Source organism: Streptomyces sp. NPDC050548 (assembly GCF_044457385.1).
Lineage (GTDB): Bacteria > Actinomycetota > Actinomycetes > Streptomycetales > Streptomycetaceae > Streptomyces.
In genome coordinates, this window is record NZ_JBITGV010000017.1 from 1 (window position 1) to 114,212 (window position 114,212).

A 114,212-nucleotide genomic window follows, 5' to 3' on the forward strand; every position below is an offset into this window, starting at 1 on the left:
ACGGGCTGGACCTTGGCGATGTTCTCGGGGTCGCCGCCGACCATCAGCGCGTAGCCGTTCGTCAGGCCCCACACCCCGCCGGAGACGCCCGCGTCCACGAAGCCGATGCCCTTGGCACCCAGCTCCTCCGCGTGCTTCTCGTCGTCCGTCCAACGGGAGTTGCCGCCGTCCACGACGACGTCACCGGGCTCCAGGAGCTCTCCCAGCTCGTCGACGGTCGACTGGGTGGCGGCACCGGCCGGGACCATCACCCACACGACGCGGGGGCCCTTGAGCCTGTCCACAAGCTCTCCCAGGCTGTGGACATCGGCGAGGTCCGGGTTGCGGTCGTATCCGATGACGGTGTGGCCTGCGCGGCGGATGCGCTCGCGCATGTTGCCGCCCATCTTGCCGAGGCCGACGAGACCGAGCTCCATCAGTTGTTCCTTAGGGTGCGACGTGGCATGAGGGCACTCGCGTACCTGTGTCCGAGCCTAAACCCGGACGGTCATGCACACCTGTGGGCATACGCGCTCATAAGTACTGGGCGGTATGCCCCGACCTGCGGTGTTCTCGTCGGTACTGGTCAGCCGCTGAGGCGGACCGGCATGATCAGGTACTTGTAGGCCTCGTCCGCCTCGGCGTCCAGGGCGGGCCTGCCGCTGAGCAGCGCGGGCTTGGTGGAGGTCGTGAAGGACAGCTGGGCCACCGGGGAGTCGATGGCGCTCAGGCCGTCCAGCAGGAACGTCGGGTTGAAGGCGATCGACACGTCGTCGCCCTCCAGTTGGGCGTCGACGCGCTCCACAGCCTGTGCGTCGTCGCTGGAACCGGCCTCCAGGATCAGCACGCCCTGCTCGAAGCTCAGCCGCACCGGCGTGTTGCGCTCGGCGACCAGGGCCACGCGCTTGACGGCCTCCACGAAGGGGGCGGTCTCGATCACGGCGATGGAGTTGAACTCCGTCGGGAACAGCGAGCGGTACTTCGGGAGGTCACCCTCCAGGAGGCGGGTCGTCGTACGACGGCCGGCGCCCTCGAAGCCGATGAGGCCCTCGCCCGCGCCCGAGCCGGACAGCGCCAGGATCACGCTGTCGCCGCTCGTGAGGGCCTTGGCGGTGTCCAGGAGCGTCTTGGCGGGCACCAGGGCGACCGCGGACGCCTCCGGGTTCTCCGGCTTCCACAGGAACTCGCGGACCGCGAAGCGGTAGCGGTCGGTGGACGCCAGCGTCACCGTGTCGCCCTCGATCTCGATGCGCACACCGGTGAGGACGGGCAGCGTGTCGTCGCGCCCGGCGGCGATGGCCACCTGGGCGGCGGCCGAGGCGAACACCTCACCGGGGACGGTGCCGGTCGCGCCCGGCATCTGCGGCAGCGCCGGGTACTCCTCCACAGGGAGTGTGTGCAGCGTGAAGCGTGAGGAGCCGCAGACCACCGTCGCCCGTACACCGTCTGTGGAAATCTCCACCGGCCGGTTGGGGAGGGCTCGGCAGATGTCGGCGAGCAGCCGACCGGAGACGAGGACGGTGCCCTCCTCCTCGACCTCGGCGTCGACCGACACGCGCGCGGAGACCTCGTAGTCGAAGCTGGACAGGCTCAGCTGCCCCTCCTCGGACTTCAGCAGGAGGCCGGCGAGGACCGGCGCCGGCGGACGGGCCGGGAGGCTGCGTGCCGCCCAGGCAACTGCCTCCGCGAGTACGTCGCGTTCCACCCGGATCTTCACTGTTGCCGCCTCCTGCTGTTGCCGGCGCTTCTCGGCCTGCCTGGCTTCGTCGTCTGTCTCGGTGTCATCGGTCCCTGTGAGGGGAAGGACAACCGGGGAACAGTCTGACGCACAGCACTGACAGTAGGTGCCTCTCGGGGTCAAGTCGTGACGAGGGGCGGTCGGGCGACGAAGCGCGAGTTGTGCACAGGCCCCGCTTCGAAACGGTTTCCCAGCTCTCTCTAGTTGCTAGTAGTAGTAGGGGCTGTGGATACCGTGGATAACCCTGTTTTCCCAGCTCAGAGCGGGAATTTTGTCCACCGGTCCTGTGGGTGACGGCGGTGGACAACCTCGGGTTTCTGTGGAGAACGGAAAGTTCTGCACACCCCATGCACAGCCGAGGGCCACTTCTCCCCAGCGCCGTCCCCAGCTTTACCCACCTTTCCCACAGCCCAACCCGGCACCTTCGTGTGACGCCTTTCACTCGACACGGTGAGGTGGCGCGTCGCGTTGCCGAACAGTGGACAGCGGTGTGGAGAAGCTGGGGATCGCTGGGGACAACCGCCCCCAGCCTGTGGGTTGTCGGTGGACAACTCCGTCCCCAGCCTGTGGATCACGGATTTGTCCACAGCCTGTGGAGATCTTTTGTCCACGAATCCACAAGCACCTGACCTGGACTGATGGTCTCTCACCCGCGAGGCCTGTGGACACGTTCTGGACAACTTCGCGGTCCCCAGGATGTGGACGGAAGAAAGTCACCAAATCTGTGGAGGGCGGCCGTAACCCGGCGGGTATTCGAACAGCGGGCGGTCCGCACACAGCTGTGGATGAGCGGCGGACACGTCCCGAGCGGCCGCGGGACTGGTCCCGGAAGGGCGTTGGACCGCTTCGAAGCGGCTCCCGACTTGCTCCTGATCGTCGGCAGACCGTCGGCAGAACGCCTCCGGAGCGCCTCGCGAACGGCTGGGAGCGGCAGGGAGCGGCGCCGCCCTGGCTGCGGGTCGCCCAGTTGAAGCGCCTGCACGTTCCCTCCGAGCGCCGTCGCGGCCGACTCCCGGCAAGCCGAAGGGCGCCCGGGGAGAGAATCCCTGGGCGCCCTTCGGCGTCGTAACTGCGCTGCTGTCAGCCGTTCTTGATGCGGTTGGTCAGCTCGGTCACCTGGTTGTAGATCGACCGCCGCTCGGCCATCAGCGCGCGGATCTTGCGGTCGGCGTGCATCACGGTCGTATGGTCGCGACCGCCGAACTGCGCGCCGATCTTCGGCAGGGAGAGATCGGTCAGCTCGCGGCACACGTACATGGCGATCTGCCGGGCCGTGACCAGCTGGCGGCCGCGCGAACTGCCGCACAGGTCCTCGACCGTGATCCCGAAGTAGTCGGCGGTGGCGCCCATGATCGCCGACGCGGTGATCTCCGGGGTCGAGTCCTCGCCGCCCGGGATGAGGTCCTTCAGGACGATCTCGGTGAGACCGAGGTCCACCGGCTGCCGGTTGAGCGACGCGAACGCCGTCACCCGGATCAGCGCCCCCTCCAGCTCGCGGATGTTGCGCGAGATGCGGGAGGCGATGAACTCCAGCACCTCCGGTGGGGCGTTGAGCTGCTCCTGCACCGCCTTCTTACGAAGGATGGCGATACGGGTCTCCAGCTCGGGCGGCTGGACGTCGGTGGTCAGGCCCCACTCGAAACGGTTCCGCAGCCGGTCCTCCAGCGTCACCAGCTGCCTGGGCGGCCGGTCGGAGGACAGCACGATCTGCTTGTTGGCGTTGTGGAGCGTGTTGAACGTGTGGAAGAACTCCTCCTGCGTCGACTCCTTGTCCGCGAGGAACTGGATGTCGTCGACAAGAAGGATGTCCATCTCGCGGTACCGCTTGCGGAAGCTGTCGCCCTTGCCGTCGCGGATCGAGTTGATGAACTCGTTGGTGAACTCCTCCGAGCTGACGTACCGCACGCGCGTGCCGGGGTAGAGGCTCCGCGCGTAGTGCCCGATCGCGTGCAGCAGGTGCGTCTTGCCGAGCCCCGACTCCCCATAGATGAAAAGGGGGTTGTACGCCTTCGCGGGCGCCTCGGCGACGGCGACCGCGGCGGCGTGCGCGAAGCGGTTCGAGGCGCCGATCACGAACGTGTCGAAGAGGTACTTCGGGTTCAGGCGCGCGGTCGGCTCACCCGGGCCGGCCGCCGGCGCGGGCTTCGAGCCCAGCGGTCCCGTCGACCCCGGACCGCCGCGGTGCACATGGCCGGAGTTCGACGACGAGCGCGAGTCGGACAGATCGCGGCGCGCGTCGCGCTGGTTGTACTCCGCGCGGGACTGCTCGTACTCCGCGCGCTGCTGCTCGTACGACGGACGTTCCATCGACTGCGGGCGGTACTCCTGCCCAGGCGGGGCGTACTGGTCCTGCTGCGGCTTGTAGGAGTCCTGGGGCGGTGCGCCGTACTGGTCCGAGGACGGCGGGCCGTACTGGTCCTGTGCGGGCGGCGCGTACTGGTCCGGGGACGGTGAGGCGTACGGATCCCGTTCCGGGAAGCCGAGCCGCTGCTGCTGCCAGCCGTAGTCGTCCTGCGACGGCCGCGGCCAGGCGCCGGGCTCGGGGCGCTGGTACTCCGACGGGTAGACGGGGCGGGCGGTGGGCAGCTGATCGCCGGGGCCGCCCGGGAGCGGCTCGGCGCGATGACGGCCGTAGCCACCCTCGTAAGGGTCCCGGTTCTGCTCGGGTTCTTCGTAGCGGCGGGGCGGGGCGGGGGGTGCCGGCGGGCCCGGGGGCTCGCCCGCGGAGTCGTCGACGGTGATCGCGATACGGATCGGCCGGCCGCACTCGCGGCTCAGGGTCTCGCTGACGATCGGCGCGAGGCGGCCTTCGAGGACGCCCTTCGCAAATTCGTTCGGTACGGCGAGCAAGGCGGTGTCTGCGACGAGTGCCAGGGGCTGGCAGCGCCGGATCCAGTGCTCGTCCTTGGTCTCGACACCCTGCCCACGCCCCTCACCGAGAAGTTGCTCCAGCACTCGTGGCCACACTGCGGCAAGATCGGCAGGTACGTCAGCCACAGGGCACGCTCTCTCACGGGTCCCACGAACGTGTGGTTCGCGGACGGGACGGGATGTACATCGGGTGGGGCGCTCGGGAAAAACGTGTTGGGGCAGGGGACAAAGGAACGAATCGGAGTCTGGCCACGGTAGTCAGGGCGACGGGTGCGGTTCAAGTTGTTGTCCCCAGCCTGTGGATAGTGTCTCGCTGTGACCGCTGGTTTGACCGGATGGCGTAGCCCCGCGTACCGTGACCAGGTCGAGTTGTCGATGGCTGCTGCCGCCTGCCTCCGATGGGCACAGATCGCATGTGGGTGATCGGTCAGCGGTGCACTCGGGCGTTACTGCGAGCTACTCGTGGGCGCACGGTGACAGCCAGGACGGCACCCGCAACCACCGATTTATTTCTGGAGCCCCCTCGTGAGCAAGCGCACCTTCCAGCCGAACAACCGTCGTCGGGCCAAGACCCACGGCTTCCGCCTGCGGATGCGTACCCGTGCCGGTCGCGCGATTCTCGCGAACCGTCGTGGCAAGGGTCGCGCCAGCCTGTCCGCCTGATCCCGATCAGGTCATGACGTCGTGCTGCCTACCGAGCATCGGCTGAGGCGGCGCGAAGACTTCGCGACCGCGGTACGACGGGGTCGCCGGGCCGGCCGCCCGCTTCTCGTCGTCCACTTTCGTAGCGGTGCCACGGACCCGCACGCGCCAGGGGAGAGCGCTCCCCCGACGCGTGCGGGTTTCGTCGTCAGCAAGGCAGTGGGCGGCGCCGTGGTGCGCAACAAAGTGAAGCGCAGACTTCGCCATCTGATGCGTGAGCGAGTCGCCCTGTTTCCCCCCGGTAGCCTGGTAGTCGTACGAGCGCTGCCCGGAGCGGGCGACGCCGACCATGCACAGCTGGCCCAAGACCTGGATGCCGCCGTTCAGCGGCTGCTGGGAGGGGGCGCGCGATGAAGTACCCACTACTGGCACTGATCAAGCTGTACCAGTGGACGATCAGTCCACTCCTGGGTCCGGTGTGCAAGTACTACCCGTCGTGCTCCCACTACGGCTATACGGCCATCGACCGGCACGGCGCGATCAAGGGCACCGCGCTCACGGCCTGGCGCATCCTGCGGTGCAATCCGTGGTCGCTCGGCGGTGTGGACCATGTCCCGCCGCGCAAGCGACCCAGGTGGCACGAGATGCTGCGAGGCACACGGCGCGCAGACAAGGGCGGGACCTCCGCCGCCGAAACGGCCACTGAAGGGCTGAGTCCTTCGAGCCCGGCCGCAGAGACACCGTCCCATGCCCAAGGAGCATGATTAGTGGACACGATTGCCAGTCTTTTCAGCTTCATCACGACACCCGTTTCCTGGGTCATCGTCCAGTTCCACTCGGTGTACGGGAAGGTCTTCGGTCCCGACACGGGCTGGGCCTGGGGCCTGTCCATCGTGTCCCTGGTGATCCTGATCCGCATCTGTCTGATCCCGCTCTTCGTGAAGCAGATCAAGGCGACCCGGGCCATGCAGACCCTGCAGCCCGAGATGAAGAAGATCCAGGAACGCTACAAGAACGACAAGCAGCGTCAGTCCGAAGAGATGATGAAGCTGTACAAGGAGTCGGGTACCAACCCGCTCTCCTCGTGCCTTCCCATCCTGGCGCAGTCCCCGTTCTTCTTCGCCCTGTACCACGTGCTCAACGGCATCGCGACGGGCAAGACGATCGGCGTCATCAACGACTCGCTGCTCGCCAGCGCGCGTCAGGCGCACATCTTCGGTGCCCCGCTGGCTGCGAAGTTCACGGACGGTAGCGCCAAGGTCGCGGACCTCGGTGCCACGCTGACCGACGTCCGGGTCGTCACCGCGGTCATGATCGTGATGATGTCGGCGTCGCAGTTCTACACGCAGCGCCAGCTGATGACGAAGAACGTCGACACCACGGTGAAGACCCCGTTCATGCAGCAGCAGAAGATGCTGATGTACGTCTTCCCGGTCATGTTCGCCATCTTCGGCATCAACTTCCCCGTCGGTGTCCTCGTCTACTGGCTGACCACCAACGTGTGGACCATGGGCCAGCAGATGTACGTCATCCGCAACAACCCGACCCCGGGTTCCAAGGCCCAGGCCGCTTACCTGGAGCGCCTGACCAAGCACGTCACGCACCACGAGAAGACCCGCAGCCGGGGCGAGAAGGCCATCGTCAAGGCGATCGTCTCCAAGGGCCGTGAGCGCAACGAGTTCGAGCGCAAGTTCATCAACAGCCTCACCAAGGTGGGCCTCGTGGCCCAGGCCGACGGGACTGTGGTGAAGGGCGAGGCCGCGGTGGAGTCCGAGGACGGCACGCCCACCACGACCGCTCCCCGGCGCCAGCAGCCCAAGCGGCAGACCAAGTCCCAGCGCCAGTCCACCGCCGCGAAGTCGGCCGACGACAGTGCCGACAACACGGCCGACGACGCCGAGCCGAAGACCTCGCTGAGCAAGTCGGACGAACCCGAGGACGCCAAGCCCGCCACCGCTGCCAAGAAGGCCGCCCCGAAGCCCGCCGGCGGCACCCGCAGCAAGGCCCAGTCCGGACAGCGCAAGGGTCCGCAGCGGCCCAAGTCCCCGTCCAAGAAGTAAGAAGGAGTCCATCCCGTGACGGAAGGCACCACCACCTCCGCCGCCGCCGAGGGTGCAGACACCCTGTCCCGCCTGGAGCAGGAGGGCGAGATCGCGGCGGACTACCTTGAGGGTCTGCTGGACATCGCCGATCTCGACGGCGACATCGACATGGATGTCGAGGCCGACCGCGCCGCTGTCTCGATCATCAGCGACAGCAGCGGCCGCGATCTCCAGAAGCTCGTCGGCCGTGACGGTGAGGTGCTGGAAGCACTCCAGGAACTCACCCGCCTCGCCGTGCACCGGGAGACCGGGGACCGCAGCCGGCTGATGCTGGACATCGCCGGCTACCGCGCCAAGAAGCGCACCGAGCTGTCCGAGCTGGGCGCCAAGACGGCGGCCGATGTGAAGAACACCGGCGAGCCGGTGAAGCTGAACCCGATGACCCCGTTCGAGCGCAAGGTCGTGCACGACGCCGTCAAGGCCGCGGGACTGCGCAGCGAGTCGGAGGGCGAGGAGCCGCAGCGCTTCGTCGTCGTGCTTCCCGCCTGATCGGTCCCCTTGTTCCACCGGCCCCGTCTGTTGAGCAGACGGGGCCGAATTTTGTCAGCCTGATAGTCCTGTAGTTCTGGTGGTCCTGATGGTCAGCGCCCCATGCGCTCTTGCGGTACGGAAGGACGGTCCCCCGTGACGGAGGCAGCGGAGCTTCCCCCTGCGCCCGAGGTGGCGCGCGAGGTGTTCGGCGATCGCTTCGAGGATGCGGTCCGATACGCCGAGCTGCTCGCCGACGCGGGCGTGCAGCGTGGTCTCATCGGACCGCGCGAGGTGCCCCGCCTGTGGGAACGGCACATCCTGAACTGTGCGGTGCTCTCGGAGGTCGTGCCGGAGAGCGTGACCGTCTGCGACGTCGGTTCGGGCGCCGGCCTGCCGGGCATTCCCTTGGCGCTGGTCCGGGAGGACCTGAAGATCACGCTGCTGGAGCCCTTGCTCCGGCGGACCAACTTCCTCGCCGAGGTCGTCGAGCTGCTGGGGCTGGACCATGTCACGGTTGTGCGCGGTCGGGCCGAGGAGGTCATGGGCAAGTTGCAGCCCGTCCACGTGGTGACGGCGCGGGCCGTGGCACCGCTGGACCGGCTGGCCACCTGGGGCATCCCTTTGCTGCGGCCCTACGGAGAGATGCTCGCCCTCAAGGGCGACACCGCGGAGGAAGAACTCAAGGCAGCGGGAACTGCTCTGAGCAAGCTCGGTGCTGTGGAGACGTCCATCCTCCATGTGGGCGAGGGCATCGTGGATCCGCTGTCCACGGTCGTGCGTGTCGAGGTGGGTGAGAGTCCCGGTGGCGTCCGCTTCGCCGCCAAACGCGCGAAGGCCGCGCGCACCGGACGGACCCGCCGTCGTCGCTGATCCGTCCTGACGACGAGACTTACTCCACACAAGCTGCCTAACCTACGCATGCCGGAGTGTCGCGGACAGTTCGGCCTCGGCTGCTGTGCATCGTGTTTCACGTGAAACGTCGCTCACTGCTCCACGGCATCATCAGCCGCAGCCGCGCGGCCGAACCCCGCGATCGGAAGCCTCTCGGATCACTCGGAGAGGGCACGGAGTTGTCCACAGAGGTGGAATTCTCCACAGAACAACAGGCCTCACTGGTTCACGACCCTGAAGACATGGGAGGCTCTGTTCATTGCGAGCCTGAAGTCGAGGAGAGTGAATCCTTGCGGTCCGACGCCAACATCGCGGGACCGATGACCGATCCGGTCCCCGGTCCCCGTACCGAGTCGATGGGGGAGGATGTTTCACGTGAAACACCGCCCCCTATGGACGACACTCCCATCGGTCGTGCTGCCCAACTGGCTGTGGAAGCCCTAGGTCGTGCGGGCGAGGGCCTGCCGCGACCAGAGCAGACCCGAATCATGGTTGTCGCCAACCAGAAGGGTGGGGTGGGCAAGACGACGACGACCGTCAATCTTGCCGCTTCGCTGGCACTGCACGGTGCCCGTGTTCTGGTGGTCGACCTCGACCCCCAGGGCAATGCCTCTACGGCGCTGGGGATTGATCATCACGCCGAAGTTCCTTCCATCTATGACGTGTTGGTCGACAGCAGGCCTCTCTCCGAGGTCGTTCAGCCGGTTCCCGATGTCGAGGGTCTCTTCTGTGCCCCTGCCACGATCGATCTCGCCGGTGCGGAGATCGAGCTGGTGTCCCTGGTGGCGAGAGAGAGCAGACTGCAGCGGGCGATCCAGGCCTACGAGCAGCCGCTGGACTACATCCTCATCGACTGTCCGCCTTCGCTCGGCCTGCTGACGGTCAATGCGCTGGTCGCCGGTGCGGAGGTTCTCATCCCGATCCAGTGCGAGTACTACGCGCTGGAGGGCCTCGGACAACTGCTCCGCAATGTCGATCTGGTGCGGGGACACCTCAACCCCAACCTGCATGTGTCGACCATCCTGCTCACCATGTACGACGGCCGGACGCGTCTCGCGTCCCAGGTCGCGGACGAGGTGCGCAGCCACTTCGGCGACGAGGTACTGCGGACGAGCATTCCCCGCTCGGTCCGTATCTCCGAGGCACCGAGTTATGGGCAGACGGTACTGACCTACGATCCCGGATCGAGCGGTGCCCTCTCCTACTTCGAAGCAGCAAGGGAAATCGCACTGAAGGGTGTGGGCGTCAGCTACGACGCACCGCACGCGCACATCGGCGCGCAGAGCGACCAGAGCATGGTGGAGGGCATCCAGTGAGCGAGCGACGGAGGGGTTTGGGCCGTGGGCTCGGCGCACTGATCCCCGCAGCCCCGACCGGGGAGAAGACGGTGGCTCCGGCCGCCATGGGAGGCGGCTCCGCATCCGCATCCCCCACGGCCGTTCCGGTCATCACCGGTGACCGAGGAGTGGCCGCGGCGAAGGTCACCACCTTGCCGCCGGTTTCCTACGACACCGAGGAGTCGTCGTACGGCGCCGTGGAGACGTTCGCGCCTCCCATCGGTGCCCACTTCGCCGAGCTGCCTCTCGACTCCATTACGCCGAACTCGCGCCAGCCGCGTGAGGTCTTCGACGAGGATGCGCTGCAGGAACTCGTCACCTCCATCAAGGAGGTCGGCCTTCTCCAGCCCGTCGTCGTACGGCAGATCGCTCCGACGCGCTATGAGCTCATCATGGGCGAGCGGCGCTGGCGGGCCTGCCGTGAGGCCGGACTTGAAGCGATCCCGGCGATCGTGCGGGCCACGGACGACGACAAGCTTCTCCTGGACGCCCTCCTGGAGAACCTGCACCGCGCCCAGCTGAACCCGCTCGAAGAGGCAGCTGCCTACGATCAGTTGCTCAAGGACTTCAACTGCACGCACGATCAGCTGGCGGACCGTATCGGGCGTTCCCGCCCGCAGGTCTCCAACACCCTGCGTCTGCTGAAGCTCTCGCCGTCGGTCCAGCGCCGTGTCGCGGCAGGCGTGCTCTCCGCCGGCCATGCCCGGGCACTGCTCTCCGTCGACGACTCGGAGGAGCAGGACCGGCTCGCGCACCGGATCGTGGCGGAAGGGCTCTCCGTGCGGGCCGTCGAGGAGATCGTGACCCTGATGGGTTCACGGCCCCAGACCGCTCAGCGCTCCAAGGGACCGCGGGCCGGCGCGCTGGTCTCTCCGGCGCTGTCCGACCTCGCCACCCGTCTCTCGGATCGCTTCGAGACCCGGGTGAAGGTCGACCTGGGGCAGAAGAAGGGCAAGATCACTGTCGAGTTCGCCTCGATGGAGGACCTTGAGCGGATCCTCGGCTCGCTGGCTCCGGGTGAGGGACCGGTCCTGCAGAGGAGCCTGCTGGACGACGACTCGGAGGACGAGGCCTGAGCCCGTCCGGCTACGGCACGGGTTTCGTTCGTCCGACCTGTGGAGCGGGCCGTGTCCGGTGTGTACCGGAACACGGCTCGCTCTTTGCTTTCTGTCGGTATCGATGCAATCGCATCATGGATACGATGCGTTCGGGTATGGCGCATCCACCTGGCAGCACCTCTTAGGGGAGGCAGGGGCCATGCGAACGGTGAGCCGCACCGGACTGGTGAGCGCGGGTCTGGGCCTGGGGGCGGTCGGCGGGTTCGTCGGCAGTCTGCTCAGGGAACGCAGCGCTTTGACAGCCGCCCGCGATGCTGCGGGCGAAGGAAGCGAGGATCAGCCTTCATGGGGCGTCGGCTCGTACCGCTCACGTTGGACAACCTCCCGGACATTCCCCACCGTTGCCGGTCGTGCGTCTTCTGGGAGCTGGACCCCGTCAGAGGCCAGGCCGCGGTAAGAGCGGGCACGACAGCCCTGGAGAAGGAAGCCTGGATCTCCGCCGTCCTACTGGACTGGGGCTCCTGCGGGCGGGTCGTCTACGTCGATGACGTGCCGGTGGGTTTCGTCCTCTACGCGCCCCCCGCCTACGTTCCTCGCTCGACGGCGTTTCCCACGAGCCCCGTCTCACCGGACGCTGTGCAGCTGATGACGGCGTTCATCATGCCGGGCTATCAGGGACAGGGGCTGGGCCGGGTCATGGTGCAGACGGTCGCCAAGGATCTACTGAGGCGGGGCTTCAAGGCGATCGAGGCCTTCGGCGACACCCACTGGAAAGAGCCTGCCTGCATACTGCCTGCCGATCATCTGCTCGCCGTGGGCTTCAAGACGGTCCGCCCGCATCCCGCCCATCCGCGAATGCGGCTGGAGCTGCGTACAACGCTCTCCTGGAAGGAAGACGTGGAGCTGGCGCTCGACCGGCTCTTGGGGGCGGTACAGAAGGAACCAGCGCTGCGACCGCTCTAGGAGCAGCCTGGGACAGCTCCAAAGCAAATGGGCCGACTCCGGGGAGTCGGCCCATCCATGTTTCACGTGAAACATCACTCGGCGATGAAGTCCTCAAGGTCGCGGACGATCGCGGCCTTCGGCTTTGCACCGACGATGGTCTTGGCGACCTCGCCACCCTGGTAGACGTTCAGGGTCGGGATGGACATCACGCCGTACTTGGCGGCCGTACCCGGGTTCTCGTCGATGTTGAGCTTGACGATCTCGATCTTGTCGCCGTACTCGGCGGCGATGGCTTCGAGGGACGGAGCGATCTGACGGCACGGACCGCACCAGGCGGCCCAGAAGTCCACGAGGACGGGCTTGTCGCTCTTGAGGACGTCCTGCTCGAAGGAATCGTCGGTCACATTCTTCAGAGTGCCGGCCACGGCGGGCTCCTTAACTTGATCGTGCGGTGGGGCGGATGGGGGTCAGACGGTGGTCTTCGCGGGCTCTGCCTTCTCCTCGTCCGCGAGGGCGGAGAGGAAACGCTCGGCGTCGAGAGCCGCGGAGCAGCCGGTGCCGGCGGCGGTGATCGCCTGGCGGTAGGTGTGGTCGACGACGTCACCGGCGCCGAAGACACCGGTCAGGTTGGTCCGGGTCGAGGGCGCCTCGACCTTCAGGTAGCCCTCCCCGTCCAGGTCCAGCTGGCCCTTGAAGAGTTCCGTGCGGGGGTCGTGGCCGATCGCGATGAACAGGCCCGTCACCGCGAGGTCGGAGAGTTCCCCGGTCTTCAGGTTGCGCAGCTTGAGGCCGGCCAGCTTCGGGTCGCCCTCGATCTCGGCGACCTCGCTGTCCCAGACGAACTTGATCTTCGGGTCGGCGAAGGCACGCTCCTGCATCGCCTTGGAGGCACGCAGGCTGTCCCGGCGGTGGACGATCGTCACGGACTTTGCGAAGCGGGAAAGGAAGGTCGCTTCCTCCATCGCCGTGTCACCGCCGCCGATGACGGCGATGTCCTGGTCCTTGAAGAAGAAGCCGTCACAGGTGGCACACCAGGAGACACCTCGGCCGGAGAGGGCGTCCTCGTTCGGCAGGCCCAGCTTGCGGTGCTGGGAGCCGGTGGTGACGATGACGGCCTTCGCCTTGTGCACGGTGCCCGAGGTGTCCGTGACGGTCTTGATCTCACCGGTCAGGTCGACGGAGATCACGTCGTCCGGGATCAGCTCGGCGCCGAAGCGCTCGGCCTGGGCACGCATGTTGTCCATGAGCTCGGGGCCCATGATGCCGTCCTGGAAGCCCGGGAAGTTCTCGACCTCGGTGGTGTTCATCAGCGCGCCACCGGCGGTGACGGCACCCTCGAACACCAGCGGCTTCAGCGACGCGCGCGCGGTGTAGAGCGCCGCCGTGTAGCCGGCGGGCCCGGAGCCGATGATGATCACGTTTCGGACGTCGCTCACGGCTTGGTTCCTCGTCTCTGGACTGCGTCAGTACGACCGGTGGGAGCCCCTGTCAGAGCCTCCACCCCACCCAACGGATCCTACGGGGCCCGCATTCCCGGTGTGTCCGGGCACACGGAGACGGCACACAGGAGGGAAGTACCACACCGGTTGGCGGTAAGACGTCCGAAGTCAGGAACGCGCGTACGACCGCGTCAGAAGAACCTTGCCAGGGGTGGATGTCTGCCCACTGACGCAGGCCGCGTCGACGACATACGCCGTGACCCGGGTGCTGTCGGAGGCATCGGGCAGTACCACGAGATACGCGGCGTTCCCGTTGTAGGTGCCCTTCTTGGCACCGAGGACATCGTCATTGCCGCGGTTGATGCCCTGCCTGATGCAGTTCGGGATGGTGCCGGAGGGCTGGATCAGGGTTTGAGGGGTCTTGACGGAGGACTTCGGACCGTCCGGCACAGTTGCGGCGTTCCACGAGTCCCCTGTATCAGGGCTCCGACTCGTGGCGGTCTTTACGGAGAGAAGATCCGCGACCTCGCTCTCCAACTTCCCCTTCGAGAACGTGTCCGTGGCACTGGTCGGGTTCCCATGACCCGCGTCGGACGTCTTGTGGTCGCCCAGCGACTGGAGGAAGAGGGAACCCGCTCCGAGAACGGCCGCGGTGAACACGGCTCCCAGGACGATCCTCCCGCGGCGACCGCCGCGACTCCGGTCCTTGCGTCCGGGTCCGGTCGCCGCATGCGCACGTCCTGACGGGCGGTCCGCCGGAAGCGATGTTTCACGTGAAACATGCGTCCCGGTGTCCTCGCCGGACACCGATCGGGACGCGCTCACCAAGGTGGGTGCGTCCAGGGTCTCGGGGGCGGTGGCACCAAGCAGGGCCTCCGCGGCGAGGGCCGCGTCGATACGGGTCGCGACCTCTGCGGGCATCCTCGGTGGGCCGGGCAGTGTGCCCAGCAGTCCCCGGATCTCCTCCAAGGAGTCATGGACATCCGCACAGAGCTCGCACTCGTCCAGATGCTGTCGTACCTCGGTCGTCCGGGACGGCGGGAGGAGGCCCTCGGTGAGGTCGGAGATCTCCGCGACGTCCGGGTGCCCGGCCGTGTCCGTCGTGGATGTCACGCTCGCCCACCTCCGCCCTTCACAGCAGCTGAATCGCTCGGCCCTGTATCCCTGGGACCCGATTCGCGTGGTCCCGCTGCCGGTGGGACGGATGTCCCCTGCGCCCGGTTCCGTCGTGCCCCCGGTTCCTCGTCGTCAGCGGCTCTTTCCGGCCGCAGATGGGTGAGGAGCGGAAGGAGTCTGGCTCTACCGCGGGCGCAGCGGCTCTTCACCGTGCCCGTCGGTACATCGAGCATCCGGGCGGCCTCCGCGACGGGGTAGCCCTGCATGTCCACGAGGACGAGGGCGGCGCGCTGGTCGGGTGGGAGGGTGCCCAGGGCTTCCAGCAGTTGGCGGTGCAGGTCGTTGCGCTCCGCAGGAGCGGCGGCCGACTCGTGCGGCTCCAGGAGCTGTTCGAGCCGCTCGGTGTCGTCAACCGGGGACGTCTTCCTGGAGGCGGCCTTGCGGGCACGGTCCAGGCAGGCGTTCACGGTGATCCGGTGCAGCCAGGTCGTGACGGCCGACTGGCCGCGGAAGGTGTGGGCGGCCCGGTAGGCGGAGACCAGGGCGTCCTGGACGGCGTCCGCGGCCTCCTCGCGGTCGCCCAGCGTACGCAGGGCCACGGCCCAGAGACGGTCCCGGTGACGCCGTACGAGCTCACCGAAGGCGTCCGGGTCGCCTTCGACATGACGGGCGAGCAGATCCTGATCGCTCATGCCGTCGTGTCCGGCGCCTTCCGCCATCGGACCCCCTCCCCCTCCGGTGAGACGTCAGCCCGTGAATTTCACGTCGGTGATGGCCTGCTTGTAGCCGGCACCGCTGTAGCCGTCGCTGGGCGCCATCGGCACATCGGTGATCCACAGCAGTACGTACTGCGTCTTCAGCGACTTCGTCGCCTTCACCGTGAGAGAGGTTCCACTGGTGGTGGCGGTTCCGATCTCGGTCATCTCGTCGACTCCCGTCGAGGGTGTCAGCGAGTCGGTGGCGTAGAGATGGATCGTCGTGTGGTTGCCGGTGTACCGGAGCCCTATCGAAGCGGCCGAGATCTTCTTGGCCGAACCGAGGTCGTAGACGATACCCACGCCGGGCTTGTACGGCGCCAGTTTCGGGCCGGAGTTGTAGCGCTTGGTCCGCCAGTAGGTGGTGCTGTCACCGTCGTACGTCTTGGCGACGTCGCCCGGTGCCTGGGCGTCCCCGCTCGCGACGTACTCCTTCGCGCCCTCGATCGTTATGGCCGCGACCGGCTTGGTGTTGCCGCCGTTCTTGTCGTTCCCGTCCGTCGGCTGCGTCTGCTTGGTGTCGTCGGACTTGTTGCCCTGATCCATCAGAGCGTCCGCGAGCTGCCAACTGCCCAGGCCCAGCGCGGCGATCAGCAGCGCCGACACGGCCCACTTGAGTGCCTTACCGGTGCGGCTCTGCAGCGGGGGCGGCGGGGTCGGCACCGCCTGGGTGGCACCGGGATGCGGCGCGGGGCGGCCGTACGTGCCCTGTTGGTAGGTCGTGCGCTGGTACTCGGGAGGCGCGGTGAACGCGGGCTCCGGCGGGCGGATGCGGGGCATCTCGCCGATCGCCTTCACCAGCTCCTCCGGAGTGGTGCACGCCGATTCGTGCCGGGAGGCCGTGGCGCCGTCGTTGGCGAGCGCGCGCATGGCGAGCTCCGAGAGACCTCGGTGGACACCCGCGCGCACCTGGTCGGGGGCGATGAGGCCGACGCCCTTGGGCAGCCCGGACAGGCCGTAGGCGTCGCTCTCGTACGGCCAGCGCTGGGTGAGCGCCGCGTACAGCAGGGCGCCGATCGCCTCCGTGTCCGTGCGCTGCGGGGTGTCCGAACTGATGCCGCGCAGCGCGGCGTTGACGGCCAGGCCCCGGATGCGCCACTGACCGGACGAGGTGCGCAGCACCGCGTTCGGGTTCAGGCGCAGATGGGCGAGGCCCTCGCGGTGGGCGGCGGCCATGGCCGAGGCGATCTGGCTGACCATCTGGTAGGCGTCGTGCGCCTCCAGTGGGGCGGGCGCCAGAAGCGCGGTCAGTTCCGTGGCGTCGGGCAGCCATTCGTGCACGACGTAGACGAGGTCGTTCTCCTCCACGGCGTCCAGGACCTGGACGAAACGGGGATCACCCAGCAGCGCCGAGGAACGGGCCGCGGCCAGCACCGAGCGGGCCCGCGCATGGTCCGCGGGCAGGATGTGCACACCGACGGCACGGCGGAGCTTCTCGTCCACCGCGCGCCAACTGCTGAAGCCGTCCAGACGGGTGACGCACTCTTCGAGGCGATAGCGTCTGGCGAGCTTGTGCCCGCTGTGCAGTTCGGGAGGTGAGGCCTTCTCGGTTTCCTCGATCCCGCCACTCCCCTGTGCCTCGTCGCTGTCCGTGTCCCGCTCCGGGTTCTGGGCCACCCCGTCGGCCGTGGACTGGTCCGCCTTGGCGGTCAGCGGCTCGTCGCCGCTGTTGTCTGCCACGTCGACGGCAGCCGTGCTCCGTTCCGCCACCGCCGCTCCTGCCTCCCCATCCGTTGCACGCTGTCCAACGCCGAAACCAATTGTGCCCACAGTCTGCCGCTATGCACGACACACAGGGGCGGACGATGGTTGTGCATGTGCCCCCGCTCAGCGCCCCAAGCGCCCGCGCACCATGCCGACGAGGGAGTTGAGCTCCTCGATACGCATGCGACGTGCGGCGACGTAGAAGACTCCGAGCAGTACGGCACCGCCCACCAGAAGCGCGGCGAACGAGCCGACGACACCCTGGCCGAGCGTATGTCCGATCCCGTAGCAGGCCGCACCACTGAGCAGTGCTGCCGGCACCGAGGCGATGCAGAGCCGAGCGTACGTCCGCAGCACCCGAGCGCCGTCCAGGTCGCCGTTGAGCCGCTTGCGCAGCCGGTTCCAGGCGACACCGACACCGGTCGCGTACGCGAGGCCGTACGAGGCCGACATGCCGACCACGGCCCAGCGGGCCGGGAGCACGAAGTAACAGACCGCCGAGGCGCCTGCGTTGACCGCGGCGACGATGACGGTGTTGTAGAAGGGCGTCCGGGTGTCCTCGTAGGCGTAGAAGGCACGCAGGACGACGTACTGCACCGAGTACGGGATCAGGCCGAGGGCGAAGGCCATCAGCATGAAGCCCATGTTCGTGGCTTCCCTGGTGCCCGAGGAGCCGAAGATCAGGGTGCACATCGGGATGCCGAGCGAGAGGAGGCCGAAGGCGATCGGCACGATCGCCACGGCGGTCGTGCGCAGCCCCTGGGAGATGTCGTCGCGGACGGCACCTCCGTCGCCCTCCGCCGCCGAACGCGAGATGCGTGGCAGCAGCGCGGCCATCAGAGAAACGGTGATGATCGCCTGTGGCAGGCCCCAGATGAGCTGTGCGTTGGCGTAGGCGGCGAAGCCGGTGCCATCGACGGGCGAGGACTTTCCCGCAGCGGTGGACAGCTGGGAGACGACGATCGCGCCGGCCTGGTTGGCGAGGACGAAGAGGACGGTCCACTTGGCGAGCGTCGCGGCCTTGCCGAGGCCATGGCCCTTCCAGTCGAACCGCAACCGCATCCGGAACCCGGTCTCCCGCAGATACGGGATCATCGCGAGCGCCTGGACGACGAGGCCGAGCAGCACACCGGCGCCGAGGAGTCGCTGGGCCTCTGGCGGGATGTTCGTGACTTTCATGCCGGAGTTCGCGGAGGTGCCGTACACCCAGATGAACATGCCGAGCGTCACGATGATGACGATGTTGTTCAGGACCGGTGTCCACATCATCGCGCCGAACTTGCCCCGCGCGTTGAGGATCTGGCCCATCACGACGTGGATGCCCATGAAGAAGATCGAGGGCAGGAAGTAGCGGACGAAGGTGACGCCTACCTCGTTGGCCGCCGGGTCACTGGCCACCGGATCGGACAGCAGGCGGATCAGGAGCGGTGCCGCGAAGACCGCGAGCGCGGTCAGCGCGCCCAGTGCCACCATGACCAGGGTCAGCAGCCGGTTGGCGAAGGCCTCGCCGCCGTCCTCGTCCTCCTTCATGGCGCGCACGAGCTGCGGCACGAAGACGGAGTTGAGTCCGCCGCCGACGGTCAGGATGTAGATCATCGTCGGCAGCTGGTAGGCGACCTGGAAGGTGTCACCGAGCAGGCCGACACCGAGGGCCGAGACGATCAGCGCGGAGCGGACGAAGCCGGTCAGGCGGGAGACCATCGTGCCCGCCGCCATCACGGCACTCGACTTCAGGAGTCCGCCGGCCTTCCCGGCCTTCTTGGGAGCGGCCGACGGCGCGGGTGCCGTCGGGGTGAGCTGCATCGTGGCGTCGGACATCGGGGCCGGGGTCGGCGCGAGGGGTGCCTGGCCCGACGGCGGTGCGGGGGACGGGCCGGGGACCCCGGGAGGGTCCATCGACGGGCGTCCGCCGCCCTGGCCCTGGTCCCGGAAGAGATGGGCGAAGGCGTCCGGCTCCTGGTGGTCCTCGCCGGCCCCGGTCACGAGGTCGTCGACGCCCACGAACCGGGTCGTGCGCGCGTCGTCGCCGTAGGGCAGGTACTGGGTAGGACCCTCGGGCTCGGGCGCCGGGGTCTGCGCCCACACACGGGGGTCGGGGGCGTACGGGGACTGGGGCGGCTGGGCGTAGAGCGGGGGCTGCGGCTGGTACGTGCCCGGAGGCGGCGGGGGATGGGCGGCGCGGTCGTAGAGCGCCTCGGCGACCGGGTCCTGGGCGGAGAGGTCCTGCGCCCGGTAGGGGTCCTGGTCGTAGGCGTCCTGGAGGTACATGTCCGCGGGGGGCTGTGGCGGCACCTGGCCGTGTTCGGGCGGCGGACCCTCGGGGTAGCCCGAGCCGCCCGCGCCCTGACCGCGGTCACCGTCGTACGGCGCGTTCATGGTTACCCCACCTCATCGTCCCCGGGCCCACCGGCCACGACATCGCTCAACGGTCCACTCTCTCACCCGTGCCGGACGGGTCGGCGCTTTCCGGTGCGGTGTCCGGTGTCGGGTCACTCGGCTGCTCCGGGTCGTCTGCCCGGGACGGAGTGCCGGACTCCTCCTTGAGACGGTCCTGGGGGCCTTCGGGACTCTCCGGCCCGTCGGGATCCTCGGCCGCCCCGTCGTCGGGCCCCTCGGGGCCCTCCTCCTCGGCCTGGCGGGCGACGGCGCGCTTGCGGTGGGTGTACATCCGGAAGCCGGCCAGGACGAGCAGCAGGACACCGCCGCCGATGACCAGCATGACGGTGGCTGTGACCTCGGTGACCTTCACGTCGAACCGGACGGACTGCCCGTACTGCTGGCCGTCCTCCGTGTACAGCTGGGCGACCACGCCCACCTTGCCGTTGGCGTTGGCCGTCGTGGTGAACTTCACGGACTGGCTGTGCCCGCCGTTGACCGTGACCTTCTGCTCCGTGTAGGCCTCGCCACCGATCTTGAGGCGCGTGGGGTTCGTCGAGGTGAGGCGGAGGATGAGGTGGTCGACGCCCTGCACGAGGTTGTTCTGCACGGTCACGGGGATCGTGGCGCTGCGGCCCGAGAGCTTGGTCTCGGACTTGTCGATCAGTTTGACCTGATCGGTGAGATCGTCGAGATAGCCCAGCACGCTCTGGCGGAAGTTCTCCGCCTCACCGGCCCCTTCGCGCCACGACGTGGACATCTCGCGGTTCATGGCCCGCCCGAAGGGGGTAACCACGCGGGACTCGTTGCTGAGGATCACCTGGAAGTTGTCCAGCTTGTCCTGCGTGGTCGCGATCTCCTCGAAGGCCGACCTCGGCAGTTCCTGCTTGCGCAGCGAGGAGGGGTACCTGGAGGACGACGGGATCTTCGTGGTGGCACCCGGGTCCGGCTTGGCCTTGGCCGCCGCGGCGAGATCCTGCGACTCGGTCCAGGTGCTGCCCTGAAGCGCCGTCAGTGCCTCGGCCATCGCCTGGGCCTGGCTGGCGGTCGGCATGCGCTGCGGGGCGACGACGATGCTGCGCTGCTTGTCCGTCTGCAGGTCGAGCGCCAGGCTCTGGGCCAGGAACTGCTGCTCGGCGAGCGTGGCCGCCCCGGCCTTCGTGAGATCGCCCTCGAACGCCGTCGAGAGGCGCGCGTCGGCGACCACCGCCGTCGTTCCGCCACCGATGGGCCGGGCCGCGGAGGGCGTGTACGGCAGGCCGCCGGTCTCCTGGAGGCTGTCGCTGCGGGCGATGACCTTGTCGGCGCCGGCCGAGGTGGCGACCTTGATGATCGACGGGTCCACGGCGCCGCTCACCGGCCACGCGAAGTCGGTGGTCGGTGTCACGTGGAGCACCGTTTCCACGGTGGTCGCGGCGACGTCCGTAGCGTCCTTGAGGTGGCTCAGCGAGCCGGTGACGCTGGTGCCGTTGTGGGCAAGGGACGCCAGGTCAGGATCGGCGAAGGGGAGGGCTACGACCTCCTTGCCGGCCACCGCGGACTGCAGCGCGGCCAGCCATGCCTTGGCGACCGCCTGGTGGGTGCCGGTCGTGGTGGTGTCGCCGGCGCCCTGGATCTTGTAGCTGCGGGTCATCGCGTCGACGGAGGCCAGCAGGTCCGGGTCGATCACCCAGGTGACGTCGAGGTCCTTGCCCAGGGAGAGCATCTGGTCGAGCCGTCCGCCCGGGGCGATCTCCTTGGCGAGGTCGTCGTTGAGGAAGACCGGCGTCTGCTGTTCGTTGGAACCCGTCTGTGCCGTCATGTGGACGGTGGAGACGAGCGGCCACAGATACGTCGTCTTCGTCTTCGTGTCCGCGTCGTCGGGCTGCCACGGCAGGAACGTCCGCTGAATGCCCAGCACCTGGTCCCACTGCTGGGCGGAGGTCTGGCCGGAGAGCGAGACACCGAGCGGGTAGACGCCGTCGTCGCCGAGGCCCAGCTTGTCGACCGGCACGGAGAGGGTGAAGGGTTCGGCGACGCCCGGAGTGAGCTTGGAGAACTTCTGTGTGTACTTGTCGTCGATCTCCGAGCCGTCGACACCCTGGACGAAGTCGGTGCGCTGGGCGGCGCTGTCGATCGCCGAGCGGGTGGTCAGTGCCTGTCCCAGGCGCAGGCCCACGTGGGCGTCGGTGACCGCCTGCTTGCCGTTGTTCGTCACCGTTCCGGAGACGGTCAGCGTGTCCCCGTCCGTGGGGACACTGGGGGTCAGTGTGTCCACGGAGACGGACACGGTCTGCGAGCCGGAGGCGGCCCGCGCGGAGGACTGCTCGGTCGCACCGGCGGGCGCGGCGACGGACATCTGGAGGAGGCCGGCCAGCAGAGGCGCCCCAGCGAGCAGTGCGCCGGTGCGCCGCAGCCACCGGCGGGCAGGTGAGGGACACGTCCCCTGGAAGTCTGCCGCCTCGGCCACGCGCTCGCCCGTCCCTCGTCATCGTCAGTGGTCGTCGCAATGTGCGTCCACGCATGGTAACGATGCGCGCTGAGGGGAAGTGCCGCGGACTGCTCCACAAGATCGCAGATCGATATCGGTGAGTCCTATATGTGGGCGTATAAAGGGGAACACTCAGATACATCGCAAGGGCTGTGCTTGTGCAGGTATCCGTTGATGTATTCGTGGACGTTTAATGGAGGCGCCCATGGTCGCCCGGGCCACGTACCCTTTTCTGTTGTGCCGAACGCCAACGAAGACAACCCCAGTGCCCTGAGCCAGGTGCAGCAGCGCGCGGTGCGCGAACTGCTGCGGGTGGCTCCCGTCGCCGACGACCTCGCCCGCCGTTTCCAGGAGGCCGGGTTCTCCCTCGCCCTGGTCGGCGGCTCGGTCCGCGACGCGCTGCTAGGCCGGCTCGGCAATGACCTGGACTTCACGACGGACGCGCGGCCCGAGGACGTACTGAAGATCGTCCGTCCATGGGCGGACGCCGTGTGGGAGGTCGGGATCGCCTTCGGCACGGTGGGGGTGCAGAAGGACGCCCGCGTCGGAGACGTCGACAGGCGGTTCCAGATCGAGGTGACCACCTATCGGTCGGAAGCGTACGACCGGACTTCGCGCAAGCCCGAGGTGTCGTACGGCGACTCCATCGAGGAGGACCTCGTCCGGCGCGACTTCACGGTGAACGCGATGGCCGTCGCACTCCCGGAGAAGGAGTTCATCGACCCGCACGGCGGTCTCGGCGACCTCGCGGCCCGGGTGCTGCGTACCCCGGGTACTCCCGAGGCGTCCTTCTCGGACGATCCCCTGCGGATGATGCGAGCGGCCCGCTTCGCCGCGCAGCTCGACTTCGAGGTCGCCCCCGAGGTCGTCACGGCGATGAAGGAGATGTCCGGGCGGATCGAGATCGTCTCGGCCGAGCGGGTGCGCGACGAACTGAACAAGCTGGTCCTCTCCGCGTACCCCCGCAAGGGCCTGACCCTGCTCGTCGACACCGGTCTCGCCGACCACGTCCTGCCCGAGCTGCCCGCCCTGCGCCTGGAGAGCGACGAGCACCACCGGCACAAGGACGTCTACGAACACACGCTGATCGTGCTGGAGCAGGCGATCGAACTGGAGGAGAGCGGCCCCGACCTGACCCTCCGGCTGGCCGCGCTGCTGCATGACATCGGCAAGCCGCGCACGCGGCGCTTCGAGAACGACGGCAGGGTCTCGTTCCACCACCACGAGGTGGTCGGCGCGAAGATGACCAAGAAGCGCATGCTGGCGCTCAAGTACTCCAACGAGCTGGTGAAGGACGTCTCACGTCTCGTCGAACTCCACCTGCGTTTCCACGGCTACGGCACCGGCGAGTGGACCGACTCGGCCGTCCGGCGCTACGTCCGTGACGCCGGCCCGCTTCTCGGCCGACTCCACAAGCTGACCCGCTCGGACTGCACCACGCGGAACAAGCGCAGGGCCGCCGCACTGTCCCGTGCGTATGACGGGCTGGAAGAACGCATCGCGCAGCTTCAGGAGCAGGAGGAGCTGGACTCGATCCGTCCTGACCTCGATGGCAACCAGATCATGGAGATCCTTGGCGTCACGCCGGGGCCGGTCATCGGCCGCGCCTACAAGTTCCTGCTGGAACTGCGGCTGGAGAACGGGCCGATGGAGCATGAGGCGGCGGTGGCCGCGCTCAAGGAGTGGTGGGCCTCGGAGAGCTGAGGCCATGGAACGGGGCATGTTTCACGTGAAACATGCCCCCGGACAGCATCGGGGCGGTGTTTCACGTGAAACATGAGACACCGCCCCGCGCTGTGCAACTGCCTTACTTCTTGTAGTCCTTCAGGCAGAGCAGGAAGTCGCTGCCGTCACCGCTCTGGGTGTACGAGTACTGGAAGTCCTTCGCGGCTGCCGAGCACTTCGCGTCGGCCTCGCTCGCAGAGTAATTGCCGCTGATCTTGGCCAGCACCGTGTACTGGGCCTTCGCGTCGCTGCACTTCACGACCTCAAGGTCCGGTTTGGTGTCGCTGGTGCTGCCCCGGTGCATGCAGTCACCGACCTTGGCTGTGTCGGGGTCGTTCTGACTCGATATGGCGCCGTAGATGGCGGCGCCGATACCTATCACGATGATGATGGCGAGCCGGATCAGCTTGGGGCTGAACCGGCGCCTCGGCTGCGGCGGAACAGGAGCGAACGGAGCCGCACCCTGGGGCGGGAATCCGGGCTGGCCGGGCTGCTGCGGGTAGTCGCCCTGGGGCGGATACGGGGCCTGGCCCTGCGGCGGGTACGGAGCCTGCTGCTGAGGCTGGCCGTAGGGCTGCTGACCCTGGGCGTATGGGTTCGGGCCCTGAGGCGGCGGAGTTGTCATTCGAGGTCCCCCCTGGAACATGGGCGCATGGCGCGGCATTGGCACGCGGCATGGTGCGAAGTAAGACGCACGTAAGTTACCGGCACCCACTGACACCGCTGTGACCCGGATCGACTCCGTGTCAGTGATGTGACACTTTCCGGCGCTCAAAGTGGGCCATAGCCACAGCAACTGCCGAGTAGATAACGGCGACCGTGACCACCAGCGTCACCGAACGGCCGTCCGGCGGCAGTACCAGGGCGGCCATCGCCGCCGCGCCGACGAACGCGACGTTGAACAGCACGTCGTAGACGGAGAAGATCCGGCCGCGGAAGCCGTCGTCCACCAAGAACTGCACGATCGTGTCCGTCGCGATCTTCGCGCCCTGTGTGGTCAGGCCCAGGACGAAGGCCGCGGCCAGCATCGGGGCGGTGGTGAACGGGAGGCCGAGGGCCGGTTCCAGGACCGCGGCGCCCGCGGCGCACACGGCGATCCAGCGGCCGGGGCCCAGTCGTCCGGCGGCCCAGGGCGTCACCACGGCCGCCACGAAGAAGCCGGCGCCGGAAACCCCCAACGCCAGCCCCAGCAGGCGCAGTCCGTCGTCCGGGGTCGACGACAGGGCGTACCGGCAGAGCATCAGCAGCAGGACCGTCAGGGCGCCGTAGCAGAAGCGCATCAGTGTCATCGCGAGGAGAGCCTGGACCGCCTCCCGGCGCTGCGGCGCGGCGAGATGGTGTAGCGCCGCGTCGAGGTCCCGGGCGGTGCCGGCGAGGGCGGTTGCCAGTCGGGGGCGGGTCAACGCGTGGTCGGGGCCGAGGAGTTCGGGGGCCATGCGCAAGGAGGTGAGGGCCGCGCACAGATACAGGGCGGCGCCCAGCAGGACCACCGCGGCGTCGGTGTCCGCGACGAGCAGCCGGACGACGAAGGCGAGGCCGCCGCCCGCGGTCGCCGCCAGTGTTCCGGCCGTGGGAGAAAGGGAGTTGGCGAGGACGAGCCGTTCGTCGTCGACCACGCGAGGGAGCGCGGCGGACAGACCGGCCAGGACGAAGCGGTTGACGGCGGTGACGCACAGCGCGGAGACGTAGAAGAGCCAGTCCGGGACATGGCTCACCATCAGGACGGCCGTCAGCGCGGCCAGCAGGGCGCGCAGCAGGTTGCCGTAGAGGAAGACCTGGCGGCGGCGCCAGCGGTCCAGGAGGACGCCGGCGAAGGGGCCGACGAGGGAGTATGGGAGGAGCAGGACCGCCATCGCGGAGGCGATCGAGCCGGCCGAGGTCTGTTTCTCCGGGGAGAAGACGACGTAGGCGGCGAGTGCGACCTGATAGACGCCGTCCGCGCCCTGGGAGAGGAGGCGTACGGCGAGCAGGCGGCGGAAGCCCTGGAAGCGCAGAAGGACGCGCAGGTCATGGACGACGGCCATGGGCACAGCCTCACATACGAGGAGGGTCCCCGGGCGGAATGCCCCGGGGACCCTCGACGAGCGGACCGGCGGGTCCTAGCGCTCGACCTCGCCCTTGATGAACTTCTCGACGTTGGCGTAGGCCTCGTCGTCGAAGTACTGGACCGGCGGGGACTTCATGAAGTAGCTCGACGCCGAGAGGATCGGGCCGCCGATGCCGCGGTCCTTGGCGATCTTCGCGGCGCGCAGGGCGTCGATGATGACACCCGCGGAGTTCGGGGAGTCCCAGACCTCCAGCTTGTACTCCAGGTTCAGCGGGACGTCACCGAAGGCACGGCCTTCGAGGCGGACGTAGGCCCACTTGCGGTCGTCGAGCCACTGGACGTAGTCCGACGGGCCGATGTGGACGTTCTTCTCGCCCAGGTCGCGGTCCGGGATCTGCGAGGTGACGGCCTGCGTCTTCGAGATCTTCTTGGACTCCAGGCGGTCGCGCTCCAGCATGTTCTTGAAGTCCATGTTGCCGCCGACGTTGAGCTGCATCGTGCGCTCAAGGCGGACACCGCGGTCCTCGAACAGCTTCGCCATCACGCGGTGCGTGATGGTGGCGCCGACCTGCGACTTGATGTCGTCGCCGACGATCGGGACACCCGCCTCGGTGAACTTGTCCGCCCACTCCTTGGTGCCCGCGATGAAGACCGGGAGGGCGTTGACGAAGGCGACCTTGGCGTCGATGGCGCACTGGGCGTAGAACTTCGCCGCGTCCTCGGAGCCGACGGGCAGGTAGCAGATGAGGACGTCGACCTGCTTGTCCTTGAGAACCTGGACCACGTCGACCGGGGTCTCGGCGGACTCCTCGATCGTCATGCGGTAGTACTTGCCCAGGCCGTCGAGAGTGTGGCCGCGCTGGACCGTGACGCCCTTGTTCGGGACGTCGCAGATCTTGATGGTGTTGTTCTCGCTGGCACCGATGGCGTCGGAGAGGTCGAGGCCGACCTTCTTCGCGTCGACGTCGAACGCGGCGACGAACTCGACGTCACCGACGTGGTAGTCGCCGAACTGGACGTGCATCAGACCCGGGACCTTGGCCGCCGGATCGGCGTCCTTGTAGTACTCGACGCCCTGTACCAGTGAGGCGGCGCAGTTGCCCACGCCGACGATGGCTACGCGAACCGAACCCATTCCGGTTGCTCCCTGTGTGTGCGAGGTGAGGCCCTGACTGGGCCTCATGTGGTGGTGTCATCGGACGGATCCGGCCCGGGGGTGGCACCCCCGAGCCGGGGCAGGCCGCCCGACTCCCCAGATGTGCTGTCCTGCTGAGCGGTGCCGTCCGGAACGGGACCCTTCAGGTCACGTCCGGCCCGCTCACTCTCGATGAGCTCGTTCAGCCAGCGCACTTCGCGCTCCACGGACTCCATTCCGTGGCGCTGGAGCTCAAGGGTGTAGTCGTCGAGGCGCTCCCGGGTCCGCGCCAGGGAGGAACGCATCTTCTCCAGACGCTCCTCCAGCCGGCTGCGGCGACCCTCCAGTACGCGCATGCGTACGTCGCGTGACGTCTGCCCGAAGAAGGCGAAACGAGCGGCGAAATGTTCGTCCTCGTACGCGTCGGGCCCCGTCTGCGAGAGCAGCTCCTCGAAGTGCTCCTTACCTTCCGCCGTCAACCGGTAGACGATCTTGGCGCGACGCCCCGCGAGTGTGGCCGTGAGGGCGTCCTCAGGAGTGTTCCCCGCCTCCTCGATCAACCAGCCGTTGGCGACCAGCGTCTTGAGGCAGGGATAGAGCGTTCCGTAGCTGAACGCACGGAACACACCCAGTGATGTGTTGAGTCGTTTCCGCAGCTCATAGCCGTGCATCGGGGATTCACGGAGCAGGCCGAGGATGGCGAACTCAAGGATGCCGGAGCGCCGGCTCATCGTCGCCTCCTCTCTGTCCGCGGTCCGACCGTGACGGCCTTTATGCCGAGCTGATGTATCGACTCGATACATCCAGACGATAGAACGGCCTTCCGGATGCGACAAGTGGGGAGATGGTGAGCGGCGTCACATCACTGATTCGTTGGAAGCAAGTTGCCTGATTTGGGGTGAACTTCGGGGCTAAGCAGGTTTTGACGGTGCGTAGTCTGTGCGGCATGCACACCACCGGGAACCAAGTGACGCGTGGGGGCGTCACCGTCCCCGGTGCGGTACGGATGAATGCAGAACCGACCACATCCGTACTTCGGGGGGACCGGAAACCAGCCGCCGTTTCCAGGCGCGCACGGGTGCGCCTGCCCGAGGAGTAATCGTTCGATGAGCGAGCACCGTCGCAAACCGCCGCAGCCGCAGGGAGGCGGACGTGCCGCGGACCGACGCGGCCAGTCCGGACCGACCTCCGGCCGCCGCGCGGCACCGCGAGGCGCCACCACCGGGTCTCCATCCGATTCCTATGGGTCGAACCCCGCCGGTGCGGGGGGTGACGACCGCCAGTACGGCAGCCGTGCCGAAGCCCGTCGGGCCACGCAGAGAGGCGGCGGCCGTCGTAGAGGGGCCGAGCCGGCAGGCCGCGGTCCAGGTGACCCGAACGGGCCCGGCCGGGGCAGAGGACGCGCTCCCGCGCCCGGCAAGAAGAGGTTCATCGACTATCCGCGCTTCGACAAGTACGGATGGCGCCGCTGGATGCCCTCCTGGCGGCTTGTCTCCGGCCTGTGCCTGCTGTTCTTCGGCAGCATCGTGGCCGCGGTCGGTGTCGGCTATGCCATGGTCAGCATCCCCAGCGAGAACACCGCGGCCAAGTCGCAGAACAACGTCTACTACTGGGCCAACGGCGACCAGATGGTCGCCACGGGCACCGGGGCGAACCGACAGAACATCACCATCGACCAGATCCCCAAGGCCATGCAGTGGTCGGTGATCTCGGCCGAGAACAAGAGCTTCTACACGGACTCGGGCGTCGACCCCATGGGTATCGCCCGGGCCCTGGTCAACATGGCCCGGGGCGGTGAGACGCAGGGTGGTTCGACGATCACCCAGCAGTTCGTCAAGAACACCTACCTGAGCCAGGAACAGACGGTCAGCCGTAAGTTCAAGGAGATGTTCATCTCCATCAAGGTGGGGACGTCGCTCAGCAAGGAGCAGGTCCTCCAGGGCTACCTGAACACCTCGTACTACGGCCGCGGCGCCTACGGCATACAGGCCGCCGCGCAGACCTACTACGGTGTGGACGCGGTCAAGCTGACGCCCAGTCAGTGCGCCTTCCTGGCCGCCCTGTTGAAGGGTCCGACGTACTACGACCCGATCGGCGCCACGAACATCGACTCCGCGGCCACTCCCGGCGCCAACCGCAAGCGCTCCGAGGCCCGCTGGAGCTGGATCCTTGAGCAGATGCACGACGACAAGCGCATCACGGACGCCGAGTACCAGACGGCCATCAAGAAGTACCCCACGCCCCAGGGCCTGAAGGCGACCAAGGGCATGACCGGCCAGATCAGCTACCTGGTAGACACGGCCAAGAAGTACGTCTTGAGCCACTCGAACATCTCGCAGACCGAGTTCGACAAGGGCGGCTTCCAGATCTACACGACCTTCCAGAAGGACAAGGTCAACGAACTGAGCGCGGCCGTGCAGAAGATCCAGAAGGAGCGCATCGACCCGAAGAAGCGCAGTCTGGACAAATACGTTCAGTTCGGCGCGGCGTCGGTGGTGCCCAAGGACGGAGCGATCGTCGCCCTCTACGGCGGTGACGGTTACGAGAACGGCCACTTCACCAACAACGCCGACACCTCGGGTGTCCCCGTCGGTTCGACCTGGAAGCCGTTCGTGCTCGCCGCGGCCATGGAGTACGGCACGTACAAGACCGACGGCGTCGGTATCTCGCCGCTCAGCAAGTACAACGGCGACGACCACCTCAAGGTCGAAAACCAGGACGGTTCGTACGTCCTGAACAAGGACGGCTCGACGTTCTACCAGAACAACGAGAGCAACTATCCCTGGGGCTACATCACGCTCCGCAAGGCGATGGAACAGTCCATCAACACGCCGTACGTGCAGCTGGGTATGGATGTCGGGATGACGAAGGTGAAGTCCGTCGCGAAGTCGGCGGGCATCCTGGACGCCAGTATGGCGAAGGACCTCAACGCGTCCTTCGCGATCGGTACGTCGACGCCCAGCGCGATCCGGATGGCCGACGCCTACGCGACGTTCGCCGCCTCGGGCAAGCAGGCGGACCCGTACTCGGTGACGGCCGTCAAGCAGGGCGGACAGCCGGTGGACGGCTTCACCAAGCCGGCGGTCAAGCAGGCGATGCCGGAGAACGTGGCGAACAACGTCACGGACACCCTGGAGAACGTCATCCAGAACGGTACGGCCAAGAACGCCAAGGCTCTGGGCCGTACGGCGGCCGGCAAGACCGGTACGACCGACAGCAACAAGTCGGCCTGGTTCGTCGGCTACACCCAGCAGCTCTCAACGTCGATCGCGATGTTCAGGGAGAACCCCAAGGACGCCGAACTGCTCTCCATGAACGGTACGGCGGGCGTGCCGTCCATCCACGGTGGTGACATTCCGACATCGGTGTGGACCGAGTACATGGAGGCCGCGCTCAAGGGCAAGTCCGACCTGGGCTTCCCGGACGCCACCAAGATCGACAAGGTCCAGAACGAGGACGGCGCACCGTCTCCCTCTCCGACGCCCGTGGTGACGCCGAGCGAGACGCCCACCGAGACGCCGAGCGAGACGCCCAGTGAGACGCCGAGTTCGACGCCGTCGGCGACGGAGTCCTGCCGGTTCAGCTGGCAGTGCAGTGACAACGGCGGCACCGACGGAGGGACGACGTCCACGCCGACGGACACGGCCACTGCGACGGAGTCCAGCGGCACCAGTAATGGCAACGGCAACGGCAATGGGGGCATCTTCGGAGGCTCAACCGGTTAGCCGCCATACCGTCTGTGTTGGGTGTTTCACGTGAAACACCCAACACGGGGTGTTTCACGTGAAACAGGGGCCGTCGCATCCACCGGGTTGCGGCGGCCCTCGGCGTACTCCTAGGTGTGTACGGCAGGATGTGCCCCATGCCCAGTGCAGAACTGACGCCCACGAGCGTGCACGAGCCGGATCCGGTGAAGCCGACCAAGGTCGACCAGGTCGCCGCCGCCGGTAGCGAACTGATCGGTGGCCCCATCGGCCGGCGCGCCCTTCTCGGGGCCTCCTGGTGGACTCCCGTACGGGTTGTCGCGCTGGTGGCGATCGGTATGTTCGCCCTCGGCCTGGTCCAGAAGGCGCCCTGCTACAACAGCGGTTGGTTCTTCGGCGCGAGTTCGCAGTACACGCACGCGTGCTACTCGGACATCCCGCACCTCTACCAGGGGCGCGGCTTCGCCGACGGGCTCGTCCCGTACTTCGACAAGCTCCCCGGCGACATGCAGTACCTCGAATACCCGGTGCTGACCGGTGTGTTCATGGAGGTGGCCGCCTGGCTCACACCCGGCAGCGGCAGCATCCAGCACCAGGAACAGTGGTACTGGATGGTCAACGCCGGGATGCTGATGGTGTGCGCGGCCGTCATCGTCGTATGCGTCAGCCGCACGCACACCCGCCGCCCCTGGGACGGACTGCTGGTCGCCCTGGCGCCCGCCTTCGCGCTGACCGCCACCATCAACTGGGACCTGCTGGCGGTCGCTCTGACGGCCTCCGCGATGCTGATGTGGTCCCGGGGCCGTTCCCTCGCTTTCGGCGTCCTGCTGGGCCTTGCCACGGCCGCCAAGCTGTATCCCGTGTTTCTCCTCGGCCCGTTGTTCCTCCTGTGCTGGCGAGCGGGCAAGTGGCGGGACTTCGGGAGGGCGTTCGGCGGAACCGTCATCGCCTGGCTGGCGGTGAACCTGCCGGTGATGATCTTCGCCTTCGACGGCTGGTCGAAGTTCTATACGTTCAGCCAGGAACGCGGCGTCGACTTCGGGTCCTTCTGGCTGATCATGGCCCAGAAGTCCACCGACCCCCTCAGCACCGACACCGTCAACACGCTCGCCACGTTGCTGATGCTGCTGTGTTGCGGAGGCATCGCGGCGCTCACGATGACCGCTCCTCGCCGGCCACGCTTCGCGCAGCTGGCCTTCCTGATCGTCGCGGCGTTCATCGTGACCAACAAGGTCTACTCGCCGCAGTACGTGCTGTGGCTGGTCCCCCTGGCCGTGCTGGCCCGGCCGAAGTGGCGGGACTTCCTGATCTGGCAGGCGTGCGAGGTGGCGTACTTCCTGGGGATCTGGATGTACCTCGCGTACACGACCAGCGGAGACGCCCACAAGGGCCTGCCGACCGAGGGCTACCAGTTGGTCATCGGCCTGCACATCCTGGGCACGCTCTACCTGTGCGCCGTGATCGTGCGCGACATCCTCATGCCGGAGCGGGACGTGGTGCGCCTGGCGGGCGACGACGACCCCTCGGGCGGGGTGCTCGACCGGGCGGAGGACGTGTTCGTGTTCGGGGCCGCGGCCCGTCCCGGACGGCACGCGGCGCCCTTCGACGGACCGCAGGTGGAATGGGGCGGCGACAGGATGACCGACCGTTCGCTCTGAGCGAACAGGGCCTGGCCAGGGCACGGGAAAGGCCGTACACGGGAGGTCCCGTGTACGGCCTTTCTGCTGTTCAGGAGAGGTTCAGCGATCGACGATGCGGTCGAACTGGGTTGTGGTGTGCCGGAGATGGGCCACCAGCTCCTCGCCGACCTTCGGCTCGGCCGCTTCCGAGGGTACGAACAGGATCGAGACCTGCATGTGCGGGGGCTCGGCGAACCAGCGCTGCTTGCCGTCCCAGACGAACGGAGAAAGGTTCCGGTTCACCGTGGCCAGGCCGGCGCGCGCGACGCCCTTGGCGCGCGGCATGACGCCGTGCAGCGCCTTGGGGGCCTCCAGGCCCACCCCGTGCGACGTACCGCCCGCAACGACCACCAGATAGCCGTCCGAGGCCGCCTTCTGCTGCCGGTAGCCGAAGCGGTCCCCCTTGGAGACCCGGGTGACGTCCAGGACCGCCCCGCGGTACTCGGTGGCCTCGTGGTCCCCCAGCCACAGCCTGGTGCCGATGCGGGCGCGGAAGCGGGTCTGCGGGAACTGCTGCTGCAGCCGGGCGAGTTCCTCGGCCTTGAGGTGGCTGACGAACATCGTGTGCAGCGGCAGCCGCGCGGCGCGCAGCCGGTCCATCCAGCCGATGACCTCCTCGACGGCGTCCGAGCCGTCGGTGCGGTCCAGCGGGAGGTGGATGGCGAAGCCCTCCAGGCGGACGTTCTCTATGGCCGAGTGCAGCTGCGGCAGTTCCTGCTCGCTGACGCCGTGCCGCTTCATCGAGGACATCACCTCGATCACCACACGGGCGCCCACGAGGCCGTACACACCGTCGATGGAGGACACCGAGCGGATCACCCGGTCCGGCAGCGGAACGGGCTCCTCGCCGCGGCGGTACGGCGTCAGTACCAGCAGGTCGCCCCCGAACCAGTCCTTGATCCGGGCGGCCTCGTACGTCGTGCCGACGGCGAGGACGTCCGCGCCCAGACGGGTCGCCTCCTCCGCGAGCCGCTCGTGCCCGAAGCCGTAGCCGTTGCCCTTGCAGACCGGGACGAGCCCCGGGAACTGCTCGGCCACGTGCTTGTGATGCGCCCGCCAGCGCGCAGTGTCGACGTAGAGCGTGAGCGCCATGGCCGGACCTGGAACCTTTCGGGTGGCTGCGGTGTATCAGGAGTATGAGAGCTGTCGACGCTATCGAAGCGAGGACCGTCGGGTCAGCGGCGCGACATGTAGATGTCGAGCGCCTTGTGGAGCAGCTTGTTCAGCGGGAAGTCCCACTCGCCGAGGTATTCGGCGGCCTGCCCGCCGGTGCCCACCTTGAACTGGATCAGACCGAAGAGGTGGTCGGTCTCGTCCAGCGAGTCGGAGATGCCGCGCAGGTCGTACACGGTGGCGCCGAGGGCGTAGGAATCACGCAGCATCCGCCACTGCATCGCGTTCGAGGGCCGGACCTCACGCCCGATGTTGTCGGAGGCGCCGTAGGAGTACCAGACGTGTCCGCCGACCACGAGCATCGTCGCCGCCGACAGGTTCACCCCGTTGTGGCGGGCGAAGTACAGCCGCATCCGGTTGGGGTCCTCGGTGTTGAGGGCCGTCCACATGCGCTGGAAGTACGACAGCGGGCGGGGCCGGAAGTGGTCGCGCACGGCAGTGATCTCGTACAGCCGCTGCCATTCCTCAAGGTCGTGGTAGCCGCCCTGGACGACCTCGACACCGGCCTTCTCGGCCTTCTTGATGTTGCGGCGCCACAGCTGGTTGAAGTTCTTGTGGACCTCTTCGAGCGAGCGGTTCGCCAGCGGCACCTGGTAGACGTAGCGCGGCTGGACGTCGCCGAAGCCGGCGCCACCGTCCTCGCCCTGCTGCCAGCCCATACGGCGCAGCTTGTCGGCCACCTCGAAGGCGCGCGGCTCGATGTAGTCGGCCTCGATGTCACGCAGCCGCTTCACGTCCGGGTTCTGGATGCCCGCCTTGATGGACGTGGCCTCCCAGCGCCGGATGATGACCGGCGGGCCCATCTTCACCGAGAAGGCGCCCTGCTGCTTGAGATGGGCCAGCATCGGCTGGATCCACTCGTCCAGATTCGGCGCGAACCAGTTGATGACCGGGCCCTCGGGCAGATAGGCCAAGTAGCGCTTGATCTTGGGGAGTTGCCGGTAGAGGACCAGGCCCACGCCGACCAGCTCGCCGGTCTTCTCGTCGAACCAGCCGAGGTTCTCGGAGCGCCACTCCGCCTTCACATCAGCCCATGCCGGGACCTGCATGTGGCTAGCCGACGGCAGGCTCTGGATGAATGCCAGATGCTGCTCTCGGCTGATGGTCCTCAGGGTCAGGCTCATTCGGGGCGCTCCTCGGGCTGGTGTGTCCCCATGGGTACAGGGGCTCCGGCTCTCGCGCCGAAGCCTACTGCGCCTTGCGAGCGCCCCGACTGGGCGTATGCAACCTTCGCCTCGGCCTGTGGGTCGCCGAGGCGTTCCGTGGTGTTTTACGCGGTGTTCGGACGGTGGTGCCGCAGTGTCAGCTGATGACGCCGCCGAACAGGCCGCCGTGTGCCATGCCGAGGAAGAACCCGACACCCGCGGCACCGAGACCCAGGATCAGACCGAAGCGTTCCCTCGTGGTCTCCGAGATCCACTGTCCGTACGCGCCGGTGAGGATCCCCACCAGTCCGGTCCATGAGCTGAGCAGATGCAGGTTGTGGAAGAAGCCCGTGACGAACGCGGTCAGCCCGAGCACCACGGTCACCGCGAGCAGCGTGTCCTGGAGCGGATGGGGCTTGCCGTCCGTCGCGAAAAGGGAACCGGCGGTGTTGGGTCGCAATGCCTGTGCCATGTGGCACCTCCTGCGGAAGGCGGCGCGTCGTCGCGCCGGACACACCCGATGTGTACAGATTGACGCTCTCCGCCACCGGATTTCAACCGGAAGCCGGTGTGCGGGTACTCTGTATCCTCTGCACTGGTGTCTGCCCACGTCGTCACGGATCGGAATCCCCGCAAGGGGCACCCGATGTCAGTGGCGGCTGTTTTACTGGCACACACTGTTGCTTACGCATCACAACCCTCCTGCCACGGATCGACCGTGGCCGCTGAGTCCAAAGGAGGTGGGTTCCACATGCGTCACTACGAGGTGATGGTCATCCTCGACCCCGATCTGGAGGAGCGCGCTGTCTCCCCCCTGATCGAGAACTTCCTCTCCGTCGTCCGTGAGGGCAACGGAAAGGTCGAGAAGGTCGACACCTGGGGCCGTCGTCGTCTCTCGTACGAGATCAAGAAGAAGCCCGAGGGCATCTACTCGGTCATCGACCTGCAGGCCGAGCCTGCGGTCGTCAAGGAGCTCGACCGCCAGATGAACCTGAACGAGTCGGTCCTCCGGACCAAGGTCCTCCGCCCCGAGACCCACTGAGCATCTAGCTCAGCTGATCTCGGGATTCGAGTAGCAGCACCAAGCAGCCAGCAGCAAACCCGCCGAGAGGTTCCCCCATGGCAGGCGAGACCGTCATCACGGTCGTCGGCAATCTTGTCGACGACCCCGAGCTGCGCTTCACCCCTTCCGGTGCGGCGGTCGCGAAGTTCCGTGTCGCGTCCACTCCCCGCACCTTCGACCGTCAGACGAACGAGTGGAAGGACGGCGAAAGCCTCTTCCTCACCTGCTCGGTCTGGCGGCAGGCGGCGGAGAACGTCGCCGAATCGCTCCAGCGAGGCATGCGCGTCATCGTGCAGGGCCGGCTGAAGCAGCGGTCCTACGAGGACCGTGAGGGCGTCAAGCGCACGGTCTACGAACTGGACGTCGAAGAAGTCGGCGCCAGCCTGCGCAGTGCCACGGCCAAGGTCACCAAGACCGCCGGTGGCGCTCGCGGTGGTCAGGGCGGCGGCTTCGGCGGCGGCGGTGGTGGCGGCCAGGGTGGTGGCGGCTGGGGTGGAAACTCCGGCGGCGGTCAGCCGGCCGGCGGCGCTCCCGCCGACGACCCGTGGGCAACCGGCGCTCCCGCCGGTGGCAGCCAGGGCGGTGGCGGCTGGGGTGGAAACTCCGGCGGCGGTGCCGGCGGTGGCGGCGGCTACTCGGACGAACCCCCCTTCTAGGCCTTCGGGCCGAGGGTGGGTCGTACCCACACTTCTTGATCACACAGGAGATACACCATGGCGAAGCCGCCTGTGCGCAAGCCGAAGAAGAAGGTCTGCGCATTCTGCAAGGACAAGGTCCAGTACGTGGACTACAAGGACACGAACATGCTGCGGAAGTTCATTTCCGACCGCGGCAAGATCCGTGCCCGCCGCGTGACCGGCAACTGCACGCAGCACCAGCGTGACGTCGCCACGGCCGTGAAGAACAGCCGTGAGATGGCGCTGCTGCCCTACACCTCCACCGCGCGATAAGGGAAGGGTGACCGACCAATGAAGATCATCCTCACCCACGAGGTCTCCGGCCTCGGTGCCGCGGGCGACGTCGTCGACGTCAAGGACGGTTACGCTCGCAACTACCTGATCCCGCGGAAGTTCGCTATCCGCTGGACCAAGGGTGGCGAGAAGGACGTCGAGCAGATCCGTCGTGCTCGCAAGATCCACGAGATCCAGACCATCGAGCAGGCCAACTCTGTGAAGGCCCAGCTCGAAGGCGTCAAGGTTCGTCTGGCCGTCCGCTCCGGCGACGCCGGTCGTCTCTTCGGTTCCGTCACTCCGGCCGACATCGCTTCGGCGATCAAGGCTTCCGGTGGTCCCGAGGTCGACAAGCGTCGTATCGAGCTGTCTGCCCCGATCAAGACGCTGGGCGCCCACGAGACGTCCGTGCGTCTGCACCCCGAGGTTGCCGCCAAGGTCAACATCGAGGTCATCGCGGCCTGACCGCTGCGTTCGGCATAGCTGAGAGAGGGGCCGCACCCATTGGGGTGCGGCCCCTCTGCTGTGTTCAAGGCGGTGCTACGGCGCGCATGTTTCACGTGAAACGTGGCAGCGCGCGGTGTTTCACGTGAAACGGTCAGCGGGTCGCGCCCGTGACGACCCAGCGGCCCGAGCGGGTGCGCAGCAGAAGCGTCAGCATGCGCACCGTCATCATCAGGGTCATCGCTCCCCAGAGAGCGGTCAGTCCGGCGCCGAAGACCGGTACGAGCAGAGCCACCGGGGCGAAGACCGCCAGGGTCACCAACATCGCTCCTGCGAGATACGGCCCGTCTCCCGCACCCATCAGCACCCCGTCCAGGACGAAGACGACACCGCAGATGGGCTGTGAGAGCGCCACCATGATCAGGGCGGGCAGAGCGGTGTCCTTGACCGTGGAGTCGCTGGTGAACAAGGGGAGGAACAGCGGCCGGGACACGATCACCAGGAGACCGAGCACCACTCCGACGGCGATGCCCCACTGCACCATGCGGCGGCAGGCGGCTCGGGCGCCTTGTGGATCGTCCGCACCGAGGTAGCGGCCGATGATGGCCTGTCCCGCGATGGCGATGGCGTCTAGTGCCATGGCCAGGAGAGACCACAGGGACAGGATGATCTGGTGGGCGGCGATGTCGGCATCCCCGAGGCGGGCGGCGACCGCCGTCGCGATCAGGAGGATCGCTCTCAGGGAGAGCGTGCGTACCAGGAGAGGTGCGCCCGCCTGCGCCGAGGCTCGGATTCCTGTTGCGTCGGGGCGGAGCGAGGCACCATGCCGGCGAGCCCCTCGGACGACCACGACGAGATAGACGGCAGCCATCCCCCATTGGGCGATGACGGTGCCCCAGGCGGAGCCGGCGATGCCGAGGTCGGCGCCGTAGACGAGCCCCAGGTTGAGGACGCCGTTGGCGACGAAGCCGGTGATGGCGACGTAGAGCGGTGTCTTTGTGTTCTGCAGTCCACGGAGGACTCCGGTGGCGGCGAGTACGACCAGCATGGCCGGGATGCCGAGGGATGAGATCCGCAGATAGGTCGTCGCGTAGGGGGCTGCCGTGTCCGAGGCGCCGAAGAGGTCGACGAGGGCGGGTGCCGAAGGGAGGACGACGGCGATGACGGTGGCGCCTATCAGAAGGGCGAGCCAGATGCCGTCCATGCCCTGGCGGATGGCCGCCTGGAGATCACCCGCGCCGACCCGTCGGGCGACGGCCGCCGTGGTGGCGTAGGCGAGGAAGACGAAGACGCTCACAGCTGTCGTCAGGAGGGCGGAGGCCACGCCGAGTCCGGCGAGTTGTGCTGTGCCGAGATGGCCCACGATCGCGCTGTCGGCCATGACGAAAAGGGGCTCGGCGACGAGTGCGCCGAAGGCCGGGACGGCCAGCACGACGATCTCGCGGTCGTGCCGGCGTCGGGTGGCCGTGGTGGTCGCGGGAGCCTGTGTCATGAGCACTAATCTAATCGTCCACAGGTAAGAGATGCAATTGCTATGTGACCCTTACCTCTCGTCTCGCCTCGTGTCCTCTCGCGCACTGTTCGAAGCGATCTTGGTCCGACTGGAGAAGTTTTTCTTCTGCACAGCCGGTGGACGGGGAAAGGGCAGGTCAGATGGGTCTTTCTCGGAGTGGAGCCGTCTTGTTCACAGGGCTGTCCACCGGGTCGTGCACAGGTTTTGGCGGGTTCTCCACAGCATCCGGGCCGTCGTCCACATGGCCTGTGGATAACCAGATTGGCTGACGGTGCCCGCGGGCCTACGGTGGACCGGCGCCCGCTCCGTCCGTCGGCCTGAAAACCATCACAAAACCGACGCGCCCGTACCGGAGTTGGGCGTCTCATTTGTCAGTGCCGTGCCGTAGAAATGAGGGGCACGGCGAGGTCCGCTCGGCGGACGGGAGGAGGTGGCTCGGTTGAGTATTTCCGAGCCCTTGGACGACCCGTGGGCCGAGAGCGGTCCAAGTGATCGTCTGCCCGCTTCCCGACGGCGCGGAGACGGAGGCCGGGGTCGCGACGAACAGCACGACCGCGGCCGGGAAGGCGGCGAGTGGGAGGGCGCGGGCTCGGCCTTCGAACGCGTACCGCCGCAGGACCTCGATGCCGAGCAGTCCGTACTCGGCGGCATGCTCCTGTCCAAGGACGCCATCGCCGACGTCGTCGAGGTCCTCAAAGGCCACGACTTCTACAAGCCCGCGCACGAGACGATCTATCAGGCGATCCTCGACGTCTACGCCAAGGGCGAGCCGGCCGACCCGATCACCATCGCCGCCGAACTCACCAAGCGCGGCGAGATCAACAAGGTCGGCGGCGCATCGTATCTGCACACACTCGTCCAGACCGTGCCGACCGCGGCGAACGCGGAGTACTACGCGGAGATCGTCCACGAACGTGCCGTCCTGCGCCGCCTGGTCGAGGCCGGTACGCGCATCACGCAGATGGGATACGCGGCCGACGACGACGTCGACGAGATCGTCAACCGGGCCCAGGCCGAGATCTACGCCGTCACCGAGCAGCGGACCAGCGAGGACTACCTCCCGCTCGGCGACATCATGGAGGGCGCGCTAGACGAGATCGAGGCGATCGGCTCACGCAGCGGCGAGATGACGGGTGTGCCCACCGGGTTCACGGACCTCGACTCGCTCACCAACGGTCTGCACCCGGGTCAGATGATCGTCATCGCCGCCCGTCCCGCCATGGGCAAGTCCACCCTCGCCCTGGACTTCGCGCGTGCGGCATCGATCAAGCACAACCTGCCGAGCGTCATCTTCTCCCTCGAAATGGGGCGCAACGAGATCGCGATGCGTCTCCTGTCCGCCGAGGCCCGCGTCGCCCTGCACCACATGCGTTCCGGCACGATGACCGACGAGGACTGGACCCGGCTGGCGCGTCGGATGCCCGAGGTGTCGTCCGCACCGCTCTACATCGACGACTCCCCGAACCTGTCGATGATGGAGATCCGCGCGAAGTGCCGCCGGCTCAAGCAGCGCAGCGACATCAAGCTCGTGATCATCGACTATCTGCAGCTGATGCAGGCCGGTGGCTCCAAGCGCCAGGAAAGCCGCCAGCAGGAGGTCTCGGACATGTCCCGAAACCTCAAGCTGCTGGCGAAGGAGCTGGAGGTGCCGGTGATTGCGCTCTCGCAGCTGAACCGTGGCCCCGAGCAGCGCACGGACAAGAAGCCGATGGTGTCCGACCTGCGTGAGTCCGGCTCCATCGAGCAGGACGCCGACATGGTGATCCTGCTGCACCGCGAGGACGCCTACGAGAAGGAGTCACCGCGCGCGGGCGAGGCGGACATCATCGTGGGCAAGCACCGTAACGGCCCGACGGCGACGATCACCGTCGCCTTCCAGGGCCACTACTCGCGCTTCGTGGACATGGCGCAGACCTGACCGGGCGGCTGTATGCGGCCGACCCGGTGCCGTGTCCCGAGAAATGTGCTCGACGTACGGCCGCCCCGCCGGATGGACTGGGGGCATGACGACATCTCAGGACGACTTGCTTCCCGCTACTCGCCGGGCGCTGCTGCACCGGATCGCCGTGGCCCAGACCGAGGGACGGGCACCCTCGTTGGCCGCCGCGGTGGTGCGGGACGGGCGGGCGGTGTGGCACGGAGCGCGGACCTCGGTGGACGGGCACGGGCCGGACGAGAACGTGCAGTACCGGATCGGTTCGATCACCAAGACGTTCACCGCCGTCCTGGTACTGCGGCTGCGGGACGAAGGCGTCCTCGATCTCGGTGACCCCCTGGAGAAGCATCTGCCGGGCACCGGCGCGGGGGAGGCCACCATCGCCCAACTGCTCGCGCACACAAGCGGGTTGGCGGCCGAGTCGCCCGCGCCCTGGTGGGAACGGACACCTGGTTCCCTGCGCCCCGAACTCCGCGATGTGCTGGGCGAGCAGCCCCTGCTGCATCCGGTCGGCCGCCGGTTCCACTATTCGAACCCCGGGTACACGGTGTTGGGCGCGCTCGTCGAGGAGCTGCGTGGTGCGCCCTGGGAGGACGTACTCCGGCGGGAAGTGCTCGAACCACTGGGCCTCCATCGCACGAGTGCTCAGCCCCAGGCACCCCACGCGGGCGCCTGGGCGGTGCATCCATGGGCCGACGCACTGCTGCCGGAACCCGCCGAGGATCTCGGCCTCATGGCGCCGGCCGGTCAACTCTGGTCAACCACAGGTGACTTGGCGCGGTTCGCCGTCTTCCTGGCCAACGGCGACGACCGGGTCCTGAGCGCGGAGTCCGTGCGGGAGATGCGGACCCCCGCGGCACCGGCGGAGGCGGCCGATGTCGTGGACGGCGCCGCCTACGGTCTCGGCCTGCAGATCCAGCGGCGCGACGGCCGACTGCTCATCGGCCACTCCGGATCGCTGCCCGGTTTCCTGGCGAACCTCACCATTAGCCTGGAGGACGACGTGTCGGCTGTGGTGCTGGCCAACTGCACCTCCGGACCGTTGCTCGCATCGGTGGGCGCAGATCTCGTCCGTATCGTCGCCGAGGCCGAACCGAGGATTCCCGAGCCATGGCGCCCGATGCCCGAAGTCGATGCCTCCGTACTGGAGTTGGCCGGGCAGTGGTACTGGGGCACGCACGGTTTCGCCCTGCGGCTGACGGCAGATGGAAGGGCCTCGCTGGAGCCATTGGCGGGCAGGGGTCGCCGCTCACGCTTCCGGGCCAACGGTGACGGCACCTGGACGGGCCTGGAGGGGTACTACGCCGGAGAGCTCCTACGGCCCGTACGGCGCCCGGACGGGTCCGTCAGCCACCTGGACCTCGGATCGTTCGTCTTCACGCGTCAGCCGTACGACGAGAGCGGTTCTGTGCCGGGTGGGGTGGACCCGGAGGGGTGGCGGGGGCTCCGCTAACCGGGATGTGAGGGGAGGCGTCGTGTTTCACGTGAAACACGACGCCTCTTCTTCTTCAGAGCGGGAGCTTGAAGCCCACATGCGAGGCCGTGAAGCCGAGCCGTTCGTAGAACCGGTGGGCGTCGGTGCGGGTGGCATCGGAGGTCAGCTGGACCAACTGGCAGTCCTGGCGGCGCGATTCGGCGATCGCCCACTCGATGAGCTGTGTCCCCAGGCCGCTGCCCCGCTCGTCCGCGTGGATGCGTACGGCCTCGATGATCGAGCGTGTGGCGCCCTTGCGGGACAGTCCGGGAATGACCGTGAGCTGGAGGGTGCCGACGACACGGCCCTCGCGCACGGCGACGACCAGGTGCTGGTTCGGGTCGGCGGTCAGGCGTTCCAGCGCGCTCAGATAGGGCGTCAGGTCGTCGGGTGACTCGCGATGTGAGCCCAGGGGGTCGTCGGCGAGCATGTCGACAATGGCGGGGACGTCTTCGGTGACCGCGGCTCGTATCTCAAGATCTCCCATGGACACACCTTAGGCAGCGGTGCCCGGCGGGGGACGGGTTACACGGGCGCGTGCATCGACTCCACGACACGGACCAGCGGCGCCAGCTCGGGGTTTCCGGCCGCTGCGTCGAGGGCCTCCCGCAGGGCGGTGTCGTTCGTGGGCCGGGCCTCTTCGAGCAGGGCGAGGCCGGCCTCGGAGACGTTCGTGTAGATGCCCCGGCGGTCGGTCGGGCACAAATACCGGGCGAGCAGACCGCGGTCCTCAAGGCGGGTGACCAACCGGGTGGTGGCGCTCTGGCTGAGGACGACCGCGTCGGCGACCTGCCGCATCTGCAGATGGCCCCCGTCCCCGTCGTGCTGTCGGCTGAGGACGTCGAGCAGGGAGTACTCCCGCATGCTCAGGTCGTGCTTGGCCTGCAGGGCGCGCTCGATGTGCGCCTCGATCCTCCCGTGCAGCAGGGAGAGGGCGCACCAGCCCTGGGCAAGGGCGGTGAGTGCGGGGTCCGTCGCTGTCATTGGCGTTTCCTCCGTCCCGGAGCGGCTGAACCCAGGATAGAGCACAGGCGAAATAGTCCGCGCTTGCATATAGCCCGCGTCTGCAACTATTGTGAACGCACGCAAAGCGCTCCTGCAATCTTCTGGGAAGGGTACATCCCCATGCCTCTCGCGCTTCTGGCCCTCGCGATCGGGGCCTTCGGAATCGGAACGACCGAGTTCGTGATCATGGGCTTGCTGCCCCAGGTCGCGGGTGACTTCGGGGTCTCCATCCCCACTGCCGGCCTGCTGGTCACCGGCTACGCGCTGGGTGTGGTGATCGGCGCCCCGCTGATGACCGTCCTCGGCACCAAGATCCCCCGCAAGCGGATGCTGATGCTGCTGATGGGCCTGTTCATCGTCGGCAACCTGCTCTCCGCCGTCGCCCCCAGCTTCTCCGTGATGCTGATCGGCCGTGTGATCGCCTCGCTCGCCCACGGCGCCTTCTTCGGCATCGGCTCGGTCGTCGCGGCCGAGCTGGTCGCCCCGGACAAGAAGGCAGGAGCCATCGCGATGATGTTCACCGGGCTGACCGTCGCCAATGTCGTCGGCGTCCCGCTGGGCACCCTCGTCGGACAGTCCGTCGGCTGGCGCGTCACCTTCGCCATCGTCGCGGGCCTCGGCGTGATCGGCCTGGCCGGCATCGCCAAGCTCGTGCCCGACCTGCCCAAGGCCGAGGGTGTGCAACTCCGGCACGAGCTGGCCGCCTTCAAGAACACCCAGGTGCTGCTCGCCATGGCGATGACCGTCCTCGGTTTCGGCGGTGTCTTCGCGGCCATCACCTACATCGCCCCGATGATGACCCATGTCGCGGGCTTCGCCGACGGCTCCGTCACCTGGCTGCTCGTCCTCTTCGGCCTCGGCATGGTCGGCGGCAACCTCATCGGCGGCAAGTTCGCCGACCGTGCCCTGATGCCCATGCTGTACGTCTCGCTCGGCGCCCTGGCCGTCGTACTCGCGCTCTTCACGGTCACCGCACACAACAAGATCGCGGCAGCCGTCACCATCGCGCTCATCGGCGCCCTGGGCTTCGCCACTGTGCCGCCACTGCAGAAGCGGGTCCTCGACCAGGCGCACGGCGCCCCGACGCTGGCCTCCGCGGTGAACATCGGCGCCTTCAACCTCGGCAACGCGCTCTCCGCCTGGCTCGGCGGCATCGTCATCGCGGCCGGCCTCGGCTACACCGCCCCCAACTGGGTCGGCGCCGTCCTCGCCGCGGCCGCCCTTGTCCTCGCGATCCTCTCGGCCGCCCTGGAGCGCCGCACCGGCGCCCGCGGCACGGTCGTGGCGGGCGGCCTGCCGAGCGACCAGCGGACCGTCGTCCACCACTGACCCCGCCGGGCAGCGGCCGGGAGTCACGGGGCCAGGGCCGTCCCTGTGACTCCCGACCGCACCGGTCCCGTCCGATCCGTCCTTCCGACACCACCAACAGCAACACCCGCAAGGAGAAACCCCGATGAGCACCACCACCGCAGTAGCCCCGCTGACCATCCAGGACGCCGAAGCGCTCGTCGACCACGCGCGCCGTGCCGCGGAGGCCGCCGGGGTCACGGTCAGCGTCACCGTGCTGGACGCGGGCGGTCATCTGCTCGCCTTCCGCCGCGACGACCGGGCCGTGCTGATCTCCGGGGAGACCAGCACCCGCAAGGCCTACACCGCGCTTCAGCTGAACGCGGCCACCGCCGACCTGGTCGACGCCGTTCAGCCCGGAGGCCTCTTCCACACCCTGCCGACCGCACTCGACCGACCGCTGCTGTTCATCGCGGGCGGTCTCCCAGTGCACCGCGACGGCCGGCTGATCGGAGCGATCGGGGTCGGTGGCGGCGCGCCGTCGCAGGACCACGGGTTCGCCCAGGCCGCGGTGGAGGCACTCGTCTGACGTCGGAAGACGGTTGGAACGCCGGTTCTCGACCATGTCGGGAGCCGGCGTTCTCCATGCCCGGAACTGTCAGCCCGCCGCGACCGTGAGGGGCGCGAACCGCCGGGTCCAGTCGCCGGGCAGCTCCGCGATCCCGTACGTCATCACGGAGTTGGAAGCGCAGTGCTCCAGGCCACGTGCCTTCGCCCAGGACAGCAGGTCCTCGTGGCGTGCGTCGATGTCGGTGCGCAGGGGGCGGTCGGTGCGGTCGGCGAGTGAGGCGAGGAGAGCCTTCGCCGTCTCCGAGTCCTGTGCGATCAGTGGGCCCACGACCTGTGTGTCCATGTTGGGCCAGGCCGCCGCGTACCCGATGATCCGGCCGTCGTCCTGCGCCACCCGCAACTGGTCGGCGAAGGCAGGCAGTCGTGTGATGAGGGGCGTGCGATCGGTGCCGAACACCTCCTCGTCGAGCCGGAGAATGCCGGTGAGGTCCTCTGCCGTGGCCGCACGGGTGGCGATCCGGGACTCGGGTCTATCGGATCCGGCGGGCGTGAAACGACCGCGCAGCATCTCGGCCCGACCGGTCACCTTGAAGCCGAGTTCTTCGTAGAGCGGGAGGCCGTTCGGGGTCGCGTGCAGGGTCAGCGGCGTGGGGCCCAACACGGACAACAGGTGGCGCATCAGTCGGCGCCCCACGCCCTGACGGGCATGGCGTTCGGCGACCAGGACCATGCCGATGGCGCCCAGATCCGGGCGGTCCTGCGGGCCGTACTCCGTGACGACACACGCCGCGCCGAGGCCGCCTTCCGGGCTGTCGATGCCGTATCCCGTTCCCGCGCTGAGGAGGAAGCCCCACTTGTGTTCCTCGCGTGGCCACCCCCGGTCCTCGGACAGGTCGGCACAGGCGATGCGATCGCGGAGCGTCAGCCGGCGGATGGGCAGAGCGGCGAGGGAATGAGTCGGCACGCAGGTCAGGCTGTCTGACTGCGTTGTTGGCGTCCACCCGTTTCCGGGGAGACGTACTTGCTTTTGGCCATGTCATGGCCGACTGCACAACACCTCGGCGGAAGCCGGATGTTTCACGTGAAACAGCGGCGAACGTCCAGCACTCGGCAGGCCCGCGGAAGGTGTCACAGTTCCGCCCACTAACCTCGTGGTCCATGGCGAGACTTCATCTCTTCGACCTCGACGGCACTTTGCTGCACGGAACCAGCGCACCCCTGGAGATCTCACGTCAACTCGGTCTGGAAGCCGAGACGGTGGCGCTTGAGCAGGAGATTTCGGCCGGGCTGATCGGGCCGCCGGAGTATGCGACCCGCGTGTACGCGCTCTGGGCGGATCTCACGGAGGCGCATGTGGCGGCTGCCTTTGCAGGGGCCCCTTGGCTGGCGCGGATCCGTGAAGTCTGGGCCGAGATCAGGAGCGCCGGTGAATACTGCGCCGTCGTATCGCTCTCGCCGTCCTTCTTCGTGGAGCGGCTCACGGGCTGGGGTGCGCACGCGGCACACGGATCGCTTTTCCCGGCCGTGCCCTTCAGCGAGCCTTCCATGGACCTGGCCGGAGTCCTCGATGCCGCCGCCAAAGTGGTGATCGCGGATCGGCTGTGTGAGGAGTTCGGGGTGACGAGAGCGGATTGTGTCGCCTATGGCGACTCGATGTCGGACAAGGATCTGTTCGGCGCCGTGCCCGTCTCTGTCGCGGTGAACGCGGATGGACATCTGTCGGGCCTTGCCACCCACTCCTATGCGGGACGGGATCTGTGGGATGCCTACGAATTGGTGCGCGGCGCCCGGTAGTTGAGGGAGTTGATGGTTCGCCCCTCCGCCTGTTCACGGGGGAGCAAGGCGGGACTTGTGCGTGTACCGAGGGCCGGTATGGTCGACTCCGGTTCTGGTCCGCAGCCGGGTGCCGCAGGAGAGCACTGCGGGCAAAGTCACACTCGCGCCTTACTTGTCCGTACGCAGCGGGAATGTGGGTTGGATATGGCTGTATTGGCAGCTTGAGCGAACGGGGAAAAGCAAGCAGTCCGCGCGGAAAGCAGGCAGCTTCCGATGGGGGAAGCACGCCGACCGACCGAAAGATGTTCGAGGCGAGGCACACCATGGACGCTCCGACCACCACGTCGGCCGACAACGGCCCGTCCGGCGGCGGAAGCGGCAGCAGCGGAGGCGGCTGGTTCACACCACGCAAGCAGCCGGAGGTGCCTCCGGGTGAAGAACGGGAGACGACAGGGGTACGGCGTCCGGCCGTCATGCGGCCCGTTCGCAGGTCAGCGGCGGGTGTCAACGAGCCTTCGCCCACGGCGAGTTCGGAACGGTCCGCGCAGAGCGCCGGCGGCGCCGCGCCGGAGCCGGACGGCCACGGTTCGCAGCAGGGCGGCCCGCCCGGCCAGGAGCGAATACCGCCGACCGCGACCGTCTCCCAGCCCTTCACCCCGGCCCAGCCTCCGTCCGCCGGACCTCCGCAGCCCTTCGTTCCCGCTCAAGCCTCGGCTCCCGCACCTCCGCCGCCCTTCACCCCTGCTCAAACCCCGCCTCCCGCACCCCCGTCACCCTCCACACCCGCTCAGGCCCCGCCTCCCGCACGGTGGTCGGCCGCACCCGTGCCGTCGGTCGCCGCGACGGATTCGGCGGCCGTCGTGCATGTGCCCGCCCGGCGGTCCGTCGGCACCGTCACCGAGAACGCGTCCCCGGACGCCGTGCTCATTCGCCGGACCATGGCCGACGTCGCCCCGGTGGCCGACAAGGTCACCTCGTACTTCTACGCGCTGCTGTTCGTACGCCACCCCGAACTGCGCTCGCTGTTCCCGGCGGCGATGGACACCCAGCGGGACCGGTTGCTCAAGGCGCTGCTCACCGCGGCCGAGCACATCGACAACACGGAGGTCCTCGTCGCGTATCTGCAGAACCTCGGCCGTGGGCACCGTAAGTACGGCACCCGGCCCGAGCACTACCCGGCCGTCGGTGAGTGCCTCATCGGCGCGCTCAACAAGTACGCCTCCGGTGTCTGGGACGCCGAGACGGAGGCGGCCTGGGTCCGGGCGTACACGACGATCTCGCAGGTCATGATCGACGCGGCTGCCGCGGACGAACTGCGCGCCCCGGCCTGGTGGAACGCGGAGGTCGTCGCCCACGATCTCAGGACCCGGGACATCGCGGTCGTCACCGTCCGCCCCGACCAGCCCTACCCCTTTCTCGCCGGGCAGTACACGAGCCTGGAGACGCCCTGGTGGCCGCGGATCTGGCGGCACTACTCCTTCGCCTCGGCGCCCCGCTCGGACGGTCTGCTGACCTTCCATGTGAAGGCCGTCCCGGCGGGCTGGGTCTCGAACGCGCTGGTGCACCGCTCCCGGCCCGGTGACGTCATCCGGCTCGGTCCGCCGGCCGGCTCGATGGCCGTGGACCACACCACCGACAGCGGGCTGCTCTGTCTGGGCGGTGGCACCGGCATAGCGCCGATCAGGGCACTGGTCGAGGACGTGGTCGAGCACGGCGAACGGCGGCCGGTGGAGGTGTTCTACGGGGCCCGTACCGACCACGACCTCTATGACATCGACACGATGCTCCGGCTCCAGCAGGCGTATCCGTGGCTCACGGTCCGGACGGTCGTCGACCAGCAGGCACATCTCCAACTCCCGGACGCCATACGGACGCACGGGCCGTGGGGCGGGTACGACGCCTATGTCTCGGGCCCGCCCGGAATGATCCGCAGCGGTGTCGACGCGCTGAAGGACGTCGGTATCCCGGCGGAGCGCATACGGCACGACGCGGTCGAGGAACTGGTGGCCGCCGGGGACTGACCCGGCGTCGGAGTGGTCAGCCGAGGTCGGGGGCGTGCATCGCGCGGACCCCTTCGATGTTGCCGTCCAGATAGTGCCGCAGGGAGAGGGGCACGAGATGGACGGACGCGATGCCCACCCGGGTGAACGGGACTCTGACGATCTCGTACTCGCCGAGGGGAGCGTCCACTTCGGGACCGTGGCGCAGCGCCGGGTCCATGGACTCCAGGTGGCAGACGAAGAAGTGCTGGACCTTCACGCCGGTCGCCGTGGCGTCCGCGCCGATGTGCTCGACGGTGTCCACGAAGCAGGGAACCACGTCAGTGATCTTGGCGCCGAGCTCCTCGTACACCTCACGGTGCAGGGCATCGACGACGGTGGTGTCCTCGGGCTCGACTCCGCCACCGGGCGTGACCCAGTACGGATCCACGCCGGGCTTGGTGCGCTTGATCAGGATCAGGTCGTCGCCGTCGAGGAGAACGGCACGTGCGGTGCGCTTGACCACGGGTCGGACGGTCATGGGAGAAATGTGGCCCGGCTGGTTCCACGTGAAACATCGCGAAACGTCACCTTGGGGGTTCAGAGCGTGACATTCGGCGTCGTTGACGAGAAGCGACGAGAAAGTGCCTGGTCAGCCCCATCCGGTGGCCGCGCGGTGCAGCCACTCGTGGGCCCGGGCGATGTGTGGCATCGCGAGAGTTCCGGTGCGGACGACCAGGAAATACGTCCGCAGGGGTGGTACCGCCGGTTCGTGGAGCGGGACGACGTCGCCGCGTTCCAGTGCGAGGGCGCACAGATAGCGGGGCAGCACCGCGAGTCCGGCGCCCGCGGTCACGCAGGCGAGCACCGCGCGCAGGTCCGGCACGATGACGGTGCCCGGGGCGGCCGGACGGGAGTCGAAGACTGACGCCCAGTACCGGGAGACGAAAGGCAGCGACTCGTGCACCTCGACCACGGGGAGGCCGTCCAGGGCCGGCACGTCCATGCGGTCGAGTTTCCCGGAGCCGGAGCCGGAGCCGGAGCCGGAGCCGGAGCCGGAGCGGATCTGTTCGGCCCGGTGCGGAGCGGCGACCAGGACGTGCTCCTCGTCGCAGAGCGTTGTCGCCGTGAGCAGGGCACCCCGCGGACGGGCCGTGCTGATGGCCAGATCATGATGTCCGGCGGCCAGCCCCTCCAGAGTTTCCTCGGCGTTCCCGAAGGACGCGCGCAGCGCGAAGGACTGGCCGTCGTCGCCGGTCAGCTCCGTGAGCGCGGGCAGCGCCCGCTCGGCGGTGAACTCGGGGGGCCCGGCGAGATGCAGGGTGCGCAGGGAGGAGTCGTTGTCGGGGCCGGTCTCGGCTATCTCCACGAGGGCGTCGAGATGCGGCGCGGCCTTGTGCGCGAGTTCGTCGCCCATGGTCGTGGGGGTGACTCCACGGGCCTGACGCAGGAACAAGGGGCGGCCCAACTGCCGTTCCAGGGTGCGGATCTGGGACGTCACCGCGGGCTGCGAGAGACCGAGCAGGGCTGCGGCGCGGGTGAAGGAGCCGGCTCGATGCACGGTCACGAAGGTGCGCAGCAAGGCCAGATCCATGGCACGCACTCTCCTTTCCCGCCCTTTCTCCGGCCCCGGGCAGGGCCCAACTATAAATAAGTCGATAGGCCGCTGTCGCTACTGTGATTGGACACTGACACAGAGTCAACTAGCCTTGTGCGCGCGGTTCTTCGCGCGCAGAACCGAGGACGGTCCGAGCCACGAGGGGGGAGGCTCGGACCGTCCGTTGTGCGTAGCCGGACACCGACCGGCGGTGCGTAAAGCGGTCACCGCGCCGACTCGTCCAGCGCACGCAGCACATCGGCCACCAGGTCCTCGGGATCCTCGGCACCCACCGAGAAGCGAACGAAGCCCTCCGGTACCGCGTCCCCGCCCCAGCGCCCCCGGCGTTCGGCGGTGGACCGCACCCCGCCGAAGCTCGTCGCGTCGTCCACGAGCCGCAGCGCGTCGAGAAAACGCTCGGCACGCGCGCGCGTGGGCAACGTGAACGAAACCACACACCCGTAGCGCCGCATCTGCCGCGAGGCGACCTTGTGCGAGGGATCGTCGGGCAGCCCCGGATAACGCAGCCCCGTGATGTCGTCCCGCTCCCGCAGGGCCTCGGCGAGGATCAGCGCGGTGGCGTCCTGCCGGTCCACGCGCAGCTGGAGCGTGGAGATGGAGCGGTGCGCGAGCCAGGCCTCCATGGGCCCGGGGATCGCGCCGACGACCTTGCGCCAACGGCGTACGGCCGTCATCGCGGAGGCGTCGGTTCCGGCGACGTATCCCAGAAGGAGGTCCCCGTGCCCGGTGAGCTGCTTGGTGCCGCTCGCCACGGCGAAGTCGGCGCCGAGTTCCAGCGGGCGCTGTCCCAGGGGCGTGGCGAGGGTGTTGTCGACGGCCACCAGGGCGCCACGCGCGTGTGCCGCCTCGACGAGCCGACGGATGTCGCACACGTCGAGACCGGGGTTCGAGGGGGTCTCGATCCACAGCAGTTTCGCGCCGTCGAGAAGGTCGAGCTGGGCGTCCCCGCCGGTCGGCGCGGTGCGCACCTCGATGCCGTAAGCCTCCAACTGGGCGCGCACCAGGGGCAGTACCTGGTAGCCGTCGTTCGGCAGTACGACCGTGTCGCCGGCGCGCAGCTGGGAGAAGAGCACCGACGAGATGGCGGCCATGCCGGAGGCGAACACGAGCGTCTCGACATCGCTCCGCCTGGGTGCCTCCAGCTCGCCGATGGCGCGCTCCAGGTGGGTCCAGGTCGGGTTCTCGTCACGGCCGTACTTGTACGGGCCCGTCACCTCGCCCGGGAGGTGGAAGTGCCCGGCGAACACCGGCCCGGGCAGGGTCGGTTCGTGTCTGACGGGCTCGGGCAGACCGGCCCGCACCGCGAGCGTGCCGTCCCCGGCACCGCCTCCGACACCTCCGTCTGCGGCGGAATCACTCATATCGCTCGTCCCTCCACTTCCTCGCGTACCGCGGCGAGCAGGCCCTCGCTCGCCGCCTCCACCATCTCAAGACATTCCTCGAAGCCGTCCAGGCCCCCGTAGTACGGATCCGGTACGTCCAGGTCGTCGCCGACGGCGGGGTCGTAGGAGCGCAGGAGACGGACCTTCTGGGCGTCCTGCTCGGTCGGGGCGAGGCGGCGCAGGGCCTTGCGATGGCCGCCGTCGAGGGCGATGACGAGGTCGAGGCGGGAGAACCAGGAGGCCTGGAACTGGCGTGCGACATGGTCGGTCCCGTAGCCGTGCTCCGCCAGGACGGCGACGGCGCGCGGGTCGGCGCCGTCGCCCTCGTGCCAGCCGCCGGTGCCCGCGCTCTCGACCTCGACCCGATCGCCGAGCCCGGCCTCCTCCACCCGCGCGCGGAAGACCGATGCGGCCATCGGGGAGCGGCAGATGTTGCCGGTGCAGACGAAGCTGACGCGGTAGGTCATCGCGCGCTCAGTCCCCGTCGGGGAGGGCGAGGTTGAGCGCCCAGGAGACGACCGAGATGATCAGGCCGCCCAGGACGGCGGTCCAGAAACCGTCCACGTGGAAACTCAGGTCGAGCTTGTCGGCCAGCCACGAGGTGAGCAGCAGCATCAGCGCGTTGACCACCAGGGTGATCAGACCGAGCGTCAGGATGAACAGCGGGAAGGTCAGCAACTTGACGATCGGCTTCACGAGGAAGTTGACCAGGCCGAAGACCACGGCGACGAGGAGCAGGGTCCAGACCTTCTTGAAGGTGCTGTCGCCGGTCAGGGTGATCTTGTCGATGAGCCATACGGCGACCGCCAGGGCACCCGCGTTGGCGATCGTCTTGACTAGGAAATTCTTCATGTGTCTGATCGTGACAGAAGAGATCGAATCCGAGCGTGGACGAGGGCGATGAAGGCATTCCGGTTGGATGAACTGGAGGCGGAGCGTGCCGCCAACGACGGCGCATACCTGCAGTTCCTGCGCGAGAAGAACATGTCGGTCGGCCTCTACGCGCTCGACGCGGGCGACCACGACCGGCAGCAGCCGCACAACCAGGACGAGGTGTACTTCGTCGTGAGCGGCCGTGCCGCGATCACCGTCGGCATGGAGACCACCCAGGTGGCGCGCGGCAGCGTGGTCTATGTGCCGGCCGGGGTGGCCCACAAGTTCCACCACATCAGCGAGGACCTGCGGGTGCTGGTGGTGTTCTCGCCGCCGGAGGCCTGACTCTCTCCCCCTGAAGCCTGACCCCGCGTCTCAGGGTTCCCTAGGGGAACGGTCAGGGGAGGACAAGGGATGCGAGGCCCCCGTTCTGCCTTCGGCCGCCCTAGCATCGAGTGCAGGACATCAGAGGTCCGGCACAGCGGTGCCGGACACCGACAGGACCCGGTACGAGCGACGGGCGGAGAGGTAAAGGACGAGGGCGATGCGAGAGATCTTCGGCGGACTGCCGTGGTGGGTGAAGTGGGTCGCGGTGCCGGTCATCGCGCTGGTCGTGTTCGGCGGGCTGATAGCGACCGTCGTGGGCTTTGTCATCGGACTGCTCTTCAAGGCGCTGGTCTTCGTGGCGCTGGTCGGCGGACTGATCTACGTCGTACGGAAGTTCACGGCGGGTTCCTCCTCACGCAGCGACTGGTGAGGCCCTGTCGGGCAACCGGTGATCGGTAACAGGAATCACCGGTTCCCTCGGGCGGGGGAAGTTTTCCGGACAGGCCGTCCGCGGGCGGTGGCGGGCGGTTACAGTCCGGAATTCGACGCGGGGACGAACCCCGCGGGCGGCGCACCCCCTCCCCGTGTTCCCCGCACGGGCTGCCCCCTCGCGCTCCGGAAGTGACCCTTGGCCACGGTTGACACCGCACCCGTAGAACCGCACGCACCTCCCACCCAGCCCGGCCCGCCGACCTGGCCGAGTTCGGTGGCGATCCCCGCCCAGCTGCGCCCCGTGGCGGCCCCGCCGCGGCAGCGCACCGCGACAGCCCCCGAGCCCCAGCCCGCCGCCACCCTCATCGGCTCCGTGCAGCGGGCGATGCGGCTGCTGGAGTCCGTCGCCGCGCACGAACACGGCGCGCCCGCGAAGCAGTTGGCCCGCGAGACCGGTCTCGCGCTTCCCACGGCGTACCACCTGCTGCGCACCCTCGTGCACGAGGGCTATCTCCGGCGCGACAAAGGGCTGTTCTTCCTCGGTGAGGCTGCCGAGAGGCTGAGCACCAGCGGGGCGCAGGAGAAACGTCGCAGCACGCTCGTGGACGCGCTTGCGGCCTGGCGGGATGCGATCGGTGTGCCGGTCTACTACGCGATGTACCGCGACGGTGAGATCGAGGTCATGTGCGTCTCCGACAGCCCCGGCAACCCGGCGGTCGAGGAGTGGGCCGACTTCCGTGAGACGGGGCACGCGCACGCCATCGGCCAGTGTCTGCTGGCGCAGTTGGACGAGGGCGCCCGGCGCGACCACCTCGACCGCTACCCCGCGCAGTCACTCACGCCGTACACCGTGCGGGACGGTCACGCCCTGCTGCGGCGCCTGGAGCGGATGCGGCGGATGGAGCTGGTGGTGGAGCGTCAGGAGTACGCGCTGGGGACCGTCTGCGCGGCGATTCCGATCACGCTCGGCAGTACGGCCGCCACGATGGCCATTTCTCTCCCTTCGCATCAGGCCGACCGTCTGGCGGCCGCTGCCCGGGAGTTGCAGACCGAGGTCGGCAGGCTGCTGGGGTCGCTCGCGCTCTCTATCAGTATCTGAAAAATTACTCCTTGTGATCTGTTGTGTACGTTCAGCAATATTCCTTCAGTGTCACGGGGATCATTCCCAGCCAGTCGGCGGCAATTGACGGGATAGGCGATGCGCGAGTCCGTACAGGCAGAGGTCATGATGAGCTTCCTCGTCTCCGAGGAGCTCTCCTTCCGTATCCCGGTCGAACTGGGCTACGAGACATGCGATCCGTACGCCGTACGGCTGACCTTCCATTTGCCGGGGGATGCCCCGGTGACCTGGGCTTTCGGCCGGGAGCTGCTGATCGATGGGGTGGGCCGGGCGTCCGGGGACGGTGATGTCCGGATCGAGCCGGTCGATCCCGAGACGCTGGGCGAAGTGCTGATCAGGCTTCAGGTGGGCGGCGACCAGGCGCTGTTCCGCACCGGCGCGGCCCCGCTCGTGGCGTTCCTGGACCGCACCGACCGGCTGGTTCCGCTCGGTCAGGAAGGCGCGCTGGCGGATTTCGACGCCCACCTCGACGAGGCACTGGACCGCATCCTGGCGGAGGAGCAGAGCACCGGTTGAAGCGTTGCCATGGTGGCGGGGGGAGTTGGCGTAACGCTTCGCCAACAGGCCCGAAATCGCAGGCGGCATCTGCGGAGCCCTGAAAGACCGCCGGGGTCGAGAGGGCTCGGAAGCGGCCAGGAGCCCGATAGGAGCCCGGGGAGGCCGGAGGAGTCCCGGCCGGGCCTGAAGGTTGCAGGAACGCTTCTCCGGGGCCCTGCACGGCGGTTCCCGCCGTCCTCAGTGCTTGCGGCGTCGGCCCTTCCCGCCGCGGGCCGGCGTGGGCTTGCCGGCCGGCGCCGTCGCGATCCCGGCGCCGGGCGCTGCTGTGGCCGCCCCGGCAACCCCCGCCGGAACCGGGTCGCTGCCGGACCGGTCCGCCGAGACCACCAGGGCCGCGAGCGCCGTGGTGACCGGCACCGAAGCGACCAGGCCGATCGAGCCCACCAGCGTGCGCACGATCTCCTCGGCGACCAACTCGCTGTTGGCGACCGACCCCACGCTGCTCTGCGCGATGGAGAAGAGCAGCAGCAGCGGCAGGGCGGCGCCCGCGTAGGCGAGGACGAGCGTGTTGACGACGGACGCGATGTGGTCGCGGCCGATCCGGATACCGGCGCGGTACAGCCCGCGCCAGCCCATCGCCGGGTTGGCCTCGTGCAGCTCCCAGACCGCCGACGTCTGCGTGACCGTCACATCGTCGAGCACACCGAGCGAACCGATGATGACGCCGGCGAGCAGCAGACCACTCATGTCGATCGACGGGTACAGCCCGTGGATCAGGCCCGTGTTGTCGTCCGTGTTGCCGGTCAGCGCGGCCCAGTCGATGAACCCCGAACCCAGGACGCCGATCAGCACCAGCGACATCAGCGTGCCGAGCACCGCCACGGACGTACGGGCCGACAGCCCGTGGCACATGTAGAGGGCGATCAGCATGATGGCACTCGATCCGACCACCGCCACGATCAGCGGGTTCGAGCCGTGCAGGATCGCGGGCAGGATGAAGAAGTTGAGGATCATGAAGCTGATGGCCAGCGCGACCAGTGCCATGACGCCACGCAGCCTGCCCACCACCACGACGGCCAGGGCGAAGATCCCGGCGAGCAGCGCCATCGGGAACTTACGGTTCACGTCGGTGACCGAGTACTGCAGATCCCGGGGCGCGGAGGGCTCGTAGGCGACCACGACCTTCTCGCCCTCGTGCAACTGCCGCGACTGGTCGGGCTGCACGATCTCCGTGAACGTACGGCCCTTGTCCTTGCCCGTGCTGACCGTGACCGTGGCCTTCTTGCAGGTGCCGCCCGCCTCCTGCTGCGCCGAGGAGCCCTCGGCCGTGGAGGTGTCGCCCGTCGCGCCCCCGCCCGAGGCGTTCACGGAGGCGCAGCTCACGCTGACGACCTTGGTGACCGTCGCCTGCTGCGTCTGCCGGTCGAAGCCGACGCCGGTGCGCTTGTGGGACGGGGCGCCGCCCGGCCACAGCACCACCATGCCGACCACCACCGCCACCGTGAACGGGATCAGGATCGCCGCGATGACCTTCCGGAGGTGTCGGGAGACGGGGGCGGCGGGACCGTGGCTGTGCGAGTGGCCGTGCCCACCTCCCGCGCCGGAACCGTGCCCGCCGTCCCCACCGGAGCTGTGGTCGTCCCCGGACCCGGAACCGTGGTCGCCATCGGAACCGTGGCCGTGGTCATGGCCATGCGGCGGCCCGGTCGGCGGGTACGGGGGCTGCTGCGTCGTGGTCACCGCCCGATCATCGCAAGAACGCCGGAGGCCCACTGTTCACCGCGCCACATATGACGCTAGCGTGGAGCCACCTTTGCACACGCGGGAGCTCGGAGCACCGGGCTGAGAGGGCGCTGACCTCCGTCTCTGCGATGTTTCACGGGAAACGTCACCTGTATCGAGTGATGTTTCACATGAAACATCGGCTGACGGAAGCCGCTGCGTCGACCGCCGAACCTGTTACCGGGTAATGCCGGCGTAGGGAGTAGGTCTCATGACCAACAAGGACGCACACACGTCTGCCTTCAGCCAGGACGAACAGCCCATTCCGGGCGAGGAGTTCGCGCGGGCCGAGCAGCCGACGGGGGCCGAGGAGTCCCCTGCGGCCGGGAAGTCCGCCGGCTGGCACAAGGGGTACGTCGAGGGCTCGCGGCCCGATCTGCGGGTGCCGGTCCGTCAGGTGCACCTCACCAACGGACAGTCCGTGACGCTGTACGACACCTCCGGCCCGTACACCGATCCGCTCGTCGACACCGACGTCCGCAGGGGGCTGGCGCCGCTGCGGGAGAACTGGATCATCGCCCGGGGCGACACCGAGGAGTACGCGGGCCGTCCCCTCCGTCCCGAGGACGACGGAATCAAGCACACCTCACCGCGCGGTGGACTGCGCAACCTCGACGCGGTGTTCCCAGGCCGCCCGCGGCAGCCACGCCGAGGACGCGAGGGCACGGCGGTGACTCAACTCGCCTACGCGCGACGGGGCGAGATCACGCCCGAGATGGAGTTCGTGGCCGTACGGGAGAAGGTGTCGCCCGTGGTGGTCCGGGAGGAGATCGCGGCCGGGCGGGCGGTGCTGCCGGCCAACGTCAACCACCCCGAGATCGAGCCGATGATCATCGGCAAGCGGTTCCTGGTGAAGGTCAACGCCAACATCGGAAATTCCGCGGTCACTTCCTCCATCGAGGAGGAGGTCGAGAAGATGACCTGGGCGACCCGCTGGGGCGCCGACACGGTCATGGACCTGTCCACCGGCCGCAACATCCACACCACCCGCGAGTGGGTGCTGCGCAACTCCCCCGTCCCCATCGGCACGGTGCCGCTCTACCAGGCGCTCGAAAAGGTCGACGGCCGCGCCGAGGAGCTGACCTGGGAGATCTACAAGGACACGGTCCTCGAACAGGCCGAACAGGGCGTGGACTACATGACCGTTCACGCGGGCGTACGGCTGCCGTTCGTACCGCTCACGGCGAACCGCAAGACCGGCATCGTCTCGCGCGGCGGCTCGATCATGGCGGCCTGGTGCCTGGCCCACCACAAGGAATCGTTCCTCTACGAGAACTTCGAGGAGCTGTGCGAGATCCTCGCCGCCTACGACGTCACGTACTCGCTGGGCGACGGCCTTCGGCCCGGGTCGATCGCGGACGCCAACGACGAGGCGCAGTTCGCCGAGTTGAGGACGCTCGGGGAACTCAACACGATCGCGAAGCGTTTCAACGTACAGACCATGATCGAGGGCCCGGGGCATGTCCCGATGCACAAGATCAAGGAGAACATCGACCTTCAGCAGGAGATCTGTGATGAAGCTCCGTTCTATACGCTCGGCCCGCTGACGACGGACGTCGCGCCTGCGTACGACCACATCACTTCCGGCATCGGTGCCGCGATGATCGCCTGGTGGGGCACGGCCATGCTCTGCTATGTCACGCCCAAGGAGCACTTGGGCCTGCCCAATCGTGACGACGTCAAGACCGGCGTCATCACCTACAAGATCGCCGCCCACGCAGCCGACCTCGCCAAGGGGCACCCAGGTGCACAGGAGTGGGACGACGCGCTGTCCGACGCCCGCTTCGAGTTCCGCTGGGAGGACCAGTTCAACCTGGCCCTCGACCCGGTCACCGCACGGGAGTTCCACGACGAGACACTCCCCGCGGAGCCGGCCAAGACGGCTCACTTCTGCTCGATGTGCGGGCCGAAGTTCTGCTCGATGAAGATCTCCCAGGACATCCGCCGTGAACACGGCGGCACCCAGGCGGAGGTCGAGGAGGGTATGGCGCGGAAGTCGAAGGAGTTCGCGGCGGCGGGCAACCGGGTGTATCTGCCGATCGCCGACTGACGACGACCGGCCGGGTCGGACACGGTCCAGCACGGTGTCTAGCTCTTCGGCGAGCCCTTGGTCGATGTGTTGTCGCACAGGGCGTGGTCGACCAGGGTGCCTGTCGCGCGGTTGAGGGCGGTGAGGTCCGGGGGTGCGGTGGTGGTCGTGATGGAGACGGTCACCGCGCGTCGGCCGTCGGCGCTCACCGCGGGGCGGGTGTTGACGCCGACTCCGTCGCCCTCGTGGGTGTAGTAGAAACCGCCGCAGGAGAGCGGGATTTTGCGCAGGCCGAGGCCGTAGGTGCCCTCGGGCATCTCGGCCACGTCCTCCGGGTCGTCGGTCCGCCGCACGGTCTGCCGCATCTCGCGCCACTGCGCGGCGGGTAGCAGCCGGCCGTCGGCCAGCGCGCGGAAGAAGGTGTTCAGGTCGGCCGTGGTGCTCACCACACCGGAGTCCGCGGTGTGCTGGAGGCTGTGATCGGTGACGTCGAGACGCTTGCCGTCGGCGGTCGTCAGGTATGCGTTCACGTGCGGGTCGGGCAGGAACGGGTCGAGCCCGGGGATGGAGGTGTTGCGCAGTCCGAGCTTCGCGATGATCCGGTGGGTGACCAGGTCCTGCCAGCTCGCGCCACCGGCCTTCTCGGCGATCATCCCGGCCAGCAGGTAGTTGGTGTTGGAGTACGCCCATCGGGTGGCCCCGCCGGGCTGCCCGGGCTGCGGGACGAAGAGCGGGTGGTGCTTCATCGCGACCGCGACCATGTCGGCCGCCGGGGTGGTGTCGTAGCGGACCTCGTCGAAGTGGTTGAACAGGCGGTCCTGGATCTCCGGGTCGTCGACGTAGTCGTAGAGGCCGCTGGTCTGGCGGAGCAGGTCGCGGACGGTGATGCGGGTGCCGTCGTTGCCGTTGCCCGTGACGACTCCCGGCAGCCAGTGTTCGACGGTGTCGTCGAGTGACAGCCGTTTCTCCGCCACGAGTTGGAGGACGACGGTCGCCACGAACGTCTTCGTCGTGCTCGCCACGCGGAAGTGCGCGTTCCAGGGGATCGGTGCCGTGGAGCCGGCCGTGCGGGTACCGATGCGGGCCATGAGCGGTGCGCCGTGGGGTCCGTCGACCCTGGCCAGCACGTTCACGTCGCCGCCTCCGGCCAGCCGTACGGCGGCCAGGTCACGCTGGAGCATGGCCTCGTCGTACGAGTGGGAGGGGTGGTTCGCCGCCGGCTGTCCGGTGGTCGCGGTCGCGGCCATGGGTGAGGCCAGTGCGAGCAACGCCGCTGCCAGTACGGCGGCGCCGGTCTTCCTCGACGACGGTGTCTGCATGTTCGAATCCCCCGTTGCTCCTGGTGCTGATCGGTGACGATCACCAGCCAACCCGGTCAAGTCGCGGGGGAGGATGGGGCTGCCCGCCGAATCCGGGGTCCGGGTAACCCCCGTACGAGTCCAGCGCGGCGAAACCCGCTGGACGTCGTAACGGAAGAGAGAAGATCACGCGTGCCGCGATCAAGGTCTCTACCCTGCCTGGCATGGGTGGGATCGATCTGGGCAACGGGGTTGTCGGCGCCGTGCTGGGCATGCTGGTCGCGGTGCTGTTCCAGGATCCGCTGCAGAACAGCTGGTACAGGCTGCGCGCCCGCTCGAAGAGCGCGGTACGCGGGCTGCGTCGGCAGGAGGAGTCGAGTCCGGTGTGGCGGACGTTCTCCCTCGGTCCGCTGCACACCTCTGCCCTGATCGTCGAGGGCGACGGGGAATCGTCCATACCGGCGCAGGCCGTCTACATCCAGGTATTGGACCAGGAAATCGAGCTGCCCCCGGACATGGCGGGCTGGCGGGCCGAGATAGAGGAAGAAAGCGCGCGACTGCAGGCAGAGGGCCGAACACCGTTGTGGAACGGGCCGCGATACGCGGTCGAGACGGTAGGAATATCCCGGACCGCGCTCGACGAACAGCCGGAAATCCACCTTCGTCTGCGTCCGACGGACTACTACACTTTTCTTGCGGCCCAGCAATTGGATCGTCGCCTGTCCGACGGGACCACCCCTCGTTCGCGCTATCTCGATCCCGAGGACCCGCTGTCGGCACCCGCTTTTCTGCAATGCAGTCTCGCGGTGAACATCGCGGTGGTGACGGCCGACGACATGCTGATCGTCAGCCGGCGCAGTGACCGGGTGCGTATGGCCCCAGGCGTGTGGAACTCGTCCCTCAATGAGGGCATGTCACGGTACATCGACTCGTCAGGTAGGAACGCCCCGGATCTGTATGCGGTCGCGCGGCGCGGTATGCGCGAGGAACTGGCCATAGAACCGCACGAGTACTCACTCGACATGCTCGCATTCGTGCTGGACATCGAGAAGCGTCATTGGAGTGCTCACTTCTACGCCCGGCTCAAGGAAGTGAGTTGGGCCGATATGCAGGCGCGTATGAGCAGAGGGGTCGCGGACAGATGGGAACACCAGACCATTGATTTCGTTCCCTTCCGCCCTTCGGCGGTGATCAAATACGTACTTCGCGACGATCGCGTTCACCGGTGGGCCCCTCTCGCGCCGGCGCTCTTTCATCTCGCACTGGTGCATGTCCACAGCCGTGCCCCGGTGGAAAGGGCCGCGGCGCAGATAGTTCGCCGAATTCAGTGAACTCGGTGAAATCAGTGCATTCGGAGACGAACTCGGTGAATTCGGGTGTTCGGCTTGCGCTCCCCTGGGTGGGGGCGCAAGCCGAGGGGCTACTCCGGCGCGTGCTCGGGCCCCCCGAAGTCCGGGCTGCTGAAGTCCGGGCTGCTGAAGCTCGGACGGTGACCCGGTTCCGGGCCGTCGTCGGGGCTGGAGAAGCCCGGACGGTCGTAGCCGAGGTGCGGCATGCGACTGGTCGGTGCCGAGGGTGTCGTACGGCGTAGTGCCGCCGTGCCCGGGGCCGCGAGCGCCTCCTGGAGGAACGGCAGGATGCCGCGTTCCAGCAGGGCGTCGTGCCAGGCTTCCCTGGCCCGGGCCACCTCACCGCCCGACTCGCCATAGGGGTCGGCGTCGAACGTCGGCCGGTTGCGCAGGGCCGTGAGGAGCAGGCCGATGGCGGCGACGAGGATCGCCGCGGCGGTCATCGCGCCGAACACCCAGCCGGCGGTCAGCATGGTCTGCGCGAACGCGGGTTCGGGGGTGAGCATCTTGAGGATGTAACCCACGAGCAGGAATATCGCCGCGGCCGTGCCGGCGAGGACGGGGGTGAGGACAGCGGCGACGGCGACGGCACCCGCACCCTCGGCAGCCTCCCCCAGGGTGGTGGCGAGCCCCATCGCGCCCACGCCGTCCGGCTCCGTGGAGCCGGTCTCGTGGACGGACGACGGGGTGGACGACGCCGGCTGGCGCAGTTCCTCGCGGACCTTCACGTAGTGCTGGTACTCGGTCGCCGCGGCCGCCGTGATGAGTGCGGTGGCGTTCAGCGCCATGGTGCGCAGCTGTTCGGGGTTGAGCCGCTTACCGACAGCGGCCAGTTCCGGGCGGGTAGGGGCGGAGCGCAGCGCCTCGTCGAGGATCCGCTCGTACTCCTGGCGGTCCTCGCTGTGCAGGTGCTGCGGAACGCTGTTCATGTGCATCCCCCGATGCTCCGTAGGGCTTGGGGCTCGCATGCCAACGAGCCGTCGGGCAGAAACGGAGGGGAGCCTGCTACGGATAAGCCGATGGTAGAGCGGCGACGGCACACGGTGACAGGGGGTTTCCAGAAATTGGCCCCTGGCCAGCGCAGTCGTCCGCCGGTCCTCCGAGGGGGACGTCTGCCCGCTAAACGCTCAGATATCCAACGGCAGTTGCTGGACCAGCAGTTTTCCGGCCATGGTCACTCCGCCGTCCATCGCGATGGCCAGTCCTTCGGCGTAGACGTGCGGTCCCTCGACCACGGGGCTCGCGGTGTCCTCGCCGTCCTCGGAGCCGACATCGCCCAGGAGGTAGGGGATCGGGCTGTGGCCGTGCACGATCCGGGTCCCGCCGTACATGTCGAGCAATGAGCGGACATGTTCGGCACCTCCCTCGTCGCGGAAGGAGAAGCGCTTGGTGAACTTGCGGAACACGTCCCACACCTCGTCCGCGTCGTTGCGGGTGAGAGTCTCGCGGACGTTGTCGTTGACGGCCTCGATCGAGTCGCCGTAGTCGAGGTAGGCGGTGGTGTCGGAGTGGACGAGGAGGTGGCCGTCGACCTCCTCCATGGCGTCCAGCCGGGACATCCACTGCAGGTGGACGTCCTGGAGGCGGTCCATGTCGGTCTTCTGGCCGCCGTTGAGCAGCCAGGCCGCCTGGAAGGTGGCGGTGCCCGCGCCGGAGTTGACGGGGGTGTCGCCGAACCGCTTGGCGCCGAGCAGCAGCAGCTCGTGGTTGCCCATGAGCGCCTTGCAGTAGCCGCCGGCCGCGGCGGCCTCGGCGGACAGCCGCATCACCAGGTCGATGACGCCGATGCCGTCCGGACCGCGGTCGGTGAAGTCGCCGAGGAACCACAGTCGCGCGGTGCCCGCGCACCAGCTGCCGGCCGAGTCGATCAGGCCCTTCTCCCGCAGGGCGTCCACCAGTTCGTCGAGGTAGCCGTGCACATCACCTACGACGAACAGCGGACCGGGGCCCTCCGACTGCCGCGGGATACCCACCGGCGCCGGGTCCACCGCGACCTGAACCGTGTCACCCCGATGGATGACAGGCAGATCGCGCCGGGTGGGCGTGTAGCCCTCCGGATAGGCCTCCTCGAAGGCCTCGTCAAAGGCCTCCTCGTCGGGTCGTACGGCGCCGCCGGACTGCGCGCTGTCGGCGTACGGACCGGTCTCGTGGACATACGCCGGCACCCGGAAGTCGCGCAACGTCGCCGTGCGCTCCACCTCGGGTCCCTGACCGGCCCCCTGAGTCATCGACCCCTCCACCATCACGCCGCGTCTGCACCGCGTCGGACTGCCTGGTCGCAGCGGCCCGCGGTGTCGTGGGCCCATCATAGGAATGCGGATCGCGCCATGTGATGACCCAGGGGTGGTGAATCAGAGCAGGACTCCGGTTCACCGTGGCTTTCGCCCCGATTGGGCAGGGCTTCGACCACTCGACCAGCACTCCGGGGACGATCGGTTCCCGCCGGAAGGGCGGCTTGATTTCGCCGGTGCGGATGCCTCTGGCGGTTGCCGTTCACCACCTTCGGGTTCGTCGAGAGCGCCGGCCTTCGTTTGCGGACGCCGGTACGACTGTCGGCTGTCGCTTGTCGACTTCGGTGCGGGTGCCGGGCGGCGGGTGCCGGACGCCAACCGCCTTTCGCCAACCGTCGGCTGCCGACGCCGGCACGAGGCGTCAGCCGGTCGGCGGCCGACGCTGGTGCCGGGTGGGCGCCTGGGTGCCTGGGCGCCTGGGGGCCGTAGGGGTGGGGGCGGTGCAGGGCGCAGGGCAGGCGGTACGGGCCGAGCGGTGCCGGGTGGGAGTCCCGGCACCGCTCGGCCCGTGCTGGAGCCCGAGGGAAGCGTCCGGGCGCCGTCCGCCCGCCACTCCGCTCCGCCCCGAGAGGCGCCCGGCACCGCGCCCGTCATGCTGTCCTCCCTCAGCCGCCCCCACCCGCCACGGTGCAGACCGCGAGAAAGGACGCGGTGCCGATCCGTCCCGGCTACGACCCTGCCCCGCCCGCCACCACACGCCGAGCGGTCCTCGGTGCGGGCAGACGAACCACTGGACGGTCAACCCGCCGGAGCAGGCCGACAGACCGGTCCCACTGCCCCGGAGGCCGACTCCGCCCACCCGCTCGACCAACCCACCGCCCCGGCGACCGGCCGACCGGACGCATGGGGCCCAGCCGACCGCGGACCCACCGGCGCACCTGACGACGGCTCACCGCCGGACTCACCAGCCCACCCAACTGCGCGACGGGCCCACCCATCGACGTCCCGACCCAGGCCGACCGCGGACCCACTGCCGAACCTGATGACAGCTCACCGCCGGACCGACCGGCCCACCGACTGCGCGACGGGCTCACCGACTGGCCGCCAGGCCTGCCCATCGACCCACCCAGCGCCGCCCCGACCGCCGGGCCGACCCCGACCGACCGCGGACCCACCGCCAGACCTGACGGCAGCTCACCGCCGGACTGACCGGCGCACCGGCTGCGCGACGGGCTGACCGGCTGGCCTCCAGGCCCACCCACCGACGCCCCGACCTCGACCGACCGCAGACCTACTGCCGAACCTGATGACAGCTCACCGCCGGTCCGACCGGCGCACTGGCTGTGCGACGGGCTCACCGACTGGCCGCCAGGCCTGCCCATCGACCCACCCGGCGACGCCCCGACCGCCGGGCCGACCTCGGCCGACCGTGGACCCACCGCCAGACCTGAACGACGGCCCACCACCGGACCGACCGGCTCACCGACTCGCCGACGGGCCCGCCCAACGCCCCCTCCACCAACGCCCCGCCCCCGGTCACCCACAGACCCACAGGCAGACCTGACCACAGCCCACCGCCAGACCGCCCCGCGAGACCGCCCCACAGCCGGACGACCTGCCCGCCCTGCCCGCCCCGCTCACCCCACCCCCTCGCCCTACTTCCCCTCCGGCGATCGAGGCGGACTGACCGTCGTCCGAGGCGGCCGCCGCTGCGACGATGTCCGCACGATCAGTTCTGTCGGTATCACCTGCTCGACCGGCAGATCCGAGTCGACGCCCTCGATGGCGTCGATGAGGAGCTGCACCACCGCCGTGCCGATGCGGCGCGGCTTCAGTGAGAGCGTGGTGATCGGTGGCTCGGTGTTGGCGTACACCGTGGACTCGCTGCAGCACACCAGCAGAAGATCCTCCGGCACCCGCATCCCGTAACGACGGGCCGCGGCCAGCAGATCCGTGCCGTTGGGGTCGAACAGGCCGTAGACCGCGTCGGGGCGGTCGGGCCGGGCGAGCAGTCGGTCGGCGGCGACGGCGCCCGCGCACGGATCGTGCGCCGGATAGGACTCGTACACCGGATCCTGGCCCACCCGCTCGCACCAACGCAGGTATGCGGTGGTCGAGAGGTGTGTGTATGTGTCCGTGCTCGTGCCTGTGAGCAGGCCGATGCGGCGGGCGCCGGCGTCGGCCAGGTGGTCGAGGATGCCCAGGACCGCGGCCTCGTGGTCGTTGTCGACCCACGCGGTCACCGGGAGCGAGCCGGCCGGGCGGCCGTCGGAGACGACCGGTAAACCCTGCCGGACGAGTTCGCTGACCACCGGGTCCTGGTCGGACGGGTCGATGACGACCGTGCCGTCCAGGGCGACGTTCGACCACACGTCGTGGCGCGAGGTCGCGGGGAGGATCACGAGGGCGTAGCCGCGGGCGAGTGCGGCCGAGGTGGCGGCGCGCGCCATCTCGGCGAAGTACGCGAATTCGGTGAAGGTGAAAGGTTCATCCCCGTACGTCGTGACGGTCAGGCCGATGAGGCCCGATTTCCCGGTACGGAGCGTGCGAGCCGCCGCGGAGGGGCGATAGCCCAGCCGGTCGGCCACTTCGCGGACATGGCGTCGGGTGGCGTCCGGGAGCCGGCCCTTGCCGTTGAGGGCGTCGGAGACGGTCGTGATGGAGACTCCGGCCGCGGCGGCCACGTCTCTGATTCCCGCCCGGCCCGGCCGGCTTCCTCGACGAGAGGTTTCCGCGCGGCTCACCTGGTGCTTCCCTGCTGCTGTCATGGCGAGCCGATAGTAGGGCTCATGCGGTGGGGTAGTGCGGACGCATATGCACGCGTTGACAGGCACGTTTCTGCAAGGTCAGGAAGGGTCAACTACCTTAGAAACAAAGTCAGTTAAACGCTTCGATGGCATTACGTGACTTGTCGGCGCGCATGGGCCTGCCAAGTCCCCGATGTTTCGAAGAGGTCTCAACTCACCTGTACGAGGGATGCGCGCCACGGCGCGAGCCACCAGCGCATAGATATATGTACAGCGCGCCCCCGGTTCGTGCGCCTTCGTACGCTGTTGCCCCTGATGCGGATATGACGTGTGAGACGTTCCCGGCCGACGTCCGGGGGCCGCTCACCCGGACCGGACCTGTACGCGCCGGCGTCGAATCCTCATAAGGTGAGCAGTATTGAAATCCGGTGGTGGTCACGAGGAGGACTGCGGTGAGCGAGACGAGCCCCAAGCTGCGCGCCGAGCTGGAGGGTATCCCCACCTACAAGCCGGGCAAGCCCGCCTCGGCGGACGGTCCGGTGGCCTACAAGCTGTCCTCCAACGAGAACCCGTATCCGCCGCTGCCGGGTGTCATGGAGAGCGTGACGGCGGCTGCCGCGTCCTTCAACCGGTACCCCGACATGGCGTGCACCGGTCTGATGAACGAGCTGGCGGAACGGTTCGGCGTCCCCGTCTCCCACCTGGCCACCGGCACGGGCTCGGTCGGCGTCGCCCAGCAGTTGATCCAGGCGACCGCGGGACCCGGCGACGAGGTCATGTACGCCTGGCGCTCCTTCGAGGCGTACCCGATCATCACGCGCATCAGCGGTGCCACGGCCGTGCAGGTGCCGCTGACTCCGGGCGATGTGCACGACCTCGACGCGATGGCCGACGCGATCACCGACCGGACCCGGCTGATCTTCGTCTGCAACCCCAACAACCCGACGGGCACGGTCGTACGCCGGGCCGAGCTGGAACGCTTCCTGGACCGGGTGCCCGGCGATGTGCTGGTCGTACTGGACGAGGCGTACCGGGAGTTCATCCGGGACATGGAGGTGCCGGACGGCGTCCAGCTCTACCGTGACCGGCCGAACGTCTGCGTCCTGCGGACCTTCTCCAAGGCCTACGGCCTCGCCGGGCTGCGGGTCGGCTTCGCGATCGCGCACGAGCCGGTGGCGGCTGCGCTGCGCAAGACGGCGGTGCCCTTCGGGGTGAGCCAGCTCGCGCAGGACGCGGCGGTCGCCTCGCTGCGTGCCGAGGACGAACTGCTCGGCCGGGTCGGCTCGTTGGTGAGCGAGCGCACCCGCGTGGTCGACACGCTGCGCGCCCAGGGCTGGACGGTCCCGGAGACCCAGGCCAACTTCGTGTGGCTGCGGCTGGGGGAGCGCACGCTCGACTTCGCGGCGGTGTGCGACCAGGCGGGCGTGGTGGTGCGGCCGTTCGCGGGTGAAGGCGCCCGGATCACGATCGGGGAGACCGAGGCCAACGACATCTTCCTGAAGGTGGCGGAGGGCTTCCGCAAGGAGTTGTAGGGCGTCGTCGACGCCATAGGCCGACCGGTCCCTCCCTGGTGGGGCCGGTCGGCCGCGTTAGGGGACCCCCCGCCTCTCACGTCTCGAACTGTCATGCGTCATAATCCTTGTGAATGTGAACGCGTTCACAAGCGTGTCCTGGTTGTCCAGTGATGCGTGGGGCATAAGGGGCAAACTGCCGCTGTGACCACGGCGACATAAGGAGACTGACGACGTGCACCTGGCTCTGGCGCCGGAGACACTGGCGCGATGGCAGTTCGGCATCACCACCGTCTACCACTTCCTGTTCGTCCCCCTGACGATCTCGCTCGCCGCTCTCACGGCCGGGCTGCAGACCGCGTGGGTGCGCACGGAGAAGGAGAAGTACCTCAGGGCCACCAAGTTCTGGGGCAAGCTCTTCCTGATCAACATCGCCATGGGCGTCGTCACGGGCATCGTCCAGGAGTTCCAGTTCGGTATGAACTGGTCCGCCTACTCGCGGTTCGTGGGTGACATCTTCGGGGCCCCGCTCGCCTTCGAGGCGCTGATCGCGTTCTTCTTCGAGTCCACCTTCATCGGGCTGTGGATCTTCGGCTGGGACAAGCTGCCCAAGCGCATCCACCTGGCCTGCATCTGGATGGTCTCGATCGGCACGATCCTCTCGGCGTACTTCATCCTCGCGGCCAACTCGTGGATGCAGCACCCCGTCGGCTACAAGATCAACAAGGCCAAGGGCCGTGCCGAACTCACCGACTTCTGGCACGTGCTGACCCAGAACACCGCGCTCGCGCAGGCCTTCCACACGCTGTCCGCGTCCTTCCTGACCGGCGGCGCGTTCATGGTCGGCATCGCGGCCTTCCACCTGTACCGCAAGAAGCACATCTCGGTGATGAAGACCTCGCTGCGGCTGGGCCTGATCACCGTCACCATCGCCGGCCTGCTCACCGCCGTCAGCGGTGACACCCTCGGCAAGGTCATGTTCAAGCAGCAGCCCATGAAGATGGCCGCCGCCGAAGCGCTGTGGGACGGCCAGGACTCGGCACCGTTCTCGATCTTCGCCTACGGCGACGTCAGCAAGGGCCACAACACCGTCGAGCTCTCGATCCCCGGGATACTGTCGTTCCTCGCCGACGACGACTTCAGCTCCTACGTCCCCGGCATCAACGACACCAACAAGGCCGAGCAGGCCAAGTACGGTCCCGGCGACTACCGGCCCATCATCCCCGTCACCTTCTGGGCGTTCCGCTGGATGATCGGCTTCGGCATGGCGTCCTTCGCCGTCGGAGTGGCCGGACTCTGGCTGACCCGCAAGAAGTTCATGCTGCCCCAGCATCTGCGGGTCGGCGAGGACGAGGTCCCGAACGTGGTCCTCTTCAAGAAGAAGGCCCTCGGCCCGAAACTCACCAAGCTCTACTGGCTGGTGTCCATCTGGACCCTCGGCTTCCCCCTCATCGCCAACTCCTGGGGCTGGATCTTCACCGAGATGGGCCGCCAGCCGTGGGTCGTCTACGGCCTCTTCCAGACCCGTGACGCCGTCTCCCCCAGCGTCTCCCAGGGCGAGGTCCTCACCTCGATGATCGTCTTCACCTCGCTCTACGCGATCCTCGCCGTCATCGAGGTCAAGCTGCTCGCGAAGTACGTCAAGGCCGGCCCGCCCGAACTCACCGAGGCCGACCTCAACCCGCCCACGAAGATCGGCGGCGACTCCCAGGACGCCGACAAGCCGATGGCCTTCTCGTACTAGGCCGAGGGAGCTGCAACTGTCATGGAACTGCACGACGTCTGGTTCGTCCTCATCGCCGTCCTGTGGACCGGCTACTTCTTCCTGGAGGGCTTCGACTTCGGGGTCGGCATCCTCACCAAGCTGCTCGCCCGGGACCGCACCGAGAAGCGGGTGCTGATCAACACGATCGGCCCGGTCTGGGACGGCAACGAGGTCTGGCTGCTCACGGCCGGCGGCGCGACCTTCGCCGCCTTCCCCGAGTGGTACGCCACCCTCTTCTCCGGCTTCTACCTCGCCCTGCTGATCATCCTGGTCTGCCTGATCGTCCGGGGCGTCGCCTTCGAGTACCGGGCGAAGCGGCCCGAGGAGAACTGGCAGCGCAACTGGGAGACGGCGATCTTCTGGACCTCGCTGCTCCCCGCGTTCCTGTGGGGTGTGGCCTTCGGCAACATCGTGCGGGGCGTGAAGATCGACAAGAACTTCGAGTACGCCGGTAACTTCTGGGACCTGCTCAACCCGTACGCCATCCTCGGCGGCCTGGTCACCCTGACCCTCTTCACGTTCCACGGCGCGGTGTTCACGGCGCTCAAGACCGTCGGGGACATCCGGGTGCGGGCCCGGAAGCTGGCCCTTCAAGTCGGTCTCGTCACCGCCCTGTTGGCGCTGGCCTTCCTGATCTGGACCCAGGTCGACAGCGGTGACGGTAAGAGCCTGGTGGCGATGATCGTGGCGGTCGTCGCCCTGGTCGCGGCGCTGGGGGCGATCCAAGTCGGGCGCGAGGGCTGGTCGTTCGCGTTCTCCGGGGTCACCATCATTGCCGCCGTCGCGATGCTCTTCCTGTCGCTCTTCCCGAACGTCATGCCGTCCTCGCTCAACGCGGACTGGAGCCTCACGGTCACCAACGCCTCGTCGAGCCCGTACACGCTGCGGATCATGACCTGGTGCGCGGGGATCGCCACTCCGATCGTGCTGCTCTACCAGGGCTGGACGTACTGGGTGTTCCGCAAGCGGATCGGTACGCAGCACATCGCCGAAGCGGCGCACTGAGTGAGGAATGGGGCATGTTTCACGTGAAACATGCCCCTTGAGAAGAGGGTGTGTTTCACGTGAAACCAATCGACCCACGGCTGCTCCGATACGCCCGCGCCACCCGCCTCTTCCTGATGGCGGTCGTCGGCCTGGGAGCCGTCGGGGCGCTGCTGGTCATCGCGCAGGCGATGCTCATCGCCGAGGTCGTGGTCGGCGCCTTCCAGCACGGCAAGTCCGCGAGCGAACTCGGCACCCCCCTGCTGCTGTTGGTGGCCGTCGCGGCTGGCCGTGCCCTCGTCTCCTGGCTCACCGAACTCGCCGCCCACCGCGCCAGCGCCTCCGTGAAGTCGGAGCTACGGCGACGGTTGCTGGAGCGTTCCGTGGAGCTGGGCCCCGGCTGGCTGAGCGGGCAGCGGACCGGATCGCTGGTCGCCCTCGCCACTCGTGGGGTCGATGCCCTCGACGACTATTTCTCGCGCTATCTCCCGCAGTTGGGGCTCGCGGTGGTCGTCCCGGTGGCGGTGCTGGCGCGGATCGTCACCGAGGACTGGGTCTCGGCGGCGATCATCGTCGGCACCCTGCCGCTCATCCCGCTCTTCATGGTGATGATCGGCTGGGCCACGCAGTCCCGGATGGACCGTCAGTGGCAGTTGCTGTCCCGGCTCTCCGGGCACTTCCTGGACGTGGTCGCGGGGCTGCCCACCCTGAAGGTGTTCGGGCGGGCCAAGGCGCAGGCCGAGTCGATCCGGCGGATCACCGGTGAGTACCGCCAGGCGACCATGCGGACCCTGCGGATCGCCTTCGTCTCCTCCTTCGCGCTGGAACTCCTCGCCACGCTCTCCGTCGCCCTGGTCGCCGTGACGATCGGCATGCGGCTCGTCCACGGAGACATGGACCTCTACATCGGTCTCGTCGTCCTCGTCCTGGCCCCCGAGGCGTATCTGCCGCTCCGCCAGGTCGGCGCGCAGTACCACGCGGCGGCCGAGGGCCTCGCGGCGGCCGAGGAGATCTTCTCGGTGCTGGAGACCCCGGTACCGGCCACGGGAACCACCGAAGTGCCCTCCGACGCCCTGGCCTTCGAGGGCGTGACGGTCCGTTATCCCGGGCGGTCCGTGGACGCCGTGTCGGACGTGACCTTCGCCGTGGAACCCGGTGAGACGGTCGCCCTCGTCGGCCCGAGCGGTTCGGGCAAGTCCACTTTGCTGAACGCCCTGTTGGGGTTCGTGCGGCCCGCCGAGGGCCGGGTGCGCGTCGGGGGAGTCGATCTCACCGACGCCGACCTGGAACGGTGGCGGGCACGGATCGCCTGGGTACCGCAACACCCGCAGCTGTACGCCGGGACGATCGCCGAGAACGTACGGCTCGCCCGCCCCGATGCCGACGACACCGCCGTACGGCGGGCGTTGGCCGATGCCGGGGCCCTGGAGTTCGTGGACGCGCTGCCCGAGGGGATCGGGAGTGTGCTCGGGGAGGACGGGGCCGGGCTGTCCGCAGGGCAGCGGCAGCGGCTCGCGCTCGCCCGGGCCTTCCTCGCCGACCGTCCCGTCCTGCTCCTCGACGAGCCGACGGCCGCGCTGGACGGAGCCACCGAGGCCGAAGTGGTCGAGGCGGTACGGCGGTTGGCGGTCGGACGGACGGTCCTGCTCGTGGTGCACCGCCCGGCCCTGCTGGCGGTGGCGGACCGGGTGGTGCGGGTGACGGAGGGCGAGACCGCGGTGCGCGCGGAGACCGTGCCGACGGTCGCCGGTACGAGCCCGGAGGCGGCGACGGTGAGTCCCGTGGCCGTCGACGAATCCGAGACACGGTTCGCCGCACGCAAGGGCAGCGTCCTCTCCCGCGTCCGGGCCATGTCCGGTGCCCGGCGTGGCCGCCTCGCCCTGGCGCTGCTGCTCGGAAGTCTCGCGCTGGGCAGCGCGGTTGGGCTCATGGCCACTTCCGGGTGGCTGATCTCGCGGGCCTCGCAGCAGCCGCCCGTGCTGTATCTGATGGTGGCGGTGACGGCGACCCGGGCCTTCGGGATCGGGCGGGCCGTGTTCCGCTACGCCGAGCGGCTCGTGTCGCACGACGCGGTGCTGCGGATGCTCGCCGACACCCGGGTCGCCGTCTACCGGCGCCTCGAACGGCTGGCGCCCGCCGGTCTGCGGGACACCCGCCGGGGCGATCTGCTGTCCCGGCTCGTCGCCGACGTGGACGCGCTCCAGGACTACTGGCTGCGCTGGCTGCTGCCCGCCGGGGTCGCGGCCACCGTGTCCGCGGCGACGGTCGGCTTCACGGCCTGGCTGCTGCCCGAGGCCGGTGCCGTGCTCGCGGCCGGTCTCCTCGCGGCCGGTGTCGGAGTCCCCCTCGTCACCGGTGCCGTGGCCCGGCGCGCCGAACGGCGGCTGGCCCCCGCTCGCGGGGTGCTCGCCACCCGCGTGACCGAACTGCTCACCGGCACCGCCGAGTTGACGGTCGCCGGCGCACTGCCCGCCCGTACCGCCGAGGCCCGCCGCGCGGACGGCGTCCTCACCCGGATCGCCTCCCGCGCCGCCACCGCCACCGCGCTCGGCGACGGCCTCACCGCGCTGATCTCCGGCCTGACCGTCGCCGCCACCGCGCTGGTGGCAGCGCAAGGCGTCGCCGCGGGACGGCTCAGCGGTGTGGTGACGGCCGTCGTCGTCCTCACTCCCCTCGCCGCCTTCGAGGCCGTCCTCGGACTGCCCCTCGCCGTGCAGTACCGGCAGCGGGTCCGCAAGAGTGCGGAGCGCGTGTACGAGGTCCTGGACGCCCCCGAGCCCGTACGGGAACCGGAGCGGCCCCGCCGGGCGCCCGCGACGCCGTTCCCGCTCGTCGTGCAGGGACTGGCCGCCCGGCACACCGGGCAGGACCGGGACGCGCTCGCCGGACTCGACCTCACGCTGGAGAAGGGGCGCCGGGTCGCGGTGGTCGGGTCCTCCGGGTCCGGCAAGACGACGCTGGCGCAGGTGCTGCTGCGGTTCCTGGACGCGGACGCGGGCACGTACACGCTGGCCGGCGTGGACGCGTACGCCCTGGACGGTGACGCCGTACGACGGCTCGTCGGGCTGTGTGCCCAGGACGCGCATCTCTTCGACAGCTCGGTGCGCGAGAACCTGCTGCTGGCGAAGAAGGACGCGACCGAGGACGAGCTGCGGGCCGCGCTGGAGCGGGCCCGGCTGCTCGACTGGGCCGACGGGCTGCCCGCCGGACTGGACACGCTCGTCGGTGAGCACGGGGCTCGGCTGTCCGGCGGTCAGCGGCAGCGGCTGGCCCTCGCCCGTGCGCTGCTCGCCGACTTCCCGGTGCTCGTGCTCGACGAGCCCGCCGAGCACCTGGACCTGGCGACCGCCGACGCGCTCACCGCCGATCTGCTGGCCGCCACGGAGGGCCGTACGACCCTGCTCATCACGCACCGGCTGGCGGGACTTGAGGACGTGGACGAGGTGATCGTGCTGGACGCGGGACGGGTTGTGCAACGGGGGCCGTACGCCGAACTGGTCTTGGCGGACGGGCCGTTGCGGGGGATGGCGGAGCGGGAGGCGGAGTCGGAGCTCTTGGTGGCGGCCGGGTAGGGAGCCCCGGTGACCGACGTGCTCGACTTTCGGTGACAAAGGGGACTTATTAGGCTCGGGGTATGTCTGCCGCCCCGAGTGCCGCCGTACGCATGCCGCAGTTGCTGGCGGCGGTGCGGTCCGTGGGCAGTGGGCTCGAACTGCACTCCACGCTGGAGCGGATCTGCGAGGCGGCGGCCATGCTGACGGACGCCCGGTACGCGGGGCTCGGTGTCGTGGACGAGGAGGGCGACGCCCTCGCCGACTTCGTCTTCCACGGGGTCGACGCCGGAACCGCGCGGCGCATCGGACGCTTTCCCGACGGGCACAAGGGGCTGCTCGGCGCGCTCGTCCGGGAGCCGGAGCCGGTCCGGCTCGGGGATGTGAGCCAGGATCCGCGCTCCTGGGGCTTTCCCGCGCACCATCCGCGGATGCGCGGCTTCCTCGGTGTTCCGATCCGGGTGCAAGGGGAGGTCTTCGGCAATCTCTATCTGGGCGAGAAGCGCGGCGGGGGCCCCTTCGACGACGACGATGTCGACATGGTCCGGGTCCTGGCTACCGAGGCCGGTATCGCCATCGGCAACGCCCGGTTGTACGAGGCCGCCCAGCAGCGTGAGCGGTGGATCGACGGGTCGGTGGCCGTCACGACCGCCCTGTTGTCCGGTGGGGACGCCGAGGACGCGCTCCAGGTCGTCGCGGAACGGGCCCGCCGGCTGTCCGGATCGGCGGCCGGGATCGTGCTGCTGCCCGCCGACGGGGGCGGCATGGAGATCGTCGCCGTGGCCTCGGAACGGCCGTCGGACCAGCTCGGCAGAGTCGTCCCGCCGGAGAGCGAGATCATGGCGCAACTCCTCGACGGACAGCCGGTGTTCGTCAAGGACGCGGGCACCGATCCCCGAATGATCAGCGCCCTCGCGCGCGCGTACGGGCCGATCATGGCACTGCCCCTGCAGAGCGGCGGGCGTGTCCTGGGAGCCCTCGTCACTCCTCGGGCGCGGGGCGAGCGGCCGTTCACGGAGGCGGAACGCACCCTCGCGATCCAGTTCGCCTCGCAGGCCGCGCTCGCGCTGATGATGGCCGAGGCCCAGCGCGACCGGGAACGTCTCGCGGTGTACGAGGACCGGGACCGGATCGCCCGCGACCTGCACGACCTGGTCGTCCAACGGCTGTTCGCCACCGGCATGATGCTGGAGAGCGCCCGCCGCGACTCGCTCGTGCCCGAGGTGCGGCAGGGCGTCGGCAACGCCGTCGACGAACTCGACATCACCATCCAGGAGATCCGCACCGCGATCTTCGCGCTCCAGCAGGGCCCCACCGAAGCACCCTCCGGGCTGCGCACGCGGGTGCTGCGGGAGATCAACACGGCCGCCGTGCCGCTCGGTTTCACCCCCGCGCACCGTTTCGTCGGCGCGGTCGACACCGTGGTCGGCGACCTGACCGGCAAGAATCTCGTCGCGGCCCTGCGCGAGGCCCTCTCCAACGCGTTCCGGCACGCGGCGGCCACCCGGATCGAGGTCGTCGTCGACGCGACCGCGATCCTGCCCGACGGGCGGCCGGGCGTACGGCTCACCGTCACGGACGACGGGGTCGGCATCCCGGAGGGCGGTCGCCGCAGCGGCCTGAGGAACCTCAAGCGCCGGGCCGAGTCCCTGGGCGGCGACAGCTGGTACGGGCCCGGCAACGGCGGAGGCGGTACGACGGTGGTGTGGCAGGCGCCCCACTGAACCCGTCGCCCCGGGCTCCCACTGAGCCGTTCGCGCCACCCTGTCCCCCATGCGTACGCCTTGAACAGGGCGTCGGTCGGCCGTGCGGGTCACGATCGCTGACATGCCCTCATCTCGCCGTCACCCACTGCTCGTTCCGGTGCTGCTGTGCGCGATCGCCGTGCTGGCGGCCCGCCCCGGCGACGGCGACAGCCACTCCGCCGGTGCCGGGCGGACGGACGCCCCGGCCGCGGCGGGCCCTTGCCCGGGCGCGGTCCGCCTCGACCGACCGCCGGCCACCGGAACCACCGCATGGGTCGCGCCGGTGGAGTCGGGCGACCTGTCCGCCGGATTCGGCAGCGACGGCTCCCGCTGGGCGAACCGGCACACCGGCCAGGACTTCGCGGTGCCCGTCGGGACGCCGGTGCGGGCGGCCGGAGCGGGCCGGGTGGTGCGGGTGTCCTGCGGCGGCGCCTTCGGCATTCAGATCGTGGTCGAGCATCCGGGCGGCTACTGCACGCAGTACGCCCACCTCTCCGCCGTCGCCGTGGACGAGGGGGACCGTGTCGCCGCCGGCCAGTGGATCGGCGAGTCCGGCACGACCGGCAACTCCACAGGGCCGCACCTGCACTTCGAGGTACGGACCACTCCGGAGACGGGGTCGGCGGTCGATCCGCTGCCGTGGCTGGCGGCCCGCGGAGTGGCCGTCGGCTGAGCTACCGCCGCTCCGCCAGCATCCGCTCGATCACGACCGCCACGCCGTCCTCGTTGTTGTCGACGGTCCGTCCCGAGGCGGCGGCGAGCACGTCGGGGTGCGCGTTGCCCATCGCGTACGACTGCCCCGCCCAGGTGAGCATCTCGACGTCGTTGGGCATGTCCCCGAAGGCGACGACCTCCTCGGGCGCGATACCCCGCTCCGCGCAGCACAGGGCGAGCGTGCTCGCCTTGGAGACACCGGGGCCGCTGATCTCCAGCAGGGCGCTGGGACTGGAGCGGGTGACGTTCGCGCGGTCGCCCAGGGCGAGGCGGGCCGTGGTCAGGAACTCGTCCGGGTCGAGGTCGGGGTGGAACGCGAGGATCTTCAGCACCGGCTCGTCGGCTCCCGGGGCGTCCGCCGCGAGGAGTTTCTCGGCGGGCGCGAGGGTGTCCGGGATCTCCATGTGCATCTTCGGATACTCCGGCTCCTGGTAGAAGCCGTAGGTCTGCTCGATCGCGTACACCGTCCCGGGCGCCGCCTCGCGCACCAGTCGTACGGCGTCGAGGGCGTTGTTCCGGGCCAGTTCGCGGACCTTCACGAAGCGGTGGGCGCCGGGGCCGCCGTGCAGGTCGACCACGGCGGCGCCGTTTCCGCAGATCGCCAGGCCGTGGCCGTGGACGTGGTCGCTGACGACGTCCATCCAGCGGGCCGGGCGGCCGGTCACGAAGAAGACCTCGATCCCCGCCTCCTCGGCAGCCGCCAGGGCGGCGACCGTGCGGGGGGACACCGACTTGTCGTCGCGCAGCAGAGTGCCGTCCAGGTCGGTGGCGATCAGCCGTGGCGGGACGGCGGAGGCCGGGGTCTCGGGCTGTCGAGTCGCTGAGGTCACCGGGCCATTCTCCCGCATTTGCCCGCACGGCCGTGCGAGGGTGCGCACATGTGAGTGGTTATGGCCCCTTGCGGGGTCGTTGCGCCCGCGGCCGGGGGTGCCGCCGGGGCGGTGGAGGAGCGTTCCGACAGGGTTCCGAGGTGAGTCGGTGGACGGCACGCCGATCGGTGCCGGGCCGGATGCGCTGGGGAAAAACCGTGCGGGTGGAGCCGACGGTTCCGATGGGCCGACCTTCCGGCTCCTGTCGGAAGGCGGACCGGCGGGAGCGGCCGATCCGGAGCGACGCGATGGAGCCGGCCCCGCTCCACAGTGCCGGGAGCGGGATCGCCGTACGGTCCGGGCGGCGTGCCGATCATCGGGTCGTAGCAGGTGGTGCGCCGTGGGAGCGGACGACGGTGTGCGCTTCGTCCGGGACCGGCACGGCGAGTTCCTCCCGCGCACGGTGGCGGACGCGGTCGGGCGCGGCACCCGAAGCCCGTGCCTTTTCGCGGGCACGGGCAACCGCGACCTGAATCGTATGCGGCAGCAAACGATCGCGCATGTCCCGGGAGTGGATCGGGGCCGTCGATGCCCTCAGGTGGTGTCGGACCTGCGGTGTTTGGTCAACTGGCCTTGTTCGGGACGGACTGCGGTCCGCACCACGGGCACCGTTGGGCGTCTCCGTTACCCTTCCTGGCGCGCGCCAACCTCAAGACTGTCTCAACTCGCTTTACTTTAGATAACGCTCATCGTTTACTGACGCTTCCCCACGATGGCACGCCTCCGGGCGCGGGTGAGGGACCTCGGCGCGGCAGCCGCCCGCGCGGCCCTCACCAGCCGTATCGGAATGGAGGCGCGCCCTGCGGGGAGCGCAGATCCGCGACACCGTCGACCCGGCCCATCGGATCGCGGTGCCGCCACAACCGCCGCCCAGCACCGGAACACCGGCACGCAAGCAGCGCAAGGAGAGCGACGGGACAACCGGCTGAGGCGGTCACACAGATACCAACGGGGAGATCATCGCTTTGACAAATCTCACGAAGGACGATCAGGGACCGGGGCCACGGCCGGAGCCGCAACCAGGGCCGCAGCAGGACTTAAGCGCCGCCCCGGCCACTCCGCCCGCTCCGGGGGATCCGCACGCCATCCCCTCGCTCACCCCCCGAGAACGGCAAGTTCTCGTCCTGCTCAGTCACGCCGCCGACAATCGCGAGATCAGCCGCCGGCTGGGCATAGCCGAGCGCACCGTCAAAGCGCACCTGACCAACCTCATGGTCAAGATCAAAGTGACCGGCCGCACGGAGGCGGCCCTCTTCGCCTACGCCCATCACGGCCGCCTCTCCGACGGGCTCTGAGGATCCCGTCCGCCCCCGCACTCCGGGCTTGACAACGTGCATATCGCTTATCGATACTATCGATAAGCGATATGCACGTGGGGTGACAGGGGGAAGCCGTGAGTACGAAGTCCTGGTGGAGCCGGACCGACAACCGACTCCTTGAGGCGGTTCTCGGCCTGGCCGCTCTGCTCGACGGCGTCTTCGGCGTACTGCTCCCGGCGCTCGGGGTGGTCGGCCTCATCGACCCCGTGGACACCCGCGAGGTCAGGACCGAGACCGCGACCCGGGTACCGGGCACCGTGACCGACGCGGTCGCGGGCCACGGCATGACCCTCACCGGCACCCACCGGGCCGACCTCGCCTTCGCCCACCCCGACCTGGGCCAGCGCCTGTTGCTCGCCCTGCCGGATGTCGTCGGCGGTCTGCTGCTGCTCCTCGTCCTGGTCCTCCTGACGCGGATGGCCGGGACACTGAGGGAAGGCGATGTCTTCGTGCCGAGGAACGCCCGCCGACTGAGCGTCATCGGGCTCACGGTGCTGGTCCAGGCCGTCCTCTCCCCGGCGCTGCCGGCGTTCACCACACAGGCACTGGTGAGCGGCACCCCCATGGCCGAGCAGATCCCCCTCTCGGTCACCTTCACCGGTGAGTACGTCCTGCTCGCCTTCCTCATCCTGTCGCTGGGCGAGGTCTTCCGGCGGGGGACGAAGCTCCGCGCCGACACCGAGGGACTGGTCTGATGCCGCCGGACGAGGAACACCGGGTCAAGGTCCACCTGGACCGGCTGCTGGCCGAGCGCGGAATGACCCTGTCCGAACTGGCGGCCAAGGTCGACGTGACGGTGGTCAACCTCTCCGTCCTGAAGAACGACCGGGCGAAGGCGATCCGCTTCTCCACCCTCACCGCGATCTGCCGCGAACTGAACTGCCAACCCGGTGACCTGCTCAGCGTCCGCGAGGACTGACCCGAAAAAAGCCTGTAACTCCACCATCTAGACAAGGGATTGCTCATGGGGACGACCTCTGTCCGGCAGCTGTTACAGGCCGGTGCGATCACCGTGTGTGCCGCCGCGCTCGCGGCGTGCGGGACCTCCTCGCGCTCCTACAACGTGTCGGCGGCGCCCGGTGGCGACAGCGCCGGCTGCTCCGGTCTGGTGAGCAGCGCGCCGCAGAAACTGGGCGCCCACAAGCGCAACGACTCCGACCAGAAGGGAACGGCCGTCTGGGGCGACGGTGATGTGATCCTCCGCTGCGGGAACATCTCGGACGTCCCGGAGTCCGCCGCGTGCACATCGGTCAAGGGCGTCGACTGGGTCGTGAACGCGAAGAAGACCCACGACGGGACGAAGACCGTTCTGTCGTACGGGCGCAGCCCCGCGGCCGAGGTCACGATGTCGGAGCGGATCAGGGACAAGGACGCCGTCATCGGTGAGATGTCCGGGATCGTGTCGGGGCTGGCCAAGCAGAAGGCGTGCGCGAAGCGGGGCTGAGGCATGGGCGTGTCCGGGACTCGGCGGGCGTCGCCGTAGGCTCGGAGACATGAGTCTGCGCCTGAGTACCGTGATCCTTCCGCACCGCCGCTGGCACGAGGGAGGCCGTGCCGCATGGCGGCGCGTGGAGGAACTCGGGTTCCACACTGCGTACACCTACGACCACCTGTCCTGGCGTACGTTCCGGGACGGCCCGTGGTTCGGCGCGATCCCGACGCTGACGGCGGCGGCTGGCGTCACGGAGCGGATGCGTCTGGGCACCCTCGTCACGTCGCCCAATTTCCGGCATCCCGTGACGCTGGCCAAGGATCTGATCTCGCTCGACGACGTCTCCGGAGGCCGGATCACTCTCGGTATCGGTGCGGGCGGCACCGGCTTCGACGCCACCGCGCTCGGACAGGATCCGTGGACCCCGCGGGAGCGTGCCGACCGGTTCGGGGAGTTCGTGCCGTTGCTGGACCGGCTGCTCACCGAGGACTCGGTGTCGTACGAGGGCGACTTCTACTCGGCGCACGAGGCCCGGAACATTCCGGGGTGTGTGCAGCGGCCCCGGCTGCCGTTCGCGGTGGCCGCCACCGGGCCGCGTGGCCTGAAGCTCACCGCCCGGTACGGACAGGCGTGGGTGACGACCGGAGATCCGAAGCTGTTCGAGAGCGGCACCCCCGAGCAGTCGGTTCGCGCCCTTCACGGGCAGGTCGAGAAGCTGGCCGACGCCTGCGCGGCGGTCGGCCGGGACGCGGCGGGGCTCGACAAGATCCTGCTCACCGGTTTCACCCCGGACCGTGGACGTCCGCTGGAGTCCCTCGGCGCCTTCGTCGACTTCGCTGGCCGGCACCAGGAGCTGGGCTTCACCGACATCGTGATCCACTGGCCCATCTCCGACTCGGACTTCGCCGCGGACGAGAAGGTCTTCGAGCAGATCGCCATGGAAGCGGCGGCCCAGCTGACGTGACGACGGTGCCCACCGCAACCGCTCGTCGATGTTTCACGTGAAACCGTCCCCTCATGCCCGCCGGGGCGGGCCGTACCCGGCGGCACATCCCGGGCCGCGCGGGATCAGTGGGACTCGGGGAACCGCAGGTAGCGCGTGGGTACCGCCTCGGTGAGCCACACGCCGTTCTCGCTGACCCGGAACACATGGCCGTCGCCGTGCATCGCGCCCGCGTCGACGGAGAGCACGACAGGCCGGCCGCGACGGGCGCCGACACGGGTCGCGGTCTCCCGATCGGCGGAGAGGTGCACGGCGTGGCGGTTCATGGGCCGGAGCCCTTCGGCCCGGATCGCGTCCAGGTTGCGCGCCACCGTGCCGTGGAAGAGGTACGACGGCGGGGTGGCCGGGGGCAGTCCGAGGTCGACCTCGATGCTGTGGCCCTGGCTGGCGCGGATCCGCGTGCCCTCGATCGCGAAGCGTTGCTTGTCGTTCGTGGCCACCACGTGGTCGAGTTCCTGACGGCTGAAGCGGAACCCGTGCGCTGCACAGGCGGCGATCAGCGTGTCGATCTCGACCCAGCCGGCCTCGTCGAGGGTGAGCCCGATCCGCTCGGGCTGGTGTCGCAGGTGTTTCGAGAGGTACTTCGACACCTTCACGGTGCGTCTTTCATCCATCCGCTCAGCATGACGGGAGAGACGCGGATCACGCATTTTCTTTTGGAGCCGATGTTTGGTCCACAACCAACTGTAGTTATCCACAGGGGGACTTGGCGTTTCTGTGGACAACTCCCTGTCATGTCAGCCCTGTTCGTCAAGATCGGCTGGGGGACGCCCACTTGGCATGAGCGCATCCAACGCCCTTGCCCGCAGCTCCCGTTCAGCCGCGAGCGCCACGAACTCCGCCGCCCTCGCCGTCCCAACCAGCCCCTCCACGGCCCGCATCGTCTCCTCGGGGACAGCCACGGAACGTGACGAGAACGCCGGTGCCGAGGGCTCGACCGCCCCCAGGTGCCGCCGCAGCGAACGGTTGGCGAACAGCCGCATAGCGCGGGCGAGTTCCGCGTCCACCGTCTGCTGCGCGAGCGGGCGCAGCCGTCGTACGAGCGAGGCCGCCTCGGCCGCGTCCGCGTCGGTCGGACGGTGCGGTCCTTCGAGGTAGCGGGCGAAGACGTGCTCGGTGGTGAACTCCAGGAAACGGGAGGCGATGTGCTCGACCTGGACCCTCAACTCCCGCAGATGGGACGAGATCGCGGACAGCGGGACCCCGGAGGCGTGCAACTCGACGGCCACCGCCAGTTCTTGGGGGCTCGGCACGAGGAAGGAGTCGGTGTCCCCGGGGACCGGTTCCAGTACGCCGAGTTCCACGGCCTCGGCGACGGCCGATTCGTCGGGGTCGCCGCCGAAACGCCGCTCCAGTTCGGCGCGCGAGATCCGGCCCGCCTCCTCGTCGGTCCACGGCCCGTCCACCTCGGCGACCAGTCCGAGCACCCCGCCCAGGCCCCGGCCCGCGTCCCAGGCCGCCAGCAGCTCCTTGATGGAGGCCAGGGTGTAGCCGCGGTCGAGGAGGTCCGCGATCTGGCGGAGCCGGGCGAGATGGACGTCGGCGTACACATTGGCCCGCCCGCGTCGCTCGGGGCGGGGGAGCAGACCGCGGTCCTGATAGGCGCGGATCGTCCGGACGGTGGTCCCGCTGAGCCGCGCGAGATCCTCGATCCGGTAGGCGACCCCACCGGAGCGGGCACTCACGCGGCCCCCGCCCGCGCCGCAGGTGACCGTCTCAGGTACTCCACCGCCCGGTTCAGCGATCCCTCCCGCGACGGATGGTAGGAGCGCCGCAGATAGCGGGGGACGGCCGCGCCGAGCGACCGCCAGGTGGGCAACAGGCCTTTCCGCACGGCCCTGTTGTGCTCGGCGAGCGAGTAGCGGACGCGCCCGGCGAGTCGCGGGTCGTGGCGGATCAGGTAGGCCGTGCCCCAGGCCCACAGGTAGAGCATCACGGGCGCGGTGACCGTCATGCCGGCGATACGGCGGGCGTAGCGGGGGAGACCGCGGCCCCCGCAGTGCTGGAACATGTCGAAGGCCACCGCGCGGTGTTCGACCTCCTCCGCGCCGTGCCAGCGCAGCAGGTCGAGCATGATCTCGTCGGCGCCCGCCCGGTCGAGGTCCTCCGCGGCCAGGATCCAGTCGCCCAGCACCGCCGTGAACTGCTCGATCGCCGCGACGACCGCGAGCCGGAAGCGCAGCCACTCGCGCTCCGGCAACGGTGCGCCGAGCGGCGGGCGTTCGCCCAGCAGCCGTTCGAAGAGGAAGTCGACGTGCTTGGTGAAGTCGGCGGTGTCGAGCCGCTGGGCCGCGAGATGGTCCAGCACGTGCGCGTGCTGGACGCTGTGTGTGGCCTCCTGGCCCATGAACCCCTTGACGTCCGCGCGGAGTTGGGGGTCCCTGACCAGCGGCAGGCCCTCCTTGAGGACCTTCACGAACCACCGCTCCCCCGCCGGGAGCAGCAGATGCAGCACGTTGATGACATGGGTGGCGGTCGGCTCGTCCGGGATCCAGTGCAGGGGCGTGCGCGACCAGTCGAAGGAGACCCGGCGGGGCGCGATCGCGTGGTGTTCATCGGCTGAGGTCACAGCGGCGGCTCCAGCCGGGCCACCGCCCGCAGCGCGCGCGGGGCGAACCGGGACAGCAGATGGGCACCGCGTGCCTCCGGGGTGACCGGTACGACGGCCTGGTCGCGGACGACCGCCCGCAGGATCGCGTCGGCGACCTTCTCCGGCGGGTAGTTCCGCAGCCCGTACAGGCGTGCCGAGCGCTTCTGGCGCCGTTTCTCCTCGGCGGCGCCCACGCCGGCGAAGTGGGCGGTCGAGGTGATGTTGGTGTTGACGAGGCCCGGGCATATCGCCGAGACACCGATCCCCTGCCCGGACAGCTCCGCGCGCAGGCACTCGCTGAGCATCAGGACGGCCGCCTTGGAGGTGCTGTAGGCGGGGAGTGCCTTGGAGGGCTGGAATGCCGCCGCCGACGCGGTGTTGACGATGTGCCCGCCCTGGCCGCGCTCGGCCATCTGCTTCCCGAAGAGGCGGCAGCCGTGGATGACGCCCCACAGGTTGACGTCGAGGACCTTCTTCCAGTCCTCCGGGGTGGTGTCGAAGAAGGAACCGGAGAGTCCGATTCCGGCGTTGTTCACGAGGACGTCCACCACGCCGTACTCACCGGCGACCTTCGCGGCGAGTTTCTCCATGGCCTGCCCGTCGGAGACGTCGACCGTCTCCGCCCAGGCCTCGGGGGCGCCGATCAGCCGCGCCAACTCCGCGGTGCGGACGGCACTTTCCGCGTCCCGGTCGACGGCCACCACGCGCGCGCCCGCCTCGGCGAACGCGAAGGCCGTGGCCCGCCCGATCCCGCTGCCCGCCCCCGTGACCAGCACGAGCTGCCCGCCGAACCGCTGGGCGTACTTGCCTGTCCCCGCTCCGGTGGACGTCACCGCACCCCCTTCGTTGGCCGTCACGAACTCCGTGATCCAGGCAGCCAGTTGATCGGGGCGTGTGCGCGGGATCCAGTGCTTGGCCGGCAACGTCCGCCGCGCCAGCTCCGGCGCCCACTCCTCCAGCCCGTCGTAGAGCCGCTCGGACAGAAACGCGTCCCCCAGCGGCGTGACGAGCTGCACGGGCGCGTGCGCGTACGCGTCGGGGCGTGGCCTGCGCAGCCGCGCCCGGACGTTGTCGCGGTACAGCCAGGCGCCGTGGGCCGCGTCCTGAGGCAGCGACGAGGTCGGGTAGTCGCCGCGCGGGACCTTCTCGACGCGCTCCAGGATCTTCGGCCAGCGCTTGCCGAGCGGGCCGCGCCAGGCGAGTTCGGGCAGCACGGGCGTGTGCAGCAGGTACACGTACCAGGACTTGGCGCCCTGGCCCAGGAGCTGGCCGACGCGGCGCGGAGTGGGCCGGGTCAGGCGCTTGTTGATCCAGTGCCCGAAGTGGTCGAGGGACGGTCCGGACATCGACGTGAAGGAGGCGATACGGCCCTTGGTGCGCGCGACGGTGACGAACTCCCAGGCCTGCACCGAGCCCCAGTCGTGCCCCACCAGGTGCACCGGCCGGTCCGGGCTGACCGCGTCCGCGACCGCCAGGAAGTCGTCCGTCAGCTTCTCCAGGGTGAACCCGCCCCGCAGCGGCTGCGGGGCCGACGACCGGCCGTGCCCCCGGACGTCGTAGAGCACCACATGGAAGCGGTCGGCGAGGCGGCCGGCCACCTCGGACCAGACCTCCTTGCTGTCGGGATAGCCGTGCACCAGGACCACCGTGGGGTTCGACGCGTCCCCCAACTCGGCCACGCACAGCTCGACTCCGCCGGTCCGCACCCAGCGCTCGCGCGCACCCTCAAGCGTCACTTGTCCTCCGCCCAGCGCCGCACGTGCGGCAGATCGTCGTCCAGCCAGAAGGCGCTCTGCTCGGGGTCCCCGGAGTCGGTGACGACGAGGATCTCCTCGAACTTGGCGCCCGTGCCCCGGAATCCGAGATGCGGTTCGACCGCCCACAGGCCGGGGTGCGGGGGGTGGTCGGAGAAGCGGTACGGCGACCAGAGCGGGGACCAGCCGTCGCGGTGGCCGTGCAGCGCGTCGCTCGCGAGGCCCTTCAGGGCCTGGGTGCCGAACCCGAACAGCCGCGGGGACCAAGGGCGTTCGGCGACCCGGTCGACCTTGTGCGCGATCACGCCGAAGGGGTACGCGCGGTGCCGGTTGGCGTAGCCCTGGCGGACCATGAGGCGGTCCACGTCCTCGTAGATCTCGCGCAGCGGGCGCCGCTCGCGCACCTCGCGCAGCAGCAGCTCGCGGTGTGCCTCCAGGTCGGCCATCAGCCGGTCCTGTACCGGGTTCGCCCCGAGGGAGCCCGAATATCCGATGTCGGCCGTGAAACCTTTGTACACGGGGGCCATGTCCAGGATGAACGGCATCCCGGGCTCCAGCCGGCGGTTCGTGGGGAAGAACTGCAGCGGCACCCGGAAGTTCGTGAACGCCGTGCGGTCGCCGAACCAGGCGAAGGGCAGATGGAACCAGTCGCTCACACCCTTCGCGCGCAGCCAGGACCGCTGCATGCGCGCCGCGTCGCGCTCGGTCACCCCGGGCTCCAGCCGGGCCGCGACGGCCTCGGCGCACTCGTACGCCAGCCGCTGGACCTCCCTGAACCCCCGCAGTTCCGCGGAGAGTTCGCGTGTCACCGCCGTAGTCATGCCACCGCCCCACCTGTCCACACCGACTGCGGTACGTGCTCGTAACTTGACACTGGTGAATGTGACAGTTGTTAGAGGCTGCGTCAATAGGGTTGATCTCTACCTGTGGACAAGTGCGCGAGGCCGGTCGCGTAGCTCTCAAGTAGGGGCATCCCCTACGGACCCGTACGTCTCGAGTCTGACGTGAGGACAGCTCTGCGGGGTGACGACCGGAGTGGTCCGCGTCACTACCTTCGTAGTCGTGACTGTGATCGCGACCGAAAGCCTGAGCAAGCGGTTCCCCCGGGTGACCGCGCTTGACCGGCTCTCCGTGGACGTCGGCCCCGGTGTGACGGGGCTCGTCGGTGCCAACGGAGCCGGCAAGTCGACCTTGATCAAGATCCTGCTGGGTCTGTCCCCCGCCTCCGAGGGCCGAGCCGAAGTGCTCGGCCTCGATGTCGCCACCAAGGGTGCCGACATCCGCGAGCGCGTCGGGTACATGCCGGAGCACGACTGTCTGCCGCCCGACGTCTCGGCCACCGAGTTCGTCGTCCACATGGCGCGCATGTCCGGACTGCCGCCCACCGCGGCGCGCGAGCGCACCGCGGACACGCTGCGCCATGTCGGCCTGTACGAGGAGCGCTACCGCCCCATCGGCGGCTACTCGACGGGCATGAAGCAGCGCGTCAAGCTGGCGCAGGCCCTCGTCCACGACCCGCAGCTGGTCTTCCTGGACGAGCCGACCAACGGCCTGGACCCGGTCGGCCGTGACGAGATGCTCGGCCTCATCCGCCGCATCTACACGGACTTCGGGATCTCGGTCCTGGTGACCTCGCACCTGCTGGGCGAGCTGGAGCGCACCTGCGACCACGTGATCGTGGTCGACGGCGGCAAGCTCCTGCGCTCCAGCTCCACCACGGACTTCACCCAGACCACGACCACCCTGGCCATCGAGGTCACCGACACCGACGAGCACCCGGACGGCACCCGCGCGGTGCGCGAGGCGCTCCACGCGCGCGGGGTGGACACCCACGACGGCAGCGGCCTGCCGGGCGCGGGCCACGTCCTGCTCCTGACGGCCTCGGGCGAGGAGACGTACGACGTGGTCAGGGACGTGATCGCGGACCTCGGCCTCGGCCTGGTGCGCATGGAGCAGCGCCGCCACCACATCTCCGAGGTCTTCACCGACACCGACGCAGAGCGGAAGGAGGCCGTAGGCCATGGCAATTGACCAGCCCCTGGTCCCCCAGCCGGGCGACCAGACCCGTATCCACAACATCGGCTACCGCAACTACGACGGCCCCCGTCTGGGCCGCGCCTACGCCCGGCGCTCCCTCTACTCGCAGTCCCTGCGCGGCGCCTACGGCCTCGGCCGCTCGGTGAAGTCCAAGGTGCTGCCCATGCTGCTGTTCGTGGTCATGTGCGTGCCCGCGGCCATCATGGTGGCCGTCGCGGTCGCCACGAAGGCCAAGGACCTGCCCGTCGACTACACCCGCTACGCGATCATCATGCAGGCCGTCATCAGCCTCTACGTCGCCTCCCAGGCACCCCAGTCCGTCTCGCGCGACCTGCGCTTCAAGACCGTCCCGCTGTACTTCTCGCGGCCGATCGAGACCGCCGACTACGTGCGGGCCAAGTTCGCGGCCCTGGCCTCGGCGATGTTCATCCTCACCGCGGCTCCCCTGATCGTGCTCTACGTAGGAGCGTTGCTCGCGAAGCTCGACTTCGCCGACCAGACCAAGGGCTTCGCCCAGGGACTCGTCTCCGTGACCCTCCTCTCCCTGCTCTTCGCCGGCATCGGCCTGGTCATCGCGGCGATCACCCCGCGCCGCGGCTTCGGCATCGCGGCCGTCATCGCCGTACTGACCATCTCCTACGGCGCCGTCTCCACCCTCCAGGCGATCGCCGACGCGCAGAACGCCACGAGCGCCATCCCGTGGATCGGCCTCTTCTCGCCCGTCACCCTCATCGACGGCCTCCAGTCGGCCTTCCTGGGCGCGAGTTCGGCGTTCCCCGGAGGCGTCGGCCCCACCCACGGACAGGGCGTCGTCTACGTCCTCGCCGTTCTGGGCCTCATCGCCGCGACCTACGGCCTCCTGATCCGCCGCTACCGGAAGGTGGGCCTGTGACCACGCTCTCCATCGACCATGTCTCCCGCTGGTTCGGCAACGTGGTCGCCGTCAACGACATCACCATGAACGTCGGCCCCGGAGTCACCGGACTCCTCGGCCCCAACGGCGCCGGAAAGTCCACCCTCATCAACATGATGGGCGGCTTCCTCGCTCCCTCCACCGGCACCGTCACCCTCGACGGCCAGCAGGTGTGGCGCAACGAACAGATCTACAAGCACATCGGGATCGTCCCCGAGCGCGAGGCGATGTACGACTTCCTCACGGGACGCGAATTCGTCGTCGCCAACGCGGAGTTGCACGGCCTCGGCGCCAAGGCCGCCCAGAAGGCGCTGGCCACGGTCGAGATGGAGTACGCGCAGGACCGCAAGATCTCGACGTACTCCAAGGGCATGCGCCAGCGCGTGAAGATGGCCTCCGCCCTGGTCCACGACCCCTCGCTGCTCCTGCTCGACGAGCCCTTCAACGGCATGGACCCGCGCCAGCGCATGCAGCTCATGGACCTGCTGCGGCGGATGGGCGACGAGGGCCGCACGGTGCTGTTCTCGTCCCACATCCTCGAAGAGGTCGAACAGCTCGCCTGGCACATCGAGGTCGTCGTCGCCGGACGGCACGCGGCCAGCGGCGACTTCCGCAAGATCCGCCGCCTGATGACCGACCGCCCGCACCGCTACCTGGTCCGCTCCAGCGACGACCGCGCCCTCGCCGCCGCGCTGATCGCGGACCCGTCGACCTCGGGCATCGAGGTCGACCTGGCCGAGGGCGCGCTGCGCATCCAGGCCGTCGACTTCGGCCGGTTCACCGCCCTGCTGCCCCGGGTGGCCAGGGACCACGGCATCCGGCTGCTCACGGTCTCGCCGTCGGACGAGTCGCTCGAATCCGTCTTCTCGTATCTCGTCGCGGCGTAGGAGGCCAAGAGATGTACGACCCCACAGTCGCCCGACTCACCTACCGGGCCCTGCTCGGCCGGCGCCGGGCCCTCATCCTGGGCGCCCTGCCCATGCTGCTGATCGTGATCTCCGTGGTGGTGCGCGCCCTCGCCGGCGCCGACGACCAGACCGCCGTCGACGTCCTGGGCGGCCTCGGCCTCGCCACGATGGTGCCGATCATCGGCGTCATCGCGGGCACGGGCGCGATCGGACCGGAAATCGACGACGGCTCCGTGGTGTATCTGCTGTCCAAGCCGCTGAAGCGGCCCACGATCATCTTCACCAAGCTGATCGTGGCGGTCGGCGTCACCATGGTGTTCTCGGCCGTGCCCATGCTGATCTCCGGGCTCATCCTGAACGGCAACGGCCAGCAGATCGCCGTCGCCTACACGGTGGCCGCCCTGGTCGCCTCCATCGCCTACGCGGCACTCTTCCTGCTGCTCGGCACGGTCTCGCGGCACGCTGTGGTCTTCGGGCTCGTCTACGCCCTCGTCTGGGAGGCCCTGTTCGGCTCCCTGGTCGCCGGCGCCCGCACGCTCAGCGTCCAGCAGTGGGCCCTGGCCGTCGCCCACAAGGTGTCCGGCGGCGAGCTGGTGACCTCCGACGTCGGGCTGACCACGGCGACGATCTTCCTGGTCGCGGTCACCGTGGGAGCGACCTGGTACGCCGGACAGAAGCTGCGCTCGCTGACCCTCGCCGGCGAGGAATGACAGGTCCTGATCTTGACGGGGGCTTCATCTCTGTCCGGGCACACTGGGCAAACGGGGACGCACGGCTAGGAGGAACGGGGATGGCGGGACAGGCACCGTACGGCGGCGGACAGGCCGAATCAGGGGACGGCTGGGACAAGTTGGTCCTGGACGACGACTTCATACGGTCCGCCGAGACGGCCGAGCCGTCCGCGCGCGCCCGGATGCTCGCGGCGCGCTGGCGCAACGAGTCGCCCGAGCCGCAGCCCTGGCGCTCGGACGAGCCGCCCGCGGGCTGGTTCTTCAGCAAGGCGCGTCGGCGCAGGTGGCGCCGGAGCTAGCCGTCACGCGGCTGCCCTTTTATTCGGTGGCGTCCAACTCGGCGTACAGGCACAGTTGTTCTGTCGACGCCGGATCAGCCGGCGCCACCGACCGGGAGAGGAGCTGGACGATGTCGATGCACGACAGGACGTCCAACTCCCTTCAGGGCAGCCCGCGGCGGTCTCCGGAGTAGTTACCCTCCGTCGAGTCGCCCACCACGGGGAGCTGCCCGGGGCGGCCGCTTCGAGCACGCGACTCATTATCGCGTGGGCCGCCCTCCCTTTCGCCCCCATCGCAGGGGGCATGACGAGCTGGGGCGGTTGCCCACACCTACGCGAGCAACCGCTCCAGCACGACCGCGATCCCGTCCTCCTCGTTCGAGGACGTCACCTCGTCCGCCACAGCCTTCAGTTCCTCATGCGCGTTGGCCATCGCCACGCTGTGGGCCGCCCACCCGAACATCGCGATGTCGTTGGGCATGTCGCCGAAGGCGATCGTGTCAGCGGCCTTCAGACCGAGGCGGCGCACCGCGATGGAGAGGCCCGTGGCCTTGGACAGGCCCAGGGGCAGCAGTTCGACGATGCCCTCGCCCGCCATCGCGACCGTGACGAAGCCGCCCGCGGCCTCGCGGGCCGCCTCGGCGAGCTGGTCGTCGGTGAGGGTCGGGTGCTGGATGTAGATCTTGTTCAGTGGAGCGGCCCACAACTCGGACACGTCCGTGAACGGGGTCGCGGGAAGCGCCCCCGTGACCCGGTATCCGGGTCCGACCAGCACCTCGCCGTCCAGGCCGCCCTGGCTCGCCGCCAGGAACAGCGGGCCGACCTCCGCCTCGATCTTGGCGAGCGCCACGGCGGCCAGTTGCCGGTCCAGGGTGACCGCGGTCAGCAGGCGGTGCTCCCCGGCGTCGTAGACCTGGGCACCCTGGGCGCAGACCGCGAGGCCCTCGTAGCCGAGGTCGTCGAGGATGTGCCGGGTCCAGGGGGCCGCGCGGCCGGTCACCACGATGTGCGCGGCACCGGCCTCCGTGGCCGCCGCGAGGGCGGCACGGGTGCGCGGTGAGACCGACTCGTCGGAGCGCAGGAGCGTTCCGTCGAGGTCGGTCGCGATCAGCTTGTACGGGAAGCCGGTGCTCACTTGGCGACCGGCGTCAGGACCTCACGGCCGCCCAGGTACGGGCGCAGCACCTCGGGCACCCGCACCGAACCGTCGGGCAGCTGGTGGTTCTCCAGGATCGCCACGATCGTGCGCGGTACGGCGCACAGCGTGCCGTTGAGCGTGGCCAGCGGCTGCACCTTCTTGCCGTCGCGCAGGCGCACCGACAGTCGGCGGGCCTGGAAGCTGTCGCAGTTGGAGGCCGAGGTCAGCTCGCGGTACTTGCCCTGGGTCGGGATCCACGCCTCGCAGTCGAACTTGCGGGACGCCGACGCGCCGAGGTCGCCGGAGGCCACGTCGATGACCTGGAAGGGCAGTTCGAGGCCGGTCAGCCACTGCTTCTCCCAGTTCAGGAGCCGCTGGTGCTCGTTCTCCGCATCCTCGGGGAGGACGTACGAGAACATCTCGACCTTGTCGAACTGGTGCACGCGGAAGATGCCGCGCGTGTCCTTGCCGTAGGTGCCGGCCTCGCGGCGGAAGCACGGCGAGAAGCCCGCGTAGCGCAGCGGCAGCTTGTCCGCGTCGAGGATCTCGTCCATGTGGTACGCGGCGAGGGGGACCTCGGAGGTGCCGACCAGGTAGTAGTCGTCCTTCTCCAGGTGGTACACGTTCTCCGCGGCCTGGCCGAGGAAGCCGGTGCCCTCCATGGCGCGCGGGCGGACCAGCGCCGGGGTCAGCATCGGAACGAAGCCGGCCTCCGTGGCCTGCGCGATCGCCGCGTTGACGAGCGCCAGCTCCAGGAGGGCGCCGACGCCGGTGAGGTAGTAGAAGCGCGAGCCGGACACCTTGGCGCCGCGCTCGACGTCGATGGCGCCCAGCGCCTCGCCGAGCTCCAGGTGGTCCTTGGGCTCGAAGCCCTCGGCGGCGAAGTCGCGGATCGTGCCGTGCGTCTCCAGGACGACGAAGTCCTCCTCGCCGCCCACGGGCACGTCCGGGTGCACGAGGTTGCCGAGCTGGAGCGCGAGGCGCTTGGTCTCCTCGTCCGCCTCGTGCTGCTCGGCGTCGGCCGCCTTGACGTCGGCGGCGAGCTGGCCCGTCTTCTTGAGCAGCTCGGCCTTCTCGTCGCCGGAGGCCTTGGAGATGAGCTTGCCGATGCTCTTCTGCTCGGAGCGCAGCTCGTCGAAGCGGACGCCGGACGACCTGCGTCGCTCGTCGGCGGACAGGAGAGCGTCGACGAGCGCGACGTCCTCTCCACGGGCGCGCTGGGACGCGCGCACACGGTCGGGGTCCTCACGGAGCAGGCGAAGGTCAATCACGCGGACCAGGCTACCGGTGCGGGGTTCCGGCTCACGACTTGGTATTCCGAACCGCGGCTTACATCCAGTTATGGGGTAATTGCGAAGAGTGTCAATGTCGGTGGATGCGAGTCAATGAAAGAGCGTTCCGCTCCCTGGAACGGGGCAGGCGCGAGGCGGCCTGTTGACTCGAATCCCTTGTGGGAAACGGGACTTGAGGGCGCGGTTGTCCACAGGAATCCACATCCCGGAAGAGTTATCCACAGGCTGTGTGGAAGATCTGTGGATGTCGGAAGTGATCATTCCTAAAGGGGTTCCGGGATCAAGGAATTCCCGACCCAAACGTCCCTCACACCCACTTTCGGGTGGAATTGCGTCGCTCCATAGGATTGCCCGAAGGAAACGGGTGGACGAAGAGTGACTTGCGCGCCGGTGCGCACACCAGGGGCCTGTAGGGCGATTTGTCGACAGAGTGGTGCTCCACTGTCGACTTGTCCCCAGGTCGAGAAGTGGGCCTGTGGATAACTTCTGTGGATAACGAAGATACGCAGGTACTACCGGGCCACTACCGGGCCACCATCGGCGCACTGCCGGTCAGAAACGGCCGTCCTGGCAGTGCGCGACCCAGTCCGCCGCCGACAGGAACTCCTCGTCCGAGGTCCCCGGGAACAGCGGCCGTACGCCGTCGACGCCGACGTCCGCGCGCGGGTACGAACCGAGGAAGCGCACCTGCAGACAGATCCGCTTGAGCCCCATCAGGGCCTCGGCCACCCGGCGGTCGGAGATGTGCCCCTCGGCGTCGACGCAGAAGCAGTAGTTGCCGATACCGGCGCCGGTCGGGCGGGACTGCAGCAGCATGAGGTTGATGCCCCGGGTGGCGAACTCGCCGAGCAGGTCGCGCAGACCGCCGGGGTGGTCGTCGCGCTGCCAGATGACGACGGACGTCTTGTCCGCGCCGGTCGGCGCCGCCGGGCGGGCGGGTTTGCCCACCAGCACGAACCGGGTCTGGGCGTTCTCCGCGTCGTGGATCTCCGTCTCCAGGGCCTCCAGGCCGTACCGGGCGGCGGCGAACTCACCGGCGAAGGCGGCGTCGTAGCGGCCCTCCTGGACCAGCCGGGCGGCGTCCGCGTTCGAGGCGGCCGACTCCCACAGGGCGTCCGGGAGGTTCGCCTTCATCCAGTTGCGGACCTGCGGCTGGGCGGCCGGGTGCGCGGAGACCGTCTTGATGTCGGAGATCTTCGTGCCGGGCCTGACCAGCAGCGCGAAGGTGATCGACAGCAGCACCTCGCGGTAGATCATCAGCGGCGCGCCCGCGACCAGCTCGTCCAAGGTGGTGGTGATACCGCCCTCGACGGAGTTCTCGATCGGCACGAACGCGGCCTCGGCCTCACCGGTGCGCACCGCGTCCAGGGCGGACTGCACCGACACATACGGGATCAGCTCCCGGGTGGCCGCCTCGGGAAGCGTGCGCAGGGCGACTTCGGTGAAGGTGCCCTCAGGGCCGAGATACGCGTAGCTGGCTGGCATGACCTCACCCTAATGGCCCTTGCCAAACCCGGGGCACGCATCCCGGCCCGGCCACTCCATAGGGCGACGGGCTCCGCCGCCCACCACCGCCCTGCCGGGGCGACGGGCTCACCCCTCCAGCAACCGCTGCCCCACGTACTCGCCCTCCGCCGCCCCGCCCGGGACCGCGAACAGGCCGCTCGCCTCGTGGCGGATGTACGTCGACAGGGCGTCGCCGCGGTCGAGCTTGCGCTGCACGGTGACGAAGCCGCGCAGCGGGTCGGCCTGCCAGCAGACGAAGAGGAGCCCGGCGTCCGGGGTGCCGTCGGCGCCGATGCCGTCGTGGTAGGAGAAGGGGCGCCGGAGCATCGCCGCCCCGCCGTTCTGGTCGGGGCGGGCGATCCGGGCGTGCGCGTTGATGGGGACGACCAGGGCGCCCTTCGCGTCGGTCTTCTCCAGGTCCATCGCGGTCGTCTCACCGCCCCCGGAAAGGGGTGCCCCATTGGACTTGCGGCGCCCGACGACGTTCTCCTGGGCGCCGGTCGAGAGCTTCTCCCAGTCGTCGAGGAGCATGCGGATCCGGCGTACGACGGCGTAGGAGCCGTTCGCCATCCAGGCCGGGTCGGCCGAACCGGACGCCGGCACGAAGATCCGCTTGTCGAAGTCGGACTCGGTCGGCTTCGGATTGCGGGTGCCGTCGAGTTGGCCCATCAGATTGCGGGCCGTCATCTTGTGGACCGTCGCGCCCGGCGACCGGTTGAAGCCGTTCATCTGCCAGCGCACCTTGGCCGCGCTGCCCGCGTCCTTCTGGATCGTGCGCAGGGCGTGGAAGGCGACCAGGGCGTCGTCGGCGCCGATCTGCACCCACAGGTCGCCGTTGCTGCGTGCCTTGTCGAGCTGGTCGGAGGAGAAGTCGGGGAGCGGGTCGAGGGAGGCGGGGCGCTGCTTCTCCAGGCCCGTGCGGGAGAAGAAGCTGTTGCCGAAGCCGAAGGTGATCGTCAGCGACGAGGGCCCCGCGTCCCGGGCGACATCCGTGTCGTCCTGCGCTGCCGGCTCACCGGCCATCAGCCGCTGGGCGGTCGTCGACCAGCGGCGCAGCAGGGCCGCCGCCTCCTTACGGCCCGCGCCCGCCGCGAGGTCGAAGGCGACGAGGTGGCCGCGCGCCTGGAGGCCCTCGGTGATGCCGGGCTGATGTTTCCCGTGAAACATTGCCCTGTCCGCGCCAAGTGAGGTCAGCGGAGTGGCCCCTGCCGGTGCGGACGCGTACCCCACGGCCCCGCCCGCCGCACCGAGCACGAGTCCGGTGGCACCGGCCGAACCGAGGAGCCGTCGGCGGGAAACACCCTCCCCCGGGGAGGCGTTTTCGGAAACGGCCTCCCCAGGAGGTGCCTTTACGGTGCTGGCCTCGGGAATGGACTGGTCAGGCATGGCGTGGTTCAGCCGATCTGCGCGTTCTTGTCGACGGTGGTCTGGTCGATGTCGGAGGTCCGCACGGTCACCGAGATCTTCCAGTCGCCCGCCATGGGGATCTGGATTCCGTTCGCGGCCCAGTGCCCGGTGGTGATGCGGTCGGGCGTCACGGGCAGCGGACCGATCTTCTTCGCCGCGAGCGTGAAGGCGACCTTCACCTCGGGGACGTCGAAGGCCCGGCCGTTGGGGCGCTGCACATAGACGTGCATCTCGTTGCCGCCCACCCGCGCGGGGTCGATGTCGACCCGGATGACGCCCTTGCCGTCCGTGCCCCCGGTGTCGAAGGACATGTCCAGGGTCAGCGCGCCCGAGGACGACGAGGAAGAGGACGAGGAGGAGGCCTTGGCCGCCTTGGCGTCCTCCTCCGTGCGGCCCGGTTCGGTGGTCGTCAGGGCCGTGGTGACGGCGAGGACGACGACCGCGACGGCGGCCTCGGCGAGGACCGAGCGGCGCAGCCCGAAGAGATTCGGGTCGGCGTCCCGCAGCCGCTTCTGCTTGGTGTTGTCCACGGCGGCCTGCTGGCGCGCGAGTTGGGCGGCGCGCTTGGAGTCACCGGACGCGGCCGACGAACCGCCGGTCTTGGCGGACGCCGTGACGTGCTCCTTCTCCGGCTCGTTTTCCTCGGCTGCCGCCGTTTCCTCGACGACCGTCTCAGCCGTGGCCGTGTCGGTGTCGCCGTCCGCGAGTCGCGCGGTCCACCGCCGGGAGATCGACGCGATCCCCACGAGCAGCGCAACCAGCCCGATCTTGACGAGCAGCAGCTGCCCGTAGCCGGTGTCGGTGAACGCCGACCAGGAGCCGAGCTGGCGCCAGGACTGGTAGACGCCGGTCGCGACCAGCGCGACGACACTGCCGAACGCGAGGCGCGAGAAGCGCTGTACGACGACCCGTCCGACGGGGTTGTCGGCGGGCGCCCGGTACAGCGAGACGAGGAGCGCGGTGAGGCCGCCGAGCCAGGCGGCGACGGCCAGCAGGTGGACGACGTCGACGGGCATCGCGATGCCGGGCTGCAGCCCGGTCGAGGCGTGCTCGGACAGCGCCCAGCTCGCGGCGAGCCCGGCGGCCACCACACCGCCGCCGATCGCCAGCCCGAAGGTCAGGTCCCGCTTCTCCTCGTCCTCCCGCTTGTCGTAGGCCCCGAAGAGGACGGCGATGAACAGCGCGGCGGCGGCGAGCAGCAGCAGCCGGGAGACGAGCGAGGCGCCCGTCTTGGTCTGGAGGACCTGGCCGAGGAGGTTCAGGTCGAAGATGTCGCCGAACTTCCCGGAGGTCGTGTACGAGCCGCGCAGGAGCAGCAGCCAGAGCGTGGCCGCGGTCAGCGAGACCCACCCGGACACGACCAGCCGCTGGAGGGCGCGCACCCCGGCGCCCCGCTGCCAGCAGGCCAGGACGAAGGCGGCGCCGCCGACCATGACGATGAAGCCGGCGTACGACATGTAGCGCCCGAAGCCGTACAGCCCGCCGACGAGCCCGCCGCCGACGTCCTGTTCGGCCGACGCCGAGACGACGGTCTTCGAGGGGGAGCCGATGGAGAAGGTGAAGGCGCCGCCCACGGGGTGACTGTCCGCGGACACGACCTGCCAGGCCACCGTGTAGGTGCCGGTGGGCAGTCCGCTGCGGATCTGCACGGCGTATGTCGTACCGCTGATGTTGGACGGTTTGCCGACGTCGACGCGTTTGCCCTTCGGGTTGAGCACGCGCAGCGAGTCGTTGTTCGTCGCGACCTTCTCGGAGAAGGTGAGCGAGACCTGTGTCGGAGCCTTGTTGACCACCACCCCCGAAGAGGGGTCGCTGCCGGTCAGGGCGGCGTGCGCGGAGGCCGTCCCGGCACCCGCGAACAGCATGCCGACGACGGCAAGGAACAGCAGCACCAGAGTGCGGACTCGGGGGGTGATGGTCGTCTTCAAGGTGGGGGTCCCTCCCTCAGTGCCCGGTCGTGGGGTTGTACGTCGCCGACTTCACGGGCATCTCAACCGTGAGAGGGCCGGACTTGGCAAAGTGCAGCTTCACGGTCACGTTGTCGCCCTGCTTCAGCGTGTGCTTCAGCTTGTCGAACATCAGGTGGTTGCCCCCGCTCTTGAACACGAGTTGACCGTGTGCGGGCACATTGAGGGACGTGACCTCCTCCATCGCCTGGCCGACCGTCTCGTGCACGGAGACCGGGCCTACGTCGCTGGTGACAGAGGTCAACTCGTCCTTCGTACCGCCCTTGTTGGCGATGTCCAGGAAGCCCGCCGCCATGTCCGAGACCGGCTGGGGGATGTAGGCGGAGCCGACGGAGAGCTGGGCCTTCGTGTCGTCCGAGCCGCCGCAGCCGGTGAGGACCAGCGCGCCGGTCAGCACCGCGACGGGCCCGGCGAACCGCCTCACGGGGTCTCCCCCTTGATGATCTTGGGGAGGTCCTTGGTGTAGTCGTCGACGGTGGTGTCCTGGCCGTAGAGCAGATAACCGCCGTTGGTCTTCGGGGAGAACGCGACGACCTGGGTGCCGTGGACGGAGACGAGCTTGCCGTTCTTGTCCTTGGAGGTCGGTTCGATGGAGATGCCCAGGGTGCGGGCGCCGGCCTGGATGGTGGCGAAGGAGCCGGTCAGGCCGACGAACTGGGTGTCGATGCCCTTGAGCCACTTGCCGAGCTCCGACGCGGTGTCCCGGGCCGGGTCGGTGGTGACGAACACGACCAGCAGCTTGTCCTGCTCGGCCTTGGGCAGCGACTTCTTGGCGACGGCGATGTTGTTCATCGTCAGCGGGCAGATGTCGGGGCAGTGGGTGTAGCCGAAGTAGATCAGCGTCGGCCGGTTCTTGGTCTCCGCCCGGAAGTCGTACTTCTTGCCGTGCGTGTCCGTGAGGACCAGGTCCGGCTTCTCGAACGGGGTGTCGAGCACGGTGGCGGCCTGGGTCGCGGTGTCCTCGGAGACCACGGCGACGGGGCTGTTGCCGTCGTCGCCGCTGCCGCAGGCGGAGAGCGTCAGGGTGGCGGCGGCGAGCAGCGCTGCCGCCGCGAACGTCTTCTTGCGCATAGGAAAAATGTCCCAGTTGTGAGAGCTCCGGCGCGCACCGGGGTCGTTGCGCAAGAGTCGCACGGACCCCTGTGCGCGCCATGAGCGGACGGGCCTCAGACGGTCGTACGCCGACGGCCGGCGAGAACGCCGTACGCCACACCGGCGGCGCCGACGGCGATGCCGACCACGCCGAGGACGCGGGCGGTGGTGTCGGAGGAGTCGGCGGCGGTCGTGGTGTCGGCGGCGGTGTTCTCGGTCTTCTCGGAGGCGTCCTCGGCGGTCGCGCCGGAGGCGGAGGCGGAGGTCAGTTCAAGGGTCGGAGCCGGGTTCTCGGGCTCCTCCTCGCCGTCCTTCTGCACCTCGATCCAGCGCACGACCTCCTTGTCGGAGTACGTCTGCAGCGCCTTGAAGACGAGCTGGTCGGCGTCCGTGGGCAACATGCCGACGGAGACCGGGAACTTCTGGAAGTAGCCGGGCTCGACGCCCTTGCCGGTCGCGGTCCAGGTGACCTTGGTGACGGCCTCGGTGATCGTCTCGCCGTGCATCTCGGCGGGCTTGGCCAGCTTCGACCTGGTGACCTTGACGGTCCAGCCGCTGATCGGCTCCGGCATCACGGAGGCCAGCGGGTGGTCGGTCGGGAAGGTGACTTCGAGCTTGGTGGTCGAGGCGTCGTCGCGCTCGTTCGGGACCTTGAAGTCGACGACCGCGTAGCCGCCCTTGACGGCCGTGCCCTCCGGCTGCACGGAGACGTGCGCGAAGGCGGGGGAGGACAGGACGACAACGGCCGAGCCGGCGACGGCAGCGGCGGCGGCGATACGAGAAGCCTTCATGGAAGGGAGCACTCCACTTCGAGTTCGAGTGAGTTCCGGTGGTGAAGAGGGGCGCGTGAACACCTGGGTGACACCAGGGGTTTCCCGGCGGAAAAAGCCGGGCACGCGCGCGTGCCGCACGACGGCGGCCTCTCCACACACGAAAGGAGTGCGGTGGTGGTCGCGTCGCGTCAGGCGGCGAGGACGTGTGCGGCGGCCGAAGGCGGACCGCGGCGGATCACCGAGTGCTGGAGTGCGGTGGTGTGCGGCGCGGGCGGCGCGAAGTGGGCGGTACGCCGCAGCCGCGGACCCGTACCAGGTGCTCCCGGCAGTCCGGCCCGCAGGGCGCGCACCAGGGCGAGCGCCCCGCGCAGGGACCGTACGAGCGCCCCTTCCGCGACTCCGTGTGCCGACAGTTCCATCAGGCGCCGCAGCGCCAGGTCACCGTGCCGCAGCAGCCAGCCGGCGGCGAGGGCCGCCAGGAGGTGGCCGATCAGCATGGACACGGACGGGAAGAGCGACATGGAGGAGGCGGCGGAGGTGGACATGGCGTCCGCCGGGTGGTGCATCGACCCCATCCCGCTCATCCCGCTCATCGGGCCCGAGGCCGGCAGCAGCCGCGCGTCGGCGAGGAGTTGGTGGGCCTGCGCCGGGCTGATCGCCGCCGCGGTGGTCCCGCACAGCAGATGCGCGGCGCGTGCGACGAGCGAGGCTTCGGACGCGGACAGGCTGCCCGTGGTCGACGTACCGGCCGTCTGGCCGAGCCCGAACAGCGTGTGCAGCACGGTCTGTCCGACCGCGAGCAGCGCCGCGATGCCCGGCAGCGAGCGCTCGCGTCCGGCGAGCGGCGCGACGAGCAGGGACGTGGCGAGGAAGCCCGCGCCGAGTGTCCACAGGGGCACGGTGGCGCAGGAGGCGATGGCATGACCGGCCGCGGCCAGCACGACACAGACCGCGGCGAACACCGCGGCCCGCAGGAACCGGAGTTCACCTCCGGAGCGCGCCGTACGTGGGTGGGGGGCAGTCATGGCGGGCTCATCATCGCACCGGCCCTGTGGACGCCATACGGCAGGTCCGCCACACCGGGACGATAATGTGTCATAGATCACAAAGGTCACTCTCCGACGTGAGCTACCTCCGGATACACCAATTACGTTTCGGGCACATCCCCCATATGGGCGGCATCACGTCAACTCCGTGCTTACACAGGGGCACTGGCGGCAATAGGTATCACTATGTCGAGCCGCGGCCAGGAGGCTGGAGCATGAGCATCTGGTGGTCACTCCATCTGAGGCGCGAGGCCGCGAGCGTTCCGCTCGCCCGCCGGCTTCTCCTCGGCACGATGGAGACCGCGGGCGTCGACCCGGACATCTCCTACGACCTCTCGGTCGCCCTCAGCGAGGCGTGCGCCAACGCCGTCGAGCACGGCGGCGACACCGAGCCCGGCGCGTCCTCGGAGGCGTACCGCGTCACCGCGTACCTCGACGGCGAGAAGTGCCGGATCGAGGTCGCCGACTCGGGCCCCGGCTTCGCGCGCGCCCAGGCCGTCCGCCCGGCCCCGAGCGAGGCGGAGAACGGCCGGGGGCTGTGTCTCATCCAGGAACTCGCCGACCACGTCCACATCGGCAACAAGCCGGGTGTGGGCGGCGCGGTGGTGAGCTTCGACAAGATCCTGAAGTGGCGGAAGGACGCGCCGCTGATGGCGGTGTGAGGGAGCGTCCGAAGCGCGTCCCTGGGTGTCCGCGCCACGGCAGAATCCGCGCATGGACATCCGACCCGAACAACTGACCGAGGGCTTGACGCTGCGGCTCGCCGAGCCGGCCGACGCCCCGGCCCTCGCCGCCGCTTTCGCCGAGAACCGGAGCCCCTGGGAGCCGTACCGCCCGGACGCCTTCTTCACCGCCGAAGGACAGCGCGGGCGGCTGCAGGCGATGTTGCGGGAGTACCGGGAGGGCCGGGTCGTGCCGTTGCTCCTCGTGTCCGGCGAGCGGGTCGCCGGGGCCTTCACCCTGGCCGGGATCGTGCTCGGCTCCTTCCGCAGCGCCTCGCTCGGCTACTGGATCACCGCCGACCTGCAAGGGCGCGGCCTGGCCACCTCGGGTGTCGAACGGGTCTGCCGGCTCGCGCGGGAGACGCTCCGACTGCACCGGCTGGAGGCGACCACACGGCTCGACAACCTCGCCTCCCAACGCGTCCTGGAGAAGAGCGGGTTCGAACCGATCGGCATGGCTCCGCGCTACGCGCACATCGGCGGGGAGTGGCGGGACCACCGGCTGTTCCAGCGGATCCTGAACGACGACGACCCGATGTCAGTTTTCTAAGGATTCTTACCGGGCGCACAGCCGGGACCCACGCCCCTGACGGGTGCCGTTCGTAGCTTCCCGATCATGACGGGAAACCACAAAGACAAAACCATCAGCCGGCGCCGCGCCCTCGCGGTGACCGGCGGTACGGTCGCGGCCGGCGGGCTGGCGGTGGCCGGGTTCCAGTCGGCGTTCGCCGACACGACCGACACGACGGCCGACGCGGACGCGACGGCCACGGCGACCTCGACCAGCAGCGAGTGCATGACGCTGATGACGAGCGTCACCGAGGGCCCGTACTACCTCGACGGTGCCTTGGTGCGCAAGGACATCACCGAGGGCAAGGCGGGCGTCCCCCTCACCCTGCGCCTGACCGTCGTCGACGCCACCGACGGCTGCACCCCGGTCAAGGGCGCGGCCGTGGAGATCTGGCACTGCGACGCCTGGGGCTACTACTCCGGCTACACCACCGCCAACCCCGGCGGCTCGGCCCCCGCCGAGAGCGAGGAGGGCGACAGCGCCAACGACCTCACCTACCTGCGCGGTTACCAGATCGCCAACGCCAACGGGGTCGTCAAGTTCGAGACGATCTTCCCCGGCTGGTACACCCCGCGCACCTGCCACATCCACGTCAAGGTGCACACCGGCGGCGAGAAGGAGGACGGCACCTACGAGGGCGGCAAGGTCAACTACACCGGCCAGCTGTTCTTCGCCGACGACATCGCCGAGGAGATCTTCACCCTCGACCCCTACTCCAAGCACACGGGCTCGTACACCGTCCTCGCGAACGACATGGTCTACGACGGCGGAGGAGCCACCAGCGGCCTGCTCACCCTCAAGGCCGTCCACAAGAAGGACCCGTCCAAGGGCTACAAGGGCTCCCTGACGCTCGGCGTCGACCCGGACGCCGAGAGCACGGGCGCGGGCAGCGGCGGAGGCGGCACACCCCCGAGCGGCGCTCCCAGCGACGCCCCTACGGGTACGCCGCCCAGCGACAGCGCCTCCCCTTCCGCCTCGGCCTCCTCATAAGGTAAGGGACATGACAAGTCGCGAGGACGACGCGCTGGCGTGGGCCGCCGTGGCCGCGCTCACCGGTCAGCTGGCCCTGGCTCCCAAGCCGGGACTGCCCGACCCGCGTGACCTGGACGCCCGCAGTACGCGCCGGGAGCACGACAGTCTGCGCTGGTCGGCCAAGGCGCTGACGCCCGGCCTCGCGGCGATGGCCGCCGCCGCCCGCCGTGCCGGTGAGGCCACGCCGGCGCTGCGGGCGGAGCTGGGCGCGATCGGCCGGTGCACCGAGCACTCGGTCGGCCTGGCCGGAGGCGGCCACAAGGGCGCCCTGTGGGCCCTCGGCTTCCTGGTTGCCGCGGTCGCCCTGGACCCCGGTGCCGAGGCCCGCGAGATGGCCCTGAACACCCGGAAGATCGCCGCGTTCAACGACAAGGGCGCCCCCAGGCGCCCCTCCCGGGGTTCGTCGATCTCCGTCAAGTACGGCGCGGCCGGCGCCCGGGGCGAGGCAAGGGCCGGATTCCCGCACGTACGCAGGGCGTTGGACGCCCTCGACACAGCCCGCAAGGCAGGCGCCACCGAGAGCCAGGCCCGCCTGGACGCCCTCCTCACCGTGATGTCCACCCTCCAGGACACCGAACTCCTGCACACCGCCGGCCCGTTGGGCCTGCGCCAGGTCCAGGCGGGGGCCCGCGGTGTCCTGGAAACGGGCGGCACGGCCACGAGGGCGGGCGCGGAGGCCCTGGCCGCCTTGGACACCGACCTCCGCACGCGCGCGTGGAGCCCTCGCGGAAGCGCGGGACTCTTAGCGGGCGCGCTGTTCCTGGACTCACTGCCGGTCACCTCGCCGGCGCGGACCGGTTGATGGAGCCGGTGCCGGTCAGCTCACCAACACCCTCCGCCTGACCGGCACTTCATCCCCACGGGTCGCCCGCCGCGTCGCCGGTCCCATCGCGTACGACGCCGCCACCGTCGCCCCGCCCAGCAGCAGCCAGCCCGGTGTGCCCCACTCCAGGAGGAGGGACGTCAGCACCAGGGGACCCATCGTCCGGGCCACCGTCACACCCGTCCCGAAGAACCCCTGGTACTCGCCCACCCGGTCGGCGGGCGCCAGTGCGAAGGACAGTTGCCAGGAACCCGCCGACTGCCCCATCTCGGCGGCCACTTGGAGGACCGCCCCTACCACCAGCGCCCCGGCCGCCACCCACGGCGACGCGCCCGCCGACAGTGCGAACGCCGCGCAGGCCGCCAGCATCACCCAGCCCGAACGCCGCACCACGCGCGTGGCCGACGCGAGCCCCGTGACCCCGCGTGCCGTCCGGACCTGGAAGACCATCACCGCACCGGTGTTGAGCACGAACAGCGCGGACACCAGCCAGGTCGGCGCGTCGGTCCGCTCGGCGATCCACAGCGGCAGCCCGAGGCTGAGCAGCGGCATCCGCAGCAGCAGCACGGTGTTGAGAAGAGTGACGACGACATACGGCCGGTCGCGCAGGACGCCGAGGCCGCCCGCCTTCCGCACCTGAACGCTCGGTACCGACGGCAGCCGCAGCAGCAACCCCGCGCACACCAGGAAGCTCACCGCGTCCAGCGCGAACACCCCGAGGTACGCCGACCGCGTCCCCGCCCGCAGCGCGAGCCCGCCGAGGCCCGCGCCCACCGCGAGACCGGCGTTCAGCGTCGACTGCAGATGGGCCAGCAGCCCGGTCCGCTCCCCGGCGGACACCAGCCCCGCCAGCAGCGCCTGCCGGGCCGCCGCGAGCCCCGACTGCGCGGAGGCGTAGGCACACGCGGCGAGCACGAACGGCACGAATCCCCGGACGACGAGGAAGGACGCCACCGCGAGCCCGGTCGCCAACGCCAGCAGCACCGCCGTACCGCGCGGCCCGCGCCGGTCGGCCAGCCGTCCCAGCGGCACGCCCACCAGTGAACCCACGGCCCACGCGAGGGTGAGCCCGAGGCCCACGCGCGCGGGGGCGAGCCCGACGACGTGGGTGAAGTACAGCGCCGAGGTCACGTAGTAGGCGCCGTCACCGACGGAGTTGGTCAACTGGGCCAGCGCGAGGGTGCGTTGCGGGCCCGCGGGCGGGACGAGCGAGTTCGTCATGGCTACGACGGTAGAAGCTTATTGGGTCCCCTGTGAGACCCAATACTCACTCCATTTGTTGGCCCAATTGTCGAACCCTTCGCCCTTCTGGCCCCGTCCAGCACCCGCCCCAACACCTCCAGCGCCTCCGGATACACCCGCTCCCGGGGCGTCCCGTACCCCACGACCAGCCCCTGCGGGCGTTCCTCCCCCGCCGCATGCCAGTGCTCGCCGAGCCGCCCGACCGCGAGCCCCTCCTTCTCGGCCCGCGCCACTACGGCCTCCTCGTCGTCGACCTCCACCAGCGCGTGCAGCCCGGCCGCGATCCCGCGCACGCCGCGGCGCGCCCCCAGCCGGTCGAGGAGCTGGTCGCGGCGGCGCCGGTAGCGCAGCCGGCACGCGCGCACGTGCCGGTCGTAGGCGTGGCTGTCGATCAGTTCGGCGAGCGCCAACTGGCCGATGGTCTCGGTGTGGTGGTCGCTGTGCAGCTTGGCGTCGGCGACCGCGTCGACCAGGTGGGGCGGCAGCACCATCCAGCCGAGCCGCAGCGCGGGCCCGAGCGTCTTGGAGGCGGTGCCCAGGTACGCGACCTGTCCCGGCGCCATCCCCTGGAGCGCGCCCACGGGCTGCCGGTCGTAGCGGAACTCCCCGTCGTAGTCGTCCTCGACGATGAGTCCCCCACGCGCGCGTGCCCAGTCGGTCAGTGCCCGTCTGCGCTCCGGGTGCAGGGTCACGCCGGTCGGGTACTGGTGGGCCGGTGTCAGCACCACGGCCGCCGCGTCCCCCAACTCCTCGGCGCGGGCGCCCCGTTCGTCGACCCCTACGGGGACCACGGTGCCGCCGTTGTGCCGGACCACCTCCCTGTGGAAGGGCAGTCCGGGATCCTCCATGGCCACTCGGGAACCGTCGAGCACGCGCGTGAGGAGCGCGAGTCCCTGAACGTACCCGGAGGTGATCACGATCCGCTCCGGGGGCGCGATCACCCCGCGCGCCCGCCCCAGGTAGCCGGACAGCGCGGTGCGCAGTTCGAGGCGACCGCGCGGATCGCCGTAGTCGTACGCCAGGGAGGGTGCCGTCGCGATGGCGCGGCGCAGCGCGCGCAGCCAGGCCGCCGCCGGGAACGCGCCGACGTCCGGGCTGCCGGGCCGCAGGTCGAAACGGGGTGCACGCGCGCGTGCCGCCGCCCCCGGTGTCTCCGTGTCGACGGAGGGCAGCAGCGCGACCTGGGTGCCGGAGCCCTGGCGCGCGGTCAGATAGCCCTCGGCGACGAGCTGGTCGTAGGCCGCCTTCGCGGTGCCCCGGGAGACGCCGAGTTCGGTCGCGAGGCGTCTGGTGGCCGGGAGGCGGGTCCCGGGGGCCAGGCGGCCGTCGCGTACGGCGTCCCGGAGCGCGCGTTCGAGACCGGCGCGGCGGCCGCCCTCCGGGTCGGGTTCCAGATGCAGGTCGACCCCGACACCGGACCAGAAGTCGTTCACGAAAAAGCCCTCCCCCTAGGCATACGAACGGCCGGGCACCCTACGCGTGCCCGGCCATCAGTCTTGTATCAGCTCCGTCAGCCCTTGAGGGACGCCATCCACGCCTCGACCTCGTCGGACCGCCGGGGCAGGCCGTCGGAGAGGTTCCGGTTGCCGTTCTCGGTGACCAGGATGTCGTCCTCGATGCGGACGCCGATGCCGCGGTACTCCTCGGGGACGGTCAGGTCGTCCGCCTGGAAGTACAGGCCGGGCTCCACCGTGAGGACCATGCCGGGCTCCAGCGTGCCCTCGACATATGTCTCGGTGCGCGCGGCGGCGCAGTCGTGGACGTCCATGCCGAGCATGTGGCCGGTGCCGTGCAGTGTCCAGCGGCGCTGGAGGCCCAGCTCCAGGACGCGCTCCACGGGTCCCTCGACAAGGCCCCACTCGACGATCTTCTCGGCCAGCACGCGCTGCGCCGCGTCGTGGAAGTCGCGGTACTTGCCGCCCGGCTGCACCGCCGCGATACCGGCCTCCTGGGCCTCGTACACGGCGTCGTAGACCTGCTTCTGGAGTTCGGTGAAGCGGCCGTTGATCGGAAGCGTGCGGGTGACGTCGGCGGTGTACAGGGTGTGCGTCTCGACGCCGGCGTCCAGGAGGAGCAGGTCGCCGGAGCGGACCGGGCCGTCGTTGCGCACCCAGTGCAGGGTGGTGGCGTGCGGTCCCGCGGCGCAGATCGAGCCGTAGCCGACGTCGTTGCCCTCGACGCGCGCACGGAGGAAGAACGTGCCCTCGATGTAGCGCTCGCTGGTCGCCTCGGCCTTGTCGAGGACCTTCACCACGTCCTCGAAGCCACGGACCGTCGAGTCGACGGCCTTCTGCAGCTCGGCGATCTCGAACTCGTCCTTGACCAGGCGGGCCTCGGAGAGGAAGACCCGCAGTTCCTCGTCGCGCTCGGCGGTGACCTTGTCGGTCAGCGCGGCCTCGATGCCGGCGTCGTGGCCGCGGACGACCCGGACCGGGCCGGTGGCCTCGCGCAGCGCCTCGGCCAGCTCGCGGACGTCGGAGGCGGGGATGCCGTAGAGCGCCTCGGACTCGGTCAGCGAGTGGCGGCGGCCGACCCACAGCTCGCCCTGGCCGTCGAGCCAGAACTCGCCGTTCTCGCGGTCGGAGCGCGGGAGGAGGTAGATGCTCGCCTTGTGGCCCTCGGTGGTGGGCTCCAGGACGAGGACGCCGTCCTCGGTGAGGTTGCCCGTCAGGTACGCGTACTCGACCGACGCCCGGAAGGGGTACTCGGTGTCGTTCGAGCGGGTCTTGAGGTTGCCCGCGGGGATCACCAGGCGCTCGCCCGGGAAACGCGCGGAGAGCGCGGCACGGCGGCGGGCGGTGTGCTCGGCCTGCTCGACGGGCCGCAGGTCGTGCAGCTCGGTGTCGGCCCAGCCGGACTTCATGCTCTCGGCCAACTCGTCGGACACGCCCGGGTACAGGCCGTTCTTCCGCTTCTTGATGGGCTCCTCAGACTCAGTCTCCGGGGTCTCCGGGGTGAGCTCGTCGGCCACGGTCATCCTCCTAGATACGGCACTGGACCCCCTCCATCGTACGGTCGTACGGAAGGGGGCCCAGAGCCGTATGGCCTGTTACACATGGCTTCCGGGCGACTACTCGAAACGGGCCGCCAGGAGGACGACGTCCTCGTCGCTGTCGGCCGTGTCGAGGCCGTCCGGCAGGACGGTCCGCAGCACGTGGTCGGCGATCGCGGCCGGGTCGGCGCGCAGCGCCTTGGGGACGCTCGCCGCCGCCGAGTGCAGCCGGGCGAAGGCGCGGTCCATGGGGTCGCCGGTACGGTGCAGCAGCCCGTCCGTGTAGAGCAGGACCGTCTCGCCGGGCTCCGCCTCCAGCTCCACGCTCGGCGCCTCCCAGCAGGCGAGCATGCCGAGCGGCGCGGACACCGAGGTCTCCACGAACTCCGTGCGCCGCTCGCCGACCAGGAGCGGCGGGCTGTGACCTGCCCCCGCCAGGGTGATCTTGCGCAGCGCGGGCTCGCAGTAGGCGAACAGGGCGGTGGCCGAGCGGGCGGGCTCGGTGAGCCTCAGGAGCAGTTCGAGGTCGGACAGGACCGCGACCGGGTCCTCGCCCTCCATCACCGCGTACGCCCGCAGGGAGGCCCGCAGCCGGCCCATCGCGGCGATCGCGCTCGGCCCGGAACCGGTCACCGAGCCGACGGCGAGACCGAGCGCGGCATCGGGCAGCGGCAGCGCGTCGTACCAGTCGCCGCCGCCGCGCGGACCCGTGCGGTGCAGCGCGGCGAGCTGTACACCGGCCACGCGGGGGAGCCGGGACGGCAGCAGCTCCTCGGCGATGGTCGCCATGCACGCGCGCGTGCGCTCGACTTCGAGGAGCCGCGCCAGGTGCTCGGTGGCGTACCGGGCGTACAGGCCGACGAGATGGCGCTGCCGCTCGACCGGCTCGGCGGGCTCGTCGTAGAGCCACACGGCGGCGCCCAGGCGTCCGGCCGCGTCGGTCGCCAGGGGCAGCGCGTAACTCGCCGCGTAGCCCAGGCGTACGGCCACCTCGCGGTGGCGCGGGTCGAGGCCGTCCTCGGCGAACAGGTCGGGGTGGACGATCTCACCCCCCTCGCCGCCGGGAGCCCCGGCAGGACCGTCGAGAATCTGGCCGTAGGACATCGCCCCGCGCGGGACCGTCTCGATGTGGCCGAGGTCGGAGCGGTCCAGGCCCAGGCCGATGGTGGTGTCGGGGCCCAGGCCGTCGCCGGGTTCCAGGACGACGAGTCCGCGCCGGGCGCCCACGAGGGCGGCTCCGGCGTGCAGCAGTTCCTGGAGTGCGTCCGCGAGTGCGTCCGTGCGGGTCAGGCGTTCCGTGAGTTCGTGGAGGGTCGTGAGGTCGGAGACCCAGCCGGCGAGACGGTCCTGGAGCAGGGCACTTGGCGCGTTCGGAGCGGTTTCCGGCGGGTTCTGGACGTTAGGGGAAGGGGCCGGAGGGGTACCGGTGGCGGCAGGCGCGGGCGCGACAGTGTGTGCGGGCGAGGGAACCGTTGAATCGATTCCAGCCACTTTCGGAGGGTGAGGGGCGTTCATGGCGTCCGGCTTTCCGACCGGTGCGTATTGCTCAAAAGCATCGCAAACCCCCATGTCATTCTGCGCCGCTGGCAGTGTCTCCACATGTACACGCACTCGTGAGGGGATGTCCAGCATTGTCCTGCTGGGATTCCTGGTGTCCATGGGTTTCGCGGGGGCATTTCGCTCTCCCCTTGCGGATTGGCAAAGTTGGCTTAAAACTGCATCAGGGGACGGTCCATTGCGGTCGACTGGGCTTGCTCGACGGAGCGTCACAGCGGTCGTGATGGGTACGTACTCGGAGAAGACCAGGGGTGGCGGGGGCCGCCCGGAACCTGGTGAGGGACCCGGGCGTCTTAACCACCGACGATCGTGCCCCATCCTCCCGTGGCGGAGGCGGAGAGAAATACGCGGGACGGCAAAACGCCAGACTTCGCCACCCCCACGCCACGCCCATGCTTTTCAAGCACGCACGGGTTCCCCTTGCTTCGCGCAGGGGTGTGATGCGCCAACAGGTACGCACAGTGAAGTGATCGACACATGGTGTGATGTGGTCCTCGGTGTTGCCAGCGGTGCAACGGAAAGGAACGAGCGCTCATGCGCGAGATCCTCGGAAAGCGACGCAGGCTCCTGTCCAGGCGAGACAACAGGAGGTCTGAGATGCTCAGCGCGGCCCTGACCTTCGCCACTGAATGGAAATGGCCCGTACTCCCGGGCGTGGCACCCGATCCCCAGGGACGGGCCCGCTGCGGCTGTCCGGACCCTGAGTGCACGGTGCCCGGCGCCCACCCCTTCGACCCCGGCCTCCTCGCGGCCACCACCGACGCCCGCATGGTGCGCTGGTGGTGGGGCAACCGCCCCGCCGCGCCCATCGTCCTCGCCACCGGCGACAAGGCCCCCTGCGCGGTCAGCCTGCCCGCACCCGCGGCCGCCCGGGCCCTGGCCGCGCTCGACCTCCAGGGCATGCGCCTCGGCCCGGTCGTCGCCGCGCCCACCCGTTGGTCGCTGCTCGTCAAGCCGTACTCCCTGGAGCAGTTGGGCGAGCTGCTCTACGCCAAGGACCACGTCCCCGGCTCGCTCCGCTTCCACGGCGAGGGCGGCTATCTCGCCCTGCCGCCCTCCGAGACCGGCCAGGGCCAGATCCGCTGGGAGCGCGCACCACTGCCCGGCTCTTCCTCGCCCTGGGTCCCCGATGTCGAGGCCGTGGTGGACGCCGTGGTCGAGGCCCTCACTCGTACGGGTGTGAGCGCCCCCGAGTTGTAGGGGTGTCGGGCGCGCGCGGACCGTGGCGCCCGTAGTTGGTCGTTATCTTCCGCTCTATGAACCTTCGTCTGCTCGCCCTCGCGGGCGTCGCGGTGTGCGCGGTCGCGCTGCCGCTGGCCGTGGCGTCCGCGGGACCCGTACGCGACGAGGGTCACGCGGTCGTACGTTCCCTGGTCCACTCCTCCGACGACGACCGGGACGATGACCGGAAGGCGTCGTCCGCCGCGCCCTCGCCGGCGCCCACCCGCTCTCCGCTGACCCTCGGCCTGGGGCTGGCCACCGCGGCCCGCTGCGGACCCGAACTCTCCACCCCCGACGGCATCGAGGCGCAGACCTGTGTCATGACGCAGGGCGAGGAGACCTGGGCGCGCACCTACTACCGGAACGCGACCGGCGACGACCTGGACGCGGTGCTGAGCCTGATGGGGCCGGCGGACCGCACCGTGCAGATGCACTGCGCCGTGAGCGCCGAGGATGAGCCCTCGCTGTGCGAGACGCCCAGGGAGCACACACAGGGCGGTCCGGCGGACTACACGGCTGTCGCGGAGTTCGCCGCCGGACCGGGTGGGAGTGGGCCGCTGTTGCTGCGCTCGGGGAGCAACTCCTCGGCGCCTACCGCGAGTTGACGGACGACGTCGTTCCGTACACGCGGGCCGGGCATGAAAAGACCCGGTTGCTGGCGACGGGGGATGCACCAGCAACCGGGCTACTCGAACGGTAACAAGAGATCGGCGGTTCGCAAATTCGATCTCGGCTATTCGGACACCGACTTGCCTTTCACAACGGGGAGTTGTGACAGGAGTCACCGGAGTGAACAGGCCTGTTGCGACTGACCGGTCGGTCAGTCGAACCCCTGCGCCCTTCCGGGTGTCAGCTCAGCGTGACCTGCCGGTTGGTGAGGCCGCCGCGCGCGCGGCGCTCGTCCGCGGTGAGCGGGGTGTCCGTGGCCAGCGCGGCGGCCAGGCGCTCGGCGAACTCTGCGGCCGGCTTCTCCGTGTCGTCCGCGCCGAACCCGCTCGGCAGGTCCCAGACGGGCACGGTCAGACCGTGAGCACGGAAGGACCCCACGAGGCGGGTGCCCTCACCGAGACCGGAGCGGCCGGCGGCGTGCAGCCGGGCGAGAGCGTCCAGAAGCTGCTCCTCCGGGTACGGCATCACCCAGCGCAGATGGTTCTTGTCCGGCGTCTCGCACCAGTACGCGGCGTCCACGCCCTGGAGTTTCACGGTCGGGATGGCGGCGGCGTTGGCACGCTCCAGGGAGGCGGTCACCTCGGGCGACGCGTTCTCCGCCTCCGGAACCCAGAATTCGAAGCCCGTGTGCACAACTGGCTCGAACGCGCCTTCAGGGTCGAGCAGTTCCTGCAGCCGCGGACCGTCGGCCGGGGCACGGCGGGACTGCACCGGAGTGCCCGGGTCCGCGACCAGCGCGCGCTGGAGGGTGTCGGCGAGGTCGCGGCTGATGTCGCCGGACGCCGTGTCGTTCTGCAGGCCGAGCAGCACCGAGCCGTCGTCCCGGCGCAGGGCGGGCCAGGCCATCGGCAGCACCGTGGCCAGCGTGACCGACGGAACCCCTTCGGGGAGGCCGCCCTTCAGCGGCAGCGCGACCGTGGCGGCCGGCACCAGCTCGCGCAGCGCCACCCAGTCGCCCTCGCCGGGCAGCCCCTCGAAGGGCCGCTGCACCAGCTCGGTCACCGCGTGCGCGGCGGCCCGGCCGTGGCACGCCTTGTAGCGCCGGCCACTGCCACAGGGGCAGGGCTCGCGGGCACCGACCACCGGGACCTCTGCGTCGCTGAGCTGAGGCCGCTTGGCCGTGGTCTGGGGTCGCTTCTTGGCCATCGTGGGTGTCTCCCGGTTACGGCTCGTCTCGTACGGGCGGGAGCCTAGCCGTTCACGCCATGACCGACGGGAGCCTGTGGACAACGCGGCGACTCTGGTCGGCGGCGGCCCACCTGTGGAAAACCCGGTGACACGGGGCGCCTGTGGACAATCCGGCGCCTGTGTACGGACGGGGTGGTTCTGCGCGGACGCGCCGGTCCAAGTCGCCGCAACGAACGTGTCCGACCAAGCCGTCGCGGCGGACGCGCGTCAGTCCAAGTCGTCGTAGGTGTCCGCGAAGCCCAGCCGGGGGCCCGCGGAGACCGCCGGGGCCGTGACGCGCGCGGCGAAGTCGTCGCGCCGGTGTGCGGCATCCGGATCGTGGACGTCCTCGTGGACGACGACCCACACCGTGACCTCGCCCCGGGTGTCGTCGCGTACGCCCCAGTCGTCGGCCAGCGCGGTGATGATGTTCAGGCCGCGTCCGCCGTGCGCCGTGACCGACGGGGTGGCCGGAGCCGGGCGGGTCGGGCCGCCGCCGTCCGTCACCTCGACGGTGAGCCGGCCGCCGGTGTCCACGCGCCAGGCGCACCGGACGTCGCCGTCACCGGCCAGGGCGTCGCCCAGGGGCCGCCCGTGTTTGCACGCATTGCTGAGAAGTTCGGAAAGGATCAGTACGGCATCGTCGATGACCGCTTCCGACACACCGCCCGTGCGCAACTGGTCGCGCATGCGATGTCTTGCCTGCCCCACGCCCGCAGGGCCATGGGTCACGGCCATGCTCGACGACGTGGGCACTTCCTGTGCCACCACCAACGCCACCCCCGAGACCTCCTTCGCCCCACGCCACGGTGTGGATGCCCTCTTGGCCTGTACCGGAAACCGGCCAATCCACGTTCAGTGACGCATTCGCAACGATCGAACACGGAACGAACGCGCCGGAGCACTCCCCGTAATCGGGTGGCTTGTTTTCGATGGTGTGGCCGAGTTCGGAGGATGGTGCAGGTGGGGTGCCCGGGTCAAGGGGTGTTTGGCGGTCTTTATGAGGTTCTTTAACGTTCCCTACCGAGCTGGCTCAGAACGGCCCGCGGTCGGTTGGTGATGATGGCGTCAATGCCCAGGTCAACGCAGAGATCGACGTCCTCGGGCTCGTTGACGGTCCACACATGCACCCGATGACCGGCGTTTTTCAGCCGCTCGATATACGCAGGGTGATTGCGCACGATCCTGATCGAGGGGCCTGCGATCCGGACACCGGCCGGAAGTCGACCGTCCCTCAGGCGGGGCGAGAGGAACTGCAACAGGTAGACCGTCGGCAGCGTCGGGGACGCGGCCCGCACCCGGTGCAAAGATCGCGCCGAGAAACTCATGACCCGTACCGGCGAGTCCGCGGCGGAGTCCGGGGCGTCCAGGCCGAACCGCTTCAGGAGCACCAGCAGCCGTTCCTCGACCTGTCCCGCCCAGCGCGTCGGATGCTTCGTCTCGATGGCCAGCTCCACCCGCCGGCCCGCGTCCGCGACGAGTTCGAGCAACCGCTCCAGGGTGAGTACGGAGGTGTCCGCGCGGTCCTCCGGAAGGTGCTCCCAGTCCGGCTCCTCGTCCCGTGTCCGCCAGGAGTCGCGGGACAGGTCGCGGCCCTTCCAGGAGCCGAAGTCGAGGGCGGCCAGATCGGCGAGTTCCAGTGCCGAGACCGCTCCGCGTCCGTTCGACGTACGGTTGACGCGTCGGTCGTGGACGCAGACGAGATG

102 protein-coding genes, 1 pseudogene and 1 riboswitch (1 of these 104 running past the window's edge) are annotated in these 114,212 nt (G+C 69.2%); of the genes and pseudogenes, 50 read left to right on the forward strand and 53 right to left on the reverse strand.

The features are described 5' to 3' along the window. From ACIBJH_RS36420 to dnaA, 3 genes are all read right to left on the reverse strand, one after another. Positions 1-416: NAD(P)-binding domain-containing protein (locus ACIBJH_RS36420; RefSeq protein ID WP_399121239.1), on the reverse strand; the 416-nt coding region annotated here is incomplete at its 3' end. A gap of 149 nt (positions 417-565) precedes the next feature. Further along, a complete protein-coding gene (gene dnaN, locus ACIBJH_RS36425; protein WP_200717773.1) occupies positions 566-1,696 on the reverse strand; it encodes a DNA polymerase III subunit beta in 1,131 nt (376 codons plus the stop codon). A 1,101-nt stretch (positions 1,697-2,797) separates the two neighbouring features. After that, positions 2,798-4,714, reverse strand: a complete 1,917-nt coding sequence (gene dnaA / locus ACIBJH_RS36430; RefSeq protein ID WP_399121240.1) for a chromosomal replication initiator protein DnaA — start codon at positions 4,712-4,714, stop codon at positions 2,798-2,800. Positions 4,715-5,113: 399 nt separating this feature from the next. Between dnaA and rpmH the strand changes: the two genes are divergently transcribed. The 9 genes from rpmH to ACIBJH_RS36475 all read left to right on the forward strand — a co-directional run bounded on the left by rpmH (position 5,114) and on the right by ACIBJH_RS36475 (position 12,052). Beyond that, entirely contained in the window at positions 5,114-5,251 is a 138-nt protein-coding gene (gene rpmH / locus ACIBJH_RS36435; protein WP_006381191.1) for a 50S ribosomal protein L34, read from the forward strand. A 21-nt stretch (positions 5,252-5,272) separates the two neighbouring features. Beyond that, entirely contained in the window at positions 5,273-5,644 is a 372-nt protein-coding gene (gene rnpA / locus ACIBJH_RS36440) for a ribonuclease P protein component (protein WP_078532680.1), read from the forward strand. Continuing rightward, positions 5,641-5,994, forward strand: coding sequence for a membrane protein insertion efficiency factor YidD (gene yidD / locus ACIBJH_RS36445; RefSeq protein WP_399121241.1), 354 nt, complete (start codon positions 5,641-5,643; stop codon positions 5,992-5,994). The genes rnpA and yidD overlap by 4 nt, the downstream gene beginning before the upstream one ends. A gap of 3 nt (positions 5,995-5,997) precedes the next feature. After that, positions 5,998-7,290 carry a membrane protein insertase YidC gene (gene yidC, locus ACIBJH_RS36450; RefSeq protein ID WP_399121242.1) on the forward strand — a complete coding sequence of 431 codons (1,293 nt, stop codon included), beginning with the start codon at positions 5,998-6,000 and terminating at the stop codon, positions 7,288-7,290. 15 nt (positions 7,291-7,305) lie between these two features. Then, on the forward strand, positions 7,306-7,821 hold the full coding sequence (locus tag ACIBJH_RS36455; RefSeq protein ID WP_200716169.1) for a R3H domain-containing nucleic acid-binding protein: 516 nt from the start codon (positions 7,306-7,308) through the stop codon (positions 7,819-7,821). 135 nt (positions 7,822-7,956) lie between these two features. Further along, positions 7,957-8,673 carry a 16S rRNA (guanine(527)-N(7))-methyltransferase RsmG gene (gene rsmG, locus ACIBJH_RS36460; protein ID WP_026179255.1) on the forward strand — a complete coding sequence of 239 codons (717 nt, stop codon included), beginning with the start codon at positions 7,957-7,959 and terminating at the stop codon, positions 8,671-8,673. 263 nt (positions 8,674-8,936) lie between these two features. Then, positions 8,937-10,010 carry a ParA family protein gene (locus tag ACIBJH_RS36465; protein ID WP_078532690.1) on the forward strand — a complete coding sequence of 358 codons (1,074 nt, stop codon included), beginning with the start codon at positions 8,937-8,939 and terminating at the stop codon, positions 10,008-10,010. Further along, positions 10,007-11,107 carry a ParB/RepB/Spo0J family partition protein gene (locus ACIBJH_RS36470; protein WP_399121243.1) on the forward strand — a complete coding sequence of 367 codons (1,101 nt, stop codon included), beginning with the start codon at positions 10,007-10,009 and terminating at the stop codon, positions 11,105-11,107. Before ACIBJH_RS36465 ends, ACIBJH_RS36470 begins: the two co-directional genes overlap by 4 nt. Positions 11,108-11,434: 327 nt before the next feature. Next, the gene (locus tag ACIBJH_RS36475) at positions 11,435-12,052 is read left to right on the forward strand and encodes a GNAT family N-acetyltransferase (protein ID WP_399121244.1); all 618 of its coding nucleotides are present in this window, start codon (positions 11,435-11,437) and stop codon (positions 12,050-12,052) included. Between the two features lie 74 nt (positions 12,053-12,126). Here ACIBJH_RS36475 and trxA read toward each other — a convergent pair whose 3' ends face one another. The 7 genes from trxA to ACIBJH_RS36510 form a co-directional block, all read right to left on the reverse strand. Next, entirely contained in the window at positions 12,127-12,459 is a 333-nt protein-coding gene (gene trxA / locus ACIBJH_RS36480; RefSeq protein WP_007383275.1) for a thioredoxin, read from the reverse strand. Positions 12,460-12,501: 42 nt separating this feature from the next. Beyond that, complete coding sequence (gene trxB, locus ACIBJH_RS36485; RefSeq protein WP_399121245.1) at positions 12,502-13,470, reverse strand: thioredoxin-disulfide reductase; 969 nt, start codon at positions 13,468-13,470, stop codon at positions 12,502-12,504. Between the two features lie 171 nt (positions 13,471-13,641). Next, positions 13,642-14,586, reverse strand: a complete 945-nt coding sequence (locus tag ACIBJH_RS36490) for an anti-sigma factor family protein (protein ID WP_399121246.1) — start codon at positions 14,584-14,586, stop codon at positions 13,642-13,644. Beyond that, a complete protein-coding gene (gene sigM, locus ACIBJH_RS36495) occupies positions 14,583-15,308 on the reverse strand; it encodes an RNA polymerase sigma factor SigM (protein WP_399121247.1) in 726 nt (241 codons plus the stop codon). The genes ACIBJH_RS36490 and sigM overlap by 4 nt, the downstream gene beginning before the upstream one ends. 27 nt (positions 15,309-15,335) lie before the next feature. Continuing rightward, the gene (locus ACIBJH_RS36500) at positions 15,336-17,054 is read right to left on the reverse strand and encodes a serine/threonine protein kinase (protein WP_399121248.1); all 1,719 of its coding nucleotides are present in this window, start codon (positions 17,052-17,054) and stop codon (positions 15,336-15,338) included. 117 nt (positions 17,055-17,171) lie between these two features. Continuing rightward, a complete protein-coding gene (murJ, locus tag ACIBJH_RS36505; RefSeq protein ID WP_399121249.1) occupies positions 17,172-19,424 on the reverse strand; it encodes a murein biosynthesis integral membrane protein MurJ in 2,253 nt (750 codons plus the stop codon). Between the two features lie 46 nt (positions 19,425-19,470). Next, on the reverse strand, positions 19,471-21,873 hold the full coding sequence (locus ACIBJH_RS36510) for a DUF6049 family protein (protein WP_399121250.1): 2,403 nt from the start codon (positions 21,871-21,873) through the stop codon (positions 19,471-19,473). Between the two features lie 258 nt (positions 21,874-22,131). Between ACIBJH_RS36510 and ACIBJH_RS36515 the strand changes: the two genes are divergently transcribed. Then, a complete protein-coding gene (locus ACIBJH_RS36515) occupies positions 22,132-23,598 on the forward strand; it encodes a CCA tRNA nucleotidyltransferase (RefSeq protein WP_399121251.1) in 1,467 nt (488 codons plus the stop codon). Positions 23,599-23,701: 103 nt separating this feature from the next. On the opposite strand, the gene ACIBJH_RS36520 is transcribed toward ACIBJH_RS36515, so the two are convergent. The 4 genes from ACIBJH_RS36520 to ACIBJH_RS36535 all read right to left on the reverse strand — a co-directional run bounded on the left by ACIBJH_RS36520 (position 23,702) and on the right by ACIBJH_RS36535 (position 27,532). Then, positions 23,702-24,244, reverse strand: a complete 543-nt coding sequence (locus ACIBJH_RS36520; protein ID WP_399121252.1) for a hypothetical protein — start codon at positions 24,242-24,244, stop codon at positions 23,702-23,704. A 121-nt stretch (positions 24,245-24,365) separates the two neighbouring features. Then, positions 24,366-25,643, reverse strand: a complete 1,278-nt coding sequence (locus tag ACIBJH_RS36525) for an MFS transporter (RefSeq protein ID WP_399121253.1) — start codon at positions 25,641-25,643, stop codon at positions 24,366-24,368. Positions 25,644-25,718: 75 nt separating this feature from the next. Beyond that, positions 25,719-26,801, reverse strand: a complete 1,083-nt coding sequence (locus tag ACIBJH_RS36530; RefSeq protein ID WP_399121254.1) for an inositol-3-phosphate synthase — start codon at positions 26,799-26,801, stop codon at positions 25,719-25,721. 44 nt (positions 26,802-26,845) lie between these two features. Continuing rightward, positions 26,846-27,532 (reverse strand): PadR family transcriptional regulator, encoded by a 687-nt coding sequence (locus ACIBJH_RS36535; protein ID WP_399121255.1) that lies wholly within the window; start codon positions 27,530-27,532, stop codon positions 26,846-26,848. A gap of 741 nt (positions 27,533-28,273) precedes the next feature. Here ACIBJH_RS36535 and ACIBJH_RS36540 point away from each other — a divergent pair. Both ACIBJH_RS36540 and ACIBJH_RS36545 read left to right on the forward strand, forming a co-directional pair. Then, positions 28,274-30,526, forward strand: coding sequence for a transglycosylase domain-containing protein (locus tag ACIBJH_RS36540; RefSeq protein ID WP_399121256.1), 2,253 nt, complete (start codon positions 28,274-28,276; stop codon positions 30,524-30,526). Between the two features lie 137 nt (positions 30,527-30,663). Beyond that, the gene (locus ACIBJH_RS36545; RefSeq protein ID WP_399121257.1) at positions 30,664-32,163 is read left to right on the forward strand and encodes a glycosyltransferase family 87 protein; all 1,500 of its coding nucleotides are present in this window, start codon (positions 30,664-30,666) and stop codon (positions 32,161-32,163) included. An 81-nt stretch (positions 32,164-32,244) separates the two neighbouring features. On the opposite strand, the gene ACIBJH_RS36550 is transcribed toward ACIBJH_RS36545, so the two are convergent. The 3 genes from ACIBJH_RS36550 to ACIBJH_RS36560 form a co-directional block, all read right to left on the reverse strand. Beyond that, entirely contained in the window at positions 32,245-33,276 is a 1,032-nt protein-coding gene (locus tag ACIBJH_RS36550) for an alanine racemase (RefSeq protein WP_019073376.1), read from the reverse strand. An 83-nt stretch (positions 33,277-33,359) separates the two neighbouring features. Continuing rightward, on the reverse strand, positions 33,360-34,481 hold the full coding sequence (femX, locus tag ACIBJH_RS36555; RefSeq protein ID WP_200713266.1) for a peptidoglycan bridge formation glycyltransferase FemX: 1,122 nt from the start codon (positions 34,479-34,481) through the stop codon (positions 33,360-33,362). Positions 34,482-34,659: 178 nt separating this feature from the next. Then, on the reverse strand, positions 34,660-34,974 hold the full coding sequence (locus ACIBJH_RS36560) for a hypothetical protein (protein WP_399121258.1): 315 nt from the start codon (positions 34,972-34,974) through the stop codon (positions 34,660-34,662). Between the two features lie 279 nt (positions 34,975-35,253). On the opposite strand from ACIBJH_RS36560, the gene rpsF reads away from it, so the two are divergent. The 4 genes from rpsF to rplI all read left to right on the forward strand — a co-directional run bounded on the left by rpsF (position 35,254) and on the right by rplI (position 36,980). Beyond that, complete coding sequence (gene rpsF / locus ACIBJH_RS36565; RefSeq protein WP_006604399.1) at positions 35,254-35,544, forward strand: 30S ribosomal protein S6; 291 nt, start codon at positions 35,254-35,256, stop codon at positions 35,542-35,544. Positions 35,545-35,621: 77 nt separating this feature from the next. Beyond that, the gene (locus tag ACIBJH_RS36570) at positions 35,622-36,221 is read left to right on the forward strand and encodes a single-stranded DNA-binding protein (RefSeq protein WP_399121259.1); all 600 of its coding nucleotides are present in this window, start codon (positions 35,622-35,624) and stop codon (positions 36,219-36,221) included. 57 nt (positions 36,222-36,278) lie between these two features. Next, a complete protein-coding gene (gene rpsR, locus ACIBJH_RS36575) occupies positions 36,279-36,515 on the forward strand; it encodes a 30S ribosomal protein S18 (RefSeq protein ID WP_006381652.1) in 237 nt (78 codons plus the stop codon). An 18-nt stretch (positions 36,516-36,533) separates the two neighbouring features. Further along, positions 36,534-36,980 carry a 50S ribosomal protein L9 gene (rplI, locus tag ACIBJH_RS36580; protein WP_019073380.1) on the forward strand — a complete coding sequence of 149 codons (447 nt, stop codon included), beginning with the start codon at positions 36,534-36,536 and terminating at the stop codon, positions 36,978-36,980. Between the two features lie 133 nt (positions 36,981-37,113). Here rplI and ACIBJH_RS36585 read toward each other — a convergent pair whose 3' ends face one another. After that, entirely contained in the window at positions 37,114-38,451 is a 1,338-nt protein-coding gene (locus ACIBJH_RS36585) for an MATE family efflux transporter (protein WP_399121260.1), read from the reverse strand. 460 nt (positions 38,452-38,911) lie between these two features. Here ACIBJH_RS36585 and dnaB point away from each other — a divergent pair, with 460 nt between their 5' ends. Together dnaB and ACIBJH_RS36595 are read left to right on the forward strand one after the other, a co-directional pair. Next, on the forward strand, positions 38,912-40,390 hold the full coding sequence (gene dnaB, locus ACIBJH_RS36590) for a replicative DNA helicase (RefSeq protein WP_200713270.1): 1,479 nt from the start codon (positions 38,912-38,914) through the stop codon (positions 40,388-40,390). Between the two features lie 85 nt (positions 40,391-40,475). Continuing rightward, complete coding sequence (locus tag ACIBJH_RS36595) at positions 40,476-41,861, forward strand: serine hydrolase domain-containing protein (protein ID WP_399121261.1); 1,386 nt, start codon at positions 40,476-40,478, stop codon at positions 41,859-41,861. A gap of 55 nt (positions 41,862-41,916) precedes the next feature. On the opposite strand, the gene ACIBJH_RS36600 is transcribed toward ACIBJH_RS36595, so the two are convergent. Both ACIBJH_RS36600 and ACIBJH_RS36605 read right to left on the reverse strand, forming a co-directional pair. Further along, entirely contained in the window at positions 41,917-42,369 is a 453-nt protein-coding gene (locus ACIBJH_RS36600) for a GNAT family N-acetyltransferase (RefSeq protein WP_399121262.1), read from the reverse strand. Between the two features lie 38 nt (positions 42,370-42,407). Next, entirely contained in the window at positions 42,408-42,866 is a 459-nt protein-coding gene (locus tag ACIBJH_RS36605; RefSeq protein ID WP_399121263.1) for a MarR family winged helix-turn-helix transcriptional regulator, read from the reverse strand. Positions 42,867-43,007: 141 nt separating this feature from the next. Here ACIBJH_RS36605 and ACIBJH_RS36610 point away from each other — a divergent pair, with 141 nt between their 5' ends. Both ACIBJH_RS36610 and ACIBJH_RS36615 read left to right on the forward strand, forming a co-directional pair. Further along, entirely contained in the window at positions 43,008-44,216 is a 1,209-nt protein-coding gene (locus ACIBJH_RS36610; protein ID WP_399121264.1) for an MFS transporter, read from the forward strand. Positions 44,217-44,340: 124 nt separating this feature from the next. After that, entirely contained in the window at positions 44,341-44,763 is a 423-nt protein-coding gene (locus ACIBJH_RS36615; protein WP_200713273.1) for a heme-binding protein, read from the forward strand. Positions 44,764-44,832: 69 nt separating this feature from the next. On the opposite strand, the gene ACIBJH_RS36620 is transcribed toward ACIBJH_RS36615, so the two are convergent. Beyond that, positions 44,833-45,708 carry a GNAT family N-acetyltransferase gene (locus tag ACIBJH_RS36620; protein WP_399121265.1) on the reverse strand — a complete coding sequence of 292 codons (876 nt, stop codon included), beginning with the start codon at positions 45,706-45,708 and terminating at the stop codon, positions 44,833-44,835. A gap of 194 nt (positions 45,709-45,902) precedes the next feature. On the opposite strand from ACIBJH_RS36620, the gene ACIBJH_RS36625 reads away from it, so the two are divergent. Together ACIBJH_RS36625 and ACIBJH_RS36630 are read left to right on the forward strand one after the other, a co-directional pair. Next, a complete protein-coding gene (locus ACIBJH_RS36625) occupies positions 45,903-46,538 on the forward strand; it encodes an HAD family hydrolase (RefSeq protein WP_399121266.1) in 636 nt (211 codons plus the stop codon). A 305-nt stretch (positions 46,539-46,843) separates the two neighbouring features. Continuing rightward, on the forward strand, positions 46,844-48,541 hold the full coding sequence (locus ACIBJH_RS36630) for a globin domain-containing protein (protein ID WP_399121267.1): 1,698 nt from the start codon (positions 46,844-46,846) through the stop codon (positions 48,539-48,541). Between the two features lie 16 nt (positions 48,542-48,557). Here ACIBJH_RS36630 and ACIBJH_RS36635 read toward each other — a convergent pair whose 3' ends face one another. The 5 genes from ACIBJH_RS36635 to ACIBJH_RS36655 form a co-directional block, all read right to left on the reverse strand. Continuing rightward, positions 48,558-49,040, reverse strand: coding sequence for an NUDIX domain-containing protein (locus ACIBJH_RS36635; protein WP_093627954.1), 483 nt, complete (start codon positions 49,038-49,040; stop codon positions 48,558-48,560). A gap of 111 nt (positions 49,041-49,151) precedes the next feature. Next, a complete protein-coding gene (locus ACIBJH_RS36640; RefSeq protein WP_399121268.1) occupies positions 49,152-50,093 on the reverse strand; it encodes a LysR family transcriptional regulator in 942 nt (313 codons plus the stop codon). A 227-nt stretch (positions 50,094-50,320) separates the two neighbouring features. Next, the gene (locus tag ACIBJH_RS36645) at positions 50,321-51,478 is read right to left on the reverse strand and encodes a cystathionine gamma-lyase (RefSeq protein WP_399121269.1); all 1,158 of its coding nucleotides are present in this window, start codon (positions 51,476-51,478) and stop codon (positions 50,321-50,323) included. After that, positions 51,475-51,966 (reverse strand): low molecular weight protein-tyrosine-phosphatase, encoded by a 492-nt coding sequence (locus tag ACIBJH_RS36650; protein WP_399121270.1) that lies wholly within the window; start codon positions 51,964-51,966, stop codon positions 51,475-51,477. Before ACIBJH_RS36650 ends, ACIBJH_RS36645 begins: the two co-directional genes overlap by 4 nt. Positions 51,967-51,973: 7 nt before the next feature. Further along, entirely contained in the window at positions 51,974-52,351 is a 378-nt protein-coding gene (locus ACIBJH_RS36655; protein ID WP_399121271.1) for a phage holin family protein, read from the reverse strand. A 48-nt stretch (positions 52,352-52,399) separates the two neighbouring features. On the opposite strand from ACIBJH_RS36655, the gene ACIBJH_RS36660 reads away from it, so the two are divergent. The 4 genes from ACIBJH_RS36660 (at position 52,400) to ACIBJH_RS36675 (ending at position 54,767) form a co-directional block, all read left to right on the forward strand. Beyond that, on the forward strand, positions 52,400-52,717 hold the full coding sequence (locus ACIBJH_RS36660; RefSeq protein ID WP_019073397.1) for a cupin domain-containing protein: 318 nt from the start codon (positions 52,400-52,402) through the stop codon (positions 52,715-52,717). Positions 52,718-52,916: 199 nt separating this feature from the next. Beyond that, complete coding sequence (locus ACIBJH_RS36665) at positions 52,917-53,129, forward strand: DUF5326 family protein (protein ID WP_093627959.1); 213 nt, start codon at positions 52,917-52,919, stop codon at positions 53,127-53,129. A 198-nt stretch (positions 53,130-53,327) separates the two neighbouring features. Then, entirely contained in the window at positions 53,328-54,230 is a 903-nt protein-coding gene (locus ACIBJH_RS36670) for an IclR family transcriptional regulator C-terminal domain-containing protein (protein WP_399121272.1), read from the forward strand. 99 nt (positions 54,231-54,329) lie between these two features. Next, positions 54,330-54,767: an SsgA family sporulation/cell division regulator gene (locus ACIBJH_RS36675; protein ID WP_399121273.1), complete on the forward strand. Its 438-nt coding sequence runs from the start codon at positions 54,330-54,332 to the stop codon at positions 54,765-54,767. A 219-nt stretch (positions 54,768-54,986) separates the two neighbouring features. Here ACIBJH_RS36675 and ACIBJH_RS36680 read toward each other — a convergent pair whose 3' ends face one another. Next, a complete protein-coding gene (locus ACIBJH_RS36680) occupies positions 54,987-56,489 on the reverse strand; it encodes a YibE/F family protein (protein WP_399121274.1) in 1,503 nt (500 codons plus the stop codon). A 71-nt stretch (positions 56,490-56,560) separates the two neighbouring features. After that, a riboswitch (TPP riboswitch) is annotated at positions 56,561-56,750 on the forward strand. Here ACIBJH_RS36680 and thiC point away from each other — a divergent pair. Further along, complete coding sequence (gene thiC, locus ACIBJH_RS36685; RefSeq protein WP_399121275.1) at positions 56,743-58,581, forward strand: phosphomethylpyrimidine synthase ThiC; 1,839 nt, start codon at positions 56,743-56,745, stop codon at positions 58,579-58,581. It overlaps the preceding riboswitch by 8 nt. Positions 58,582-58,619: 38 nt before the next feature. On the opposite strand, the gene ACIBJH_RS36690 is transcribed toward thiC, so the two are convergent. Further along, a complete protein-coding gene (locus ACIBJH_RS36690; RefSeq protein ID WP_399121276.1) occupies positions 58,620-59,879 on the reverse strand; it encodes a serine hydrolase domain-containing protein in 1,260 nt (419 codons plus the stop codon). Positions 59,880-60,082: 203 nt separating this feature from the next. Here ACIBJH_RS36690 and ACIBJH_RS36695 point away from each other — a divergent pair, with 203 nt between their 5' ends. Continuing rightward, entirely contained in the window at positions 60,083-61,189 is a 1,107-nt protein-coding gene (locus ACIBJH_RS36695) for a hypothetical protein (protein ID WP_399121277.1), read from the forward strand. Between the two features lie 89 nt (positions 61,190-61,278). Here the strand turns inward: ACIBJH_RS36695 and ACIBJH_RS36700 are convergent, their stop codons facing one another. The 3 genes from ACIBJH_RS36700 to ACIBJH_RS36710 form a co-directional block, all read right to left on the reverse strand. Then, positions 61,279-62,142, reverse strand: a complete 864-nt coding sequence (locus ACIBJH_RS36700; protein ID WP_399121278.1) for a hypothetical protein — start codon at positions 62,140-62,142, stop codon at positions 61,279-61,281. A 192-nt stretch (positions 62,143-62,334) separates the two neighbouring features. Further along, entirely contained in the window at positions 62,335-63,435 is a 1,101-nt protein-coding gene (locus ACIBJH_RS36705; protein WP_399121279.1) for a metallophosphoesterase, read from the reverse strand. 1,658 nt (positions 63,436-65,093) lie between these two features. After that, positions 65,094-66,206: a LacI family DNA-binding transcriptional regulator gene (locus tag ACIBJH_RS36710; protein ID WP_399121280.1), complete on the reverse strand. Its 1,113-nt coding sequence runs from the start codon at positions 66,204-66,206 to the stop codon at positions 65,094-65,096. Positions 66,207-66,637: 431 nt separating this feature from the next. Here ACIBJH_RS36710 and hisC point away from each other — a divergent pair, with 431 nt between their 5' ends. From hisC to ACIBJH_RS36740, 6 genes and pseudogenes are all read left to right on the forward strand, one after another. Beyond that, the gene (hisC, locus tag ACIBJH_RS36715) at positions 66,638-67,717 is read left to right on the forward strand and encodes a histidinol-phosphate transaminase (protein ID WP_399121281.1); all 1,080 of its coding nucleotides are present in this window, start codon (positions 66,638-66,640) and stop codon (positions 67,715-67,717) included. A gap of 214 nt (positions 67,718-67,931) precedes the next feature. Next, complete coding sequence (locus ACIBJH_RS36720) at positions 67,932-69,440, forward strand: cytochrome ubiquinol oxidase subunit I (protein ID WP_399121282.1); 1,509 nt, start codon at positions 67,932-67,934, stop codon at positions 69,438-69,440. Between the two features lie 21 nt (positions 69,441-69,461). Continuing rightward, on the forward strand, positions 69,462-70,466 hold the full coding sequence (cydB, locus tag ACIBJH_RS36725) for a cytochrome d ubiquinol oxidase subunit II (RefSeq protein WP_399121283.1): 1,005 nt from the start codon (positions 69,462-69,464) through the stop codon (positions 70,464-70,466). A gap of 59 nt (positions 70,467-70,525) precedes the next feature. Continuing rightward, positions 70,526-74,017: a thiol reductant ABC exporter subunit CydD gene (cydD, locus tag ACIBJH_RS36730; RefSeq protein WP_399121284.1), complete on the forward strand. Its 3,492-nt coding sequence runs from the start codon at positions 70,526-70,528 to the stop codon at positions 74,015-74,017. Between the two features lie 62 nt (positions 74,018-74,079). Continuing rightward, complete coding sequence (locus tag ACIBJH_RS36735; RefSeq protein ID WP_399121285.1) at positions 74,080-75,720, forward strand: GAF domain-containing sensor histidine kinase; 1,641 nt, start codon at positions 74,080-74,082, stop codon at positions 75,718-75,720. A 223-nt stretch (positions 75,721-75,943) separates the two neighbouring features. Continuing rightward, positions 75,944-76,414 (forward strand): annotated as a pseudogene (locus tag ACIBJH_RS36740) (M23 family metallopeptidase); the annotation flags it as partial. 1 nt (position 76,415) lies between these two features. Here the strand turns inward: ACIBJH_RS36740 and ACIBJH_RS36745 are convergent. After that, positions 76,416-77,285 (reverse strand): Cof-type HAD-IIB family hydrolase, encoded by an 870-nt coding sequence (locus tag ACIBJH_RS36745; protein ID WP_399121286.1) that lies wholly within the window; start codon positions 77,283-77,285, stop codon positions 76,416-76,418. A gap of 1,004 nt (positions 77,286-78,289) precedes the next feature. On the opposite strand from ACIBJH_RS36745, the gene ACIBJH_RS36750 reads away from it, so the two are divergent. The 5 genes from ACIBJH_RS36750 (at position 78,290) to ACIBJH_RS36770 (ending at position 81,039) form a co-directional block, all read left to right on the forward strand. Then, positions 78,290-78,619, forward strand: coding sequence for a helix-turn-helix transcriptional regulator (locus ACIBJH_RS36750; RefSeq protein WP_399121287.1), 330 nt, complete (start codon positions 78,290-78,292; stop codon positions 78,617-78,619). Between the two features lie 98 nt (positions 78,620-78,717). Next, positions 78,718-79,338 carry a DUF2975 domain-containing protein gene (locus ACIBJH_RS36755; RefSeq protein WP_399121288.1) on the forward strand — a complete coding sequence of 207 codons (621 nt, stop codon included), beginning with the start codon at positions 78,718-78,720 and terminating at the stop codon, positions 79,336-79,338. Then, a complete protein-coding gene (locus ACIBJH_RS36760) occupies positions 79,338-79,562 on the forward strand; it encodes a helix-turn-helix transcriptional regulator (RefSeq protein WP_200709303.1) in 225 nt (74 codons plus the stop codon). Before ACIBJH_RS36755 ends, ACIBJH_RS36760 begins: the two co-directional genes overlap by 1 nt. A 45-nt stretch (positions 79,563-79,607) precedes the next feature. Then, on the forward strand, positions 79,608-80,087 hold the full coding sequence (locus ACIBJH_RS36765; protein WP_399121289.1) for a DUF3515 family protein: 480 nt from the start codon (positions 79,608-79,610) through the stop codon (positions 80,085-80,087). Between the two features lie 49 nt (positions 80,088-80,136). Next, positions 80,137-81,039, forward strand: coding sequence for an LLM class flavin-dependent oxidoreductase (locus ACIBJH_RS36770; protein WP_399121290.1), 903 nt, complete (start codon positions 80,137-80,139; stop codon positions 81,037-81,039). A gap of 104 nt (positions 81,040-81,143) precedes the next feature. Here the strand turns inward: ACIBJH_RS36770 and ACIBJH_RS36775 are convergent, their stop codons facing one another. From ACIBJH_RS36775 to ACIBJH_RS36795, 5 genes are all read right to left on the reverse strand, one after another. Next, positions 81,144-81,692, reverse strand: coding sequence for an RNA 2'-phosphotransferase (locus ACIBJH_RS36775; protein WP_399121291.1), 549 nt, complete (start codon positions 81,690-81,692; stop codon positions 81,144-81,146). 123 nt (positions 81,693-81,815) lie between these two features. After that, positions 81,816-82,763, reverse strand: coding sequence for a MerR family transcriptional regulator (locus tag ACIBJH_RS36780; RefSeq protein WP_399121292.1), 948 nt, complete (start codon positions 82,761-82,763; stop codon positions 81,816-81,818). Further along, positions 82,760-83,647 (reverse strand): metal-dependent hydrolase, encoded by an 888-nt coding sequence (locus ACIBJH_RS36785; protein WP_399121293.1) that lies wholly within the window; start codon positions 83,645-83,647, stop codon positions 82,760-82,762. The genes ACIBJH_RS36780 and ACIBJH_RS36785 overlap by 4 nt, the downstream gene beginning before the upstream one ends. Then, entirely contained in the window at positions 83,644-85,404 is a 1,761-nt protein-coding gene (locus ACIBJH_RS36790) for an SDR family oxidoreductase (RefSeq protein WP_399121294.1), read from the reverse strand. Before ACIBJH_RS36790 ends, ACIBJH_RS36785 begins: the two co-directional genes overlap by 4 nt. After that, positions 85,401-86,243 (reverse strand): M24 family metallopeptidase, encoded by an 843-nt coding sequence (locus ACIBJH_RS36795; RefSeq protein WP_200709316.1) that lies wholly within the window; start codon positions 86,241-86,243, stop codon positions 85,401-85,403. Before ACIBJH_RS36795 ends, ACIBJH_RS36790 begins: the two co-directional genes overlap by 4 nt. Before the next feature lie 247 nt (positions 86,244-86,490). Here ACIBJH_RS36795 and ACIBJH_RS36800 point away from each other — a divergent pair, with 247 nt between their 5' ends. The 5 genes from ACIBJH_RS36800 to ACIBJH_RS36820 all read left to right on the forward strand — a co-directional run bounded on the left by ACIBJH_RS36800 (position 86,491) and on the right by ACIBJH_RS36820 (position 90,310). Then, on the forward strand, positions 86,491-87,453 hold the full coding sequence (locus tag ACIBJH_RS36800) for an ABC transporter ATP-binding protein (RefSeq protein ID WP_399121414.1): 963 nt from the start codon (positions 86,491-86,493) through the stop codon (positions 87,451-87,453). Beyond that, on the forward strand, positions 87,443-88,351 hold the full coding sequence (locus ACIBJH_RS36805; RefSeq protein ID WP_399121295.1) for an ABC transporter permease subunit: 909 nt from the start codon (positions 87,443-87,445) through the stop codon (positions 88,349-88,351). Before ACIBJH_RS36800 ends, ACIBJH_RS36805 begins: the two co-directional genes overlap by 11 nt. Further along, on the forward strand, positions 88,348-89,259 hold the full coding sequence (locus ACIBJH_RS36810; protein WP_019073425.1) for an ABC transporter ATP-binding protein: 912 nt from the start codon (positions 88,348-88,350) through the stop codon (positions 89,257-89,259). The genes ACIBJH_RS36805 and ACIBJH_RS36810 overlap by 4 nt, the downstream gene beginning before the upstream one ends. An 11-nt stretch (positions 89,260-89,270) precedes the next feature. Further along, a complete protein-coding gene (locus tag ACIBJH_RS36815; RefSeq protein WP_399121296.1) occupies positions 89,271-89,990 on the forward strand; it encodes an ABC transporter permease in 720 nt (239 codons plus the stop codon). 80 nt (positions 89,991-90,070) lie between these two features. Further along, positions 90,071-90,310 carry a hypothetical protein gene (locus ACIBJH_RS36820; RefSeq protein ID WP_359610812.1) on the forward strand — a complete coding sequence of 80 codons (240 nt, stop codon included), beginning with the start codon at positions 90,071-90,073 and terminating at the stop codon, positions 90,308-90,310. 310 nt (positions 90,311-90,620) lie between these two features. Here ACIBJH_RS36820 and ACIBJH_RS36825 read toward each other — a convergent pair whose 3' ends face one another. The 9 genes from ACIBJH_RS36825 to ACIBJH_RS36865 form a co-directional block, all read right to left on the reverse strand. Then, positions 90,621-91,424 (reverse strand): HAD family hydrolase, encoded by an 804-nt coding sequence (locus tag ACIBJH_RS36825; protein ID WP_399121297.1) that lies wholly within the window; start codon positions 91,422-91,424, stop codon positions 90,621-90,623. After that, complete coding sequence (serS, locus tag ACIBJH_RS36830) at positions 91,421-92,698, reverse strand: serine--tRNA ligase (protein ID WP_399121298.1); 1,278 nt, start codon at positions 92,696-92,698, stop codon at positions 91,421-91,423. Before serS ends, ACIBJH_RS36825 begins: the two co-directional genes overlap by 4 nt. A gap of 573 nt (positions 92,699-93,271) precedes the next feature. Beyond that, complete coding sequence (pheA, locus tag ACIBJH_RS36835) at positions 93,272-94,204, reverse strand: prephenate dehydratase (protein WP_399121299.1); 933 nt, start codon at positions 94,202-94,204, stop codon at positions 93,272-93,274. 108 nt (positions 94,205-94,312) lie between these two features. Further along, the gene (efeB, locus tag ACIBJH_RS36840; protein ID WP_399121300.1) at positions 94,313-95,611 is read right to left on the reverse strand and encodes an iron uptake transporter deferrochelatase/peroxidase subunit; all 1,299 of its coding nucleotides are present in this window, start codon (positions 95,609-95,611) and stop codon (positions 94,313-94,315) included. A gap of 8 nt (positions 95,612-95,619) precedes the next feature. Beyond that, positions 95,620-97,560, reverse strand: coding sequence for a copper resistance CopC/CopD family protein (locus ACIBJH_RS36845; protein WP_399121301.1), 1,941 nt, complete (start codon positions 97,558-97,560; stop codon positions 95,620-95,622). A 16-nt stretch (positions 97,561-97,576) separates the two neighbouring features. After that, the gene (locus ACIBJH_RS36850; RefSeq protein WP_399121302.1) at positions 97,577-98,023 is read right to left on the reverse strand and encodes a copper chaperone PCu(A)C; all 447 of its coding nucleotides are present in this window, start codon (positions 98,021-98,023) and stop codon (positions 97,577-97,579) included. Beyond that, positions 98,020-98,670, reverse strand: a complete 651-nt coding sequence (locus ACIBJH_RS36855; RefSeq protein ID WP_399121303.1) for an SCO family protein — start codon at positions 98,668-98,670, stop codon at positions 98,020-98,022. The genes ACIBJH_RS36850 and ACIBJH_RS36855 overlap by 4 nt, the downstream gene beginning before the upstream one ends. A 95-nt stretch (positions 98,671-98,765) precedes the next feature. Continuing rightward, positions 98,766-99,482, reverse strand: coding sequence for a YcnI family protein (locus tag ACIBJH_RS36860; RefSeq protein ID WP_399121304.1), 717 nt, complete (start codon positions 99,480-99,482; stop codon positions 98,766-98,768). Positions 99,483-99,652: 170 nt separating this feature from the next. Next, positions 99,653-100,489 (reverse strand): hypothetical protein, encoded by an 837-nt coding sequence (locus ACIBJH_RS36865; RefSeq protein ID WP_399121305.1) that lies wholly within the window; start codon positions 100,487-100,489, stop codon positions 99,653-99,655. 236 nt (positions 100,490-100,725) lie between these two features. Between ACIBJH_RS36865 and ACIBJH_RS36870 the strand changes: the two genes are divergently transcribed. From ACIBJH_RS36870 to ACIBJH_RS36885, 4 genes are all read left to right on the forward strand, one after another. Next, positions 100,726-101,172, forward strand: coding sequence for an ATP-binding protein (locus ACIBJH_RS36870; RefSeq protein WP_019073437.1), 447 nt, complete (start codon positions 100,726-100,728; stop codon positions 101,170-101,172). Positions 101,173-101,224: 52 nt separating this feature from the next. Continuing rightward, the gene (locus ACIBJH_RS36875) at positions 101,225-101,782 is read left to right on the forward strand and encodes a GNAT family N-acetyltransferase (protein WP_399121306.1); all 558 of its coding nucleotides are present in this window, start codon (positions 101,225-101,227) and stop codon (positions 101,780-101,782) included. Between the two features lie 66 nt (positions 101,783-101,848). Continuing rightward, positions 101,849-102,793: an intradiol ring-cleavage dioxygenase gene (locus ACIBJH_RS36880; protein WP_399121307.1), complete on the forward strand. Its 945-nt coding sequence runs from the start codon at positions 101,849-101,851 to the stop codon at positions 102,791-102,793. A gap of 10 nt (positions 102,794-102,803) precedes the next feature. Further along, positions 102,804-103,637, forward strand: coding sequence for a triphosphoribosyl-dephospho-CoA synthase (locus ACIBJH_RS36885; protein ID WP_399121308.1), 834 nt, complete (start codon positions 102,804-102,806; stop codon positions 103,635-103,637). A 15-nt stretch (positions 103,638-103,652) separates the two neighbouring features. Here ACIBJH_RS36885 and ACIBJH_RS36890 read toward each other — a convergent pair whose 3' ends face one another. The 4 genes from ACIBJH_RS36890 to ACIBJH_RS36905 all read right to left on the reverse strand — a co-directional run bounded on the left by ACIBJH_RS36890 (position 103,653) and on the right by ACIBJH_RS36905 (position 109,524). Beyond that, positions 103,653-104,879 (reverse strand): MFS transporter, encoded by a 1,227-nt coding sequence (locus tag ACIBJH_RS36890; protein ID WP_399121309.1) that lies wholly within the window; start codon positions 104,877-104,879, stop codon positions 103,653-103,655. Positions 104,880-104,881: 2 nt separating this feature from the next. Further along, positions 104,882-106,333: a PLP-dependent aminotransferase family protein gene (locus tag ACIBJH_RS36895; RefSeq protein WP_399121310.1), complete on the reverse strand. Its 1,452-nt coding sequence runs from the start codon at positions 106,331-106,333 to the stop codon at positions 104,882-104,884. A gap of 77 nt (positions 106,334-106,410) precedes the next feature. Then, positions 106,411-107,877, reverse strand: coding sequence for an aminopeptidase P family protein (locus ACIBJH_RS36900; RefSeq protein WP_399121311.1), 1,467 nt, complete (start codon positions 107,875-107,877; stop codon positions 106,411-106,413). Between the two features lie 93 nt (positions 107,878-107,970). Next, a complete protein-coding gene (locus tag ACIBJH_RS36905) occupies positions 107,971-109,524 on the reverse strand; it encodes a SpoIIE family protein phosphatase (RefSeq protein ID WP_399121312.1) in 1,554 nt (517 codons plus the stop codon). Between the two features lie 459 nt (positions 109,525-109,983). Here ACIBJH_RS36905 and ACIBJH_RS36910 point away from each other — a divergent pair, with 459 nt between their 5' ends. Continuing rightward, positions 109,984-110,649 carry a bifunctional DNA primase/polymerase gene (locus tag ACIBJH_RS36910; protein ID WP_399121313.1) on the forward strand — a complete coding sequence of 222 codons (666 nt, stop codon included), beginning with the start codon at positions 109,984-109,986 and terminating at the stop codon, positions 110,647-110,649. 56 nt (positions 110,650-110,705) lie between these two features. Beyond that, complete coding sequence (locus ACIBJH_RS36915) at positions 110,706-111,275, forward strand: hypothetical protein (protein WP_399121314.1); 570 nt, start codon at positions 110,706-110,708, stop codon at positions 111,273-111,275. 244 nt (positions 111,276-111,519) lie between these two features. Here the strand turns inward: ACIBJH_RS36915 and ACIBJH_RS36920 are convergent, their stop codons facing one another. The 3 genes from ACIBJH_RS36920 to ACIBJH_RS36930 form a co-directional block, all read right to left on the reverse strand. After that, the gene (locus tag ACIBJH_RS36920; protein ID WP_399121315.1) at positions 111,520-112,485 is read right to left on the reverse strand and encodes a DUF5926 family protein; all 966 of its coding nucleotides are present in this window, start codon (positions 112,483-112,485) and stop codon (positions 111,520-111,522) included. Between the two features lie 249 nt (positions 112,486-112,734). Continuing rightward, positions 112,735-113,286, reverse strand: coding sequence for an ATP-binding protein (locus ACIBJH_RS36925; RefSeq protein WP_399121316.1), 552 nt, complete (start codon positions 113,284-113,286; stop codon positions 112,735-112,737). A gap of 230 nt (positions 113,287-113,516) precedes the next feature. After that, positions 113,517-114,212, reverse strand: partial view of a glycerophosphodiester phosphodiesterase gene (locus tag ACIBJH_RS36930; RefSeq protein ID WP_399121317.1) — the 3' portion only. It continues 150 nt past the right edge of the window; 696 of the gene's 846 nt are visible here — the last part of the coding sequence; the start codon falls outside the window, past its right edge — the gene reads right to left on this strand; it ends in the stop codon at positions 113,517-113,519.

What these genes read in the sequence shown, in the direction of transcription:
- ACIBJH_RS36665 (WP_093627959.1), top strand. Translation starts at nt 52,917, where the DNA reads ATGCGAGAGATCTTCGGCGGACTGCCGTGGTGGGTGAAGTGGGTCGCG.
- pheA (WP_399121299.1), bottom strand. Translation starts at nt 94,204, where the DNA reads ATGCCAGCCAGCTACGCGTATCTCGGCCCTGAGGGCACCTTCACCGAA.
- rpsF (WP_006604399.1), top strand. Translation starts at nt 35,254, where the DNA reads ATGCGTCACTACGAGGTGATGGTCATCCTCGACCCCGATCTGGAGGAG.
- ACIBJH_RS36535 (WP_399121255.1), bottom strand. Translation starts at nt 27,532, where the DNA reads ATGAGCCGGCGCTCCGGCATCCTTGAGTTCGCCATCCTCGGCCTGCTC.
- ACIBJH_RS36570 (WP_399121259.1), top strand. Translation starts at nt 35,622, where the DNA reads ATGGCAGGCGAGACCGTCATCACGGTCGTCGGCAATCTTGTCGACGAC.
- femX (WP_200713266.1), bottom strand. Translation starts at nt 34,481, where the DNA reads ATGAGCCTGACCCTGAGGACCATCAGCCGAGAGCAGCATCTGGCATTC.
- cydB (WP_399121283.1), top strand. Translation starts at nt 69,462, where the DNA reads ATGGAACTGCACGACGTCTGGTTCGTCCTCATCGCCGTCCTGTGGACC.
- ACIBJH_RS36900 (WP_399121311.1), bottom strand. Translation starts at nt 107,877, where the DNA reads ATGACCGTGGCCGACGAGCTCACCCCGGAGACCCCGGAGACTGAGTCT.
- ACIBJH_RS36660 (WP_019073397.1), top strand. Translation starts at nt 52,400, where the DNA reads ATGAAGGCATTCCGGTTGGATGAACTGGAGGCGGAGCGTGCCGCCAAC.
- murJ (WP_399121249.1), bottom strand. Translation starts at nt 19,424, where the DNA reads ATGAACGCGCCGTACGACGGTGACCGCGGTCAGGGCGCGGGCGGCTCG.
- ACIBJH_RS36770 (WP_399121290.1), top strand. Translation starts at nt 80,137, where the DNA reads ATGAGTCTGCGCCTGAGTACCGTGATCCTTCCGCACCGCCGCTGGCAC.
- ACIBJH_RS36905 (WP_399121312.1), bottom strand. Translation starts at nt 109,524, where the DNA reads ATGCTGGACATCCCCTCACGAGTGCGTGTACATGTGGAGACACTGCCA.
- ACIBJH_RS36640 (WP_399121268.1), bottom strand. Translation starts at nt 50,093, where the DNA reads ATGGATCTGGCCTTGCTGCGCACCTTCGTGACCGTGCATCGAGCCGGC.
- ACIBJH_RS36655 (WP_399121271.1), bottom strand. Translation starts at nt 52,351, where the DNA reads ATGAAGAATTTCCTAGTCAAGACGATCGCCAACGCGGGTGCCCTGGCG.
- ACIBJH_RS36595 (WP_399121261.1), top strand. Translation starts at nt 40,476, where the DNA reads ATGACGACATCTCAGGACGACTTGCTTCCCGCTACTCGCCGGGCGCTG.
- ACIBJH_RS36815 (WP_399121296.1), top strand. Translation starts at nt 89,271, where the DNA reads ATGTACGACCCCACAGTCGCCCGACTCACCTACCGGGCCCTGCTCGGC.
- ACIBJH_RS36875 (WP_399121306.1), top strand. Translation starts at nt 101,225, where the DNA reads ATGGACATCCGACCCGAACAACTGACCGAGGGCTTGACGCTGCGGCTC.
- ACIBJH_RS36465 (WP_078532690.1), top strand. Translation starts at nt 8,937, where the DNA reads ATGGGAGGCTCTGTTCATTGCGAGCCTGAAGTCGAGGAGAGTGAATCC.
- ACIBJH_RS36920 (WP_399121315.1), bottom strand. Translation starts at nt 112,485, where the DNA reads ATGGCCAAGAAGCGACCCCAGACCACGGCCAAGCGGCCTCAGCTCAGC.
- ACIBJH_RS36690 (WP_399121276.1), bottom strand. Translation starts at nt 59,879, where the DNA reads ATGCAGACACCGTCGTCGAGGAAGACCGGCGCCGCCGTACTGGCAGCG.
- ACIBJH_RS36630 (WP_399121267.1), top strand. Translation starts at nt 46,844, where the DNA reads ATGGACGCTCCGACCACCACGTCGGCCGACAACGGCCCGTCCGGCGGC.
- ACIBJH_RS36710 (WP_399121280.1), bottom strand. Translation starts at nt 66,206, where the DNA reads ATGACAGCAGCAGGGAAGCACCAGGTGAGCCGCGCGGAAACCTCTCGT.
- ACIBJH_RS36615 (WP_200713273.1), top strand. Translation starts at nt 44,341, where the DNA reads ATGAGCACCACCACCGCAGTAGCCCCGCTGACCATCCAGGACGCCGAA.
- ACIBJH_RS36735 (WP_399121285.1), top strand. Translation starts at nt 74,080, where the DNA reads ATGTCTGCCGCCCCGAGTGCCGCCGTACGCATGCCGCAGTTGCTGGCG.
- ACIBJH_RS36820 (WP_359610812.1), top strand. Translation starts at nt 90,071, where the DNA reads ATGGCGGGACAGGCACCGTACGGCGGCGGACAGGCCGAATCAGGGGAC.
- ACIBJH_RS36775 (WP_399121291.1), bottom strand. Translation starts at nt 81,692, where the DNA reads ATGGATGAAAGACGCACCGTGAAGGTGTCGAAGTACCTCTCGAAACAC.
- ACIBJH_RS36525 (WP_399121253.1), bottom strand. Translation starts at nt 25,643, where the DNA reads ATGGCCGTCGTCCATGACCTGCGCGTCCTTCTGCGCTTCCAGGGCTTC.
- ACIBJH_RS36695 (WP_399121277.1), top strand. Translation starts at nt 60,083, where the DNA reads ATGGGTGGGATCGATCTGGGCAACGGGGTTGTCGGCGCCGTGCTGGGC.
- ACIBJH_RS36870 (WP_019073437.1), top strand. Translation starts at nt 100,726, where the DNA reads ATGAGCATCTGGTGGTCACTCCATCTGAGGCGCGAGGCCGCGAGCGTT.
- ACIBJH_RS36545 (WP_399121257.1), top strand. Translation starts at nt 30,664, where the DNA reads ATGCCCAGTGCAGAACTGACGCCCACGAGCGTGCACGAGCCGGATCCG.
- ACIBJH_RS36675 (WP_399121273.1), top strand. Translation starts at nt 54,330, where the DNA reads ATGCGCGAGTCCGTACAGGCAGAGGTCATGATGAGCTTCCTCGTCTCC.
- ACIBJH_RS36475 (WP_399121244.1), top strand. Translation starts at nt 11,435, where the DNA reads ATGGGGCGTCGGCTCGTACCGCTCACGTTGGACAACCTCCCGGACATT.
- rplI (WP_019073380.1), top strand. Translation starts at nt 36,534, where the DNA reads ATGAAGATCATCCTCACCCACGAGGTCTCCGGCCTCGGTGCCGCGGGC.
- ACIBJH_RS36805 (WP_399121295.1), top strand. Translation starts at nt 87,443, where the DNA reads ATGGCAATTGACCAGCCCCTGGTCCCCCAGCCGGGCGACCAGACCCGT.
- ACIBJH_RS36915 (WP_399121314.1), top strand. Translation starts at nt 110,706, where the DNA reads ATGAACCTTCGTCTGCTCGCCCTCGCGGGCGTCGCGGTGTGCGCGGTC.
- ACIBJH_RS36610 (WP_399121264.1), top strand. Translation starts at nt 43,008, where the DNA reads ATGCCTCTCGCGCTTCTGGCCCTCGCGATCGGGGCCTTCGGAATCGGA.
- yidD (WP_399121241.1), top strand. Translation starts at nt 5,641, where the DNA reads ATGAAGTACCCACTACTGGCACTGATCAAGCTGTACCAGTGGACGATC.
- ACIBJH_RS36885 (WP_399121308.1), top strand. Translation starts at nt 102,804, where the DNA reads ATGACAAGTCGCGAGGACGACGCGCTGGCGTGGGCCGCCGTGGCCGCG.
- ACIBJH_RS36585 (WP_399121260.1), bottom strand. Translation starts at nt 38,451, where the DNA reads ATGACACAGGCTCCCGCGACCACCACGGCCACCCGACGCCGGCACGAC.
- ACIBJH_RS36910 (WP_399121313.1), top strand. Translation starts at nt 109,984, where the DNA reads ATGCGCGAGATCCTCGGAAAGCGACGCAGGCTCCTGTCCAGGCGAGAC.
- ACIBJH_RS36650 (WP_399121270.1), bottom strand. Translation starts at nt 51,966, where the DNA reads ATGACCTACCGCGTCAGCTTCGTCTGCACCGGCAACATCTGCCGCTCC.
- ACIBJH_RS36540 (WP_399121256.1), top strand. Translation starts at nt 28,274, where the DNA reads ATGCCCTCCTGGCGGCTTGTCTCCGGCCTGTGCCTGCTGTTCTTCGGC.
- ACIBJH_RS36625 (WP_399121266.1), top strand. Translation starts at nt 45,903, where the DNA reads ATGGCGAGACTTCATCTCTTCGACCTCGACGGCACTTTGCTGCACGGA.
- thiC (WP_399121275.1), top strand. Translation starts at nt 56,743, where the DNA reads ATGACCAACAAGGACGCACACACGTCTGCCTTCAGCCAGGACGAACAG.
- ACIBJH_RS36880 (WP_399121307.1), top strand. Translation starts at nt 101,849, where the DNA reads ATGACGGGAAACCACAAAGACAAAACCATCAGCCGGCGCCGCGCCCTC.
- ACIBJH_RS36855 (WP_399121303.1), bottom strand. Translation starts at nt 98,670, where the DNA reads ATGCGCAAGAAGACGTTCGCGGCGGCAGCGCTGCTCGCCGCCGCCACC.
- sigM (WP_399121247.1), bottom strand. Translation starts at nt 15,308, where the DNA reads ATGGCGGAAGGCGCCGGACACGACGGCATGAGCGATCAGGATCTGCTC.
- ACIBJH_RS36890 (WP_399121309.1), bottom strand. Translation starts at nt 104,879, where the DNA reads ATGACGAACTCGCTCGTCCCGCCCGCGGGCCCGCAACGCACCCTCGCG.
- ACIBJH_RS36520 (WP_399121252.1), bottom strand. Translation starts at nt 24,244, where the DNA reads ATGACAACTCCGCCGCCTCAGGGCCCGAACCCATACGCCCAGGGTCAG.
- ACIBJH_RS36760 (WP_200709303.1), top strand. Translation starts at nt 79,338, where the DNA reads ATGCCGCCGGACGAGGAACACCGGGTCAAGGTCCACCTGGACCGGCTG.
- ACIBJH_RS36635 (WP_093627954.1), bottom strand. Translation starts at nt 49,040, where the DNA reads ATGACCGTCCGACCCGTGGTCAAGCGCACCGCACGTGCCGTTCTCCTC.
- ACIBJH_RS36700 (WP_399121278.1), bottom strand. Translation starts at nt 62,142, where the DNA reads ATGCACATGAACAGCGTTCCGCAGCACCTGCACAGCGAGGACCGCCAG.
- ACIBJH_RS36645 (WP_399121269.1), bottom strand. Translation starts at nt 51,478, where the DNA reads ATGAGTGATTCCGCCGCAGACGGAGGTGTCGGAGGCGGTGCCGGGGAC.
- ACIBJH_RS36550 (WP_019073376.1), bottom strand. Translation starts at nt 33,276, where the DNA reads ATGGCGCTCACGCTCTACGTCGACACTGCGCGCTGGCGGGCGCATCAC.
- ACIBJH_RS36795 (WP_200709316.1), bottom strand. Translation starts at nt 86,243, where the DNA reads ATGACTACGGCGGTGACACGCGAACTCTCCGCGGAACTGCGGGGGTTC.
- ACIBJH_RS36530 (WP_399121254.1), bottom strand. Translation starts at nt 26,801, where the DNA reads ATGGGTTCGGTTCGCGTAGCCATCGTCGGCGTGGGCAACTGCGCCGCC.
- ACIBJH_RS36765 (WP_399121289.1), top strand. Translation starts at nt 79,608, where the DNA reads ATGGGGACGACCTCTGTCCGGCAGCTGTTACAGGCCGGTGCGATCACC.
- rpsR (WP_006381652.1), top strand. Translation starts at nt 36,279, where the DNA reads ATGGCGAAGCCGCCTGTGCGCAAGCCGAAGAAGAAGGTCTGCGCATTC.
- efeB (WP_399121300.1), bottom strand. Translation starts at nt 95,611, where the DNA reads ATGCCTGACCAGTCCATTCCCGAGGCCAGCACCGTAAAGGCACCTCCT.
- ACIBJH_RS36860 (WP_399121304.1), bottom strand. Translation starts at nt 99,482, where the DNA reads ATGAAGGCTTCTCGTATCGCCGCCGCCGCTGCCGTCGCCGGCTCGGCC.
- ACIBJH_RS36600 (WP_399121262.1), bottom strand. Translation starts at nt 42,369, where the DNA reads ATGGGAGATCTTGAGATACGAGCCGCGGTCACCGAAGACGTCCCCGCC.
- ACIBJH_RS36605 (WP_399121263.1), bottom strand. Translation starts at nt 42,866, where the DNA reads ATGACAGCGACGGACCCCGCACTCACCGCCCTTGCCCAGGGCTGGTGC.
- ACIBJH_RS36865 (WP_399121305.1), bottom strand. Translation starts at nt 100,489, where the DNA reads ATGACTGCCCCCCACCCACGTACGGCGCGCTCCGGAGGTGAACTCCGG.
- ACIBJH_RS36705 (WP_399121279.1), bottom strand. Translation starts at nt 63,435, where the DNA reads ATGACTCAGGGGGCCGGTCAGGGACCCGAGGTGGAGCGCACGGCGACG.
- ACIBJH_RS36560 (WP_399121258.1), bottom strand. Translation starts at nt 34,974, where the DNA reads ATGGCACAGGCATTGCGACCCAACACCGCCGGTTCCCTTTTCGCGACG.